This is a genomic window from Psychroserpens ponticola (assembly GCF_023556315.2).
Lineage (GTDB): Bacteria > Bacteroidota > Bacteroidia > Flavobacteriales > Flavobacteriaceae > Psychroserpens > Psychroserpens ponticola.
The window spans coordinates 3,047,672-3,163,014 of record NZ_CP116221.1 but is presented as its reverse complement, the minus strand read 5'-3'; the positions used below and the strand labels follow the sequence as shown (position 1 = coordinate 3,163,014).

The following is a 115,343-nucleotide window of genomic DNA, read 5'->3' as shown; positions in this document are numbered from 1 at the left end:
ATATTAACTGTTGGTATTGTGACGATGCCATTTCAGTTTGAAGGAAAAACAAGAAATGAGCAAGCTGCTAAAGGTATTGAAACACTTCGTTCACATGTAGATTCTTTGGTTGTGATTAACAATAATAAGCTTCGTGAAGTTTATGGTAATTTAGGTTTTAAAGCAGGTTTCTCTAAAGCTGATGAAGTATTGTCAACAGCTTCACGCGGTATAGCAGAAGTAATTACACATCACTATACTCAAAATATTGATTTACGTGATGCTAAAACTGTATTGAGTAATAGTGGTACAGCAATCATGGGTTCTTCAACCTCTTCAGGTAAGACCAGAGCACAAGAAGCTATTATGAAAGCTCTAGATTCACCACTGTTAAATGATAATAAAATTACAGGAGCCAAAAACGTATTGTTGCTAATCGTTTCAGGATCTCAGGAAATTACTATCGATGAAATAGGAGAAATCAATGATCACATTCAAAATGAAGCTGGTCATGGTGCAAATATTATTATGGGTGTTGGTGAAGACGAATCATTAGAAGAATCTATCGCTGTAACTATTATCGCTACTGGTTTCGATATAGATCAACAGCACGATATCTCTAATACAGAACAAAAGAAAGTTGTACATGCTTTAGAAGACGATAGAAATGATGATGTCTATATTAAAGAAAGTGATCCAGCAATCATTACTCCAGACATCGTTCTTGAAACTGAAGAAGTAAAACCTGAAGTTGTAGTTCATACATTAATGGAAGAAGATGAGGTAAATGTAAATGAAAATTTTGAAACAGATTTAATCACAACAACTGACATTATCAAAAATATAAATGTAGTTTATGATGAAGTTTTAGATCATAATGCTAAAGAAGAGGATTTTATTATTACTCCTGTTCAAGAAGTTGAAGAAAGTAATATTGAAGGAGTTGAAGAAGAACAAATTACTTTAACGTTTGATTTGCCATTATCTTTTGGTCAAGAAGAATTGGAAACACCAGAAGTCGAAGAGACTACTATCTTTGCATTGGATGATGAAGTGAAAGATTTAGATGTAACTGATCATATTGAAATTGTTTCTGTTACCGAAGCAAACGAAGAAGGTGAGAAGCGCTATGCACTTGATGATTTTATGACTTATGAGTCTTCAATCAATGAAACTAAAACGAAAGTTCAGCCAGAAGTAGAAGAAGAAATTGTGTTTGAAAAAAAGACATTAGAATCTGAAGTTTTTGAAGAAGAAGTAAAAGAAGAAATTGATCCAATGAATAGTCCAATTTCAGAATTACTTATAGAAAGAGCTGATGAGCGAAGACGTAAGATGAAAGATTTTAATTACAAATTCAATACGGCAAAAATTGACGATATTGAAAAAGAACCTGCATATAAAAGACAAGGTGTTAATCTAGAAGATTCTCAGCATTCTTCAGATACAAAAGCTTCAAGAACTTCTGTTGCCACAGATGACAACGATGATATTCAATTAAGAAGCAATAATTCATTTTTACACGACAACGTAGATTAATAGCAAATTTAGTTTAGTGTTTGCACTTTGTTAAACCCGAAAAGTTGAAAAAGCTTTTCGGGTTTTTTATGCTTTAATATGTATTGCCAAACTAAAAACGCTAAGTTTTTTCATATCTTTACTGTCTAAATTAAATTACATATTATGAGTTTACAAAATGATATTATGACTGCAATGAAAGTAGCAATGAAAGATAAGGATCAAGTTGCTTTGGCTTCATTAAGAGCAGTTAAATCGGAAATATTATTAGCTCAAACCTCTGGTTCTGGAGAAGTTCTAACTGAAGAACAAGAACTAAAAATTTTATCTAAGTTAGTAAAACAACGTAAAGATAGTGCAGCAATATTTTCTGAGCAAAATAGGAATGATTTAGCTGATCCAGAACTGGCTCAAGCTGCAATTATTTCTCAATTTTTACCTGCTCAGCTAAGTGAAGAAGATATAGAAAAAGTGGTTCTACTAACTATTGAACAAATTGGAGCTCAAGGTATGAAAGATATGGGGAAAGTGATGGGAATGGTTAATAAGCAATTGGCAGGACAAGCAGATGGTAAAACAATATCTACTATTGTAAAAGATAAATTGTCATAACGATATTGGCCTCGTAGTTCAACTGGATAGAATATCAGATTTCGGCTCTGAGGGTTGGAGGTTCGAATCCTCTCGAGGTCACTAATAAATAAAAAAACTCTGTGTTAAATCAAGCTTGCTTGAATTTATAATCAGAGTTTTTCTGTTTTAAAAACGAAATTTATAGGAATAGAGATTCAAGAGTGTCTTTATGAACCATACATTTTAAGTGCTAATGTCTCTGATAATTTTGAATATGGAATGTTAATATATAAAAGTGTATTTTTGAGAAGAGATCTCTATATTAATCCTCATTTATCGTTTAAAGCATAAATGCTCAACCTACTCCTTCTTTTTAGACAACCAAAGCAAGAACTCTCACCTGAAGCAGAGTTGGTTTTTGATGCCCTTTTATTATTTATCATTTCTTTAGCTGTATTTTTTATGCTTTTCAAGTTATTTAATTTTATTGAAATGGCTTATATAGAATACATTAAAAAGCGTTTGTTTTATAATCATTTATATTTTAATAAAAAGACGCTATCACAAAATCACAAATCTATTCTTAAGCAAAAAATTAAATTTTATAATAATTTATCTAAGAAGCATCAATCTTACTTTGAGCATAGAGTTTATAAAATAATAAATCGGACCGAATTTATTGGAAAAGAATTGGATGTGAGTGATGAAATGAAGCTTGTAATTTCCGCAACGTTAGTTAAGCTTACTTTTGGCTTAAGAGATTATAAGATTGATTCAGTAGAACGTATTCTTATTTATCCAGAAGCGTTTTATTCTCAAATAAATAAGAATTATCATAAAGGTGAGTTTAACTTTGGTTATAGAGCTATAGTATTATCTTGGAAAGACGTATTGCATGGCTATCATATTGATGATGATAACTTAAATTTAGCAGTCCATGAGTTTATTCACGCCATTCACTTTTATTATATGAACGTTAGAAAGCGAAGTACAAGCTCTGCAATATTTTTAGATTCGTTTTATGAGCTTACCCAAGATTTAGATAAGAATAGTAGTTTAAAAGCAGAATTAGTGTCTTCAGATTATATAAGAGAATACGCTTTTACAAATCAATTTGAATTCTTAGCAGTTATCATCGAAACTTTTATTGAAACGCCACATGAGTTTAGGTCTCAATTTCCAGAGATTTATATAAAAGTAAAAGGAATGCTAAATTTTAATTTTTCAGGTTATTGAAACTTACAATTTAAAAACTGCTTGTAACATATATTGAAAGTGGTTGTTGTCAAACTGTCTGTCTTTAGCATTAATTGCAAATTTACCAACACCTTGAAGTCTAACACCAATCTTATCTGAAATCCATATTGTTCCACCACAGACTACGTTACCAGATGAGTTAAGTTCATCAACAGAAAACAGTCCAAATCCAACACCAGTATAGAGATCTAACCAATTTATAGCAAATAGAGCATCTGAGAAATAGTATTTCACATATGTGTTAGTTGAAATGTATGTATAGTCTTTAGTTAATACACCATTGTCTATTTGGCTTTTAGCCTCATATCCATTCAAAGTTAAATCTTGTTCAAGAGCAAAAAACTTTGACCATTTATGTTCAATGGCTAGTGCTAAGGGGTTTTTAAATTGAAAATCTCCTAAACGTTCAAGAGGTTGTCTTGTTCCTAAACTTCCAACAGAATTTACACCAACACTTAGCTTCCAAGGAGCATTTATAAAATCAGATTCTGAAGTAGTATCATATTCAGTATCTGAAGTAGTTTGTGAATTGCCATTAAAACTAATTAATGACACCAACATTAAAAATAAAACTAAATTTCTCATAGTTAAAAATAAGTTAAATCAAATATATGCTTTAAGCTCTAATTTACAAAGAAACAGTAAACTTATTACATTAAAAAGAATTCATTTAAGATTTTTTTCTTTAAAAATTCATTTATATTTATTTATTATATCTCTTCTATAGTTTCTGTTCTTAATAAAGAAACCAATTCTTGTTGTTATAACAGTCTTTATAAATTGAAATTTACTTAAAAATGAATCGATAAACTTCCTTAGAAATGGATGCTTTAATTTTTGTAAAAAAATATAATTTATTAATGTTTTAGACTTAAAATTAGAGAAGTCATTAAAGAAAATTTTTGCAATAGAGAAGTAGTTTTTAAAATATGAAGGATTGAAAGTTTTGTCAAAACTGAAATTATATGCTTTTTTTAAAATAAGTAAATCATAAATAGATTTATAACTGATTCTGCTATAAATATAGCCAGAATCATTTGCTTGAAAATTTAAAATGGTATGATAAACCAAATGTTTTTTAGAAGGAACATAGATGTTTTGAACTGATTCTTTTTTTTCTAAAATATCTTTTACATCCAAAACTCCATTGTATGACTTTATGACAACTTTTCGATGTACTTCAACTGCAGCTAATTTCAATTTGGATTGTAATCTCGGCAAATGCTTATTGTCAAAATATTTTGCACTTATACCTTGATCAGTTCCAGTATAATCATTTTTTAATAATAATTGATAAGTATGATCTATTTGATCCTCATCAACCAGAATGTCAATGTCACCAAGCATTCTTTCTCCCACGTCTTGATATAAATTTTTTATTAGAAACGCGCTTCCTTTTAGAAATACAAAATCAATCTTATTTGTGTTTAAAATATCAGCAATACTTTTAATTTCATTTAGTAATGTGTTATTCCTATTTCTATTGATAGTTGTTATTTCATCTAGATACATTACTAGTTCTTCAGGAAGGTATTGTAGTAAATTCTTATCTTTAAGTCTACAATAACATGTGGTTAAAACTAAATAATCACTTGCTATATAAACAAATTGTTCCCAATTTATTGTGTTGGAAATCATGTCTTGTTTTAAAGTTTCAATTGAGTTTTCATAACTCAAAATATCAGCAATGAGTTGTAACGTATTTTTATATGAATTTTTAGTGAAAGACAAAGGCTCTTTTTAAGAATTTAAAAGTAAGTAAAACATTTAAGATTCTTTGAAGAGGTCTTTAAATTTTGAAATGGCAAAGTTATTATTATTGTAATTTAATTGATAACAATCAATTTTCTTAAACCAATTTATAAACTTTAAAGCATGAGTTTTTTTTGGTGAAATCCAAGAATCTGGTATTAAAGTTTCTAGAATTTTATCTGAAGACACTTTTGTAATGCTATCTTTTTCTAAAGCATTGTATTTAACATATACAATTTTTGTACACGGAAAGCTTGAAGTTTGACTCTCATAATTAACTAGAGGTGGTACATATTTAATGTTTACTTTTTTTGGCCCACTAGTATGGGTTTTTAGTTCATCTATATCTTTTAGATAAGGTTTTAAGGCTTTAAAAGCTCCTTTTTTAATAGATGTAGCAGCGGGATAACGAAACAGATTGAGGTTGTCTTCATAAAGCGGCGTGAAATCATCACAGAGGATATCAAAGCCATTAGCCATTAATAAAACGGATAGTGTACTTTTACCGTTACCTGAATCTCCTACAATCATAATAGATTCTTTTCCATTAGAAATTGTAGAAGCATGAAATGTTGCTATCCAATTACCAATTTCAGTATTATGAATTGTATTTGTGAGTTGTAAAGCAAATTTGCCTTGTAAAAAATGAAAAGATTGTGTTTTAAAACTCCCTACATGTTTGCCATTCTCCAATAGATGTAAATTATCATCAGTTTTGAAAATATCAAATAGAACATCAAATTCTGTCGTGTTTTCTATTGAATGATGAGAAATTTGAGGGTGAACCAAGCTTTTTATTACTTCAGACTCATATCTTATACTAACAATTTTATCATTAAACTTATAAGATTGTTTTATATATTGAGTTGGAGCAATTGTAGATATGATATTAGAAGTAGCATTAGTTATTTCATCTATATTGACATCTTTTAGGAAAATGGTTATATCATTATAGATGGTGTTTGCTGTATTTTCATCAAAATCAAAATTTTGATGAAGGTTAACAACAAATGAATCCCGACTTTCATCGGGATTCATATATAGTTTTATAAATTCACTATTTATTTTTGAAGTAACAAGATATCTGTTTGATTTTTCAAACCAAAGTAAAACAGCATTTTCATTAATATCCTGAATTAACTGTGGTGATAGATTTGTTTTCAAATCAAAAAAAAATAATATTATTCGAAAGGATTTCCTCCTGGATCTGGTGGAGAAGAAGCTTGCGCTTGTTTAGGGTTTAAAATAATGAACGTCCCAATAGCTGTTAAAGCAGCATATTTGCTCATTTTTTTGATTGCCTCCTTACGAGTGATCTGATTTTCTGAATTAATATTTTTCATACGTATTGTTATGATAAAGGTCAAAAATAATAAAATTTATTTAATGTCATTAATTTTTGACCTTTATTTTTTAAGATTAGTCTATAATTACCTTTTTAGTTTCCTCTTGACTGTTATTTTGAACAGTAACAATGTACACACCTGAGTTAATACTAGATACATTTATACGATTTTCTAAAATGGTATCATCAAGTTTAGTACTTAATACTAATCGACCTTGAATATCGAATACATTTAGCATTGTATTATCACTTAGTAGTTCTCCACTAATAACAAGTTCATCAGAAGCTTTTAACGTATAGATGTCTAATTTAGAAATAGAGTTGTCTATAGTTGTTAAAGCACCTTGAGAAGTTCTTAAGAAGAATCGACCCGTTCCAGATAATGCAGCTGAAGGGTTAATCACATAATCCGCGTTATTTAATAACGTAATTGTGTTTTTCACTCTATCTTCAAGATATACATTAACAGAAGCTGGTAAAGTTATTTCAGAAATGCTAAACCTTAATTCTTCATCTTGGTTTGCATTAACACCTAATGGAATACTAATGTCTGATAGATCAGTATGATCAACAGCTTGTAACGCCATTGCTTTACCATTGTTTTCTTCAATTAAGTGAGAATAAATTGCGAAATCAGGAGCAGTTTCACCCCAAATAGCAGCATCATATCCTGCATCAAATCCAGAACTTGCATTGTTGTTAAAGTAGATATCAGTACCATAAGACTTATTAGCAGTACTTAAATCTAATTTCACATATGTCAATTGTGCATTACGACCTACAATGAAATCATCACTAGAACCCGTTCTTCTCATATCAGGAGAGAATTCTAGATCATAACCAGCAGTTTGAGCAGCATTAGCACTGACCATGAATCCTTGACCAGGAGCAATAACAGTAGACGGTAAAGTAGTAGCATAGTTGTAAATAGTCCAACCATTACCATGACTACCATCATAACCATATATAGCTTCCGTACCAGTATCAAAAAGTTGAATGTTAGTTGTGCCATCTCCTAAATCATGAGCAAGGAAATCCCAAACATTTAAATAAGAAGGATAAGGATTACCAACTAAGTTCCATATAGCATTATTAGATCCAGCGTTAACAAGGTCGTTAGTCACAACGCCATTATTAGCTGTACCAGTAAATGTAAAAGTATCATTATCAACAGAACCAGCTCTGTATCCAACACCAGGATCAAGCGTAGATGTTTCAGTATCAGCCCAAGTAACATATTGACCAGTTACTTTTTCAAAAGGGCCAAATAAATACAACGTACCACCAGCATTGGTTAGAATATTAGGGTTTGCAGCGGCAAATGTATTAAAAGGCTGTCCTGTTAAAGGAGCAGAAACTAAATCGTTACTACCAGTTGTTGTACCAGAACTAGCATTAATATTCACATGACGTTCGTAAGTCATAGTTCCAGTTACAGTACCATCAAGAATTAAACTAGAGTAACTCGTAGAGTTAGAGTCTAATAGTAATCCTGCAGTTGGAGTAAGCGTAACACCAGCATCAACAGTTACACCAGCACCTGGTAGAACTGTAAATGTATTACAACCTGTATTCGCTGTAAGATTAACATCACCAGATGCAATTACAATGTCATTAGTGGTTGTTGTTCCAATAGGATTACTACCATCTACCCATCCATTATTATAAACAAATGCAGCTGTACCTGAACACGTTACAGACATTTCGAAAGCACCTATACTGCCTACGTTATAACCTTCAACAGAAATCCAATATTGGATGCCAGGAGATGTTACTAAACTAGCCTGTGCAAGATAATCTGAATTTGTACCATTACAGTCATCATAACCAGAAGCTTCTAAAGTCAAGTTGCCAGAAGTTCCAGTGAATACAAGAATTTCTGTATCAAAGTCAGTACCATCAAGACAAGTATCTAAGTCTAAAGTTTCTCCAGTTCCATAGAATGAATACCACATATTCGGCGAATCTGTATCTGCATTAAAGCCTGTTGCATCAGGAGCGTCGTCCTCATCTAAAGTTGCAGTAGTAGTATCACCAAATACTGTATCACCACAATTTAATGCAATTGCATTTGCAAAATCATCATTTGGTGGAGGACAAGTACTATTAAATGTTCCTAATGAACCATCACAGTTTGAATCAACAGCTGTAATATTTACAGTAATGTTATCACCAAAATTATAAGGTCCTAAAGTTGTAGTTCCAGAAACAACAGGAGTTGTTGCAGTTCCATCATCAAATACAGATCCAGCAGATCCTTCATCAGCAACCACAATCTCTATAGAGAATTGTTGAGCACCACAGTTTTCTACAACCGTTGAACTTGTAACATCTACAGGTGTACATAGTGGAGGATAAGAGAAACATAAATCATATGCTCCAGAAGTAGTGCTTTCTGTCCAAACTTGTAACCAGTACGTTGTACTAGGTGTCAGACCTGTAAGTGTATTTAACCCTGCAGTTAAAGTTGCTGCACAAGCTACTTCTGTTCCAGCACAAGCATCATATACACTCATATCAAGATTCCCAGGAGTACCATCAGTTACTTCAACATTTATAGAAGTAGAAACAGCATCAGTTGAGAATGTAAACCATACATCTTGTTCTGTACCAACGTCAAAAGATTCACAAGATCCTAATGCACCACTATACGTTGCAAATTCGTTATCAAAACTTGTTGTAGTACATGATCCATATGCTCCAGGAGTAACTACCACTGCGCCAGCACAAGTGTCATTTGCTGGTGGTGGTGGTTGTGAACCAATGCAAATATCAAAAGAAGTAAATGCACCAGAATTAGAACTATAAGAATTTACTCTTACAGTATATGTATTACCAATAGTTAATCCAGATGTTGTACTTGTATCTGAATCACTACATGTTAAGTTAGTTAATGTACCACAAGCGCCTTCCCATACAGAATGATATAAATCTGTAGGTGTTCCAGTTACATTTGATAATTCTACTCTGTGTTCAGTATGTGTAGCCACGAATGTATACCATACATCATCATTTTCAGTACCACTACAAGTTGCCTCACTTTCTCCAGATGCAGTAGCGCCAGCAATTGAACCAGCAGTTACAGTGCCACAATCATAATCAGGATTTACGGTAAGTGCAATAGCATCTGCGCATTCATCATTAGCAGGAGCTGGAGGAGCTGTACTAATACAAATATCAAAAGTTGATGAGCTAGAAGAAGTTCCATAAGAATTTACTCTTAGCGTATATGTATTACCAATAGTTAATCCTGTAGGATTACTAGTGTTTGAATCAGTACAATCTACATTAGTTAATGTACCACAAGCACCTTCCCATAAAGAATGATACATGTCAGTATAAGGCGTAACATTTTGTATTTCTATTCTGTGTGTTGTTGCAGTAGCTACAAACGTATACCATACATCGTCAGTTTCTGCTCCAGAACAAGTTGCTTCATCTTCTCCAGAAGCAGTTGCGCTTTGAATTGTACCAGCAGTTACCGTACCACAAGCATAATCAGGATTTACTGTAAGTGCAATAGCATCAATACATTCATCATTAGCAGGTGGTGGTGGTGGTGTCCCAATACAAATATCAAACGTAGTTGTTGCACCAGCATTACCACTATAAGAATTTACTCTTACAGTATATGTGTTACCAATAGTTAATCCTGTAGGATTACTAGTGTTTCCATCACTACATACTAAGTTTGTTAACGTACCACAAGCACCTTCCCATAGAGAATGGTACATGTCAGTAGGAGTTCCAGAAATATTTGATAGTTCTATTCTGTGTGCTGTTGAAGTAGCTACAAACGTATACCATACATCATCATTTTCAGCTCCAGCACAAGTTGCTTCACTTTCACCATCTGCGGTTGCACCATAAAGATCTCCAGACGTAACTGTACCACAAGCAAAATCAGGATTAACTGTAAGCGCTATTGCGTTAGCACAAGCATCGTTTGCTGGAGGACATACATAAGTGAAATCACCTAAAGAAGAGTCACAAGAAACATCTGTATGTAATAATGTTAATGTTTCTGTTGTTCCAACAGGATAAGGTCCTGCAACTGCTGTAGATCCTGTAAATGCATAGGTGTTTGTTCCGTCAGAAACTCCAGTAGCGTCATTTACTGTTGTTAAATTAACAGTAACAGTAAATTCGTCAGTGCCACCACAAGTGTCACTAATTACTGTAGTATCTACTACTCCAGGAGTACATGCCAAGCATTCTACATCCCAATCCCAGTCATCACCAAAAGAACATGATGTTGAAGAACCATCAGACGATACTTTTACGTAAATTATATCACCTGTAGAATTAGCAGTAACACCTGTTAAATCACCAGCTGCACCATAACCGTTATATAATTCTGTAACACCGTCAGAATCTAAAATAATTAGTTCATCATAATTGTTTTCAGTATCTCCTGCATTAAATGTTACTTTAAGACTTGAAGCATCTGAACTTTGATATGCGAACATAGTTTCATCATTATTTGTGTAACAAAATGTTGTATTTACTGGTGTTCCACCAGCACAATCAACAAGTGTTGGGCAATCATCATATTGGAAAGTACCTAAAGCCAAATTACAAGCTATATCAGAATGTAAAATTGTAATGTCTGGAACTTCGCCAAGGTTGTAAGTATATGTGTTAATACCTGCAACAATAGCTTCAGAACCATTTACGGCATCATCTTTAAAAGTAGCAGCACCAATTGACGCTACATCAATAACAACATCAAAAGTACCTGCTCCACAATTTTCAACTATAGTTGAACTATTTATTGCAATTGCTGTACAAGATGGAGCTACGATATTAACATCAAAATCTAATGTTACACCATAAGAACCATTATAGCATGCGTTAGGTGTATCTTGTCCACTATAAGCAGTACCTATTCTCATTTTGTGAGTTCCTAATGTCGCTGATACTGGCATTGGGAAACTTGCATCAAAAGTAGTAGGATTAGTCGAAAGAGATTCTCCAGAGAATACTAATTCAGAAGGATCTAAAATATAATCATCATTAAAATCAATCCAAATATTTGTTCCATACGCATACCCAGTTTCAAATGTAATTGAAACAGGAGCTGTAAGTCCTTGGCTAAAATCTACTGGAGTTCCAGAATGATCAAAATAAGTTACGTCACCAGTTGGGAACGATGTTGCATCAATTGTTACATTTGAGATTCCATTATTATCATTAGAAGTTGGCTCAGATGTACAATAACATCCAGCAGCAATAGTAGTATATGTTTGTTCAGCACATACTGCAGTTCCAAAATCATTATAAGGAGATATTGTATAGTAATATTGTGTATTTACGGTTTGAGACGAAACTGTAGTCGTCAATACGTTGCCAAGATCTACATTATCAATGATATCATTTCCACCCATTGTTGTACCAACAGTTAAGTAATATCCATCGGCTACAACAGGAGTTGAAGCATCCCAAGCTAATGTTGTTTCTAAAGAACCACAAGTAGCATCTGGAGTCGCAGTATATGTAGCTGGACAATCAGGAGCTGTAGTTGGGTAAGGAATACATGTTGCTGAAATTTCAAACTCTAATCCAGGGTCTCCATTAATCCAATTTCCAACTTGTATAAAGTATTCTGTACCTACATCAGCAGCAAATGTAACCGAAACTGGGTTACCACCACTACCAGCAGATGAATCAGAACAACTTCCTAAAGTGATTCCTGAACAGGCGCCATCAGTACTTGTAAAAACACCAATTTGTGCTTCTTCTACAGTTGCGTTTACAGTTATAGTAACATCACTATCATCACCAGTATATTGGTACCATACATCATTACCAATTGATCCATCACAAGATGTAGCACTTGCTCCAGTTGCACTAATAGTAGATTGACCTGTAAGTGTATCATTACAAGCAATAGCTGTAGCGTCTGCACATAAATCATTATCTGGTGGACAGTTATAAGTTTGCGTTGCTAAATCGTAATCACAAACAGGACTTGAATGATTTATAGAAAGATCAGCATCAGTTCCTGAAATATAACCTGATAATGTATAAGTAAAAGTACCAGGTACGACAGATTCAAAAGGGTATGGTTCACTTGTTCCTACAATAAATAACGCATCACCAAGACTTGAAAATGTAACTTCAACATCAAATGTACCTGATCCACAATCTTCAATTACTGTTATTGTATCTACTATAGATGGAGTACATGCTAAACATTCAATATCCCAATCCCAATCAGCACCTGTTGAACATTCAGTAGTTGAGCCATCAGAACTTACTTTTACAGTAATACTATCTCCAGAAGAAGTAGCAGAAACACCAGTTAAGTCTCCAGATGCTCCATAACCATTATATAATTCTGTTACACCATCTGAGTCTAAAATAATTAATTCGTCATAAGTGTCTTCAGTATCTCCTGCATTAAATGTTACTCTTAAATTTGAACCATCTGAACTTACATATTTAAATTCAGTTTCGTCATTATTAGAATAGCAATATGTCTCATTCAAATCAGGTCCAGGACACGTTATTGAAACAGGAGAAGCTGGAGTAGTAAAGCTAACTGGGCCAACCCAGTCGCCATAATCACCACCAGTACAATCTGCTCTAACATACACATCATATGTTGTAGATTCTGTTAGCCCCGTTTTATTATATACACTTGTAGCTGGATCACCAGCAGCTGCAGGAGCGCCAGCTCCACTTCCTTGAAAAGCAATTTCCCATGCTGTTTCTCCAGTGATACTAGCTGTCCAGCTAACATCTGCTGTTGTATCTGTAAAAGCATCAATAGTAATACCAGAAACCACATCACATGTAGGAGCCTCATAGAGAACCATTACAATATCTGTTAAATCCATATCAGACCCACCATAAGAGGTGTCAAAAGCAACTCCTAATAAGCCATTGACACTAGGGTTATAATTGGCTGGAAAATTACCAATGAACGTTAGTGTAGTTGTAGTACCATCATTAGCACCTCCAGAAGATGGCCCATCAACATCGACAGAACCTGCAGATGTTGTAATTAAAGCTTCAGCTTCACTAGACCAAGGACCTCCACCTCCAGCTGTCCAGGTTACAGTTAGTTCAAAAGAGTCATATTCAGCAGCAGTTACACCAGCTGTATTACCGACTGTATTTAAACCTATTTCTTCAGGTGTTCCACTGACCACATTAAGTGGTCCTTCTGTTGGAAACGTGAATTGTGCTTGAGATTGCCAACAAAAGGCAAGCATAGCAAGTAGTAACAATGTAAATTTTTTCATAATGTTAATTTAGTTAATAGCTCAGTTAATAGCATTGTTTATGCATGAATGCATGTATAACATTAATAGGAAGTTTCTGAAGATTTAGGGATGATTTAGTAATATATCGGATGGATTGTAACTAAATCGAAAAACAAATATAACAAATCTTAACAGTTTTTGAACTTTTTGTTAATAAAATGTGAAATAATTTAGAATAATTGATTTTTTAACGATTTCATTCAATTTTGTACCCGTTTATTTAACAAATAAAGCGCACTAGATGGTTCTAGTGCGCTTATAGAAGATCATTAAAAGAGTCTTATTTTATAATCACTTTTTGTGATTTTTGCTGTTCGTTATTTTGAACATTTACAACATATACACCTCCGCTTAAAGAAGAAATATCAATACGGTTTTCAAGGCTAGTATTATCAAGTTGTGTTGATAACACTTTTCTACCTTGAATGTCATATAGGTTTAATATTGTATTTTTTTGTAATTGTCCATTAACTACGATTTCATTTGATTCGTTTAAAGCGAAAATAGTTAATTCATTAAAGCTATTCTCAATTGTAGATAAAGCGACTTCTGAAACTCTAATATAGAAACGTCCAATTCCAGATAAAGCAGTTGAAGGGGTTAATACATAATCTAAGTCATTTAATAGCGTTGTTGTATTTTCTACTGTGTCTATAAAATAAACAAAATGATTTTCTGGCAATTCATTTAGTGACATTGTAAAGGTTACTTGTACACCTTGATTTGCATTAATCCCGATTGGGATGGTTACATCCATAAGATCGGTTGTGTTTAGAGCTTGTAATGTTAAGTGGGCTCCTTCATCTTCTTCAACAAGATGTGAGTATAAAACAAACGGCAGATTAATGCTAAATATTTCGGCGTCATGTCCTAAATCAAATGCACGAGTAGCTATTGGATTAAAATAAAACTCAGTACTATATGAATCTGCAGCTGAAGATGCCTGAAGAGTAAAATGGGTTAGTCCTCCACTACGACCTGCAATGAAATCGTCAGTAGTTCCTGTAGATCTTATTGTTGGTGAGAATTCTAAATCGTATAGTGGTGCATAAGTTGCATCAGCACTTACAAAGAATCCTTGTCCAGGAGCAATTACTGTAGAAGCAGTCGTGTTAGCTAAGTTATAAACCGTCCAGCCATTTAAAGCATTACCATCATAACCGTAAATTGCAGCTGTACCAGCATCAAATAAATCAAGGTTTGAAATGCCAGAACTAACTTCATGGTTAAGAAAATCTTGAACATTTATATAAGAAGGGTATGGGTTACCAACTAGGTTCCATTCTGATTCTGCAGGTTCTGAAGGACCAGAGTTTATTATATCATTAGTGATGGTTCCATTGTTTGCGGTTCCAGTAAATGTAAATGTTCCATTGTCATCTGATGCAGCTCTATATCCAACTCCAGCATCTAATGTAGCAGTCTCAGTGTCTGCATAAGTTAGATATTCTCCAGAAGTTTTATCAAAAGGGCCAAATAAGAATAATGTACCTGCACCATTACTTAAAATGTTAGAATTAGCAGTTGCAAAATCGTCAAATTGTTGTCCAGTTAATGGAGCAGATATTAAATCATTACTTCCAGTGGTTCCAGAACCATTAATATTTACGTGACGTTCATAGTTGATGGTTCCATTAGAAGTACCATCAATAATTAAACTTGAGTATTCATTTGAATCAGACTCTAAACTAAGGTTACCAGAGTTGTTTAAGTTTCCAGATACTTCAAGATTACCGGTTTTTTCTACAATAATGTCTGTACTCGTTTCAATTGTGATATTAGAAACTTCAACAGAAGTAGTAATTGAAGGTTCGTTAGTTTGATCTGTAATTACAACATCGGTTGTACTTGATGGCGCCGCAGCTTCATCCCAGTTACTTGTATTAGTCCAAGAACTATCAGAAGCTCCTGTCCAGAAGAACAAATTAGTTTTTGATCTTGGGTTGTCTGTGCCATCTTGCGTCCAGTTGTCTTCAATTGCACCACTACCAGTACTGTTTCTGTAGTAAGTAAAGCTGTCACTCCAATTCCATGGGCTTTGTCCACTTCCATTATCGTTAAATTGATCGATCACACCATTTGTAGTGTGGTATACATCACAACCATCATCTCCGCCATTAAAGTAGAAATCACTTCCTGTTGCATCAGCCGTATCACTATATTCAGTAGTATAGTTGCCTGCATTTTGAGTCACTATAACAAAGCTACCAGGACTTAGTGTGCCGCTAAGAGTAACTTGTTGTGTAGAGCTACCAGGATTTGAATTGAAATACCTAGCTTCAATATTATCTAGGTTGATAATTTTATTACTTCTATTGTAAATTTCCATATATCCATTATCATTTCCAGTAGCAGAACCATCACCAGAAACTTCAGTGATAATTAAGTCACCAGCAACCGCTTCTTCAACCGTGTTTGGCGTTGCAGAATCAGTTACACCAGCACTCCAAGTTGTCGTTTTACGAGCAAAAGCTGTAAAGTGATATGTTGTGCCATTTGTTAAACCCGTTACTGTAACAGATGTTCCTGTACCTTTATAAACAGCATATTCGTTAGTTCCTAAATCGGTACCAGAACCAAAAACGGTATTTGCAGTGTATGCAGTGCCATCACCTGTTGGTGTAACCGTTACAGCTGAAGTTGCTTTTGCAACGACTAAAATGTCATCAAAACAACTCCCATTAGTCCAACTTAAATCAATAGTAGTATCACCTGATGTTGCTGTAAATGTAGTCACATCAGAAGGTGTTGGGCAATCTGTAGTAAAGTTACCAGTTAATTCCGTTAATTCATAACATGTACCAGTTGTGTTGTATTCGTAAACAGCTACATGATAAGTAGTAGCAGCAGTTAAGCCAGTAATACTAACAGAACTTGTAGCAGAACCAGATTGTACAACATAATTACCTGTACCAATTTGGTCACCTGATGTAAAAACTGTATTTCCTGTGTAAGCTGTTCCATCAGTAGGATCCATGTCAACTGCAGAACTTTCTTTAACAACAACCATAACTTCATCACCATTTCCTGAAGTCCAGTTTAATGTTGCACTTGTAGAACCAATTGATGTAGTGTTATAAGCAGAAGCTTGAGTCGTTGGAGCAGTACAGCCTGAAGCTAGTGTGAAAACAGTAGTTGAAATCGGTAATATATTGTTACCATTTGAAGTTTCAATCTGCCAATTAGTTGTATTCATAATAAGAGGCAAATAATCAGCAAAAGCAGATTCACTAGATCTAGAACCCGTATATTCATAACCATCACCATCGTCATCAAAGTCAAGAAAATCTGTACCATCAGTAAGTCCAGTTCCTGTTAACGTTGAGCCAGTAAGATCATTAGATATTCCAGCTAAAAATCCAGGTGTTGCCATTGTTGAAGCAGAAGGCGTACTTAATAAGGCGAATAATTGTTCATCACTAGCACCTAAATTAACACTACCACCAGATACGCTTCCTATATTTACAGTAGGAGAGCCTCCACTAGTATCTTCAATAATAATAACTGAACCAGCTGTAACTGTACTTGTATGAGACCATTCAATCTCGCCTTCATTTATGTTATTAAATGAATTGCCATCCCATTCATTATCTGTAAACCAAATCGTAGTGTTGGCTGGAATATCTGCTAAAGCCACAAATGAAAATTCATCACCTCCATCTGCATTAAAGGCTGTAAAGGCAATGTCTCCAGCGCCTAATTGATCAATTGGTGCAGCAGAATCAGTTACACCCGAACTCCATGTGGTTACTTTGCGAGCAAAAGCTTCAAAATGATAGGTTGTACCATTTGTTAAACCAGTAATGGTTACCGAAGTACCAGAACCTTTATAAACAGCATATTCACTAGTCCCTAAATCGGTACCAGAACCAAAAGCAGCATTTGCAGTGTAAGCAGTGCCATCACCAGTTGGTGTTACTGTTACGGCAGAAGTTGCTTTGGCTACGACTAAAATCTCATCAAAACAACTCCCATTCGTCCAACTTAAATCAACTTCAGTATTACCTGCAGTTGCCGTAAATGCAGTCACATCTGAAGGCGTTGAACAACCCGTGGTAAAGTTACCTGTTAATTCCGTTAACTCATAACATGTATCAGTCGTATTATATTCATATACAGCAACATGATAAGTGGTAGCAGCAGTTAGACCAGTAATACTAACCGAACTTGTAGCCGAACCAGATTGTACCACATAATTACCTGTGCCAATTTGATCACCAGATGTGAAAACTGTATTTCCTGTGTATCCTGTTCCATTTGTAGGGTCTGCATCAACAGCCGAGCCTGCTTTAACAAGTACTAATACTTCATCACCATCACCATCAGTCCAATTTAATGTAGCACTTGTGGTTCCTATAGACGTTGTGTTATAAACCGAAGCTTGGGTTGTAGGAGCTGTACAACCACCACCACCAGAAGTATAAGTAACATCAAAAGTATCTACATATATTCTGTTTCCGCTTCCACTTTCTCTTTGAAAAAATTCTACTTGTGAAGTAGAGCTTATTCCGCTAATAGTATAAGTACTTCCTCCTGATAAGTTAACTTGCGATCCTCCATCAACAATATAACCAGCATCTCCAATTAGCGATGACGCATTAACAATAATATTAGTTATGGTTACACCACTGTTCGCGTAAATAATAATTGAACCTCCTTTGGTGGCGTTTTGATATAAACGTAATTGGCCACTATTGAGTGCAGGGTTTGAAGTACCAGAGTTTTTGAAACTACCAAAACCTATATTTGGATCAGAATCAACAGTGATACCAGGTGATGCTTCATTTAGTCCTGTGACTGCGCCTCCGTCAGAAAAATCATAGGTTACTGTAGTCTGCCCAAACCCTAAAGCAGTCATCATTAGGGCAAGTAAAAGTGTGTAAATGTGTTTCATAGTTATATTAAATTAGTGTCAATCAGAATTATTAATAGTAGGCTATCAAACAATATAGATAAAAATATAGGGCTAGCAAATATACTACAAAGTTATTAATGTTGAAACTTCAAATTATTAACAAATGTTTAAATCTTGCTCATATAGACTTGTTTCTATATGAAATTATGACATTAAATTTGTGAATAGTCATAAGTTTTAATTTCGTAAATGAGTTTATAAGTTGTTACTAGTTTTTGGTTTAGTCATGTTATTTGCAGTAAAAAAAATCGCACTATTGCTAGTGCGATTTTTTAAAGTTTATAAGGTTTTGAAATTATTCAAAAGGATTTCCACCTGGATCTGGCGGAGAAGAAGCTTGCGCTTGTTTAGGGTTTAAAATAATGAACGTCCCAATAGCTGTTAAGGCCGCATATTTGCCCATTTTAGTAAGGGCTTCCTTTCTTGTGATGTTATCCTGTTTTATATTTGTTTTCATTTTTCTTGAATGTTTGAATTATTTGATAATCACTTTTTGAGTCTTTTGCTGACTGTTATTTTGAACGATCACAACATAAACTCCACTAGTTAATGATGAAGCATCAATGCGGCTTTCAAGGTGTGTTTTATCAAGCTTAGTACTTAATACTTTTCTGCCTTGGATATCATAAAGGTTAAAAACAGTGTTCTCTTTTAATTGTCCGTTAACGACTATTTCTTTAGATGTATTTAAAGCGTATATAGTTAAGTTGTCAAGATTGTTGTCTATAGTTGATAAAGCCTCTTGAGACGTTCTTAAGAAGAAACGACCCGTTCCAGATAATGGAGTTGAAGGTGTAATTACATAGTCAGTGTTATTTAATAAGGTAATTGTATTTTCTACTCTATCTTCAAGATATACATTAACAGAAGCTTGTAAAGTCATTTCAGAAATGCTAAACCTTAATTGTTCTCCTTGGTTTGCATTAACACCTAATGAAATACTAATGTTTGATAGCTCATTATGATTAACAGCTTGTAACGCCATTGCTTTACCATTGTTTTCTTCAATTAAGTGAGAATAGATTGCGAAATCAGGAGCAGTTTCACCCCAAATAGCAGCATCATATCCTGCATCAAATCCAGAACTTGCATTGTTGTTAAAGTAGATATCAGTACCATAAGACTTATTAGCAGTACTTAAATCTAACTTCACATATGTCAATTGTGCATTACGACCTACAATGAAATCATCACTAGAACCCGTTCTTCTCATATCAGGAGAGAATTCTAGATCATAACCAGCAGTTTGAGCAGCATTAGCACTGACCATGAATCCTTGACCAGGAGCAATAACAGTAGACGGTAAAGTAGTAGCAAAGTTGTAAATAGTCCAACCATTACCATGACTACCATCATAACCATATATAGCTTCCGTACCAGTATCAAAAAGTTGAATGTTAGTTGTGCCATCTCCTAAATCATGAGCAAGGAAATCCCAAACATTTAAATAAGAAGGATAAGGATTACCAACTAAGTTCCATATAGCATTATTAGATCCAGCGTTAACAAGGTCGTTAGTCACAACGCCATTGTTAGCTGTACCAGTAAATGTAAAAGTATCATTATCAACAGAACCAGCTCTGTATCCAACACCAGGATCAAGTGTAGATGTTTCAGTATCAGCCCAAGTAACATATTGACCAGTTACTTTTTCAAAAGGACCAAATAAATACAACGTACCACCAGCATTGGTTAGAATATTAGGGTTTGCAGCGGCAAATGTATTAAAAGGTTGTCCTGTTAAAGGAGCAGAAACTAAATCGTTACTACCAGTTGTTGTACCAGAACTAGCATTAATATTCACATGACGTTGGTAAGTCATGGTTCCATCTACAGTTCCATCAAGAATTAAACTAGAGTAACTCGTAGAACTAGATTCTAAAGTCAATCCATTAGTTGCAGTGAGCGTTATTCCAGAATTAACAGTAAGACCAGCGCCAGGATTAACCGTTACACTATTACACGTTGTATTAGACCCAATCACAGCATCACCAGATTCAATAACGATATCATCACCAGCAGTAGCTGCTCCATTAGGATCGCTAGGAGACCAAGTGCCATTAAAAGTAAAAATTATAGGAGCAACATATGCTGCGCCTGGCGTACCACCATCATAATCTCCAGAAGAGACCCAACTTCCACCTAATGCATTATCAAAGGCTACATCAATTAGTTCTAATGAAGGGCCATTACCATCTGCAGCCGTTGGCCAAGGAGCACCATCATCGTATGTTACAGAGTCTACAGTTGTATTTGCGCCACTTGGTTCAAATACAAGTGCGATTGTAGCACTACTATTCCCAAGATTATTAGTATTGTCAGTTGTAGCAGCAGGAGTAGCAATTGCACTAACATCTGGTGTAAAAGGATTATCGTTATTATAAGTGCCATCACCATTGCTACCAAGTGCAATTGTTAAATAGTCACCTGCAGTAATCAAAGTTCCTGTAAAATCAAAAGTATTAGAGCCGTAACTCAACTGCCAATCACCATCTAAAGTAATATCAGCACCTGATGCATTATAAATTTCAATCCATTCATCATCAAAACTAGTTGAGTTATACATGATTTCAGAAATCACGATATCGCCAGGTAATACTACACTGCCGTCATTATCTTGAATAGTTAATTCAAATGAATTGTTTGCTCCAACAACTGCAGCATCACCTCCACTCACGTTTTGAATTTCAAAAGTAAGAACCTCAGTAGATTCTTCAATCATATCATCAGTAATAGTTATTGTAAGACCTTGGTTTGGGCCTGGTCCTGCTGGGAACGTTATTGTTTGCGTTGTATAAGAATTAACATCGGCAGCATCACCAACAGTTAAAACCACATCAAAGGTTGTGTCATTTACAGCATCCTCATTTAGAACTTCAAAAGTAAGGTCAATAGTTCCTACATCTTCAAAAACTGAAGCTGAAGTTGATGTTAATTGAACTGAAGTATTTGTTGCACCTTCAATCACAAGAAACTCAGAAACATCATAACCATCTCCACCACCATTTTCAAAGAATTCAAAACCAACTTCTAAAGTACTTGCGCCAGATACATCTAAACCAATGATAGAATAATTGACAGGGTCACCATTGCTTGATGAAATGTTTGCAGCATCTACTCTAGAACCACCATCTATTATGTAGAAATAGTTGAAATTATTTTCATTAGCACCAGAATTCACACCAGTAGCAGAGATATCAACTGTGTTAACTCCGGAAACATCAATTAATTGACTGGTAAAAATACCTTGACCTCCCCAATCATCACTTTGTAATTCTCCCAAAACAACTTCAAAAGTATTATCTGACCCATCTGTTCCTGGTGTTGTATCATAAGATAAAGACCATGCGTTTGGTGCAGTTCCAAAAGGTCCTGCAGAAGCTGGTCCAGCAGCTGGAGGAGAACTTGATGTATGCGCTGCGAATCCATCACCATCATTAGAAAAATCTGCATCATACAACGTCCCTTCTATAACAGGCTCATCATTCTCTAGAATAGTTAAATCAAAAGAAGAATTTGTTCCAACTGCAGCAGTATTTCCACCTGTAACGTTTTGTATTTCAAAAGTTAATAATTCGTCAGCTTCTTGTAAAGCATCATCAGTAATAGTAATTGTTACGGTTTGGTTTGCTGAAGTTCCAGCAGGAAATGTAACTGCTTGCGTCGTGTATGAGTCAATATCTGCAGCATCACCTACAGTTAATACAAGATCAAATATTGTTGCATTAGTTGCATCTTCGTTAGTAATTGAAAATTCTAGGTCATAAGTGCTAGAGTCTTCTGCAACAGATGCAGAAGTACTAACGAGCTCAACACTAGTTGGTAAAGCACCTTCTTGTATTAAAATATCTGTAATGTTCCATTCTTCAGGTCCTGAACCTGCAGCTGCATCATAATAAAACGCTAGGTATGCAGTTCCAGTAATGCTGGTAGCATCTACTACAGTCACAGAATCGGGAGATGTACCAAAACCTGTTGATGTATTGTTTGGGTTAAAAGTTAAAGGAATCCATGTTGCTCCAGTCGGATCACCATATCCAGCATAATTTGTGGAATAGAATAATTCAAACTCACCAGCATCATTGATAGCATCTCCATGTTGTTCTGAAGTAGTTACTGCAATGTTTTCATTGCTAGTCAAGTCAAAATCAATACTAAAACTAGAAATCAACCAATCAATATCATCTGGATTTGGAAAACCGTTCATTGTATATGCTCCAGCTGCGCAAGTCCAAGAATTGTCAGCTGCTTCACTATATGGAGTCCATAATGCAGTGCCACAATTAGTGAAATCTTCAGAATAAGGTAATGCAATTGTAGGAGGTGCATCATTGTTTGTTATTGTTAAATCGAAAGACCCATTTGTACCAACACCTGCGTTGCTTCCTCCTGACACATTTTGAATTTCGAAGGTTAAAGTTTCATCAGCTTCAAAAACAGCATCATCAGTAATTGTTAATTCAACAACTTGATCTGCGGCTGAGCCTCCAGGAAAAGTTACTGTTTCTGTAGTGTAGCCATCAATATCTGCATTGTCTCCACTTGTAAGTACCACATCAAAACTTGTTGCTGCAGCATCTTCATTTAGTATTGTAAACTCTAATTCAAAAATACCATCACCTTCTGAAATTGAAATTGAAGTTCCAGTAAAAAGGACTTCGGTGTCAGTAGCACTTCCTGTTATAGTAAACGCTACCGTTGAGATAGGTAATATGAGGTTACCATTTGAAGATTCGATTTGCCAATTATCTGTATCCATAATAAGAGGTAAATAATCAGCAAAAGCAGATTCACTACTGATAGATCCAGTATACTCATAACCGTCTCCATCATCATCAAAGTTCAGAAAATTTGTACCTTCAGTAAGACCAGTTCCTGTAAGTACAGAGCCACTGATGTCGTTTGCAATACCTGCTAAAAAACCAGGTGTAGGCATTACAGAAGCACTAGGTTCACTTAATAAAGCGAATAATTCTTCATTACTAGCTCCTAAATTTGCTCCACCACCAGATACAGCTCCTATATTTACAGTGGGAGAACTACCATTAGTGTTTTCAATTAAGATTACTGTTCCAGCTAGAACTGCACTCGTATGTGACCATTCAATTTCCCCTTCATTTATGTTATTAAATGAATCTCCATCCCATTCATTGTCTGTAAACCAAATAGTTGTGTTAGCTGGAATGTCAACTAAAGTAACAAAAGCAAATTCGTCAGTTCCATCAGCATTAAATGCTGTAAATGCGATATCGCCAGGACTTGTTTGTGCAAAGCCAAAACTTGTCATCGTTAAGGCGAGTAAAAGTGTGTAAATTTTTTTCATAATATTTAAATAATTTGTTGTGTTGTTAATAGCAATAACAAGCTATAAAGATAATGTAAAGATATTTATGACGGTATTTCAGATATTAACAAATGTTTAAATTATAATGATATTAACAATGTTGATGGTTAGGAATAACAATAATTGGAAGTCAGATATCTTCAATATTCAAATTTTAAGAATATTTGGTAAACCAATAGTAGTCTAAGTTGAATTGTTGTTGTTTTTGATTTGAAGCAAAAAAAAAGTACACTTAATTTAAGTGTACTTTTTGATGTTAAACAGATGTGCAGTTTAGTTAATAACTAATTTTTGTGATTTTTGCTGTGAGTTGTTTTTAACATTCACAATATAAATTCCACTATTTAAACTAGAAACATTAATACGGTTTTCAAGATTTGTATTATCAAGAGCAGTACTTAATACTTTTCTACCTTGAATATCATAAAGACTCAAAACGGTACTTTCTTTTAATTGTCCGCTAACCACGATTTCATTAGATGTGTTTAAAGCGAAAATATTTAAAGCGTCAAAAGAATTTTCTATGGTTGATAATGCATCTTCAGAAGTTCTTAAAAAGAAACGTCCAGTTCCAGATAAAACTGTAGTTGGAGTCATCACATAATCTGAGTTATTTAACAATGTTGAAGTATTAGCCACAACATCATCAAGATATACATTTATAGATTCGGGCAATGTCATATCAGCAATACTGAAGGTTAATTGTTCTCCTTGATTAGCATTCACGCCTAATGGAATTGTAACATCGCTCAAGTCTGAAGTGTTTAAAGACTGAATAGCTAATTCTGATCCTATATTGTCTTCGACAAGATGAGAGTAAATAGCTAAACTAGGTGCAGATTCACCCCAAACTTTAGTGTCATATCCTGCATCAAGACCTAATGAGGAATTAGTGTTGAAATAAAAATCAGTTTTATAGTTTGATGTATTAGTACTTAATTGGAGCATTAGATATATAAGCTCTGCATTTCTTCCAGCTATAAAGTCATCTGTTGAACCAGTTCTTCTCATATTTGAAGTGAATTCAATATTACCAGCACTTTCAGCTGCAACAAAGAATCCTTGACCAGGAGCAATTACAGTTGTCGCAGTAGAATTAGAAAGGTTGTATATTGTCCAACCGTTAGAAGCATCACCATCATAACCATAAATACCAACACTTGTTTCGTCTAATAAGGTTCCATTTGTAGTATTGTTTAAGAAGTCTTCAACGTTAATATAAGAAGGATAAGGATTACCAATAAGATTCCATTCAGTAAATTCAGAACCAGAATCCATAATTCCTACTGTTTCAGTTCCTGCAGAAAAAGTTCCAGAAAAAGCTAGAGTAGTACCAGAATCGGTAGCAGCTCTATATCCAGTTCCATTTGTAATTGTTTCAGATGATGCATCTGTATAGTTTTCATAACTTCCAGAAGTTTTATCAAAAGGAGCAAATGCATATTCAGTTGGGCCAACATTACCATCATCTAAAAGAGCAGCTCCATTATCAGTTAAAAAACTAGCCCAACTTTGACTTGCCACTGGAGAAGAAATTAAATCATTTCCATTAGCATTTGAGTTAACAAATCTATTATAGGTTGATGTGCCACTTCCGCTAACAGTATTTGGTATCACACTTGGATAGCTAGTACTTGTTGATGTTAAGTTTAAAGTTCCATCATTATTTAAGTTTCCAGAAACCGTTACATTACTAGTTGAAGGAATATTTAAAGTACTTCCACTTTGAATGTCTAAATATGGTATAGTAATGTCTCCAGAAGAGGTAACAGTACTGCTTTCAGTTATTGTATATAAGCTATTAAATTCTAATGAATTAAAAAATAAGTTTCTTTGACCAGCTCCACCATCACCATTGCTGCCAGCACTTGCGTTATAAAATCTAATATTCTCAATAGTTCCTGGACTAATACTTCCAATTGTTCCACTTTCTGTACCAGAAAGACCTCCTGATCTAACCGCTGTCCATGAAACATCTGTTGCGTTTTGAGTAAATGTAAATGTAATTACCGTATTAGCGTCATAAGCATTTCCGTAGAGTCCAGAAGTTCCTGTAATATTATATTCATCACTTCCTACATTAAAATTTATAATCGTAGTATTTGAAGAGTTTCTTAAATCGAAACCTTTGTTACCATCTCTGTAGTTAATACCAACAGATACTACAAATGAATCGCCTTCTTCAAGAGATTTAGGCATTGTGGTTGCAACTCCAGAATATGCACTAGCGTCACTATTGGCATATAAAGCAAATGAATTGCTGCTAACATCTAATGCTCCAGAAAAAGAACCAATAAAACTTCCGTAAAATCCACTGCCTCCACTATTGTCAAAGGTCCAATCACTAAAACCAGTGCCTAGATTAGTAGTTCCCCAACCACCTCCATAATTGTTTGCGTCATCATCTCCGACAGAAAACACATCTGTTCCTAATTGAGCGTAACTACTAAAGCTTGACAATAGAATTGCTGTAAATAAAATGTATAATTTCTTCATAATAAGATTAATTAATTTTAAACTAGTTGAGGTAAATATATAAAAGTTTTTATACAAGCTTTATACGAAAACGTTTTCGTGTTAATAAATTAATAAAAAAGGATTAATAAATTATTAATGTCGTAATGAGTTGTTTTTTAACAAAAAAACGCACTACAATTGTAGTGCGCTTTAATAATTTACTTAAAGTGTAAGTTTATTTAATAATCACTTTTTGTGATTTTTGCTGACTGTTATTTTGAACGATCACAACATAAACTCCACTAGTTAATGATGAAGCATCAATGCGGCTTTCAAGGTGTGTTTTATCAAGTTTAGAACTTAATACTTTTCTGCCTTGGATATCATAAAGGTTAAAAACAGTGTTCTCTTTTAATTGTCCGTTAACGACTATTTCTTTAGATGTATTTAAAGCGTATATAGTTAAGTTGTCAAGATTGTTGTCTATAGTTGATAAAGCCTCTTGAGACGTTCTTAAGAAGAATCGACCCGTTCCAGATAATGGAGTTGAAGGTGTAATCAGATAATCCGCGTTATTTAATAATGTAATTGTATTTTCTACTCTATCTTCAAGATATACATTAACAGAAGCTTGTAAAGTCATTTCAGAAATGCTAAACCTTAATTGCTCTCCTTGGTTTGCATTAACACCTAATGAAATACTAATGTTTGATAGCTCATTATGATTAACAGCTTGTAGCGCCATCGCTTTACCATTATTTTCTTCAATTAAGTGAGAATAGATTGCGAAATCAGGAGCAGTTTCACCCCAAATACTAGCATCATATCCTACATCAAATCCAGAACTTGCATTGTTGTTAAAGTAGATATCAGTACCATAAGACTTATTAGCAGTACTTAAATCTAACTTCACATATGTCAATTGTGCATTACGACCTACAATGAAATCATCACTAGAACCCGTTCTTCTCATATCAGGAGAGAATTCTAGATCATAACCAGCAGTTTGAGCAGCATTAGCACTGACCATGAATCCTTGACCAGGAGCAATAACAGTAGACGGTAAAGTAGTAGCAAAGTTGTAAATAGTCCAACCATTACCATGACTACCATCATAACCATATATAGCTTCCGTACCAGTATCAAAAAGTTGAATGTTAGTTGTGCCATCTCCTAAATCATGAGCAAGGAAATCCCAAACATTTAAATAAGAAGGATAAGGATTACCAACTAAGTTCCATATAGCATTATTAGATCCAGCGTTAACAAGGTCGTTAGTCACAACGCCATTATTAGCTGTACCAGTAAATGTAAAAGTATCATTATCAACAGAACCAGCTCTGTATCCAACACCAGGATCAAGCGTAGATGTTTCAGTATTAGCCCAAGTAACATATTGACCAGTTACTTTTTCAAAAGGACCAAATAAATACAACGTACCACCAGCATTGGTTAGAATATTAGGGTTTGCAGTGGCAAATGTATTAAAAGGTTGTCCTGTTAAAGGAGCAGAAACTAAATCGTTACTTCCAGTAGGACCCGAACCATTGATATTCACATGACGTTGGTAAGTCATGGTTCCATCTACAGTTCCATCAAGAATTAAACTAGAGTAACTCGTAGAATTAGATTCAAGAGTTAAACCATTTGTAGCAGTAAGTGTCACACCAGTATCAACCGTTAGGCCTGCTCCAGGGTTAATTGTTGTACTATTACATATTGTGTTAGAAGAAATAGTTGCATTACCTGATGTAATTAGAATATCATCATTAACAGTGGAAACACCATCTGGATTTCCATAACCATCCCATGAGCCATTAGTAAAAGTGTATGTGTTTGGTGCTAGAGTAGGACAGGTAACCGATAATTCAAAAGTTCCAGTATTACCAACATTCCATCCTTCAACTGAAATGGAATATGTAGTGCCATAAACTGAATTAAAAGTGACTTCAGCTTCATAAGTCGAATTACTACACTCATCATATCCTTCAGCAATATTAGTCAGATTTCCTGACGTTCCAGTAAAAATAATTATTTCAGTATCAAAACTAGTATTTGCGCATGTTGATAAAGTAACTGGGTTCCCTGTTCCGATAAAACTGAACCATACATTTGGAGAATCATTATCCGTATCTGTGTCAGGTTCTATGATGCTTACATCTGGAGCGCCTACTTGATCAATTGTTGCAGTGGTAGTGTCGCCAGTATAACTGTTCCCACATGAAATAGGTATTGCATCAGCGAAATTGTCATTAGCTAGAAGTGTTGAAAAATTGATAGGTCCAGCCCAATTACTATTACCATCAGTATCACAATCTGCTCTTAGATACACTTCATAAGCAGTAAGAGGTTCAAGTGTGTTATTTGTAAATGAATTAGTGGCTATGGCAGTTCCTGACCCAGTAGGAATACCTGTGCCAGCAGTTTGCACAGCAATTTCCCAATCCGTTTCAGATCCACCTGCATTCCAAGAGACGTCAGCAGATGTTCCGCTAATATTAGACACAATGATATTATTTGGTGAAGGACAAGGTTCACAAGCTTCAACTCTTAAAAAGTCAATAGACATATCACCTTGATAACTTGAACCAGAACCAGTATTACTAAATTCTACATATATAATTTGACCTAAATAGGCATTTAGGCTAATTCCTACAGGTACCCAAGCTGCACCTTCAGAGTTTTGTAATTGTCCGTCTTGTGTAAAGATGGTAGTAAAAGGACCAGAAACAGAGTTTGATACTCCTACATTTAGTATTCCCATTGCTGAACCATAGGCATGTAAATAAAATGATAATTCGGCATCATCTACAACTGAAGTTAAGTCTATAGCTGGACTTATCGCAGAAGCTGTAGCAGAAGAATTACCAGATGCTTCATATTCTAAATGCATTCCATTGCCATTATCAAATGAATTTGATGGTCCGGTTTGATTTGAATTGGTATTTGCATTAGTAATGTCCCAATCTCCATTATCGCCACTAAACCCTGTTCCTGTCCAACCGGCTGGCGGATCGGATTCAAAATTTTCAGTAAAAATATAACTAGAAGATCCTGCAGAGCAAGTAACTCCTTGTGGTGATCGTAGTGGTGTTGTGAAATTAACTGGTCCAGTCCAAAGACTAAAGCCATTGCTGGTATTAGAACAATCAGCTCTTACATAAACTTCGTATGTTGTTGATCCATTTAATGTGTTGTGAGTATAAGAATTTGTAGCAACAGTAGTTCCAGATCCAACAGGAGTACCTGTTCCTGCTGTTTGTATAGCAATTTCCCATCCAGTTTCAGTACCTCCTGCCGTCCAGCTAATGTTTGCAGAGGTAGAAGTAAAGTTATCAATTGTTAAGCCGTTAATGTTTGGGCATGGTGGTGGAGTTCCTTGAACTAAAACATTATCAAATGTAGTAATTTCATTATCAGAATCGTTATCAACTCGAATTCTAATCTCGAGCGTGTTACCAGAAAGGCCATTTTGACTCACCACAAGGTTAAAGTCGTTATTTAAATTACCGTTTGTAGTAGCTGTTATCCATGCGCTACCATCAATACGATATTGTGTTAAAAAGGTGTCAGTATTATCATTATTACCTGAGGTTGAAGCATCAAACGAGAAACTTACGTTGTTGTAGCCAGCAATAGGTATAGATGGTGATAACCAAAAGGCATTTCCATCGGTGTCCTTAGCAGAAAACGATTCGTTGTTGACATAGAAGTAATCTTCATTGCCTCCAAAAAAGTTAGCGCCAATGTTAGCAGAAGAAACATCAATTGTCCAATTTATTCCTGATAAGTCAGTATTTGTTCCGCCAAAGGCAGCTCCAATTATACCTTTTCCATTTTGTCCAGTAAAGTTTTCTTCATAAATGGTTACTTGGGCAAAGCCAAGCATCGTAAAGCTTAATGCTAAAAGTAAAAAGTAGATTTTTTTCATGGTTAACATAATTTTGGTTAAAGTTCATTTTTTTTACTGTAGGGATATGACTAAGTTATTCATTGTCAATGTGTAAAATGAAAATTTTCCGTTGAAAAGTCATTTTATCAGTATTAGAAGTTTTTTTTTCGTTTAAAAGCTTTTTTGTTAGACGATTGTAATTCAGTGCTTTATGTTATTTTGGTTTAGTTTTTATAATTGGATAAAAAAAATCGCACTATTACTAGTGCGATTTTTAATGATTTTAAAGGTTTGAAACTATTCAAAAGGATTTCCACCTGGATCAGGAGGAGAAGATGCTTGCGCTTGTTTAGGGTTTAATATTATAAATGTTCCAATAGCTGTTAGCGCAGCATACTTACCCATTTTTTTAAGGGCATCCTTTCTTGTGATGTTATCCTGTTTTTTATTTTCTTTCATTTTTCTTGAATGTTTGAATTATTTGATAACCACTTTTTGAGTCTTTTGCTGACTGTTATTTTGAACAGTAACAATGTATACACCTCCATTTAAATCAGATATGTCAATACGGTTTGTAAGATTTGAATCATCAAGTGTTGTACTTAATACCTTTCTACCTTGTATGTCATAAAGACTTAAAATAGTATTTTCTTTTAATTGACCGTTAACGACTATTTCTTTAGAAGTGTTTAAAGCGAAAATAGTTAAGTTATCAATATTGTTGTCAATAGTTGATAAAGCCTCTTGAGACGTTCTTAAGAAGAATCGACCCGTTCCAGATAATGGAGTTGAAGGCGTAATTACATAGTCAACGTTATTTAATAATGTAATCGTGTTTTCTACTCTATCTTCAAGATATACATTAACAGAATCTGGTAAAGTCATATCAGAAATACTAAACCTTAATTGTTCGCCTTGGTTTGCATTAACACCTAATGAAATACTAATGTCTGATAAATCAGTATGATTAAGAGTTTGTAATGCCATTGCTTTACCACTGTTGTCTTCAATTAAGTGAGAATAGATTGCAAAATCAGGAGCAGTTTCACCCCAAATACTAGCATCATATCCTACATCAAATCCAGAACTTGCATTGTTGTTAAAGTAGATATCAGTACCATAAGACTTATTAGCAGTACTTAAATATAATTTCACATATGTCAATTGTGCATTACGACCTACAATAAAGTCATCACCAGAACCTGTTCTTCTCATATCGGGAGAGAATTCTAAATCGTATAGAGGTACATTTGTTACATTTGCACTTACAAAAAATCCTTGTCCAGGAGCAATTACTGTTGAAGCTGTCGTATTCGCTAAGTTGTAAATAGTCCAATCATCTAAAGCATTTCCATCATATCCATAGATAGCTGCTGTTTCAGGTTTAAATAATGCAAGGTTAGAAACACCTACACTAACTTCATGGTTAAGAAAAGCATGAACATTAAGATAAGAAGGGTATGGGTTACCAACAAGGTTCCATTCTGCTTCAGCAGGTTCAGGAGGGCCATAATTTTCAATATTATAACTTACAATTCCAGAGTTAGCAACACCAGTAAATGTAAATGTTCCATTATCACTAGAGCCTGCTCTGTAACCAACTCCTGCATTTAAGGTTGCGGTTTCAGAACCAGCATATAAAAGGTAATTAGCTGTTGTTTTGTCAAAAGGACCAAATAAGTATAAGGTTCCGTTATTTAAAATATTAGGATTAGCTGTAGCAAATGCATTAAAAGCTTGCCCTGTTAATGGTGCGGATATTAAATCGTTGCTCCCTGTATCTCCACTTCCATTAATATTTACGTGTCGTTCATAAGTTAAAGTCCCAGTAACTGTCCCATCAAGAATTAAACTTGAATAACTTGTAGAACTAGATTCTAAAACTAACCCATTTGTTGCTGTAAGGATTACTCCTGAATCAACCGTAAGACCAGCTCCAGCATTTACTGTTACTGAATTTACAGTAGTATTAGAATTAATACTAGCATCTCCAGAAGCAATTACAATATCATCTCCAGCAGTAGCAATTCCGCTTGGATCACTAGGTGACCATGAGCCACTATAGGTATAGGTTACTGGTGCAGGAGGTGTACAGATTACTGATAATTCAAAAGTTCCAGTATTACCAACATTCCATCCTTCGACTGAGATAGAATAAGAAACGCCAAGAACTGAACTAAATGTCACTTCTGCTTCATAAGCAGCTCCACATTCATCATAACCTTCAGCGATATTAGTTAAACTTCCTGAGGTTCCTGTAAAAACAATTATTTCAGAGTCATAACTAGTATTTGTACAAGTCGATAAAGTTACAGGGTCACCTGTACCAATAAAACGAAACCAAACATTTGGAGAGTCATTATCAGTATCAGTGTCAGGTTCAACAGTGCTTACGTCTGGTGCACCTGCTTCATCAATTGTAGCAGAAGACGTATCACCAATATAGATATTTCCACATGAAATAGGTGTTGCGTTAGCAAAATCATCATTAGCAGGTCCAGTAGTGAAATCTACAGGGCCAACCCAGTTACTATAGCCATCAACCATTCCGCAATCTGCTCTTACATAGACTTCATATGCAGTAAGTTGTGATAAACTTGATGCGATATATGGGTTGTTGTTTGTTGTTGCTGTGCCAGCTCCACCAGGAATGCCTGTTCCATCAGGCTGTACTACAATTTCCCAATCGGTTTCGGTAGAACCAGCTGTCCAGCTTATGTTAGCAGATGAAGCTGTATAGCTATCTATGGTTAAACTAGTGATATCTGGGCATGCAGCTAGAGTTGTAAAATCTATAGGTCCAACCCAGTCACTATAACCATCAACCATTCCACAATCTGCTCTTACATAAATTTCGTATGCTGTAAGTTGTGTTAAACCTGTAGCATTATATGGGTTATTATTTGTTGTTGCTGTACCAACTCCACCAGGAATTCCAGTTCCATCAGGTTGTACTACAATTTCCCAATCAGTTTCAGAGTCACCTGCATCCCAAGTTATATCTGCAGTTGTGCTGCCAATATTTGAAACAACAATATTGTCTGGTGTTGGGCATGGTGGGTCACAAGCTTCAACTCTTATGTAGTCAATTGACATGTCACCAGTATAGTCTGTGCCTGAACCTGTATGTCTAAATTCGATATATATAGTTTGACCAACATAAGCACCTAAATTAACTCCAAAATGCGTCCATGCATCTCCAGCTGCAGTTTGTATTTGTCCGCTTTGAGTAAACAAAGTTGTAAATGGCCCAGAGGCAGAATTTGATACACCAACATTTAGTGTTCCCATAGCTGCTCCATAGGCATGTAGATAAAATGATAATTCAGCATCATCTACTGTAGAAGTTAGGTCAATAGCAGGACTAATAGCCGAAGCTGTCGCTGATGAATCACCAGAAGCTTCATATTCTAAGTGCATGCCACTACCATTGTCATAAGCAATAGATGGTCCAGTATTATTTGAGTTAGTATTAGCATTTGTTATATCCCAATTTCCATTTGTACCACTAAAACCTGTGCCAGTCCATCCGCTTGGTGGATCAGATTCAAAATTTTCAGTAAAAACAAATGAAGAGCTTCCGCTTGAACAAGTAACACCAATAGGAGGTCCACTATAAAGAGGTGCTGAAATACTTACCACAATATTTGACCAGTTTGCACTAGAACCAGCATAAGATTGGTTTAATGTAATCTCAAGAAATCCGTCAATACTAGGGTCATAACTTCCGCTAGGCAAAGTACCACTAAAAGTCAGCGTTGTAGAAGCAAAACTATCAAATGAGCCAGAAGAGGGTGGGTCAATAGTAACACTTCCAGCAGTTGTTGTTAAAGTAAGATCAGCTTCACTAGAATAAGCATCGCTAACATTTACCCAGTCTGCTGTGACTGTAAAGATTTCATACGAATCAGTGGGAACTGCTGCAGTATTTCCAACAGTGTTTATTGATAATGTTACTGGCGAACCTTGAGCTACATTTTCTGGACCTAAAATAGTGGCAAAGTTATGCTGTGCCTGAGTTTGCCATAACAAGGATAGCATTGTAATTAATAAAAGCGTAGTTTTTTTCATAATAAGATAGATTTAATATTAGCAATATGTAGGGAGGGTTAAATGTAAAGGTTGTGTTTTATACCTCAAAAAATGTTCTATTAAAGGTTGTTTTATTAGTTAAGCGTCAAGTTTTTAGATATTTATGCTTTTGTTTTATTTAGTAAGTTGCATTTTTTTGATTTTATTTTATTTCGATTTGTTATAGAATTACAACTATACTCACATTAATTGTAGTATTACTAAAATTTTAAATTCGTCTGTAGTAATGAAGGTATATTAATAACTCTATAGAAATTTAGAGTATAACAACTGATGTTAAGTAGATGTTTTTCATATTGTAGGTTAATTCTATTTCTTAATTATAATTGTAATAAAGATTAGTATTCGATAAAAGGGAAGTCAAATATAATGAAAGGTTCACAGATATAAGTGTGAAATATCTATTTTTTTCGACAAAGCGTAAGTTTTAGTAGGAAAAAACTTATAAAATATAATTATTATTTTATTATTCCTTGTAAATGAGATTTTTAAATACAGTTAGATTAGGTTTTTTCTGCTTTTTAAATTGCAAAAATAATCCAAGTAAAAATCAAAAATTGAATCTTAGAAGTGATAAATTATGAAAAATATTTTTGGTTAAAAAGAACTGCTAAATTTGTTTTTGGTCATAATTAGCATATGTAACCTTAGTTTTATCTTTCAATATGAAAATACTAGTTTTAGTATATTATTTGTTTATAGGTGTGTTTTGATAAGTATGTTTATTTGTTCTACTAAATAAATTTAAGATTAGTCTATAATTACCTTTTTAGTTTCCTCTTGACTGTTATTTTGAACCGTAACAATGTACACACCTGAGTTAATACTAGATACATTGATACGATTTTCTAAAATGGTATCATCAAGTTTAGTATTTAATACTAATCGACCTTGAATATCGAATACATTTAGCATTGTATTATCACTTAGTAGTTCTCCACTAATAACAAGTTCATCAGAAGCTTTTAACGTATAGATGTCTAATTTAGAAATAGAGTTGTCTATAGTTGATAAAGCCTCTTGAGACGTTCTTAAGAAGAAACGACCCGTTCCAGATAATGGAGTTGAAGGTGTAATCAGATAATCCGCGTTATTTAATAATGTAATTGTATTTTCTACTCTATCTTCAAGATATACATTAACAGAAGCTTGTAAAGTCATTTCAGAAATGCTAAACCTTAATTGTTCTCCTTGGTTTGCATTAACACCTAATGAAATACTAATGTTTGATAGCTCATTATGATTAACAGCTTGTAACGCCATTGCTTTACCATTGTTTTCTTCAATTAAGTGAGAATAGATTGCGAAATCAGGAGCAGTTTCACCCCAAATACTAGCATCATATCCTGCATCAAATCCAGAACTTGCATTGTTGTTAAAGTAGATATCAGTACCATAAGACTTATTAGCAGTACTTAAATCTAACTTCACATATGTCAATTGTGCATTACGACCTACAATGAAATCATCACTAGAACCCGTTCTTCTCATATCAGGAGAGAATTCTAGATCATAACCAGCAGTTTGAGCAGCATTAGCACTGACCATGAATCCTTGACCAGGAGCAATAACAGTAGACGGTAAAGTAGTAGCAAAGTTGTAAATAGTCCAACCATTACCATGACTACCATCATAACCATATATAGCTTCCGTACCAGTATCAAAAAGTTGAATGTTAGTTGTGCCATCTCCTAAATCATGAGCAAGGAAATCCCAAACATTCATATAAGAAGGATAAGGATTACCAACTAAGTTCCATATAGCATTATTAGATCCAGCGTTAACAAGGTCGTTAGTCACAACGCCATTGTTAGCTGTACCAGTAAATGTAAAAGTATCATTATCAACAGAACCAGCTCTGTATCCAACACCAGGATCAAGCGTAGATGTTTCAGTATCAGCCCAAGTAACATATTGACCAGTTACTTTTTCAAAAGGACCAAATAAATACAAAGTACCACCAGCATTGGTTAGAATATTAGGGTTTGCAGCGGCAAATGTATTAAAAGGTTGTCCTGTTAAAGGAGCAGAAACTAAATCGTTACTACCAGTTGTTGTACCAGAACTAGCATTAATATTCACATGACGTTGGTAAGTCATTGTTCCATCTACAGTTCCATCAAGAATTAAACTAGAGTAACTCGTAGAACTAGATTCTAAAGTCAACCCATTAGTTGCAGTGAGCGTTATTCCAGAATTAACAGTAAGACCAGCGCCAGGATTAACCGTTACACTATTACACGTTGTATTAGACCCAATCACAGCATCACCAGATTCTATAACGATATCATCACCAGCAGTAGCTGCTCCATTAGGATCGCTAGGAGACCAAGTGCCATTATATGTGTAAGTAATAGGAGGTAGCTCAATTCTAAGAAAGAAACGTCCAGTTCCAGACAATGCAGTTGCAGGTGTGAATACGTAATCTGAGTTATTTAATTGGGTTGATGAACTAGTAACAGTATCATCAAGATAAACATTTGTTAAAGGTGGTAGTGTTGAGGTAGCTATAGTAAATGTAATTTGCTCACCTTGATTTGCATCTACACCTAATGGAATTGTTACTCCAGAAAGATCAGTTGTGTTAACTGCTTGCAAAGCTAAATTTAAACCTGTGTTGCCTTCAACCAAATGAGAATAAAGTGCAAAATTTGGAATAACTCCAAAAATAGCGGCATCAAATCCTAAATCAAACCCAAGACTAGCATTATCATTAAAATAGATGTCAGTATTGTAAGAATTATCGTTAGTGCTAACTCTTAATTTTATAAAAATTAATTCAGAATTACGCTCAGCAATACTATTATTAGTTGTTACAGAAATCTGTGTGTTACTATCTGAATTACCAGTAGTAATCCAATTAGGATTAGTTGCACCTATAGTTTTATTAATATTAGTACTGTCGGAGTTTGAATTATTAAAATCAATACCATTGATTTCTTGTTGCCCAATTGCTGAAAAAGAGATCATTAGGGCGAATAAAAGTAAGTAAAATTTTATCATAGGATTATAAAATAAGGTATCTGTAATATTGCGGTTTTAAAGTAATAGAATTGATAATCAATATTATAGAATATACAAATATAGTGTAAACTTGTTAATGGTGAAACTTCAGATAAAAGCCAGATTTTAAATTGTGCTGTTATAAATAAATTTCAAATTATAGTTTAGACACTTGATTTTGTTTATTGTCACGATCTCAAATTTAGTGAATGGGATGATGATTTATTGAAACTTTTGCCTTTTAGCTTTAATTTCATACTAATTATCTATGTAATACACCAAAATGCATAATGAATTTCATTAATGTTTTATTTGTTTTAGATTTGTAGCTAATAATATGGTTTTATTAATAGTTATTCCAATATAATGAGACTATGCGTTTTTAAGTAGAAGAGTTAAAATACTACGATTTAAAAGTAGTATTTGTATAATAAATGTATTCATGCAAAAAAAAATTGTAATTACGGGAGGTGCTGGTTTTATAGGTTCTCATGTTGTAAGACTGTTTGTAAATAAATATCCAAACTATCAAATTATAAATTTAGATAGCTTAACATATGCTGGTAATCTTATGAATCTTTCTGACATTGAGGATAAAGAAAACTATAAATTTGTTAAAGGAGATATTACAGATGAGGGTTTTATCAATCACTTATTTAAAACTGAAAAACCAGATGGTATTATTCATCTAGCAGCAGAATCTCATGTAGACCGATCTATTTCCGATCCTTTAGCTTTTGCTAAGACTAATATTATTGGTACTATGGTATTACTTAATGCCTTTAAGGATTTATGGACAAATAATTTCGAGAATAAATTATTCTATCATATTAGTACAGATGAAGTTTATGGTTCATTAGGAAGTGAAGGTTTGTTTGAAGAGTCTACACCATATAGTCCAAATTCGCCATATTCTGCATCTAAAGCGAGTTCAGATCATTTTGTTAGAGCTTATGGTGAAACCTATAATTTACCATATTTAATATCAAATTGCTCAAATAATTATGGTGCATATCAATTTCCTGAAAAACTAATCCCATTATTCATTAATAACGTTATAAATAATAAACCTTTACCTGTATATGGAGATGGAAACTATACTAGAGATTGGTTATTTGTTATTGATCATGCGATAGCTATCGATTTAGTTTTTCACAAAGGTGTTTTAAGTGAAACGTATAATATTGGTGGTTTTAATGAATGGAAAAATATTGATTTGGTTAAATTATTATGCAATCAAATGGATGCTAAATTAAATAGAAAACAAGGTACAAGTGAACAACTAATCACATTTGTAAAAGATCGACCTGGTCACGATTTAAGATATGCTATTGATGCGACAAAAATCAGTAAAGAACTAGGTTGGGAACCAAGTGTTACCTTTGAAGAAGGCTTAACCAAAACAATAGATTGGTATTTAAATAATTCAGAATGGTTAGAAAACGTAACCAGTGGCGATTATTTAAAATATTATGCTCAACAATACAAATAGCAGAGACCAATGTTAGACCTTGTCTAATCAATACCAATTAAATATCAAAACCTAATAAAGAACATCAAAATGAAAGGAATTATTCTAGCAGGAGGATCAGGAACTCGTTTACATCCATTAACATTAGCAGTGAGTAAGCAGTTATTGCCGATTTATGATAAACCTATGATTTATTACCCATTATCAGTTTTGATGTTGGCTGGAATTAAAGAGGTTTTAATAATTTCTACACCACAGGATCTTCCAAATTTTAAAAAATTATTAGGAAATGGAAGTCAGTTTGGAATCGAATTAAGTTATGTAGAACAACCCAGTCCAGATGGTCTGGCACAAGCATTTATTTTAGGAGAAGATTTTATAGGTGACGATAATGTATGCTTAGTGTTAGGTGATAATATTTTTTATGGAGCTGGATTGCAAAAAATATTAAAAGACGCTATAACAACTGTAAACGATGATGGAAAAGCTGTTATTTTTGGAAATTATGTCAAAGATCCAGAACGCTATGGCGTGGCTGAGTTTGATAAAGAGTGTAATGTGTTAAGTATTGAGGAAAAACCAGCAAATCCTAAATCTAATTTTGCAGTAGTCGGATTGTATTTTTACCCTAATTCTGTAGTTGAAATCGCAAAAAATGTAAAACCATCTCATCGAGGTGAATTAGAAATCACAACCGTAAATCAAGCGTATCTTGAACAGGAAAATTTAAAATTGCAAATATTAAGTAGAGGCTTTGCATGGCTAGATACTGGTACACATGAAGCACTAACAGAAGCCACAGAATTTGTTAAGGCTGTAGAAAAACGAACAGGTCTTAAAATTGCTTGTTTAGAAGAAATTGCCTTAAGTTATAAATGGATTACAAAGGAAGGATTGGCATTACAAGTTAAAGATCTTAAAGGCGACTACTTTGAGTATTTAAAAGCCATTATTTCATAGTAGTAAGTTTTAAAACAGAAAGCTATAAATAGTTTATTTTTGAGTTTTCTTGGCGTTTTTACAAGCAATTAATTAATAGTCACATTTGATTTATATGAATTGTGATTAGAGTAATCGGATTATTGGTTGCTCGACTACTTAACAGAAAAAAGTTATATTGCCATCCTTTTTCTTTCATTATAAATGATGATAGTGGTTCGTTTTTGCCATTTAGGATTTTAGTAATACCTATAATTCAAAATGTTAAGGCGTAATTTATATATTGTCTAATTGTGAATTAGTGAAATGTCAAGATTTATTAGAATAAAAACAATGGTGTTCGAAAACCTCTTAAAAAACAAAAAATGATACCAATAACAAAACCTTTTTTGCCTAAGCAAGAAGAATATGAAGCGTTTTTAAAAGGGATATGGCAGCGTCAATGGTTAACCAATATGGGACCTTTGGCGAATGAATTAGAAATGAAACTAAAAAATCATTTAAAGCTTAAACATTTACTGTTCGTCACAAACGGAACAATAGCGCTTCAAATGGCTATTAAAGCATTAAATTTGAAAGGAGAAATTATTACCACACCATTTTCTTTTGTAGCTTCTACAAGTAGTATTGTTTGGGAAGGATGTGAGCCCGTTTTTGTCGATATTGATAATGAATCCTTAAATATCGATGCTACTAAAATTGAAGCAGCAATTACAAAACATACAACTGCAATCTTGGCAACTCATGTTTATGGAAATCCTTGTGATGTTTTGGCTATTGAAAAAATAGCTAAAAAGCACAATTTAAAGGTAATATATGATGGAGCACATGCTTTTGGTGTAGAAATATATGGTAAATCAATCTTTGAATATGGTGATATAAGCACCTGTAGTTTGCATGCTACAAAATTATACCATTCAACAGAAGGAGGCTTAGTTGTTACTAAAGATCCAGACTTATTAAAAAAGATGGCCTACATTCGTAACTTTGGATTTGTTGGTCCAGAGACTTTTGCTGAGCTCGGAATCAATGGCAAAAACTCGGAATTTCATGCAGCAATGGGATTGGCAAATTTAGAACACATTCAAACCATACATCAAAAACGAAAGGAATTAACAGATAGCTATGATGAGCACTTAAATCATTTTAAGGCTTTTAAACCTAAATGGCATTCTGAAGCGAGCATAAATTATGCGTATTATCCTATTGTTTTAGAGAGTGAAGCGTTTTTGTTGAAATGCATGGAAGATTTAAAAAGTAAGGAAATTTATTCTAGAAGGTATTTTTATCCTAGCTTATCAATGGCTTTGCCATACGTGAAAAATGAAAGCCTAGATATTACAGATGACATTTCTAAAAGAGTATTGTGTTTGCCATTATATGTTGACTTATCTAAAGAAGAAATAGCTATGATATGTAGCGTTTTGCTTAGTAGTCAGAATCATTAAGAAAATTTATTAAAAGGGCTAAAAAAAACAGATTGAATAATGGGTAAGAATGTTGTATTAATAATGTCAGGCTATAATAATAGAGCTGTTGTTTCTTTTTGTAGGTTTTGTGAAAAAAATGACATCTCTTTTTTTATAATCGCTATGGGTGAAGACGACATAATCAACTTTACAGAATATAGTAAATATATAATCTTAAAAAGGAAGTCTAAAGCATTGCATCTTGATGATTTTCTGTTGTATAAAAATAAAATTAAAGAGAAACATGACATCGACAAACTAGTGGTTCTTCCTTCTAGCGAATTTCTTAATCGATTTTTGCTTGATAACTTGACTGAATTAGAAGAAAACAACTTTATTGTCCCTCTTACAGATGAAAAACTATATCAAGAAGTTTCTGATAAGTATAGTTTTTGTGAATTATGTGAAAAGAATGATATTAGGATTCCTAAAGAATATAGGAGTATCGATGAAGCAAATATTCCTTTTGTTGCAAAACCAAAACAGTATTTCATAGATGGAAAAATCACTAATGAAAAACCTGTTTTAATAATGAATAAAGGAGACTATGAATCCTTTAATCAACAAAAAAATAAAGATGATTTTTACTATCAAGAGTTTGTTGGTGGAGATTCTTTCTATTTATTATATTACTTCTCAAAAAATGGTGAATACAGTGTTTTTTCTCAAAAAAACCTAATTCAACAAGACAATGGTTTGTCAATAATTGGAGCAAAGTCATCTGATTTTCATCACAATAATATAGCAGATAAGTATGCCGATTTATTTGTCAAAAAAGGTTTTGTAGGCCTTATAATGATAGAAGTTAAGGCGTTTAATGATGAGGTTTATATGATTGAAGCAAATCCAAGACTTTGGGGACCATCTCAGCTGATATTAGATGCTAACATGGATCTGTTCTATAAGTTTGCATTAGATTTCGGTTTAATTAATGAAGAATATAATTATTCTTCAATTTATAAAGAAGATATAACGTATTTTTGGTCAGGCGGAATTCACCAAGATTTAGATAATAATAATCAACCAGTTTTTCATCAATATGATGAGTTGTCATTCTTTAATGAGTATCAAAACTGGGTTCAAAACGACGTGTATTTAAAAGAGGATTCTATTTCCGTTTATTTCTCGGAATTAAAGAAAGATATTTAATATGAAACAAAAAGTTATACTTTCAATCGGAGCTGGTTATCCGCAAATTGATTTTATTAAGTCTTTAAAAGATAAAGGTCATTATGTCGTTGCTATTGGTAAAGGCAGAAATTCTGAAAAAGCAATACAATTATGTGATGAATTTGCTGAAGTTAATACTCATAATGAAGCCGAAGTACTTAATTGGATACAGAGTTTTTCTAAAAAAATTGATGCTGTAGGGTCTTATTCTGGTGGACAAGCAATTAGAACATTACAAGTAGTAAATAAAGCATTAAACTTGCATACTGAAATTCCTACTGAGTTAATGGTAGGAATGGATAAGTTTTCTCAACAAGAATTGTATGAAAAATACAGGTTAACTACAATTGCGTCTTGGAATATTAAAGAGATTACTCAAAATCTTAATATTATAGATGGTGTTAATAAATTTATTGTCAAACCTACGGTTGGACGTGGAAGTTCTGGAGTAGAAATTGTTAATAAAAACGATCTTATTTCTGCTATTAATGAAAACAAATATGGTGACGAGACTATTGTTCAGGAGTTTAGAGAAGGCTTAGAATATAGAGTGTTAGCACTAGTGCAAAATGGGGAGTTAAAGTTATTAGCTCCTGTTGTTAGAGATTCTTATGAAGGTACTGTTTTTCTAGGCCGTTTATCATATGATGATAAACACAGTAAAAGAATTGAAGACTATTTCATGAATTTTATTAAGGAATGTGGTGTTCAAGATGTGATTTTGAAAGCTGATATATTAGTTAGTGCTGAAAATATTGACATGATAGAAATGGATATAGGAGTTGGAGGCGGAACATACTACAAACAATATTTATCTAAGTTATTTGACTACGATTTAAATAGTGAATACATCAACTTGATTTTAAAGGAGCAGGTAAGTAAAGCGAATATGCCATCTGAAAGTAGGTTAATGGATTATGTGTATAACCTTTCTGGAAAACCGATTGAAATTAATGTAATTGAAATCGAAAAAACGCTAGAGCCTATCTTAGGGGAACATAAAATTCTTAAAAATTTACTTAGTCCTGAAAAGTCTGGAAAATTTCAAAGTAATGCAGATTTCATCTTCACAGTAATACACAAAAACAAAGATCTTACTAACGTTGAATTAAATAAAATCGTAAACGAAAAACTGTTTAAAAATGGATAAGCACCATGTTATAAAGAGCGTAAAAGTTAATGAAATTGAGCGTAAATTTATAATTCAAGATTTTAATAAAGAAGAAACATGGGATAGGGAATTCATCATATTTCAATGGTTTGTAGCTGGTTCTGATAATATAGAGACTAAGCTGAAATTAATTATCGATTTACATTCATTAAATCGTAAATATGTTAGAGTTACTAAAGAAAGACTATCTAATGAAGCTGCAAAAAAAACTGTAGATTATCTAGATAGCAAAGCCATAAATTATTCAGAGTTAATAGGCACTCCTTTTGTTTGTAAAAGACGTTCTATAAAAAAAGATATCCATTTAGATAAGTTTATTTATTCTAATGGCATCTGTAAATTTTTATTAGAAGATGAAGGGAATCACGAAGATTTAGAAAATTTCTGCAAAGAAAATGACATAAAAGTTGTTGAAGATGTTACTGACCAAGTGAGTTATAGGAATATAAACATGACTATCGATTTTTTAGATGAGCACTTATCAAAATTGAAATTTTTGCAAACAATAGTTTAGGATAGTTTTATCTGAAAATAATAAAGAGTTTTTATGTATGTTTAAAAAGTTACTATACATTTCTCCAAGAGACATGAGGAAAAATAGGTCAGACGCTGTTCACATGATGAACAGTTGTGATGGTTTTGCGCAAAATGGAATGGATGTAGATATGCTTACTCCAAGTGTGCAACGAAAAGAATATAAGGTGGAATTTTCTGAAGTTTTTGGCCTCTACAAGCTTGATCCTAATTTTAATATTATTGAGATGGCAACCCAATTTTTGGAGGATACTGAACAAAAGGATCCGAAATCAAAATTAGGTTATCAAAAGCTAAAAGAAAGTTTAAAATTTGTGTTAAGAACGAAAAAATCATTTAAATATGATCTCGTGTATAGTAAGTGTTTTATATCATCTGTGCCTTTTCTGTTCTTAAAAAAAATGAGAATGCTTAAAACAGTATTTGTGTTTGAGGCTCAGCATATAAAGAACACTTGGTTACATAATTTTATTATAAATAATTCCGACTATGTTGTTACTTCTGTAGGGCAATTGGAAAATCAGATAAAATTAAATAAGGCAAATGAAAATAAAGTTATAAGAACACCTAAGCGTTTTTACCAAAGTGAGAGTGATAAGCATTTTGATAAGCAAGAATTAAGAAAAGAAATTGGTTTCCAAGATGGTACTAAGTACATATTATATGCAGGTAAAGTAGCTGTTGGATCGAAGGAAGTTGATTACATGCTAGAAGCTGCTAAAAAATTACCTCAGTATCAATTTGTAATTGTTGGTGTAAATCAAGAATCTCAAGCTCATTATGAATCATTTAACTTGTCTAATTTAATACTATTCCCTTTTCAAAAAATTGAAGCGTATGAAAATATCATAAGAGCAGCTGATGTATTGGTTAGTTATTATCCGGATACTGAATATAATAGGTGTTTTTTAGGGCCTGGTAAATCTAGTGCTTATTTTAAAAGTAAAAATCCAGTGATATATTCAGACCTTCCTGCTTTAAGAGAACGATATTCAGATGATATGGTCCATTATATTAAGCCAGATGATTCAAATTTATTGGTGGATAAAATAAAATTCATTTTAGATAATCCTGATTTGAGTAAACAGAAAGCAAATTGTGCTTATGAGCACATATTAGGAAATACTTATGCCAAGGCACAAAAAATAATTGTAGAAGAAATTGAGCGACGCGAAAAAGAAAAATAAAATCATAAAAGGTGGTTTTTATTTAACTATAGTTAATGTGTTGTCACAACTATTAGCCATAGTTGTAAATATTGTACTTGCTCGTTTGTTACTGCCAGAAGATTTCGGTTTGGTGGCATTGACGATGACTTATATTGGTTTTATTACATTATTCACTAATATGGGCTTTGGGTCGTCTATAATCTACGAAAGTGAGACGAGTCAAAAACAACTGTCCTCAATTTATTGGTTAAATTATGGGCTGTCTGTATTTTCATTTCTAGTCATCATATCAACGTCTCAATTTGCTGCCAATTTTTATAATGAACCTAAGTTAACTTCTATAGTTTTTGTTGCTGCTTTTAATCTTTTGATATTTCCATTTTACATCGTTCAATACAAACTGTTAGAACGAGATTTGGAGTTTAGAACCATAAGTAAAATTAATTTATCAGGTATCCTTATTGGATCAATTGCGGCCGTAATAGGAGCATATCTAGGTTTGGGTGTTTATGCACTGATTCTTCAGTCTTTAGTAGTTTCTGTGGTTAGGTTGTTTATGGTAATGATTTACAGAAGGTGGTTGCCTAGTTTTTATTTCAATTTTCATGAAATAAAGTCTATGGTTTGGTATTCCTTAAAGTATAAGGCATCTAATATGGTCAGGTATTTTGAGAGAAACATTGACTATCTAATCTTAGGAAAGTTTTTCTCAAGTGTCATTTTGGGTTATTATGCATTCGCATATAATATAATGTACACACCTGTAAAACGTATTTCTTATATATTTAGTGAGGTGTTATTTCCTTCATTTTCTTCATTTAAAAATGATAAAGAAAAAATTATTAGTGGCTATTTTAAATCCGTTAATTTAATTGCTTTAGTGTCTATACCTGCAATGACGATTCTTGCTTTTAATGCAGATTTAATAATTCATATTGGTTTTGGTCAAAAATGGGATGGAGCTATTGCTATTGTCAAAATTCTTTGTTTTGCTGGAGCCATTCAATCCGTAAGCCAATTTGGAGGTGTTATTTTTTCAAGTATTGGAAAACCAGAGATTACTCTTTACATATCAGTTGGTAGGACTATATTGACCGTTCTGGCAATAGTTATTGGAGTACAATACGGAGTTTTATGGGTAGCCTATTTACTTGTAATCGCAAAGGTACTATCATTTTTATTGTTTTTAGTAGTGCTTTATTCTTATATTCCATTTTCTATAATTCAATTGTTCAATAGCCTAAAAGGACCTATGGTCTCATTTATAAGTTTAAGTCTTATTTATGCATTAGTTCACTTCAACTATCTGGTGGTAAGCCCATGGACGCTTTTGTTGACTATGCTTGTTGTTTCGGTTATGATACTTTACATATTTCACAAAAACACACTTATTGAGATTTTAAAAGTTTTAAAGGAGAAGGCTAAATAATGGGTACAACGCAACATCATAATTTAAAAATTGAAAGATATAATGGTAATCTTACTCTTGTGTCTGATATCGCTCAATTAATTGAACGCAACTATTCAGAATTGTTTCATTCCGTTATTGTTCATGGTAGTGTTGCTACTAATGAAGTAATAGCATATAGTGATTTTGATGGTTTGTTGATAGTTAAGGATCGTTTTGTTGCTTCAAAAAAATTAGAAAGATTTAAGATTGAATCCATGAAATTAATCTTGAAATTTGATCCACTTCAGCATCATGGTTGGTTTCAGATAAAAGAAAGTCAATTGTTAGATTATCCTGAGTATTATTTGCCAACGACCATATTGGAAAATTCAAAGGCGCTATTTCCAATATCCAAAGACATCGAACTTAAGATTGAAATAAAACAAAAACCAGATTACAAGATTGGGTTAAATAACATGGTCAATCAGCTTGAAAATAAAATTGCTACTAAATGGCGACCTAAAAGCATATTTGAATTAAAAAGTCTTTTAAGTCAAATTATGTTAGTTCCTTGTCTTTATTATTCAGCTAAAAACAATGAAGGTATATTTAAAAGAGAAAGTTTTGATGCTGTGAAAGGTGTTTTTACACCGGACGAATGGATGGTAATGGAAACGGCTTCTCAAATTAGAAATGATTGGAATCCTCATTTCAATAGTTTTCAGAGAAAATTATTAGAGCTACCAAATAGGTTAATTAGAAAGGTTGTACTTAAATTTATGCCAATAAATATTCCAAAAAAACACTTAGAGTTAGTTAATGATAACTTTTATAATAGTCTGTTGTTATTACTTAAAAAAATTAAAACTGATATATAATGAAAATTGAACTTATTGAATATCCTAGTGCTATTTCACTAGATAAATATAGCGCACTTAAAGCTAAAATGGTTAAGGAGTTGTTAGCGCATAATTCAATATTAAGTGTTTATCAAATGGGTTCTGTAAAAGATCCTGGTATTTCAGATTTGGACCTAATCTGTGTTTTTCAAAATGATTCTGAGAATAGAAATGATTATCGAAGTAACTTGTCTCAAGATGAAAAATTGATTTTAACTCATGGACTTTTCGGTGTTGAAAAAAAGGATTTAGAAGAAGCATTACCATATAATTTAATGTCAAACCTACAGCTATTAGGAGGAGAGGACATGAATTTAAACAAGGTAGAATCACTTAATAATACTGGTTTAAACCAACAAATCGCAATTGAATATTTAGTTAAGATGTTTATAACTTTAGATACTCAAAAAACGTTGAAAATTGTGAAATTACGATCTTTTTTGCTTTTAGCTAAGGCTATTTCATTTGATTTGAAACTCTTAAACATCTCAGAAGGAAAACTGTATGATTTAGTTGAAAGAGTTCTTAAATTTAGATCGATATGGTTTACAAACCAACCAAATAAAAAAGAAATCACAAACTTGATTTTAGAATTCCATACAGAAACCAAACTATTATTAGAGCGTCTCTTTATTGACGAAAAATTTTACTTGCCTGTAAATGAAATTAATTTGCCAGGAAACTTTAATATTCAAAAAGCAGATGTTTTTGGTAGTTCTCATAAAGGATTCGTGCTGCCTAGTCAATTTAAGTTTTTAGGTAAAAAATATATAAATTTACAATATAGATTAAATCAGTTTCAATATTCTATGCCTTTTGATATTCCAAAGAATGATTCAATCCTGAAAAATAGATTTGAATTCACGCAATATTTGGTTGATAAAAATAGAATGCAGTATCCTGCTTTTTTTCCTATTATGTCAAGTTTATCCTTATACTAATACAATGAAAAGAACATTTTTTACTTTAGTTTATTATTTCTTTGCTAGGTTTTTACCTCATAGGACAGATTTTTATTCTTTTGGAAGCCATAAATTTAGATCGTATGTGGCAAGTAAAATGTTTAAGAAATGCGGTAAACTTAATAATATAGGAAGAGGTGCTATGATTGGTACTGGAGCTACAATCGAAATTGGTAGCCATTCAGGAATAGGAAGAAATTGTTATGTTAATAATGTAGTAATGGGAGATTATGTAATGATGGGACAAGATGTATTAATATATGGCGCAAATCATAATTTTGATAGATTAGATAAACCAATGTCGAAGCAAGGATCTGGAGAAATGAGAACTTTGATTGTTGAGGATGACGTATGGATTGGCGCTAGAGTAATCATAACGGCTTCAGTAAAAAAAATAGGAAAAGGTTCTATTATTGCCGCAGGCTCTGTTCTCACTAAGGATGTTCCTGAATATGCTATAGTAGCTGGTAATCCAGCTAAGTTGATTAAGTATCGAAACACAAGTGAAAGTTAGGAATCCTATGTGATTTGAAAAGTAGATTTTTTCAAACTACATTTGTATTTCGGATATTAATGATGGCGTCCATTAATAAAATTGACCAATTAATTTTATAATAAAAACGTGATCAACTTTATCCCATTAAATGCAAACTTGTCAAACTTTTAATGAATTATTTAATTTAAACAATAATTACCTCTATTTTTGCGGATTATATTAGTAAAAACTATTGAAAATAATTCATTACATAGGAAGTTTAGGATTTGGTGGTATCGAGCGCTTGGTTTATGATTTAGTTTCACAACAGATTAAAAGAGAAGTAATGAATGTTGCTATTGGTGTAGGCAACATAAAAGGAGAGTTTAAAACGCAGTTTGAAAACCTTGGCGTTTCTTTAATTGATTTTAATCTAAATTCTGGTTTTGATTTAAATCCATCTAAAATCTTAAAAATTTCTAAGAGCTTTAAACACTATGATGTGATTCATCTCCACGGATTTCATTTAAGTATTGCTTTGGCAGCTATATTATCAGGAAAGAAAATTATATACACAGAACACGGTAATTTTGGGTTTGGAAGACAAATTAAAAGCTCAGACAAGTTGAGTTTCTTTTTGAGAAAATTATTTTTTAAAATTGGAACAGTATATATTTGTTGTAATTCAACTTTCACAAAAGGTTTAGTCGAAAAACGTTTTTATAAAGGGAATAGATTACAAATTGTTTATAATGGGTCGTCAATAGATAAGGTCATTAATTTACAATTGTTGGAACGGTTACAAAAAAAATATTCAGCAAATTTTATTGTTGGTGTAGTTGGACGTTTGGCTGGAGTAAAAAGAGTTGATAAGGTAATTGAAGTATTCAATTCCTATTTAAAAATAAATAAGTCGGCAAAACTTTTAATCATTGGAGAAGGTGTTGAGAAAGAAAATCTTTTAAAAAAGGTTAAAAACCTTAATATTTTAGATAATGTTGAATTTCTTGGATATCAAGATGAAATTATGACTTACCAATCTCTATTTAATGTTAATGTTATTGGTTCTAAAAATGAAGCATTTGGATTGGTTACCGTTGAATCTTATTCAGTTGAAACACCAATTTTAGCATTTAGTGATGGAGGAGGAGTAGTAGAAATAATTAATAGATTTAATCCTGAAGATATTTGTTTGGATGAAAAGGCAATGATTGAAAGACTTAAACATTATCAAGTAAACGAATTTATCCCAGGAGATGATTCTAAACATCAATTAGAATTTTTTAGCTTAGAACGAATGGAACAAGATTATTATAATCAATATAAAAAGGTTATCTAATGTGTGGTATTAACGGAATATTTCAATTATCATCCGGAAGTGCGCATTTAAAAGATGCGGTATCTTCTATGAATGCTGAATTAGCGCATCGAGGACCAGATGATAATGGTATTTGGATAGATGAGAGCCAAGGTTTAGCATTAGGTCAAACACGCTTAAGTATTCTCGATTTATCAAGTGCTGGTCATCAACCTATGCATGATTCCATTGCAAATAACACCGTAGTATTTAATGGTGAAATCTTTAATTTTCAGTTATTAAACACTAAATTTTTAAGTGATGAGAAGTTTAATTCGCATTCTGATACAGAAACCCTTTTAAAACTCTATAGAAAGTTTGGTTTAGACATGTTGCAACATTTAAATGGCATGTTTGCTTTTGCACTTTGGGATGCTTCAAAAGAAGAACTCATTCTTGCAAGAGATCGCTCAGGAAAAAAACCATTGTATTTTACTGAGATGAATGGAGATTTTTCATTTTCCTCTGAGTTAAAAGCACTTTTTAAATTACCATGGATAAATAAAGAGATTGATGAAAAAGTGCTTTATGATTTTTTAACCTATAATACAGTTGCGACTCCTAATACAATGTTCAAGGGCATTCAAAAGTTTAAGCCTGGACATTACATGGTAGTTAATAAACATGGTATTCAAACTTATGAATCCTTTAATGATTTAAAATATAAACCAATTCAGTTTTCTTCAGAAAAAGAGTTAGCAGATTTGGTATATGATAAATTAGACGAATCTGTAAAGATGCGTATGATTTCGGATGTTCCTGTTGGAGCTTTTTTAAGTGGAGGCGTTGATTCTTCTGCAATTGTGGCATTAATGAGAGATAATACACCAAATGATATTAAAACATTTACCATTGGTTTTGAAAATCAACCCGATTATAATGAATTGAAATATGCCGAAAAAATTGCAAAACGCTATGATACCAATCATTTTGTAAAAACGGTTACGTCTAATGATATCTTAGATTTTATACCCAAAATTACTGATATTTATGATGAGCCTCAAGCTGACCCAACTGCTATCCCAATTTATTTTATTTCTCAATTAGCAAAACAAGAAGACATTAAAGTTGTTTTAAATGGTGATGGTCCAGATGAACTATTCAGTGGATATAGTAATTATGAACGTTATGTCAAGAAATATCAATACTATAAAATTGCTTCTAAATCTCCTAGGTTTTTAAAGAGTATTGCTAATTCAGTCACCCAACAATTAAAACCAGATACACCTATTTCTGAAATAACAAATAGATTGTATAATAATCAAGATTTTTATTGGCCAGGAGCTGGTGGCATAAAAGAAGGCGTAAAGAATAGTATAATTTCAAATGATTTTAAAAATGCTATAAATGGTCATTCGTCTTATGACTATGTGAAACAATTAAAAGAGGAATATCATACTTTTTTGAATGGACATAAATTTGATTATGTGAATTGGTTGTGTTATTCTGGTTATAGACAAGCTATTACAGAACAATTTTTGTTTAGAGCTGATCGATTAGGGATGGCTAATTCTATTGAAGCAAGAAGCCCATTTTTAAATCACGAAATGGTACAATTGGCATTGTCCATACCAGGAGAGTACAAAATAAAAAATGGTGTAAATAAATATATTCTTAAAAAATCACTTGAAAGAATTTTACCAAACGATATTCTGTATAGAAAAAAAATGGGATTTAATTTGCCAATACGAGAATGGGCAAATGATACCATTTATAATGGTGTAAAAGATAATATTACACAGTTTAATAAAGATACCAATTTATTTAATCTAGATGAAGTAAATCAAAAACTTGATTTGCTAAAAAAAGGGAATATACAGTATACTAATACCATTTGGACAATATATTTCTTGATTAATTGGTATAAAAAATGGTTTTAATTAAGAACGAAGAATGGCGAGTGCACTAAATAATTTTACTTGGGATTTTAAACTCTATAAACAATGGTTTGGTAGTAGAGAGGTTGCTTTGAAGTGGATGCTCGTTGTTATTTTGTTATTTCCTTTTTTTGCTGCAACATGGGAAATGAAAGAAACATCAGGTTTCTCACCTTTACAGGTATTAGGACTAATGGTTTTTGTTTTTGGATTTTTATTTTATGTCAGAAAAAGCACAAGAACACCTAACCTTACCATTGCCTTTTTTATTTTTATTTTTTTATTCGTTTTAAATCATTTTTTAGTATTTGGTTTTGAACAATCATTTTCTCAGTTTGGACAATCTATTAGAGCAATACTACCATTTGTTTTGTTTTTCTATTTTAGAAAACATTTAAATTCTGTTATTGATATAGAAGGCTTCTTAATTACGTTTCTTATTGCATCAGTTTTTCCAATTGGAACTTTGTATTATGAAATTTTATTTGATCCAATTGTTGAGGTTTATAATACAGAATCAAGAGGAGGTGGTTTGCGACTAAGTGGTTTTTATGCTGATTTATTCGGCTATATGAGTCATTTAATTTGTGGGTTTGTTTGCTACTGTTACTTTTATATTAAAAATAGTAACAGGAAAAAAAAGCACTTCGTCTTCGGGAATTTTGGATTTATAATTGTACTTCTCATATTTTTAGTAGGCGTTTATAATCTTAGGCATCAAGCCTCTTGGGCAGTTTCTATTGTTCTTTTAATTGTATTTATTTACTTCATTAGAAAAAAAGTATCAGTTTTACAATTGGCAATTTTTTTCGTTATTATGTTTGGCGTAGGAATCTATTTTTATTTTGAGATTTTTGAAGTTCTTTATGCAAAAGATATTAGTGTTGCCGAAGGTAATGCCGATGATTCTAGAGCTTTGAATGGTCGAGTGTGGATTTGGAGACGCTATTTTGCTTATTGGGAAGATTTTAATATTTTATCACAGGTTTTTGGTTCTGGTCTTGCTCAACATGAAAAAGCTAAAGTTATGATGAGTGGTGGTATGCATAATGATTATGTTCGAATCTTTTTTACTACTGGTATTTTTGGAATCTTATGTTATTTGTATTTCTTATTAACTGTTTTAAGAAGTTCATTTAAACCGATGATTGTAGAATTTAAATTTTTATTGCTTGCCAATTTGATTGTAGTTGCTATGTATAGTATAAGTTCATTGCCATTATTAGCTTCGGGAGCTATGATGTATTTTGTTACAGCAATGTTTGGACAAACCAATAAAAGAGGGATATGGTAAAAATTTTATGGCTCTCACCTGCATTAAATCATTATAAAGCAAGGTTTTTAAATCACTTAGCTAATGATAATGAAATTCAACTACATATTCTTTCAGGAACTGGTCGTAATAAAATGGGTGACCATGAAATTAGTCAAGATTGGACATTTGATCAAGATAAAATAAATGTTCCTAAATCAAAATTTGGCTTTTCTAAAGAGGTTAAGGCGTTTTTAAAGAAAGAAGCTCATAATTTTGATTGGATTATGATTCCTGCTGAAAAAAAGAATTTGCTTTTATTTATGTTTCTTGTAAAGCATTGCAGAAATCTTCAAAACACAAATGTGTTTTCATATAATCATCCGATTTTAAAAACAAAAAACAAAAACTTAAAAGCTATAGATTTATGGTTGTCTAAGTTTTTTTTTAAAAACCTAGATCGCGTTGTATTCTATACTAAAGAAAGTATGGAACTTGCATTAAGTGAAAATTTAATTGCTTCAAAAAAATCATACTGGGTAAATAATACAATTGATACGATTGAAGTTAATAAATTTTATGAGTACGTAAAACCTCCAAAAGAGGAACAACGAATGTTGTTTATTGGTCGATTAATCGAATCAAAACAGATTCCTGAATTGTTCAGGTATTACCACGAAATTAAGAAAAGTATTGCCGATTTAAAACTTGAAATTATAGGTGATGGACCAATGTCTGAAGTGGTTGAAGCAGCTGTGAAAAATGATAAGGATATCATTTGGCATAAGTCTATCGTTGATGAAGAAAAAATTGCGCCTATAATGTCTAGATCTTGCTTGGTGTTTGTTCCAGGTCATTCAGGATTATCAATTAACCACGCCTTTGTTTATGGTAGACCTTATGTAACTTTACAAGCTGATAAACATGGCCCTGAGATTAGTTACCTTATTAATGGTGAAAATGGTTATATTCTTGCTGAAGATTTTGATCGTAATGTTCAAAAATTGTCAAATTTATTATTAGATAGTAACCTGTTAGATAGATTCTGTCAGAATGCGAATGCTAAAGGAAAAGAGTTGTCTGTTGAAAAATGGGTAGCACAAATGAAAAGTAATCTGTTAGATGGTTAAAAAAAAACCTAAAATACTATTTATCGGTCCAACACCTCCTCCTTACTCTGGTCCCGAACTGAGTATGCAACAGTTTTTAGAATCTCAAATGTTAAATGAAGCATTTGAAATAAAGTTCCTTAAAACAAATTTTCGAAATGATAATACTAAAAAAGGAAAGCTTGATTTATCAATGCTAACTAATTTCTTTATCTTCTTTTCTAAATTGCTTAAATTATTAATTACAAACAGATTTAAATGTGTGTACTATCCTATAACTCCAACACAAATTGGTTGGATAGGTCGTGATGTATGGACCATACTCTTAGGTAAACTATTTGGTGCAAAAGTTATTATTCATTTAAGAGGAAGTCATTTTAAATTAAATTTCCAACAATTTAATACAATTATAAAGCGTCTTGTTGGCTTTAGCTTAAAACGAGTAGACTGTGCTATTGTTCAGGCTAAATATCTCAATGATCAATTTTTACCTTATATAAATGCCTCAAAAGTGTCTGTGCTCTATCAAGCTATGGACATAAATCAATATTCCAATGATTATGAAGTTGAAGTTGAAAAAGGAAAAATACTCGTGATGGGTCATATGACTAAGGCTAAAGGTTTTACAGATATTTTAAAAATAATTCCTGACCTTTGCGACGAATTTCCTTATATAAAGTTTTATTTTGCAGGAAATATAAGAAAAGGAGAAAGAGGTGTCTTTTATAACCAATATACTGGTGAAAAAATAGACTATGAAGATCCTTTCGAAGCAGAAAACAAGATATTGAATTCGGCATATAATCAAAATTACGAAAATCTCGGTATTATTAGTGGAGAGGATAAAATGAAGCATTTGCAATCTACAGATATGTTCTTGACAGCGTCGTATTCCGAAGGCTTTTCAAGATCTTTATTAGAAGCAATGGCGATTGGTAAGCCTGTAGTGTTTACACCTGTTGGTGCTCATCGTGAAGTTTTTGAAGATGGTATTCATGGATATTCTTTTATTCCTGGTGATTTAGAGGGTTTAAAAAAAGCATTAAGAACTATGTTAGAAGATGCAAACAAACGTTTAGTATTAGGACAAACAAATAGAAACTATGTGGTTTCAGATTTTTCAATTCAAAAAATTGCTAAAGATTTTAAAACGATCATCTCAAACACATTGGAAGCATGAAAATAATTATTAGAAAAATGGTCCATTCATTGGGTAATCTACTTAGATTTTTTCAAATGTATTTTCTTAGAGCTTCTGGTGCCAAAATTGGTAAAAATACAATGATAAGTCTTGGCGCAAAAATAGATTTAAGACGAGGTAAAGTTATTATTGGTGACCATTGCTTAATAACTCATGGTTGTTATATATTATCACATGATGGTGCTGCGCACATTATCAATCCAGAAGATAATGGCACAGGTTATGTCAATATTGGTGATCATGTGTTTATTGGAGTTAATACTGTTGTGATGAGAAACGTTACGATTGGTAGTCATTCTATAATTGGAGCTGGATCAGTTGTTAATAAAGATATTCCTGAAGGTGTAGTTGCCGCTGGAAACCCAATAAAAATAATTAAAGAATTAGAGAAACCTTACAGGTCTTTGCCTAAGGTTCATAAAAATGTAGATTAAATGCAACAACTAACACAAAAATTAGGTTCTGGTGATATGATTATTCAAGATGTGCCTTATCCTCAATTAGGAAAAGGAATGGTCATCGTGAAAAATCACTATTCTATTATAAGTGCAGGAACTGAGGGTTCTACTGTCGTCGCAGCTCGTAAAAGCTTACTTGGTAAAGCTAAAGAGCGTCCGCAACAGGTTAAGCAAGTTATTGATACTTTAAAAAAACAAGGCCCAATCCAAACGTATAGAGCTGTGATGAAAAAGCTCGATGCATACTCGCCATTAGGCTATAGTTCTGCTGGAGAAGTAATTGAAGTTGGTGAAGGTGTAACCGAATTTGAAGTAGGTGATAAAGTCGCTTGTGCTGGAGCAGGATATGCAAATCATGCTGAAATTATTACAGTACCAATTAATCTTTGTGTTAAATTAAACTCAAATACAAATTTAAAAGACGCTGCATACAATACACTTGGAGCAATATCTATGCAAGGTGTACGTCAAGCCGATTTACGACTAGGCGAATCTTGTGTGATTATTGGCCTTGGCTTGCTTGGTCAATTAGCAGCATTAATCTTAAAAGCATCTGGAGTAACCGTTATTGGTATTGATGTCTCTGAAGCAGCTGTTAAACAAGCTATTGATAATAATGTAGTTGATTTAGGTCTCACTAGAAATGCAGCTGGTGTTGAAGAGCAAATCCAAAATATAACCAATGGCTACGGAGCAGATGCTGTTATTATCGCTGCTGCAACTTCAAGTTTAGATCCCATAAATTTTGCAGGTGCTATTGCACGTAAAAAAGGAAAAGTTGTCGTTCTTGGTGCTGTTCCAACTGGTTTTGAACGTGATCCATTTTGGTATCGTAAAGAGTTAGAGTTAAAAATGGCGTGTTCTTATGGTCCAGGTCGTTACGATTTAAACTACGAAGAAAAAGGAATTGATTATCCGTTGCCTTATGTGCGTTGGACAGAAAAACGAAACATGGAAGCGTTTCAGAATTTAATTGCTACCAAACGTATTGATATAGATTACCTAACAACACACGAGTTTGAATTTGAAAAAGCTAAAGATGCATTCGATCTTGTAGTCTCTAAAGAAGAACCTTTTACAGGAATTGCTCTTAAATATGACCTGGAAAAAACGATTTCAAAATCTAAAATTCCAACGTCTGAAAATAATAAACTAGGTAAAATAAATATCTCCTTTATTGGAGCAGGAAGTTATGCGCAAGGAAATCTTTTGCCTAATATTCCTGAAACTAATGAAGTTGGTCGTGTTGGTGTTTTAACCAATACAGGTACAACGTCTAAACGTGTTGCTGAAAAATTTAAGTTTCAGTTTTGTGCTACTCAGGAATCAGATGTGTTAGACGATAAAACAAATACAGTTTTCGTTGCTACTCGTCATGATTCGCATGGACCTTATGTTTTAAAAAGTTTAGAAGCAAATAAAAATGTTTTTGTCGAAAAACCATTATGTCTTTTAGAATCAGAATTAGAATCTATTATTAACTTACAATCAAAAACCAATAAAGCGGTTATGGTTGGGTTTAATAGACGATTTTCACCGTTGACTACTAAACTGAAAAAAGCTGTTGGAAATAATCCAATGACGATGATTTATAGAATTAATTCAGGTGCAATTCCTGGTGATAACTGGATTCAGGATTTAGAAATTGGTGGTGGACGAGTATTAGGTGAGGTATGCCATTTTATTGATTACTTAACGTATTTAAATGGAAGTCTTCCTGTAAAAATATCAGCTTCAGCGCTTCCAGATGCAAATCAGTTAAATGATACTTTAAATATTTTAGTTCAGTTTGAAAATGGATCTTCAGGTGTCATTGGCTATTATGCGAATGGATCAAAATCCTTAACTAAGGAATACGTTGAGGTATTCTCAGCTGGAATGTCAGCAACGCTTAACGATTTTAAAGAATTGAAAATTTATGGTAAAGGAAAACCTAAAAAAGATAAAATTCTGAATCAAAATAAAGGTCAGAAAGAAATGGTTAGCGCATTTGTTAATGGTTTACTTACCAATGGTAAAGCGCCAATCCCTTTTGAAGATATCGTTGCTGTAACCAAAGCATCTTTTGGAGTTCTAGAATCTGTAAAGCGTGGAGGACAGCAAGTTGAAATATAAAGTCGATTCAAGTTTTTTAAAGCTAAAAGCTTATTGTGAAAACGAAAAGTTTAAAGGTTGGGATCCTTATGACGGCATGAATTCTAAAGTTTTTCAGGCTTTACCTCTTAAGCATTGGGACTTGGCTCGACTTGCCTGGATTCAAGGATTTAAACGGAGTCCTATAAACTTTAGGAAACTATTATTAGTTCCAAAAGAACACAACGCTAAAGGTGTCGGACTTTTTCTCTTGGGCTACTGTCGTTTATACAAGTTAGCTGAAAAAGGCTGTGAAGACTTCGGAACTAAAGCAGATATTCTACAACGTATAAAAGAAGTAACGCACTTATTACTTGATCTAAGAACTAAAGGTTACTCAGGTTCAGCTTGGGGTTATAATTTTGATTGGCAGGCAAGACGTTTGTTCTTATTTAAAAAACAAACACCAACAGTTGTGGCTACTTGTTTTTGTGTTGAAGCTTTATTAGAAAGCTATGAAATTACTAAAGACGAAACGGTCTTGAAAGAGACTTTGTCAGCTGCAGATTTTGTGCTTAATGACTTGTCAAGAACACCACATGGTGAAGGTGTCATATTTTCTTATAGTATTAAAGATGGCAATAATACGGTTATTAATGCATCTCTTTTAGGTGCGAAAATATTAAGTTATTCTTTTAAGTATACTAAAAATCAAGAGCATGCAAATTTGGCAAAACAGGCTGTTATTGCTGCTTGTGATCTGCAAGAAGAAGATGGTTCCTGGATTTATGGTTTGCTTCCAGTGCAATCATGGAAAGATAGTTTTCATACTGGGTTCAACTTAGATGCGATTGAAACGTATCAGCAAAACACTAAAGATCATAGTTTTCAAGCCTCTATACAGAAAGGAACTGACTATTATCTTGAACATTTTTTTGAGGATAATGGAACACCTAAGTATTACCATAATAAAACCTATCCAATAGATATTCATTGTCCAGCTCAAGTAATAGTGACACTTTCTAAACTCGGTGTTTTTAAAAACCATGAAGAATTGATGTCAAAAGTTTTAGATTGGACAATTGATAATATGCAACATAAAAAAGGCTATTTTTATTATCAATTGAAAAAAGGAATGAGCTCAAAAATTTCTTATATGAGATGGAGTAATGCGTTTATGTTTAATGCAATGGCACATTTTTTATTAGAAACTAAATCAGTAAAACATGGAAGCTAAGTCATTAAATGGAGTAATGACCTTTGCTCCAAGGTCTAGAGAAGAATTGATGCAATATGCTTTCGATCATCATAAAATTATGGTTGCAGTTAATGCAGAAAAAATTCTTCACGCAACAGATGATAGTCGTGCACTCATCAATAGAAATCTAGGCTATCCAGATGGAATTGGAGCTGTTTGGGCACTTCAAAAAAAAGGAATTAAAAATGTAGTGAAAATTCCAGGATGCGAACTTTGGCTAGATGTCGTTGAAAATTATTACAAAACAAAATCCTTTTATTTAGTAGGAGGAAAGCAAGACATAATTGAAGAAACAGTTAATAAATTACAATCTGATTTTAAAGGCATTACAATTTGTAATTTCAGAAACGGTTATATTAAAACTGAAGAAGAAGAAAACGCCCTAATTGAAGATATTAAAAAACATCAACCAGATGTGGTTTTTGTAGCGATGGGATCTCCAAAGCAAGAAAATTTGATGGAGAAAATTCAACAATCTCATCAAGCGGTTTATCAAGGTTTAGGCGGAAGTTATGACGTTTATACAGGGAATGTAAAAAGAGCTCCAAAATGGTGGGTGAAAAATAATATGGAATGGACCTATAGGTTATTAAGTCAGCCTTCAAGAATTAAGCGTCAAATTCATTTAGTAAGATTTTTTGTAAACTTGCATTTAGGTAAATATTAAAATAGATGCACTAACGTTATAAGCAGGTGACAAATAATAAGAATAAAATTAAAATACGAAAACAAGAACTAATGCATAATATTACAATCATTGCTGGAGCACGACCAAATTTCATGAAGATTGCACCAATTATTCATGCCATTCAAAAAGCAAAAGCAGAAGGTTTTGATTTAGATTATAGATTGGTGCATACAGGGCAACACTATGATAAAAACATGTCTGGAAGTTTTTTTGAACAATTAGAGATTCCAGAACCGCATGCAAATTTAGAATGTAGTGGAGGGTCACAGGCTGAACAAACAGCAAACATTATGATTAGTTTTGAAAAAGAATTATTAGCTCATCCTGCTGATATAGTGCTTGTAGTTGGTGATGTGACATCAACAATGGCGTGCGCTCTTGTAGCTCAAAAACTTCAAACCAAAGTAGCACATGTTGAAGGAGGTATTCGTTCCGACGATTGGACAATGCCTGAAGAAATTAATAGATTAGTAACCGATAGCATTACAAATTACTTTTTTACCACTTCAGAAACTGCAAATGAAAACTTGAAAAAAAGTGGTGTTAACGATGAGCAAATATTTTTCGTTGGAAATACAATGATAGATACATTACTTAAACAACAACCTAATTTTATTCAACCACAAGTTTGGAACGATTTAAACCTTTTTGAAGGTAATTATATTGTGATGACGCTTCATAGACCAGCAAATGTAGATGAAGAGTCTCAACTAAAGGATATGATAGATGAAATTATAGCAAACACGCAAGATTTGCCATTGGTTTTTCCTGTGCATCCTAGAACCGCTAAAATTTTAGAACGATTGCATATTAGTCACCAAAGGCTTCATATGGTGAAACCTTTAAGTTATTTAGAATTTAATTATTTGGTGCAACGTGCAAAAGCAGTAATAACAGATTCTGGAGGAATTACAGAAGAAGCCTCTGTAATGCGAGTACCTTGTTTGACTCTTAGAGATAATACAGAACGTCCTGAAACCATCACTTTAGGAACTAATGAATTGGTAGGTACAAACCCAAAAAACATGAAGCCTTATTTAGATAAGCTTTTTGCTGGAAATTGGAAAAAAGGAAATGATATTCCATTATGGGATGGGCAAACAGCTACAAGAATTATTACATCTTTAAAAGAATTATTTTCAAATAATTAAAAAACAATCATGTCTTCGTCATAATTCTGCAATATGTCGGAAATTATAGGTGTTAGTTATTAAATTTGTATCTTGCATCTGCTATTAATTAAAAATATGATGTCGTTGTATGTCATATTACACTTATGATTAAAACATTACTTGAAAATTTTAATCCTGAAAACAGTCCATTAATATGGCTCGTTTGCGCTTTTGTTCTTGCATTTGTAATTGCATACCAAACCTTTCCAACTATTTTATATGTTGCTAAAGAAAAGCATCTTATGGATGAGCCAGATAGTAGAAGCATGCATTCTAGTAAAACACCAACCTTAGGAGGTATTGGTATTTTTTTTAGTTTGGTAGTGGTCATGACTATTGTTGGCGCAATGCTTAATACAAAGGCATTATTGCTGGTTATGGGTGGATTAACTATCCTTTTTTTTCTTGGTCTAAAAGATGATTTAACTGTGCTTTCTGCTAGAAAGAAATTTATAGGACAACTGTTTGCTGCATTATTATTAATTATCTTTACTGATACACGTATTATTGGGTTTTCAAAAATTTTTGATATAGATATATTGCCTTATTGGGTATCTATTGGTTTTACATTATTTGTATATATATTAATAATAAATGCCTATAACCTTATTGATGGTGTGGATGGTTTAGCAGGCTGTATCGCTTTATTAATAAGTGTTTTTTTTACGATATTATTTTATAACTCTGGCGCACTTAGTCTGGCTACAATTTCAGTGGCTCTAATTGGTGCATTATTAGCATTTTTGAAGTCGAATTTTTCTTCTAAAAATAAAATATTTATGGGAGATACAGGATCTATGATTGTTGGGTTCTTGCTCGCCTTCTTTACAATTAGTTTTATCTCGCAATCACAAACAAATATTGATTCTGAATATTTTAGAGCTTCGCCAGCTTTGGCGTTTGCCATGCTGTTTTTTCCTCTTATTGATACATTACGAATCTTTTTTATTCGAATCTTTATTTTGAAGAAAAGCCCTTTCGAAGCTGATAAAAATCACATTCATCATAGGTTTATTCAAGCTGGATTTTCACATGTACAAACTACGTTCACTGTAGTTCTTATCAATTTATTTATAGTCGTAATTGCGTTTAACATGTTGCATTTAAATTTAAATTCGCAAATTGGACTGCTTTTAGTGTATGGTTCAGTATTATATTGTTTGCCATTTATTATTGTTAGAGTATTCAATAAAAATAAAAAACGCGTCAAGGTCTAATTTTTTTAACTGAAATCAACTCTTGCACTTCTTTGAGATTCCTTTAAATAGATTATATTTGCAAACTCAATTTATATACAATACCATGAAATCAAAGTATTTGATGTTACTATTTGTTTTAGTCTTGACGTCGTGTGCGTCAAAAAAAGATTTGTTTTATTTGCAAGATGCAGTTGAAAACAATGAGACAGAAATTAAGTATCAAAGTATGACTGTTCAACCAAATGATATTTTAAAAATAGATATCGAAACCTTGATACCTGAAGCAGCTCGACCATATAATCAAAGTGTTACAGGTAGTGGAGCCGTTCCTAATCTGCTAGTTATGCAGTTAGAAGGATATTTGGTGAATAAAGATGGGACTATAAATTTCCATAATTTAGGAGAGATTTCTGTAGTTAATCTTACAGTTGTAGAAGTGGCTGAAAAGCTTAAAAATGAGCTCACTTCTGGTGGACATTTAAATAATCCGAAAGTTAATGTTCGTATTGTGAATTCTAAAGTAACCGTATTGGGTGAAGTTAGAAATCCAGGAACATTTCCGTTTACCGAACATAACGTATCACTTTTTCAGGCATTAGGTTATGCTGGAGATTTAACGATTAATGGTAAACGAGACGATATTATTATAACTAGGGAAGTTGATGGTTCAAGACAGATTACTCATGTAGATTTGACAAATACAGAATTTATGAATTCTGAGTTTTATTATTTAAAACCCAACGATATCATCATTGTAAATCCGAATAAATCAAAGGTTACAAGTTCTGGATATATAGGGAATATTGGAATTCTTCTCTCTGTTACATCTGTACTTTTAAGTTCAATTATTTTATTATCTAGGTAGAATGGACATACAACCAAATAACAACGCTGCATTTACTATTTTAGAAGATGATAATGCAAATTTAAAGCAAGAATTTAATAAATATCTAAGACAATGGCCTTGGTTTGTTTTTGCTTTAATTATAGCTTTAGCTAGTGCTTATTTATACGTAAGATATGCTCCTAGGATATATGAAACTAGTGCTAAAATTAAAATTTTAGACGAGTCTGAAGGTTTAGAATTGCCTACTTCAGCATTCATTTTTAAGCGTAAAAATATAAACTTAGAAAATGAAATGGAAATTATTAGATCTTATCAGCTTCTTGAAAAAGTGGCAAAAAGATTAAAACTAAATACTGTATTTTTTGAAGAAGGTACAATTCAAACCGCACAAATAGCAGAATTACCTTTTGAATACCAACAATTAGTTGAACCTGAAAGTATAGAAAAAGTTAGTTCTTATGCTATAGAAATTGAAAAGGAAACAATTAAAATTACAGATTTAAAAACCAACCAAGTATATAACAGATCTCATGTAACAGAAGTCGAAACAGACAGCCTTTTACCATTCTCGGTAGCTGTTAATAACCAACTATCCTATGATGAGAGTGCTGGAAAACGCTATACCGTATATTTAGGACCACTTAAAAAAGCAACTTTAGCACTCAGAGCTCAGCTTTCTGTAGAATCAGTTGGTGACGTAAGTGATTTACTTAAATTGACTATCAGAGGCGAAAGTAGGTTACGTTCAGAACGAATATTGAATACACTTTTACAGGTTTTTAATAATGATGGAATAAAAGATAGACAATTGGTTTCTCAACGGACTTTAGATTTTATCGATGACAGATTTATTTATCTGGCAGAGGAATTAGACTCTATTGAAGTAGATCGTAAGGAATTTAAACAGCGTAACAATTTAATTGACTTAAGTACTGATGCAGAATTAGGCTTACAGCTAAGATCTAGGTCAGACGATAAGGTATTTGAAATTGAGAGTCAAATTGCATTAGTTGAAGTCCTTAAGAACTCAATAGTTACAGACGAAGAAGGAAAACTCATACCTGAAGATGTTGGACTCCAAAACAGAAATGTTAATTCATTAATTGGAGAATATAATCAGGCCGTACTTGATAAGGATAAACTTATTAGTAGTGGAGGTGGAGGTATAAATAATCCTACAGTTCAATTAACAAAAGCTAGAATAAAAGATTTAACATCTAATATTACAAAATCTCTTGAATCCTACTACAAGCAATTAGAGTTGTCGCAATCACAATTAAGAAGTAGAAATAGAGAGTTGTCGGGTACGGTTGCACAAATCCCTAAAAAGGAGAAACTGTTGAGAGCTATTGAGCGTCAACAAACAATTAAAGAAAGTTTATATCTTTTATTATTACAAAAGCGTGAAGAAGCAGCTATTAATTTAGCAATTACAGAGCCTTCAATTAAAGTGGTTGATTTTGCATTGTCATCATCTGCGCCTAAAACGCCAAAACCAAATGTTATTTATGCTGCATCAATTTTAGGCGGTTTTCTAGTGCCATTTGGAGTCCTATTTATAATTTTCATGTTTGATACTAAAATCCATGAAAAGGATGATATTGTAAAATTGAATAATAAAATACCAATTATAGCAGAGATACCAGATATAAATAAAAAAGAAAAAACGCTTTTTGAAGATCCTAATGATAGATCTGTATTAGCCGAATCTTTCAGAATTTTAAGTTCTAATGTTAATTATTTAATTCCATTAACCGATAGTGATGATGGGAAAGTAATTTATTGTACCTCAACTATTAAGGGTGAAGGGAAGACTTTTATTAGTATCAATTTATCTTTAGCACTTTCTAGTATGAATAAAAAAGTGTTATTAATAGGAGCAGATTTACGTAATCCTCAAATTCATACCCACACAAAATTTGATAAAAATACAGTAGGATTGTCTGATTATTTGAATGATAAATCTATTGATTGGCAATCAAACCTTGTGAAAGGATTTGATAATCATCCAAATCATGATATCTTACTTTCAGGAAATATCCCTCCGAATCCAACCAGTTTATTAACCAATTGGAGATATGAAGATTTAATAAATCAAGCCAAAAAAATATATGATTATGTTATTGTAGATACAGCTCCAACTATTCTAGTTACTGATACAATGCTTATCTCTAAATTTGCAGATGTAACCGTTTATATTGCAAGAGCTAATTTTACTGATAAAAAGATTTTAACGTTCTCTGATGATTTATTCAAAACGGGTAAATTAAATAATATGGCGTTTGTAATTAATGGTGTAGGAGCTAGTAAATCTTATGGTTATGGCTATAACTATGGCTATGGCTATGGCTATGGTAGTAAAGAGCAAACTTAACTGTTTGCTAAAGCTTTTAAATCTTTAATTGTTTCTGTTTGGTTTTTACTTTTAAAAACATAGCTACCTGCAACTAATATGTCTGCACCTGCTTCAATAAGCTGCTTTGCATTTTTATTAGTGACACCTCCATCAATTTCAATTTTGGTTGTAGCTCCATTTTTGTTAATCATTTTTTTTAATTGATTAACTTTTGAATATGTGTTTTCAATAAAACTCTGACCGCCAAATCCTGGGTTTACACTCATTAAACATATCAAATCTATATTTTGGATTATATCTTCTAATAACGCAATAGGAGTATGTGGATTTAATGCAACACCAGCTTTCATACCTTCAGCTTTAATTGCTTGTATAGTTCTATGAAGATGAGGACATGCTTCATAATGTACTGTAAGATTATCTGCTCCAAGATTGGCAAATGTTTTGATATATCTATCTGGATCTACAATCATTAAATGTACATCTACTGGTTTTATTGTATGTGTGGTAATTGCTTTTAAAACTGGCATTCCAAAAGAAATATTGGGTACAAATACACCATCCATAATATCAATGTGAAACCAATCTGCTTCACTGTCGTTTATCATTTCAATATCGCGTTGTAAATTAGCAAAATCGGCTGCTAAAATTGAAGGTGCTATAAGTTTTGAAGACATAAGTTGTTTTTTGCAAAAATAGTACAAAAAAACAAACCCACGGTAATCAGCCGTGGGTTCTTTCATCAATCAAAAAACGAACAGTTATTTTGTAACTGTTTGTTACTGTTATTAGGTCGTGAAAAAATATAATTACTAACCTAAATATGTTTTTAATATTTTACTTCTGGACGTGTGTTTTAATCTTCTAATCGCTTTTTCTTTAATTTGACGTACACGTTCTCGTGTCAAATCAAATGTTTCACCTATTTCTTCTAATGTCATTGGGTGTTGATTTCCAAGGCCAAAATATAGTCGTATTACATCAGCTTCTCGAGGTGTTAGAGTTTCTAAGGCTCTTTCAATTTCGGTTCGTAAAGATTCATGTAATAAATCTCTATCTGGATTTGGTGATTCACTACTTCGTAATACATCATAAAGGTTTGAATCCTCACCTTGAACTAAAGGAGCATCCATTGAGACATGACGACCAGAGTTTTTTAATGACTCTTTGACATCATTTATAGTCATATCTAACTCTTTTGCAATTTCTTCAGCACTTGGTGGACGTTCATGACTTTGCTCTAAAAAAGCAAATGTTTTATTTATTTTATTAATAGAACCAATTTTGTTTAAAGGTAAGCGAACAATACGAGATTGTTCAGCTAATGCTTGTAATATTGATTGACGTATCCACCAAACAGCGTAAGATATGAATTTAAATCCACGTGTTTCATCAAATCGTTGTGCAGCTTTAATTAAACCTAAGTTTCCTTCATTAATTAGATCTGGCAAAGTTAAACCTTGATTCTGATATTGTTTTGCTACAGAAACAACAAAACGTAAGTTTGCTTTAGTTAATTTTTCTAAAGCTATTTGATCACCTGCTTTGATTCTTTGAGCTAATTCTACCTCTTCATCTGCTGTAATTAAATCAACCTTTCCAATCTCTTGTAAATACTTGTCTAAGGAGGCCGTTTCTCTATTGGTAACCTGTTTTGTGATTTTTAGCTGTCTCATCTAAATGTCTTCTTTAATTTGGGTAAATGTATTTTACTATATAGTTATACGTAACAAGCGTTAAAAATGTTACAAGTATATTGAATTAATTTATATTTTGATTAAACTTTTGTTGTGTAAATTAATGTCATCAAGCATTTCATTTGTGAATTTGTAATGTCCTTTAGTCGTAATAAGTTTGAAATGATGTGATTTTAAGGCAGTAAAAGCGTTTAAAAATAGCCATTTAGATTTTAATAATTTTGGTTTTTCACTTTTTAGACTTATATCAAAATAGTGTTTGCTACCGTTTTTATCTGCAACAATATCTGGTGTAATAATTATATCACTCCCTTTTTTTGTAAATGATTTTGGAGTTTCATAACCTTCAGTATCAGCTTTGATGTTTTCGAAACCATGGTGCTCTAAATAATCTACTGAGTCTTTTAAAATATCTTGATATTTTTCTTTGTCTTCATGTATCATAACTCGTAATATAGTGAAAACTAAGGCGTTTTCCAATTTGATGACTATTATATAGTGATTGAATAAGTTTGAAAACTCTTCAATACTAGATTTTATTTAGAATTGTTTTTAATATCTCATTCTTTATAAGAATATCTTAGCGAAGCAGATCTAATGACTATTGAGTGAAAAACTCTCTGGTTTCTCTACTAAAATATTTTCTAAAATTGAAAAATTGAAACTCATTATAAGTTGTAATATTGTCATCGTTATTAATATTAGTTATTCACTATTACCATTGCCAAAACTAGTATTAAATAATTCTATTGTGTTTGGAGTAATTTGATTAACTACTGAAATTTGAGAAATTCCATCTGGTAAAATGTTTGCGAAAGTTTCATTTGTATGTTCAAATTCATACTTTGTAAAGGAACTTTCTGTAGGATTAATTATAAACTCTTCTATATACTCCGCTAATTCATTTACAGCATTGTAATTAAATAGTTTTCTCTTATTTAATACCGTCTCTGTACTCTGATCTTCTATTGTTAGTGTATGCGTTATCAAAACTTTTTTTGGTGCTTGTAGAAAATCTTAACCCTTCAGCTCTAATTATCTTGTTATTCATAACAACATAATTTATTGAGTCAATAACAGTGTTTGAATTATCATTCTGCGCATCATAAAACTTAATGATGAAGTTGCTAAATTGAATTGAGGATTGATTATCTTCTTCATTTGCACTATCCTCTGGAGAACAAGAATAAACTGATTAAAATAAGATTATTAGAATAAATATTTTTTTCACAATAAATAAAAAGGTCTTTTCCAAAAACATGAAAAAGACCTTAGGTAATATATTTTAAAAAGCTAATTATTAATCGTCTTTTTTATCTTCTCTAGGTTTGCGATCATCACGACGGTTATCGCGTCCGCGATTGTCTCTACCTCTGTTATCGCGTCCACCAGAACGTTTATCATCTCTTGGTGGTCTTGCTACATAACCTTCAGGTTTTGGTAAAATTGCTTTACGAGATACTTTTTCTTTACGTGTTCTAGAATCTACACCAAAATACTTTACATCAAAAACGTCTCCCATGTTTACAACATCAGACACATTTTCTGTGCGTTCCCAAGCTAATTCACTTACGTGTAATAAAACTTCATTACCAGGAGCGTCCATATACTCAACAACAGCACCAAAATCTAACATTTTGATTACTTTTACTTCGTAAACGCTACCAACTGTTGGTTTAAACAATATAGCATCTATTCTAGCCATAACTGCATCAATACCAGTTTTACCAACACCCAAAATTTCTACAATACCTTCTTCAGTTACAGGATCTTCGTTAATTACGATAGTTGTCTCAGTTTCTTTTTGCATTTCCTGAATTACTTTTCCACCAGGACCTATTAATGCTCCGATAAATTCGTTAGGAACTCGTCTAGTTACCATTGTAGGCGCATGATCTTTCACATCTGCATTTGGTGTAGCAATTGTATCAGTCAGTTTCTCTAAGATATGTAAACGACCATTACGAGCTTGTTGAAGTGCATTCACTAAAATCTCGTATGATAATCCTTTTACTTTAATATCCATTTGACAAGCTGTAATACCATCTGCAGTACCAGTTACTTTAAAATCCATATCACCAAGATGATCTTCATCACCTAAAATATCAGATAATACAGCATACTTTCCAGAATCTGCATCAGAAATTAATCCCATTGCAATACCAGAAACAGGTTTTGTCATTTGTACACCAGCATCCATAAGTGCCATTGTCCCAGAACAAACAGTTGCCATAGAAGACGAACCGTTAGATTCTAATACTTCAGATACAACTCTAACAGTGTAAGGGCAATCTGCAGGAATCATTCCCTTTAATGCACGTTGCGCTAAGTTACCATGTCCTACTTCTCTACGAGATGTTCCACGAATAGGTCTAGCTTCTCCTGTACAAAAAGGAGGGAAGTTATAATGTAAATAGAAACGTTCTTCACCTTCTTGTGATGGCATATCTATTTGATTTGCATCTCTTGATGTTCCTAAAGTTACTGTAGCCAATGCTTGAGTTTCTCCACGAGTAAAAATTGAAGAACCATGTGTTGATGGTAAATAATCTACTTCACACCAGATTGGTCTAATTTCATCAGTTTTTCTACCATCTAAACGTAAACCTTCATCTAAGGTTAAATTTCTAATGGCAGCTTTTTCAGCTTTACGGTAATAATCAGAAACTAAACCTCCGTAATCTGCTAATTCTTCTTCAGAAAACGTCGCTTTAATATCTTCTTTTATTTGTTGAAAAGCAGCACTTCTTTCATGCTTTGAAGATCCAGCTTTTGCAATAGCATATACTTTGTCATATGCCATGTCATGTACTTTCTTCTCTAAATCTTTGTCTTCTCTTTCTGGTTCATATTCACGAACGTCTTTCTTTCCGAATGCTTCTGCTAATCTTACTTGAGCAGCACATTGTACTTTAATTGCTTCGTGAGCAAATTTAATAGCATCTGCCATTTCTTCTTCAGAAATCTCATCCATTTCACCTTCTACCATCATTACTGAATCAGCAGAAGCACCAATCATCATATCGATATCAGATTCTTCTAATTGAGCAAATGTTGGGTTGATAATGAATTCACCATTGATACGACCAACTCTAGCCTCAGATATTGCACATTCAAACGGGAAATCTGATAATTGAATTGCAGCAGAAGCAGCTAAACCTGCCATAGCATCTGGCATAACTTCAGGGTCATGAGACATTAATTGAATCATCACCTGTGTTTCAGAATGGTAATCTTTTGGGAATAACGGACGTAAAACTCTGTCTACTAAACGCATTGTTAATACTTCACCATCACTTGGTCTTGCTTCTCTTTTGAAGAAACCACCTGGATATCGTCCTGCAGCAGCAAATTTTTCTCTGTAATCTACAGTTAAAGGAAGGAAATTAACGTCCTTTTGTTCGTAATTGGAAACAACAGTACATAATAACATACATTTTCCAGATTGCACCACAACGCTACCATGAGCTTGTTTTGCTAATTTTCCGGTTTCGATAGAAATTTCTCTACCATCACCAAGGTCAATGACCTCTCTAAATACTTTTGGAATCATAAATTTTTTAATTCTAGTTTTGAATATTTTAAACATATCAAAACAATGTTAAACAATGGTCGTTGTGTTGTAGTTGTTGTTGTGAGACGTGATGTCTTGACCAATGAAAAACTATAATTAGCTTCTTATTTACGAATGTTATACTCTTTCGTAAGAGTTATTGTATAAAAAAAGAGGCACGAAGCCTCTTTAATTTTATTTTCTTAATCCTAACTCTTTAACTATTGCACGATATCTTAAAACATCTTTCTTAGTTAAGTAATCAAGTAGGCTTCTTCTTTTTCCTACTAACATTACTAATGAACGCTCAGTGTTATAATCTTTACGATTGTTTTTTAAGTGCTCAGTTAAATGTTCAATTCTTTGTGTAAATAATGCAATCTGTCCTTCCGCAGAACCAGTATCTTTTGCGTTTTTACCGTGTTTCTTAAAGAGTTTCTCTTTTTCTTTTTTGTCTAAATACATGCTAATATTATTGTAAATGATTTTTATGTACGTTGAAAGTCAATCTTTCAAGCTGCAAATATAGTAATTTTTAATGATTTACAAATATTTTGGCACTACTGTTTTTTATACAATATTTAAAAGTAAATTTATGTTCTACTGAATGATGATTTGATGAGTTTCAATGACTCCTTCATAATTAAGAACCAAGGTATAGACACCTGAAGCTAAACTGCTAACGTTTATAGTTGTTAAAGTTGCTATTGCATTTGCCTCATACACCATCCAACCAGAACTTGTGAATAGTTTTATAACTAGTCCTTCGCCGTATTGTAATAGGCCTGCTGATTGGTTTGCTAATTTTACATTTAAAACGGTGTCAGCTGGAACAGGATAGATAACAAAATTATTGCTAGTAATACTACCTTCTGCATCTATTTTGTTGCATTTTTTAGTGCAATGCTTTATGTCGAAATTTATTGTTTTCCAACGTGACCATCCGCAATTGTTTCTCATTCTTACTTTAAATTGTATTTTGCCATTACATTGAGGACTAATAATTGCAAACTCATTATTAGATACAGACCAAGTAAAATTTGTGGAAACTTGTTGCCACTCAACTTCAGAGACTTCATTGTTTGAAGGTTGCATATTAAGTTTGATGGCTATATCATCACAACTGTTAAATGTAGCTATTGGGTCTGAAAGTCCAGTTTTGATTTTATTAATTTTTTCTACGGAAAGGACATCAGGTACTCCAATAAAGATGTTTTTACTAAAGCTTCTCCCATCTTCTATGGTTGCAATAATATGTCCATTACCATTACTTAATGCTTTTACAGTAATACTCTGATTATTGTTGTCTATTTCTAATATTTCAAGATTGAGAGAAGCAAACCAGGTTGGTTGTGAAGGTAATTTACAAGTTCCAAAATAAAATGTTCTTACTTCATCTAAGCAAAAGGCACTATCTCCATGTAAATCGGTATTATCTAAAGGATAGTATGGCGTTTGTTCATTGCCTGCTAATTCTTCAAATAGCCATTGTGCACTTTCTTTTGTGAAGCTTGTATGTTGCGTATTTTCATCATGGCCAAAATAACTATCAAAATAAGTCTCATCACTACAAATTAAATTATAATCTAGCGAATTCAACCAGCTTTGATCTGGATTTTTATGTGCTATAGCTGAAAATGAAGGAATAAAAGAGTGATTAGGTCTGAAATCACGTAGTTCAAATTCACTGTCTCCTAAAGAGCTAGATAACCAGTATATAATATTGTCTCCTGGGAATTCCCAAAAGCTTCCTCCTGCACCATCAATTGGTGATGTTCCTAGTATTGACGTTGCGATATCATTTTGCGCATTGAAATATCCACCTGGTACAATATCCATATTATCTCTTGAATTAATATTAGGAGATTTAAGTTTGAAATCCCTAAAACCTGCTTTAAATCTAGCAACTCTTTTGTAACCAGAGCCAAAAGAAGGCATGAAGTGACTTTCTAGACTCGCTATATGCACCTTAAAGTTAATTGAGCCAAAAGGCCATGGCAAATCAATATCTACCCTTTGGAATCCTCTAATATTAAGTACTTTTTCACTATTGTAGCCTATTGTTTTTCCTTTCAAAGAACCATTTATTAGTGCTATTTTACGTAAGTTTTGAGGATAACCATGTGAATTTGGTAAGCCATTATCTTCTAAATTATTATAATATGTTCTATAAAATAGTGAACCATCATCATTAGAATATCCTTGTGATGCTACTTTACCATTAAGATTATTTTCGTTTATGGAGTGAAGACTTGGTACATTTCTATGGAATTCAATTAATTGTTGTTTGGCAGCGACACTTCCTAATTGATTCATGTAAAAGTCATTAGCCGAATCACTATCGCCAATGGAGCTCGCTAAATATATGAGGGCTTGATCACCAACAGGAATGTTTGCACCTAGATGTGGACTATCGACACTTACCCATAAACCCGTATTGTGATTCCAATCTTCATCATTTGTGTCAGCATATTTTTTTTCCATATATGATAATGCATATCTCGATATTTGTCCACCCATACTTGGACCAACAATAGCGATTTCTTCATCGCTATTCACTTCAGCAAGTTTTAGCTTTATTTTCTTGATTAATGCCACTAATGCAAGAGCATTACTTTCGATGTAGTAGGCACCACCATCTATTGTAACTTGTTGATTATTATCTAAATTGGTTGTTTCATATGTTGGTTGATTAACTAGGATGACGTCGTAGCCAAGAGTTCTAAGTTTTGTCAAAATATTTGCATTTTCATTATTTTCATCATCATAAGCTTGAAAATCTACCATAGATTTATGTTTATTAGGGTCAAATACACCATTAGATAAATTTGCTGCTGCGCATTTAGGATCTTCTTCACAATCACAATCTTGGATTTTTCTTTTATCTCCTGGGTCAAAACCATCGATTATTATGACAGGTTTATACATGTTTAAATCTGAATGAAAAGATTCATCTGCATAAAAAATACGATAGTCAATTCGAGGAAATATTGTTGGATCATTTGTTTTATAACCTTTGAATGTTTCTTCAGCAATTACATAATCGTCTTTCGTTCTTGTATTACTAGCAGTACAAAGTCCGTTTAAACTATTTACTGATGGTGTATTTGGAATGTAGTGGAAATAGAAACTTCCATTAGTGATTAGTGTCGTATTGTCATTAAATGTAATTTGACAATTCAATTCTTTAGTGCCACTCGAGTTATAAGGTATGATAACATTTTGAGCTAAGAAATCTCCATTTGAAATGATAGTTTTTGTTATTGAACCAAAATCAATAGTTAAGGTTTTTATATCATTTTCTCCATTTTCTAAAAAGAGATTTTCATTAAAAATGAACTCTGCATTATGCCCTTTTACAATGGATTTAGTAGGTGCTACAATGCTTGTTTGCATGGAATAAAAAGGTGGTGTATTTGTAATCTGATTGAATTTTTGAGTGGTTTCATTTAATAATAGACCACCACTATTTGGGTTTTCAAAATTATAGTTTAGTATTTGAAAAGTAGAATTTAGAATAGCAACATCTAGGTGATTCTCTTGGGTTGTTGAAGCAATTCTATTTTCTAATTCTTGTAAACTAATTAAACGTGTTTGGTTGCTAGCATTGTGTAATTCGTTTAAGGCCTGTCTGAGATATTTGTAATCTGCAGTATTAGAGTAATTCGGTTTGTTGAAATTGTAAAGGTTAGCAAATTGAGTGACCCGTTCGTAAATGATTCCAGAAGTAACTGTGGATTTGTCGACATTGACCAACATTGAATCTAGTTTGGTCTGAGCATTGATAGCATTACTAATTAGTGTGAAAACTACCAATAGATAAAAATTTTTCATAATTTTGAGAGATTTTAGTTAATAAAATGATGTTGATTAAAATTATTTAGAGAGGCAAATTGCAGTTTGCCTCTTTTTTAGTTTATGGAAAGTCTGTTTCGTCTAAAGTTTCCCAATTAAAATCGAAGCGTCCATTTGTTATTTGTATGGTGTCGTGAGGTTCTTGGTAATTTCGAACACTTCCTGAAAATGTTCCTGAAACTAGTCTGCCATAGAAATTATAATTTGTGATAGTTATTGTTCCTGAGTTTTCATATGATAAGTAATTTTGATAATTTCCTACATCATCACGCCAAACTCGGCAATGCATATAAGTGTGATCTAATCCATCTATATTTGTTAATCCATTTGATTTGTCAATCACGTAGGTTATATCACCATTTTGATGAATGCCTTGAATATGGATGAAAATACTACTTGTTTTTTCACTTACATAATCATATAAGGCATATTCTTGATATTCTAGATTTCCAGATGGATCTCCCCAAACTATTGCTGCAGGATCATTACTATTAAAAGTTCCACTTCCATTACGTGGTATAAAGAGGAGTTCGTCTATATAGCAGCCAAATGTATTTGCACCAATTTGTGTAATTGGAGGTAAGGTTCTTTCATTCGTTAAAATGGCATCGTCGTTACCACAACTAAGACATAATGTTATAATTAAAATTATTAGGATTGAATTTTTCATTAGTTTGATGTTTTTGAGTTACTTTTAATTGAAATCTGTTTCATCTAGCGTTTCCCATTTAAAATCGAAACGTCCATTAGTGATTTGAATGGTATCATGTGGTTCTTGATAATTACGAACACTTCCCGAAAAAGTACCTGAAACTAGTCTGCCTGAGAGGCTATAATTGGTTATAGTAATTGTACCAGAGTTTTCATATGATAAGTAATTTTGATAATTTCCTACATCATCTCGCCAAACACGACAATGCATATAATTATGGTCTAATCCATCAATATTGGATAGTCCATTAGATTCATTGATAATATAAGCACCAACACCTGTGGCATCAAGTTCTTCTATGTGCATCAATAGACTTGCAGTTTTTTCACTTTTATAGTCTTTTATTTCAATTTCATTATAATCTAATGGGTGTGGATATCCGCCTTTGAAATAAATAGCTCTATCATTACTATTAAATGAGCCATCACCATCTCGTGGTATAAAGAGTAGTTCGTCTATATAGCAACCGAATGTATTTGCACCAATTTGTGTAATTGGAGGTAGAGTTCGCTTATTATTTGTTGTGTTGATGTCATCATTGCCGCAACTTAGTAGTGATGTTATTATTATTAATATTGTACTTAAGTTTTTCATGGTTTTTTATTTTTGAAATTGTATCTAATCACTGTTGAATAGATAAGTGTAATATTATTTTTATTAAATTCAGATTGAGATTGAAGACCAAGGGAGATTCTATTTTCATTAAGAAACATAAATCGAAGACCAACTGGAATATTGAAGTGTGAAGAATTAATTGTAATAGATTGATACTTCGTATAAGATTGGTGCTGAAATCCAATTCCAGCATAAATGTCGGTTTCCATCCAATTTAGAATTTTTGGACTTTTTTCATACAAAACATTTATAGAATAAAAACTATCATCACTTGTGCCTAAAATGTTTATATTAGAACCGGTATTTAATTGTAAGCGAATATCTTGTTTAAAGATTTCTATACCTACATCTAAACCAAAATGAAGTCCACCAGTATCAAAGTTGCCATTTTTGTTGTGAATATGAAAAATACTTAATGGTAAAAACTGGATATCATTTACTCTAAATTCTTGACCATTTACATAAAGAATTGATATACAAAAAAGAGATGCTATAAATTGCTTTTTCATTTTTTAGAAGGATTAATTTATACTAATATACAAAATAATATAGAAAATTTACTATATATGATAAATAATAATTATTATAAGTTGGGATTCAATAAAAGAAAGTGAGCCATTTGGCTTGTTTTTTTAGTTGTTAACTAACTAATCTAATCTCCAATGGTTTCCTTCTAGGTCATTAAAGCCTATTACGCCATATTCTGTATCATAATATAGGATATGAACATTTCTAGGATAATCTAATTGTGGATTTATGGTTTCTGTATTGCCAGATTCAATAATTCTTACGTTATTATAAGTTGTGTTATTAAAAGACATGCTTGTAACTTGAATATTATAGTCTAATATAATCGTTATATCGTATTCATCATCACCTAAATATCCATTCCAAAAGGGGAATTCTATATAGCTGTTAAAACTTGAAGCCTTTTTTTTATGAGGATAAATATTTGGATTGAAATTCAATGGATGTCTTTCATGCTTTACTTCAATTTGATTTGATAAATATGGCAAATCAACTAGTGATAAAATTAATTGCTGTTGATCAAAGCGATAATATTCAATAGATGAGTTACTCAAAAAACTACCTTTAGAATACGTGCTTTTATTTTTTAAATAATCTTTGACTTCAAATACAATTGTTTCTCCATCTTGGTTTTTATATATTATCGAGTTATCAAGATTGAAATTTAACAATAGGTTACTATTATCGTCATTTGTAAATTTATAATAAGTTAAATTTTCGAAGGGATTTTTAGATTCAGAATTTGTAGAGCAGCCAAGAGCCATGATACCAATTAATACAAGTGCTATTTTTTTCATAGTATTTGAATTTAGATTATTCTGTATCAGGATAATATACAAAAACTGATAGATTATTTACTATGTAACTTTGATTATTTTATTTTATTGTGTAGCATTAAATAGTATATATTGAGAATGATATAAAAAAAAGCGAGCCATTTGGCTCGCTTTTTTAATTTATGCAGTTCGTAAGGGTTGATTTTTTATCAAATCAATATATAAATTGACTTTCTTTTTTAAGTTCTTACGATGTGTTATAAAATCTAAGAATCCATGTTCTAATAAAAACTCAGAGGTTTGGAATCCTTCTGGTAATTCTTGCCCTGTTGTGTCTCTAACAACTCGAGGTCCAGCAAACCCAATCAAAGCTCCTGGCTCACCAATATTGATGTCACCTAGCATTGCAAATGATGCTGTGGTTCCTCCTGTAGTTGGATCAGTACTTAACGATATGTAAGGAATTCCAGCATCTGCCAATTGTGCTAGTTTAACTGAAGTTTTTGCTAATTGCATTAAAGACAAAGCCGCTTCCATCATACGTGCACCTCCAGATTTGGAAATGATCATAAAAGGAATCTTTTTCTTTAAGGCATAATCTGCAGCACGTGCAATTTTTTCACCTACAACACTACCCATAGAGCCTCCAATGAATGTAAAATCCATACAAGCAATTACTAAATTTTGTCCATTAGATTTTCCAACAGCAGTACGAACAGCATCTTTAAGTCCTGTTTTTTCTTGAGCAGCTTTTAAACGGTCTGGATATTTTTTAGTGTCTTCGAATTTTAATGGATCTTTTGATGTTAAATCGGGATCGAGTTCCTTGAATTTATTATCGTCAAATAAAATTTCAAAATATTCTTTACTTCCAATTCTAACGTGATATCCATCTTCCGGACTCACATAAAAGTTTTGTTCTAATTCTTTAGTGTCTACAATTTTACCAGTAGGAGATTTATACCACAACCCTTTGGGTGTGTCTTTTTTCTCTTCAGTAGTGGTTTGTATTCCTTTATCTTTTCTTTTAAACCAAGCCATTTAATCAGATTTAGTTAATTAGTTAGAGTGCAAAGTTATAAAGTATTTACATTATTAAGGTCTTCAAATGCTTTTTTTAGACGTTCAACAAATGCATCTTCACCTTTACGTAACCAAACTCTTGGGTCGTAATACTTTTTGTTAGGAACATCGTTACCATCTGGATTACCAATTTGAGCTTTTAAATAGGCTTCTTTTTCGCCCATATAATCACGAACACCACTCATAAATGCATATTGCATGTCTGTATCAATATTCATTTTTATAACTCCATAACCAATAGCTTCTCTTATTTCTTCAACAGTAGAACCTGAGCCACCATGAAATACAAAATCAATGTGGTTATGAGGTAGATTGTGTTTGTTAGATAAAAATTCTTGTGAATTCTTTAATATTTTAGGTGTTAGTTTAACGTTTCCAGGTTTATAAACACCATGAACATTTCCAAAGGCTGCAGCAATTGTAAACTGGTCACTTACTTTGCTTAATTCTTCATAAGCATAAGCTACTTCTTCAGGTTGTGTGTATAATTTTGAATCATCAACATCAGTATTATCAACACCATCTTCTTCTCCACCAGTAATACCTAATTCAATTTCTAAAGTCATTCCCATTTTACTCATTCGTTCAAGGTATGATTTACAAATCTCTATGTTTTCTTCAATAGGTTCTTCAGATAAATCGATCATATGAGAACTATATAAAGATTTTCCTGTGGCTTTGAAATGTTGCTCACTCGCGTCTAATAATCCGTCAATCCAAGGCAATAATTTTTTTGCACAGTGGTCTGTATGTAATATGACAGGAACATCATAAGCTTCAGCCATAAGGTGTATGTGCTTTGCACCTGCAATAGAACCAGCAACTGCTGCTTTTTGATCTTCGTTGCTTAATCCTTTACCTGCATTGAATTGTGCTCCTCCATTTGAAAATTGAATAATTACTGGAGCATTTAAAGCTTTTGCTGTTTCTAAAACACCATTAATAGTATTTGATCCAATGACATTAACTGCAGGTAAGGCAAAGCCTTTTTCTTTAGCTAGTTTGAAAATCTCTTGTACTTCTCTTCCAGTAGCAACTCCACCTTTGATATTATGACTCATTTTTGTGATTTTTTTAGTTGAAAAATATGTTATCAAAAATACACAATTTTTAAATAAATGAAGTGCTATTTGTTACTTAGATAGCTAATAAATCTACGCAAACGTTATTGTTGGTTGAATTAAAAAGGATAGTTTATTCCGATGTTGTAAACTGCATGACCAAAATTGTAATCTTTAAACCATCGAGCACCAAGTTGCCTTGAAGGATCATAGGTTTTAAATCCAACATCTAATCTTAATATGAAAAAACTAAAGTCGTAACGGATGCCAAATCCAGAACCAACTGCAATATTTTCTAAAGAGTTTAGTCCTTCAAATGTTGCCTCTTTATCTTCAACGTCATCAAGAACATTCCAGATATTTCCTGCATCAACGAAAATCGCACCATTAAATCGACCAACGAGGTTAAAACGTTGTTCTGCACTTAAGGTGATTTTCATATTTGCTTCGTTAAACTCATTTGTTGATAATGAGCTTCCAGGTCCGAGATTATATGCAGACCAAGCTCTTATGTCGTTTGGTCCACCTGCAAAGAAACTTTCAGCAAAAGGAATATTATCTGAATTGCCATACGGAATTGCTATGCCGAAATAACTACGAATTGCAAACACGTTTTTCTTACCCAAATCCCAGTGCTTAACATAATCTAATTCGGTTTTTATAAATTGAGAGAATGGTACGCCAAATATTTCATATTTACCATTGCTATTTTTATTTAAATTAAATGTCTTAGACAAGTTTGTAAGTAAATTTCCGGCTGTTTCAACTCTAAATCTAAAGATTGAAAAATCATTATCAAATAGATTTTCTCTATGGTCTTTTATATAATTGAAACTTGATGAGAAAATGAGGTTGTCTTCAGTAAGACGATCTTTACGTTGAGAAATATTATTGATATCTTCATAGCTGTCATCATCAGGAGTTAAAGATGTGTTATTAGATAGAACATCATTAATAAAAGTATTTGCACCATTAGGAATAGACAAATCATTATTACTGTTTATGTAGTTGATGTTTTTTGCAATTTGATTTAATCTATCATAAGAGTTTTGATACACACCAAAATAATTGTTGGTGTTTAAGTTTTTTACAAACTGTACATTAAATAAATCAATATTATTGGTTACTTTCTTTGATGGATACCAGTTATAATTGAAAGCACCTGTAAGGGTTTGTTTATCAAGGCCAATATTGCGCTGACTTGTAGCGCCTATACTAATTCTTGTACTTGGAGACATGTATTTAGGAATGATATTGTCTGTATTAAATGGTACAAAAAGCCTTGGTATACTGAGTCTTAAATTTCCACCATATTCATTTATGTCAAAAAATTGATCTCTACCGTCTGCAGCATCTTTTGAAGCGCCAATAGCACCTAGAACAGATATCTCTAAAGTTTCAGCACCTCTAAAAACATTTCTAATTATAAGGCCAGTACTTAATGCAAATCCAACAGTTTGAATATTACTTTGAGTAACATCAAAATCAAAACCTAAATCGTATTTCTTTTTTGGTGATAAGTAAATATTTGCTGTTAAAGTTGTGTCTTGTTCATTTTCAATATATGTGATGTTGGGATAGTTAAATGCTTTAAGTTCGCTTAAATACTTATACGTTCTTGTTCTATCAATATCTCTAAAAATTTGATCTTTTTCAATGAAAATGGCATCTGTTAGTGCTTTGGGTCTATACTTTAATTTTTCGTGACTATATAAGTTGTAATTGTTATAGTGTACAGAGTCTACAATGGGCTTACCTTTGTTCTCAAATCTGTCGTCACTATAAATATTAACATCTTTTACTGTATAGATTTTAAAGGGAACTCTTGAAATAGAATCTTCAGATCGAATCGCTCTATTTTCTATAATCAATTCTGTATTGACTTTATCGCCTGGCAGAATAGTGTCAATATCAAATCTAATATAATCTTGACCAAAATGATATAAACCAGAATTTCTTAATTCTGCTGTAAGTCTGTTTCGCTCTTTGGTGTAATTCAATTCATCAAATTGTTGCCCTTGTTTTATGAGTGAATTTTCTTTAAATTTTTTACGATATAAGGAATCAACAACTGGAGATGCAATACTAGTTGTAATAGAATCTAAATAAAAAGGATTACCTCGAACTACTTTATAAGTTACACTTGCTTTTTGAGTGCTATCTTTTTCAACGTCATAAGATGTATTAACGTTAAACCAGCCTTTACTGTAAAAATATTTTTTAAGTCCTGCTGCTGTTTTTTCCGCTTTTAAATCATTGAAAATTACAGGCGCTTCACCTGTTTTTTTTAGCCATGTATTAAACCCTTTTTTTGAATTAATTAAAGCTTCATATTGTTTTAATGAGAGCAACTTTTTTTGTCCAGTTCTTGGGTTTTCAGGATTTCTGTATTTGTCATTTAAAATGGAATCGATATTAGGTCTTGCCAAATTAAATATGTGTAGTCGAAGCGGAATCCCTAATAATTCACCATTAGGCTTTTGGTAAATAAGATTGTCAATGGTTTCAGTCTTATCTTTTTTATCATCAACTAAGACCGTGTTTTCTGTTAATAAATGCTCATTTTCGCCTACATGCTTCATTACGTTACATGAGGTTGCAAAGGTGATAGATATTAAGAGAAACGATATGTAGTAGAGGCTTTTTTTCAAAAAAAATTAATTAGAAAAACGACGTAATTCAAATGTACTGTTTTAATGTGCTATAGCATAACAAAAAATAGACCAAAAAAGTATTACTTTGTAAATTCAATACAAGAAACAAAAGTAAATACATTTTGAGTATAACAAAAAATGATATTAAGTTAATTAAATCCTTAAATCAAAAAAAGTTTAGACACCAAGAACAACTTTTTTTAGTTGAAGGTGTAAAAGGGATTCGTGAATTTTTAAATTCAGATTTTGAGCTCTATCAATTATTCGCTACTGATGCTATTTTTGATGTTGAAACAACGTTAATTTCGCCTAAAGATCTTCAAAGAATTAGTGCATTAAAAACTCCAAATACAGGGCTGGCTATTTTTAGAATACCTAAGCCTAAACCTGTTCTAGAATCTTCATTAGTTTTAGCGCTTGATGATGTTAGAGATCCAGGGAATTTAGGAACCATTATACGATTATGTGATTGGTTTGGAATAGAAAAACTCATTTGTAGTTTAGAAACTGTAGATTGTTATAATCCTAAAGTAGTACAAGCTACAATGGGTTCGTTAACGCGAATACAAATTAATTATACAAATTTAGAAAGGTACCTTGAACACACTAAACTTGAAACTTTTGGTACGTTTATGGATGGGAATAGTATTTATTCAGAAGCATTACCACAAGAAGGAGTCATAATAATGGGTAATGAAGCCAATGGTATTTCTAAAAAAATTGAACGTTTAATCTCTAAAAAAATTGGTATCCCAAGGTTTGGAGATTTGAAAGCTACAGAAAGTTTAAATGTGGCTACAGCTACTGCAATTGTTTTAAGTGCTTTTAAAGGGCGTTGATTTAATATTCAATAAACATTGTGAAATACCGTTTATACACTTAATAAAGGCATGGATTTTGTATATCTTTACTTATAAAACTATCTTAAAATGAAATTTAGTACTCTATTTTTATTCGCTTTTTGTTTGCCATTATTTATGATGGCTCAAGTTGAAGAAATAAATCCTCCAAATTATATTAAAACAATTACTTTTAAAAGTAGAAATACACAGCAAGGAGAATTGCCAATTTTGAGATTAAATGAACCATTTTATTTGGAGTTTGATGCTTTATTAGCTTCTGAACCTGATTTTTACTATACCATAGAACATTATAATTACGATTGGACAAAATCTAACCTTGTAAAAATGGAATACATGAAAGGATTTGATGATTTTAGAATTGTAAATTATGACAACTCATATAATGCTTATCAATTATATTCTCATTATAGACTACAAATTCCTAATGCACAAACACGAGCATTGACTAAAACGGGGAATTATATAATTTCAATTTTTAATGATGATAGAGAACTCGTTTTTACTAGAAAATTTATGATTTATGAACAAAAAGTTGGCGTAGGTGTTGCCGTAAAACGTTCCAGAGATGTGAGGTTTATCGCAGGAAAACAAAGTGTAGATATTTCAATAAATTCAAACAGCTTAAATCTTAATAACCCACTACAGACCGTTAATACTTTAATTATACAGAACAATAATTTGCGTACAGCAATTAAAAATGTAAAGCCACAATATACTTTAGGTAAAGAGCTCGTTTATAGATATACTCATGAAACTGCTTTTTGGGCTGGAAATGAGTTCCGTTTTTTTGAAAATAAAGATGTTAGAGCAGCTAATATTGGTGTGCAATTTGTAGATTTAAAAGATATTTATCATAATTATTTGTTTGTGAATTCAGAACGAGGAAGTAGACCATATACATATAATCCAGATATTAACGGTAATTTTTTAATTAATGCAATCGATGTAGAAAACGTAAGTATTGAAGCAGATTATACAATGACTCATTTCGCGTTAGCTTATCCAGAACTTACTGATGGTAGCAAAGTTTATATTTATGGTAATTTTAATAATTATGCTTTAGAAGAGATGAATAGAATGGTGTTTAATAGTGATGAGAATTTTTATCAAGCAGCATTTAAACTCAAACAAGGTTTTTATAATTATAAATATGTTATTGTTGATTCAGAAGGGAATTTAGACGAAGGTCGTATTAGTGGCAATTTTTGGCAAACAGAAAACAATTATAAAGTGCTAGTGTATTATAGAGATCTAGGAGCAAGGTATGATAAGTTAATCGGTTTTGGTGAATCGACTTCGGTAAATATTTCGAACTAAATTGAATTAGGATTAATGTGTTGTGTATGATTTGTGCGGCTTAGAATCTGCAGGATTTTCAGTTGTAGCAAATCAGATGATTAAAGATATAAATTTAAATTGAAGTAGGAGGATAGCATTGATTATGCACGTTGTTACCTTCTGGCAATTTCACTGTCTTTTCTGCTTGTTTAATATGTCTTTCATTATGATATATTACAACCCTAAATGTATCACCTAATCTCAATTTGATTAATGATGAAATTGAAATTGCTGTTTTAGTTTTGTCTAAATTTACTTTTTTAGACTTATCTAAAAGCTCTATTATTTGATGTTGTTGATTTATAAATTTGTGTAGTGTTTGAATATCTAGTTTTGAGTTTAAAGGATTCATAGATTTAAACGTTTTCATTTTGTTTAAATCCTCATTGTAAGAAACTGATTTGCTAAAATATTTACCTAGCCAATTACTTTTAAAAATTTCAGAATGCTTGTATTTAGAAGTTTTTATTTTGTTTGTTATTTCTGGAATATAGAAATCTCCATACCAATTTAGATGTTCAATGCATTCTAATGCACTCCAACTTTCAGAGTCTTGTTTCCAATTGAGAGAATCAAGAGGTTGCTTTTTTAATTGTTCTACGCTGTTTAAGTTCTCACGAGTAATCTCTAATAAGTTTTGTAATAATTTTTCAGTTGCTAATGCCATTATATTTATTTTATGACAAATATCAATAGATAATTTTTTAAAAAAATTGATTGAAATTAAGATTTTTTAATTCTAGAAAGTGTTTCAGGTGTCATTCTTAAATACGAAGCAATATATTTATTTGGTACTTCTTGAAATAGCTGAGGACTTCGTTCCAATACTCTTTTGTATCGTTCAATTGGAGATGATGTAAGAATATCTCTTTCTCTTTCCATTTGCTGCAAAACGAAACTCTCTAAAATAGAAAGCCATATTTCTTTATTTTCTGATGATGATTCGATGAAGGATTTATACTTTTTCTTATTGATGATTTTAACATGAGTTCTTTTTAACGCTTGAATATAGAAGTCTGAAGGTTTTTCATTTAAAAAAGAATCTAGAGAGGCTATTAAGTTGTCCTTATAACCAAATCTTATTGTATGTTCTTCGAATTCATCAACTACAAATATTCTTAGGCTCCCACTTTTTACCAAATAAATATTTGTGTCAATACTTCCTTTTACCTTTAAATATTCATTGCGTTCTAATTCGATTTCTCTATCCCAAAGTTGTTGGCTGTTTATTTTGTCAATTAAATTTGAAATTGGGTTCATATTAGCTTGCAAGTAACACCAAATATCAACTCTTTATGCGTGTCATATTTTAGTTTTTTTTCAATGAATTGTTCTGAAGTTTCACAATAAAAACGACACTGTTCAATTGGTTTTGCGTATAAATGCAAACTCATAGACTTTCCATTAAATCGATTTCTTAATTTATGAAAACCAATTCTATCATTCATAAATGATAACTGTTGAGGTAAGATATTTTGCGACCGTTCTTCTACTAGGTAATTAGAATCGTCTAATGAATAAAAAACTTCTTCCATTTCTCCATGTAATAAATATACCCAACAATCTTCACCATCATGACCATGTATTGAAGTCTCTTGACCTTCATTCCAACACAATAAAAGCAATTCAAATTGTGAATCTTTATACAAGCAATTTCGAGTGTATTTTTTTGATGACCAACTCTCGAAATCTTGAAATTCTATGGTGTTAAAATCAAAATTATTCAATATTGAATTGTAATGCGATTTTGTGGTTTCCGACAACAGTTGTATTAATTCTTGAATGTTTTCTGGCGATTTCAATAAGCTAAAAATAAATTAGAAAGAGATTGTTATAATAATTTGAGAAAATAGGAATAAATTTACACAAAGCCAAAAATTAGAGAACCAAAACCACTTATGCATAACGACTTAAAATTGTTTATTGAACTCGCTGAGTTTTTAATTTCTGAAGAAACAAACAATCCTGTTGCAGTACCTATTGATGCCAAAACACTTTATAATACTATAGATCTAGAGCTTAGAGACGAACCTACAATTGATGATGCCTTTAAAAATACGTTAAAAGATATTGTGAAAAGCACTCCCAAAACAGCCTCAAAAGCTTTTTTTAATCAGTTGTTTGGTGGAAGAATCTCTAGAGCGACTTTAGGAGATTTATTGGCTGTAATGCTTAATAATAGCATGTACACATATAAAGTTGCTGGAGTTCAAGTTGGCATCGAAAAAGTAATATTGCAACAAATTTGTAATCGCATAGGTTATGGTAATGAGAGTGATGGTACACTAGCACCTGGAGGTTCAATGAGTAATTATATGGCAATGTTAATGGCTAGAGATGCTTTTGATGCTTCAATAAGAAATGAAGGTGTGTCTAAGAGATTAATAGCATATACTTCAGATGCATCTCATTATTCAGTGACTAAAAATGCATCTTTTGCTGGTATTGGAAGACAACAAGTAAGGTCTGTAAAAACAAATGCTAAAGGTGAAATGTTGACTGAAGATTTAGCAGTTCAAATTCAAAATGATATTAACAAAGGTTATCATCCATTCTTTGTAAATGCGACTGCAGGAACTACTGTTTTAGGTGCTTTTGATCATGTTGTGAGCATCAGTAAGGTTTGTAAAACTCATAACCTTTGGTTGCATTTAGATGGTGCTTATTGTGGCTCCGTTATTTTTAGTAAACAATATCAACATTTAGTAGAAGGTATTGAGTTAACAGATTCATTTAGTTTAAATGCCCATAAGATGTTAGGTACACCTTTGGGATGTTCAATTATCGTAACTAAAAATAAAAAACACTTATACCAATCGTTTTCAAATGATGCCGATTATCTCTATCAAACAGATGATGATGCTTTTAATTTAGGTAAGACCTCACTTCAATGTGGTCGACGTAACGATGCCTTAAAACTTTGGACACTCTGGAAGTCTGTTGGAAACCTTGGACTTGAAAAAATTGTAGACCATCAATTCAAGCTTGCAGATTTTGCTAGACATTATATAAAATCAAATCCAAATTATACATTGTACAGTTTTGACGATTCTATTTCTGTATGTTTTAACTATAAAGGTGTTTCAGCGAAAACCTTGTGTACTAAGCTCTATGAGCATTCAAAATTAATGGTTGGCTATGGCACATTTAGAGAGGATACATTTGTTAGATTAGTGACTATTAATACGCAAGTTGAAGAAAAAGATATTGTTGCATTTTTCAAAACTTTAGAAGCATTTGTTGCTTCGGAAGATTTTTAGTGTGATACAAAAAAGTAGTTTCTTGTGTTAAATTTTTGCATAATTAGAAATAAACTCAGATATTATGTCAGAATTTAGCTATTTTTACAAACTTAATTTTAATTATTTTAATGGTACAACAAGTTACTAGTGGTATAAAAATTTCTGTCGAAACAACTTTCGAAGGCACATTTTATAAAAATTATAAAGTGCATTTCGCGTTTGGATATAAAGTTACCATAGAAAATCAAAGTAAAGATTCTGTACAATTAAATTCTAGATATTGGAAAGTGTTAGATGCACTTAATAATGTTGAGATTATTGAAGGTGAAGGCGTTATAGGAAAAAAACCTGTTTTAAAACCTGGTGAATCTCATACATACAATTCTGGATGCTTACTTACTTCACCATTTGGTGCAATGCAAGGACATTACAATATGGTTAACTTTACGAATACCAATAAATTTAAAGTGATTATTCCTTCATTTAAATTAAGTGCGCCATTTGCGCTTAACTAGTCATTATATTTTTTCAAAAATTTAAATCTATACGTGGCATTATTCTGCATAATGTGAAAATATTGACAATTTGAATAATGTATGAATTCATAGTTAGTTGAAATATCAAACCCTTCAGAATCTATCATGTAAATTCCATCACAGTCAATGTTCCCATATGGTGAAATTCTTCTGAAACGAAATTCAGTTTGGTGATTCAAATCATAAAGTTCAAACCAAGCTCCCGATCCAATGCCACTTAACCATTGTGCATGATTTTTTATAATCGTATTGTGTTTTGGTTCAAGTGATCCAACTACATTTGGGATGTATCCTTTTAGAACATCTAAAAACAGTCGTCTATTTTCTTTTCTAACAGTTGAATTAAATTTTGAAATTTGACGAGACTCAGATACGATATAAACATGGTTTTCTGTGTCAGAAAGAACAACATTTCCGATAGTACTTGGAGTAAACCATTTTGATTTAATAAGATTAGATTTGATGGAAGCATCAGTAACACTCGTAATTAAAGTGTCAGTTACAAAACGTGAACAATTGGAAGCATTCTTTATAAATGCAGCATAACGAATAAATCCTTGATTTTGAATTGTAGTTATATACTGTTTCGCTTTTTGATAATCTATGGCATTACAAACGGAAGCATATAGATTTCCCTCTCCATGAGTGAGTTTTGGATGTGACGCTAAAAATTTTAAAATGTCATCAAGATTTGCAATTTGATTGTTTTCAATTTGTGGAACAATAGGAATATGTAGCTCGAAATCAGTGTCTCGACCTCTAACTCTACCATGGCCTAAAGATGTCGTATATCTTCCAAAATCAAAATATTCTAAAACACCAGTAGATTTATCAATTAAAACTAAAGCTGCATGTCCAGCTCTTACATGTGTCTTGTTTCCAACAAACAAAAATCTAAGAAAAGGGGAGTACCATTCTTCAGCGTGAGTCACTATGGTTTCAGGATAAGCAAGTGTAATAATAAATGCGTCGTTCATTTCAGAATTAAAGCAAGCAACTTACAAAAAATTATGCATTTTTTTAACTTCCATTTAATAGTTGCTAAACTCATTAGTTATCAAAAAATTGTACCTTTGCAACTTCAAAACAATAACCAATTTTTAATCAAAATATAAAATGGGAAAAGGATTTTTTAATGTGCCAGTGGCTATAAATGAACCTGTTAAGTCATATGCTCCAGGTTCACCAGAACGCGCAGCTGTATTAGAGGCTTATAGCACTATGTGGAATTCAAAAATTGATGTGCCTATGTACATTAATGGTGAAAATGTATCGACAGGAAACACAAAAACCATGTCAGCACCTCATGATCATCAACACGTTGTTGGTAATTATCATTTAGCTGAAAAATCTCATATTGATGACGCTATTTCTACGGCTTTAGAAGCAAGAACTGAATGGGCAGAATTACCATGGGAACAACGTGCAGGTATTTTTTTAAAAGCAGCCGAATTAATTGCTGGCCCTTACAGAGCAAAAATAAACGCAGCAACAATGATTGCGCAATCTAAAACAGTGCATCAGGCAGAAATTGATGCCTCATGTGAGTTGATAGATTTCTTGCGTTTTAATGTGCAATTTATGACAGACATTTATCATGAGCAACCAGATAGTACAAGTGATGCTTGGAACCGATTAGAATATCGTCCACTTGAAGGTTTTGTATATGCAGTAACTCCATTTAATTTTACAGCAATTGCAGCCAATCTTCCTGCCTGTATGGCCATGATGGGCAATGTTGTAGTATGGAAACCTAGTGATAGTCAGATATTTTCTGCTAAAATAATTATGGATGTTTTTGAAGAAGCAGGTGTTCCTCCAGGAGTAATTAATGTTGTATTTGGTGATCCAGTTATGATTACTGATACAGTAATGGATAGTCCTGATTTTTCAGGTTTACATTTTACAGGTTCTACTTTTATATTTAAGGAGCTTTGGAAAAAAATAGGAAATAATATTCACAACTATAAAACCTACCCTAGAATTGTTGGTGAAACAGGAGGGAAAGATTTTATAGTAGCACACAAATCGGCAAACCCAAAACAAGTTGCGACTGCAATTTCTAGAGGTGCTTTTGAATTTCAAGGTCAGAAATGTAGTGCAGCCTCACGTGCTTACGTACCATCAAATATTTGGGAAGACGTTAAAAGTCAAGTTGTAGCAGATGTGAAGTCTTTCAAAATGGGATCTCCTGCAGATTTAGAAAACTTTGTTACCGCAGTAATTCATGAAGGTTCTTTTGATAAATTAGCGAAATACATTGATCAAGCTAAAGCCGATGCAGATGCTGAAATTATTGTTGGTGGAAATTATGATAAAAGCAAAGGTTACTTTATTGAACCTACAGTGATTGTTACAAATAACCCAAACTATACAACAATGTGTACCGAGTTATTTGGACCAGTAATTACAATATATGTATATGATGAAAATCAATATTCAGAAACTCTAAAATTAGTAGATGAAACAAGCGAATATGCTCTAACTGGTGCGATTTTATCAACAGATAGGTATGCTATTCAAGAAGCAACAAAAGCCTTACAAAATTGTGCTGGAAACTTCTATATAAACGATAAGCCAACAGGTGCTGTTGTAGGTCAGCAACCTTTTGGAGGAGCTAGAGCCTCAGGTACCAATGATAAAGCTGGTAGTGCACTTAACTTATTACGTTGGGTGTCTCCGCGAATGATTAAAGAAACATTTGTTACACCTACAGATTATCGTTATCCATTTTTAGGTTAAGAATACACTTATTGAACACTTATTGAAGCTAAAAAAATCCTCAACATATACCGTTAGAGGATTTTTTTATTGTATTTAATTATAAATCCTTAAAAAACAAATAATTAAACTTCGTATATTGTAAGCATAACTTAAATTATGTCATTATGATAAAAAAATACGCTTGGATTTTATTGGTATTACCCTTTTTAACAAATGCGCAAGTTGTAGAATTTGAATCTGCAATTGTTCCAGATTTATCCGGCTATTCCGGAGTCACTAGTTTCGCTGGTCTTGGTGAATATGAAATTTATTTAGATACCGATAACGGTGTTTTAGATAAACCAATTATTCTTGTTGATGGTTTTGATCCTGGAGATGGAAGAACAGTCCCTGGGCTTTATAGTTTATTAGATTTCAATGGCTCAGGTGGTAACCAAAATTTAGGAGACTTGGTTAGGGCAGAAGGTTTTGATGTTGTGGTTTTAAATTTTCCGTCTTATTTAAGATTAAGTGATAACACATTATTGAATATAGATGATGTTGCTGATACTAATGGTGATATGATTATTGATGAAATTGATTATCCTGCTGGAAGTACATTTATTGATGGAGGAGCAGATTTTATGGAACGAAATGCTATGCTCTTGGTCGATTTAATCAATACTTTAAATACAGATAAGCAAGGCGATGAGGAATTGGTAATTATTGGACCAAGTATGGGAGGATTAATTTCTAGATTTGCATTAAATTATATGGAAAACCAGAGTCTTGATCATGAAACAAGGCTTTGGATCTCTTTTGATTCTCCACATCATGGTGCTAATGTGCCTTTAGGGTTTCAGCATCAATTTAACTTTTTAGGGTTTGGTTTAGGAGATGGTTTGAACGTGACAGCACTTCAACCGATTGTTAATGGTTTGCTGAAGTCTTCAGCGGCTAGACAACTTCTTGTAGATCATTTTGAATCACATTTAGTTGATGGAAGTGAATTTGAGTTTGATGCTGCAAAACTATTGCCAGAAGCACATCCTTATCGAGGTGTTTTTGAAACAAATATCAATGCGCTAACCAATTCAGGGTTTCCAGAAACAACTAGAAATGTATCTATTATTAATGGAAGTGGTATTGGTACTCCATATCAATCTACAGCTAGTACAAATGTAACTCCTGGTTTTACTGTACTTGATATTCAAAATTTAGAAATTCCGACATCTCCTTTGCCTGATACAACTGCAGACATTAATATTAATTTCACACCAGCTACTGTAGATGGATCACAATTGATAAGTAAAGTTTTTGTTGAAGGTTTCCTTGTTTTTGGTTTTATAACATTAGTTGATGTAGAAGTTGAAGCTCAAGCACCAATATTTTCTGATGGTGTTGATGCTGCATCAGGTGGATTGTTTGACCTTGGTGGATTTACCAATGGTTTAGGAGGTGACCCAATAATTGATAGTTTTCTTACATCCTTACAAATAGATAAATTTAGTTTTATTCCTTCTGTAAGTGGAATGGCTTTAGATTCGTCTCCAGATGGTGAAATTAATTGGTATCATAATATTGATCTTGGAGATCCAGGGACTAATGGCGATACTTTAAATGAAACGCCTTTTGTAAATTGGTATATGCCAGATGATAATGAAAATCATGTTCAACTAACGGAACAGAATGTAGCTTTTGCTTTGAGTGAAATTATACCTGAAACATTATCTAATTCAGCATTTGAAAGCGAAAATTTAATAAAGATTGGTCAAAACCCAATCGATAATGAACTTGTCATCATCACAGGTAATCCAATCGATCAAGCAACTGTTGTAATAGTTGATATTACAGGTAAAATAGTTTATAGTAATACTTTCAATTCTCTTTCAGGTAGAACTGTAATGCCATTAAACTTAGATTCAGGATTATATGTTATGAATGTGGTAGCAAAAAACAATTTAAAGTATAGAACAAAAATAATTGTGAAATAAATTGTTAACATCAAAATAAAAAAGACTGAGCATTTTGTTCAGTCTTTTTTATGAATATACCTAAGAAACTCTTTTATGTATTCTTTATAAAAAGAAGTTATAGGTTATAAAAAAAGTCTGGATACGTATCCAGACTTTTTTTATGTGTATTTAAATTGTAATTAAAAGTCAACGTTATTTCCAACATTAACCTTAGTTACATTTATAATTTTATTATTTGAATCAACTACCATCGCTACAACTTCAGTTCTTAAGGCATTAGTTATTATGTTAGTAGGCATCGTGAAATCATATTTCATTCTGTAAGTGTTACCTGCTACCATTTCTCCTGCTGGAATAGCATCTCCTAATGGATTAGTAAAAGCATAACGTAATACGTGATCATGAACAAAATTATTAAGAACATCATCACCATTATAGTAAGAAGTATAGTTTTCTTGATCGTAGATTAGACCATTTTCAAGTAATAAAACAACAAGTTTAGCTCCTGAGAGATTTTGACCAAATCCAGCATTTACCATTAATGATAAATTGCTTCCTTTTCGAGCAGTAACAATAGATAATCCAGTAGAATTAGTGCCTGATGCTGCTGTAGTAATTTGACCTATGTTATTTGGTTCAGGATATGTCCATTCAACATCTCTATTTACAATTGCCGTTGGGTAGCTACCTCCAGGGTTAAAAGCACCAATTAGAGCATTGCCATAAGAGTTAGACATTTGATCTCCAGAGTGAACAGCTACTACTGCTACTTTAGCTGTAGCTTGTTGTGCTAATTCGATACCATAAGATACTCTTGGGCACCATCCACACCATGTTCCAGTATAATCTTCAATTAATGCTTTTTGATCATATGAAGCAGGTGTAGAAGCATTATCTTCAACTGATACTGTTATAATATTAGAGGTAAACTCATTAAATGTTGCGTCTGCATCTAAAGTTCCTGCAGATCCAGGTACATAACTAGCACCACTAAATGATTCAGTACCATCAATTGCAACTGTTGAACCTCCAGTCACATCTGTTTCTCCTCCATCGTTATCTAAAGCGATAACTTGAAAATCAATTCGCTCTCCTAAGTTATAAACTGTGTTTGCTGATCTTATTTCAATTGAAACAATGACAGGTAAAACAGTAACTGTTACAGCTGCACTTGTTAAATCTTCATAGGTAGCTGTTACATTGTATTGACCCGTAGAAGTTGCAGTGAAAGCATTTCCAGTAATGCCTTGGTCGTCAACAAGAATTATAGCTTCTGAAGTTACGTCATCACCTTTGTTGGTGGTAACTGTAAAAGTGATTTCTGTTCCAAAATCTACATATTGAGAACTTGCAGAGACTGTAATAGCATTTAATCCGTTTCCATTGCCTCCATTGCCATCATCACTTGAAGAACTACAAGAAGACATAACAGCTACAGCAACAAAAAGAAAAAACTTGGTAAGGTTTTTGATTTTCATAATAAATAAGATTGTATTATATGTTAAAAATTTAAGAAGCACGAATATAAAGATATATTTTAAATTTTTAACGAAATTGATATGTAGATTTTAAAAACCCAATTAAAATTATACAGTTTTTAAAAAAAAATTAACTTTGTTCAAATAAAATGATAAATACACAAAACATGAAAACTCTTACTACTTTATTATTTGTATTAATATGTTCTATATCTGCTATTGCTCAAGATGTACTTCCAAAAATGCAGATTGAAAATTTAAATGGTGATAATATAAGTTTAGAAGACATCTCTAAAGATGATCAACTCGTAATTGTTTCTTTGTGGGCAACTTGGTGTGTGCCTTGTAAAAATGAACTTGATGCAATAAGTGATGTATACGAAGAGTGGGTTGAGGAAACTAATGTTAAACTTTATGCAATATCTGTTGATGATGCTAGAACTGTGAAAAGAGTTAAGCCATTAGTTAGTGGTAAAGATTGGAGTTATGAAATTTTGCTTGATACAAATAGTGATTTGAAAAGACAGTTAAACGCGCCAACTATTCCGTTAACTTTGTTGGTTAAAAATAATAAAATCTTATTCAGGCATTCAGGATATACACCTGGAAGCGAAGATGAACTTTATGAGAAGATTTTAGAGTTTTCAAAATAATTGTTACTATCAAAAACCTAATTTACAACTAAATGAATCGATACAAGTTAATAGCCATAATTCTTTGTACTCCAAGTTTTCTTTTCGCTCAAGATGAAGTAAAGAAAGATTACGGAAAATTAAGTGGAGGAATTGAATCTAACTCACAGTACTATGTTGATGATTCTAAAACTGGAGATTTTACAGAAGAAGATAATTTTAGATCAAATAACTACTTGAGATTAAATTACGATTACAAAAACTTTTTTGCACATGTGCAAGTTGAGTCCTATGAACCAAATGCCATTTTAAATTTTTATCCTAAATATGTAGAAACAGATATAGGAACATTTGCTTTAGGATATCGTAATGAAAAAATACAAGTTACACTTGGACATTTCTACGAACAATTTGGAAGCGGTTTGATATTGCGTTCTTGGGAAGACAGACAATTAGGAATTAATAACTCCATAAGAGGCGCTAATGTTAAATATAGTCCAACAAAAGCACTCGAATTTTCGGCAATTTATGGAAGGCAACGCGATGGTTTTGAAGTGTCAGATGGTACGATTTATGCCTTTAATACAGAAGTTGACCTTTCAAGTGTATTTAAATTTGAATCTACTGGTTTAGATTTTGGTTTTAGTTATGTTGGCAGAGATGAAGATCTAGATATTAAAAATTCAGATTTTGAATCGCTTACGAGTTCTTATTCTTTTCGTTTAGGATTAGCTGAAGGAAATATGTATAGTTCTATTGAATATATTGTTAAAGGAGAAGATGTGTATTCAGAATTGGGAAATATTATTGAAGATAAATATTTTGATGGTAACGCCATACTTTTTAATGTTGGGTATGCTAAGTCTGGTTTGGGAATCGATGCAACGTTTAGACGTATGGAAAACATGGCATTTTTCTCGGAAAGAGATGAATCTGGAAATGTGTTTAATCAAAACTATATCAACTTTATTCCAGGATTGACGAAACAACATGATTATGGAGTGACGAATATTTACGTGTATCAAGCTCAACCTAAATTAACCTTTAATCCACAATTTAAATCTGGAGAAATTGGAGGTCAAGTAGACGTTTTTTATAACATCAAAAAAGGATCGACATTAGGAGGGAAATATGGAACAAAGTTAGCTTTTAATTTTGCAACATGGTCTGGTCTAAAAAGTGATTTTGATTCAGTTGATCGTACTTATGAAGATACTGATCTTTTTGGATTTGGAGAGAAATACTTTGAAGAATTTAGTTTAGATATTAAAAAGAAATGGTCGCCTAAGTGGTCGACTATTTTTTCTGTAGTAAACACATATTATAATGCACAATATGTAGAAGATAGATCAGGAGAAGTTAATGCAACTGCAGTTGTAGGTGAAGTAACTCGTAAATTTGGAAAAGGTAAATCATTAAGATTAGAACTTTCACATTTGTCTTCTGATGATAAAACATCTGAGAGAGCTAAAAACTGGTCAGGAGGAACTTTAGAGTATAATTTTAACAGTAGGTTGAGTTTATTTGCAAATGACCTATGGAATTATGGCAATCCAGATGAAGACAATCAAATTCATTATTATACCTTTGGTGGAAGTTTTACAAAAGGAGCAACTCGAGTGATGGCAAGTTATGGTAGACAACGTGGTGGATTGGTTTGCGTTGGTGGAGTTTGTCGATTAGTCCCAGAAAATACGGGATTCTCATTAAGTATATCAACTTCTTTCTAAAAGAAATAATTTTAAAAAAAAGCTCCATTTTAAAAATGGAGCTTTTTTTTAACCTCTAAATTTTAAAGGTAAGTGTACCACTTTTTTTGTGTCGAAAAAGTCTTCACGATAATAATCGCTGAGGTTATAAATTGTAGCAGTTCTATAGGTTTCTAATTCTTCTGTTAGGTCACCACCTTTTAAATAAAGTATTCCATTTTTAAGTTCGTGCTTTTGCTCTTTAGCGATTTTTCCTTTTACCCAATGTACAAAAGTTGGCATTACAGCAACAGCTCTACTGACTATAAAATCAAATTGATCGTCAATATTTTCAACGCGATCATGTGTTGTTTTTACATTAGTTAATCCTAATCCTTCAACAACTTCATTAACTACTTTTAGTTTTTTTGCAATACTGTCCACCAAATGAAATTGAGTTTCAGGATATAAAATAGCTAGAGGAATTCCAGGAAAACCTCCACCAGTACCAACATCTAAAACTTTCGAATCAGGTAAAAAAGAGGTTACTTTTGCGATGCCAAGCGAATGCAATACATGACGTAGGTATAATTCATCGATATCTTTTCGCGATACGACATTGATTTTTAGGTTCCAATCTTTATATAAGGTTTCTAATAATTCAAACTGTTGTAATTGTATGTCAGTTAAATCTGGAAAATATTGTTTTAAGAGTTGCATCGTTTATAATTTTCAACAAAAATATGCATTTTTATGTGGATATTTTTACGATAATATTAGCATTACGACAGCTTTAATTATTTATATTTGCCACATCATACGAAGGCTAATAATTTTACGTTAGTACTAAAATATCAATACTATGACAAAGCAAACATTAACGTTTTCTAGAACTGATTCTGCAAAGTTTTTTAGAACTTTAAACAAGCGCGTAAATGCTTACTTTAAAGATAATAACATTAAGAAAACAGGAAACTGGAAATTGTATATAAAAGCTATAATAATGTTTACATTATTACTCGGCCCATTAGTTTTATTACTAACTGTTGATTTGCCAACTTGGGTACTCGTTATTTGCATGATGGTTATTGGTGTAGGTATGGCTGGTGTAGGAATGAATGTTATGCACGATGCTAATCATGGCTCTTTTTCTAGTAAAAAATGGGTTAATAGATTAATGGGAAGTAGCATACATATTTTAGCTGGAAACGATTATAATTGGAAAGTACAACACAATGTGTTACATCATACATATACTAATATTCAAGGACATGATGAAGATATTGATGCTGGTAGAATCATTCGTTTTTCTAAACATTCTAAATGGTTAAAAGTTCATAAGTATCAAAAATATTATGCCTTTTTATTATATGGTTTGTTAACCGTTAATTGGGCAATAACAACAGATTTTAAGCAAACATATGTGTACTTAAAAAGAAAGTTGTCTTATGGCGATTTTCCAAATCCTGCGACTCAATGGACGAAATTGATTATCGGTAAGATATTATATTATTCAATTTGGGTGGTATTGCCAATAGTTTTAGGTTACGCTTGGTGGCAAGTTTTAATCGGGTTTCTAATTATGCATTATACGGCTGGAATTATTCTAAGTGTGATTTTTCAATTAGCGCATGTCATGCCAAATACTGAAATGCCTTTACCAGATGAAAATGGAACTATGAAAAATACTTGGGCTATTCACCAATTATTTACGACTTCTAATTTTTCTCCTAAAAGTTGGATAGTAGAATTTTATACTGGTGGTTTAAATAGACAAGTTGAACATCATTTATTCTCAAACATTAGTCATGTTCATTATAAGAATATAGCAAAAATTGTAAGAGAAACTGCTCATGAATTTAGTTTGCCTTACAACGAATACAATTCTATTTGGACTGCTATTTCGGAACATTATCAACAATTAAAAGAATTAGGGAGAAAGCCTACTATGGCCTAATGCAATTTCTAGTTTTAAAATAATCACAAATACATAATGAGCTTACTTTCAGAAAGAGTTTTAAATATGTCTACTTCTGCAACTTTAGCTATGGCAGCAAAAGCTAGAGAGCTAAAAGCAGAAGGAAAAGATATTATCGGTTTAAGTCTTGGAGAACCAGATTTTAATACTCCAGATTTCATTAAAGACGCAGCTAAACAAGCTATTGATGAAAATTATAATTCTTACACTCCTGTTGATGGTTATGTCGAGTTAAAGCAAGCTATAATTACAAAATTTAAAAGAGATAATCATCTTGATTATACATTGCCACAAATAGTGGTCTCTACTGGAGCAAAACAAGCCTTAGCAAATGTTGCAGCAGTGATGTTAAATAAAGGTGATGAGGTGATTTTACCTTGCCCTTATTGGGTGAGTTATAGTGATATTGTTAAATTAAATGAAGGCGTTCCAGTTGAAGTGGCAACGTCTATTGAAAACGATTTTAAATTGACGCCTGAGCAATTAGAAGCTGCTATTACTCCTAAAACTAAAATGATTTGGTACAGTTCTCCTTGTAATCCTAGTGGTTCTGTTTATAGTAAAGAAGAACTCAGAGCTTTGGCTGATGTATTACAAAAATATCCAAATATTATTGTGGTGTCTGATGAAATTTACGAACATATTAACTTTATTGGAGGTCATGCGAGTATGGCTCAATTTGAAGATATGTTTGACAGAACAGTAACTGTAAATGGCGTTTCTAAAGCATTTGCAATGACGGGCTGGAGAATTGGTTATATTGGAGCTCCAACTGAAATTGCTCGTGCTTGTAACAAGATGCAAGGTCAAGTAACAAGTGGAGCAAATTGTATTGCTCAGAGAGCCGTAATTACTGCTCTAAATGAATCGCCATCAAGAGTGCAATTCATGATTGATGAATTTAAAGTAAGACGTGAACTTATTTTAGGTTTACTTAACGATATTGAAGGGTTTAAAACTAATGTGCCTGAAGGTGCTTTTTATGTGTTTCCAGATGTGTCTTATTACTTCGGGAAAACAATACATGGAAAAACAATTCATAATGCTACAGAATTATCTTTGTTTTTATTAGAATTTGCTAACGTTGCAACAGTAACTGGTGACGCTTTTGGGAACCCTAATTGTATCAGAATATCTTATGCAGCATCACAAGAGCAAATTATTGAAGCAGTTAAGAGAATAAAATCAGCATTAGCGTAATATATTCTAAGCGTCTTTATTGTAAATAACTGGCATTTGACCTTTCCATTTTTGCCATTCTTTATCTGAATCTATTAATTTAGCCATAAAATGAGCTACATTTATTCGACTTACTTTTCCTGCATTAAAAATAGGATTTCTAATTGGTGATTGGTAAGTTTTATATTCACTAACGTTTTCTTCGTTTGATAAACCATCAGGTCTAACTGCAACCCATTCAATGTGTTTATGATTTGGACCTATTTTCGGTTCTTAAATAATCTGCTGCTTTCTCATTATCTACATGTGGAGGCAATAGTAGCCTTAAAAGTGCGATAACACATTTTTGAGAAAAGGGTACAGATTCATTTAAATCACGATTACTATTACCACTTGTATTCATTAATACAAACTTTATAGGTTTTTTGTTTTTGTGATGAATGCTAGCATTAACAAGTTTTTTTGTGGCATCAGTTACAAGTCTTCTTGGATGACCATATATGCCTTTAAAAGTAAGATTATGACCAAGACAGGATGCAATTGCATCACAATCTTTTACATAATCTTGCATTTGCAAATCAGAGAGATTTAAGATGCTGTTTTCTATAATTGAAATTTTAGAATTGGCTTTCCAAGTACTTGGTATTCTGCTTTTTGATCTTACAATAATCTTGACATTTTGATCAAGATTTAGTAATTGGTTAACTAATTCTTTACCTGTTGCTCCACTAGCGCCAACAACTAAAGTTGTTTTTGATTTTTCTGTAGTATTCATTTTATATGTTCCAAACCCAATAGGTTATTCCTAAAAGGATAATTGTTGCAGTTATTAGTTTCTTAATTAAAAGTTTTCGATTTTCTTTTTTAACTTTTATACGAATTCTTCTTAGCTTATGAGGTTCAATTTGAGGAAAAACATAAGGCTTGTAACCTTTCTTTTTACTCGAAGCTCCATTCATTTTTGTAAATGGTTTGCGTTTTCCGTTTTTTAAAAGTTTTCTATTGTTATTTATCGTAGCATTCATTGATGAGATTGAGCCCATGATATCTTTTTTTTGTTCTGAATTACTTCAGAAGTAATACGTTGTAATTAGAGTATATAATGCATTTCGATGTCGTAAATCACTAATCGAAATGGCATTAATTCTGAATGTAAAAGATAGGTTTTGAGTATGTGCTCAATCGTACCAGTTAAAAGGACTAATTGTAAGGCAGTATTATATAATAACTGCTAAGATAATTACAAAAACAGACACTTTTAAAAGGGTTTCAATACTAGAAGTAAATTGATATCGTCTGCTTTTTACGCCTCGCTTAATACCAAAGATTGACTTTGAATTGTAGTTGTTAAAATTGCATTTTATAACTTTTTTATAGTTTGAATTTAATAAACCTATTGGTGTTTCAAATCCTGATTCTAAGTTATGTATGGGTAACGGTTCTAATTCTTGTGTGATTGTTAATTCCATGATGATTGATTATTAATGGTTATACAAATAAGACGTACAATTCAAATAAATGTTACAGTGAAGGGTGTTCTAAATCATTAAAAACCAAGTGTTAAATTCTCGATTCACCTATAAATACTAATGAATTTTGAAATTGTTAAAATGGAAAAAAAATTTAAATTTATCTGTTTCTCCAGAAAAAAGGAGTCAATAAAATTAAAACAGTGAAGAGTTCTAATCGACCAATGAGCATTAAAAATGCTGACCACCATTTTCCAAGAGCTGGCAATTCAGCATAATTATTTACTGGACCATAATTACCTAGAGCAGGACCTACGTTTCCTAGACTTGAAGCAGAGAGTCCGATAGCAGATTCAAAATCGATTTGTAGCATAGAAAATACTAAAGCACCAACAATAAAGGAAAGCATATATAGGATAAAGAATCCTAAAATATTAAATACAATATCTCCAGAAACACCTCTTTTGTTATAACGTACAGGTAAGATTGCATTTGGATGTAAGGCACGTTTAAATTCAAGAAAACCATTCTTTATCATAATCATATGACGAACAACTTTAACACCACCAGAAGTACTTCCAGCGGAACCACCTAAAAACATTAATCCAAAAAAGAACACAACTAGAAAAGGGGTCCATAGCGTGTAATCTGCTGTTACAAATCCTGTTGTTGTAATTATGGCAATCACTTGAAATAAAGAGTGACGAATAGAAGCTTCACCTTTACCGTACACCATAGGATGATCAATAGATGATATAGAGAAGTCTGCTCTAAAATAAATGATAAGTGCGGCGATTATTGTAAATAATGCTATAAATTTAAAATAGAGTTTGAATTCTTCGTCTCGTATTGCTTTTTGGACTTTACCTTTAAAAGCAAAATAGCTTAATACAAAGTTTGTTCCAGCCAAGAACATAAAAACTATAATTATATATTGAATAATTGGTTGTCCGTTCCAATAGGCAACGCTTGCATTTTTAGTTGAAAAACCTCCAGTTGATAAAGTACACATCGAATGATTTATAGCGTCAAAAAAGGTCATTCCTGCAACTTGAAGTAAAATAGTTTCGGCAGCAGTATATCCAAAATAAATGAGCCATAAGCGTTTTGCAGTATCTGTAATTCTTGGGTGTAATTTATCGGCATTTGGACCAGGAGCTTCGGCAGCGAAAAGTTGCATGCCACCAATTCCTAATAATGGTAAGATAGCAATAGCGAGCACAATAATTCCCATGCCACCAATCCAGTGTGTCATACTTCGCCAAAATAAAACACCTTCTGGTACAGCTTCAATATCATTTAATATTGAAGCTCCTGTTGTAGTATAGCCAGACATGGTTTCAAAAAATGCGTTTGTAAAACTTGGAATTGATTCCGTTAAAATATATGGAAGTGTACCTGTTAATGCCATAACAATCCAGCCAAAAGAAACAACAAGGTAGCCTTCACGTTTGTTAAGCTCTTTTCTGTGGTTTTTGGTTGTCACCATTAATATGCCTCCAGAGATGACTATGCATATTCCTGATAATAGAATTTCTATCGTAACTCCATCTTTATAAATAAAACTTATTAAAGCAGCCAGAAGCATGAAACCACCATTGAATAACAATAACAATCCGAAAAAATGGAATATGATTTTGAAATTGAGTTTCATTTGTATAATTCTATAGTCTTAATTAATGATTTAGAAGAAAAATGATTCAACTTTTGTTATTGATCTTGGTAAGCAGCAGACTACAACTTTGTCGCCTTCTTGTATTTTGAAACTACCTAAAGGAATAATTCCTGTTTCATTTCTAATAATTCCTCCAATGATTGCCGAACGAGGAAAATCTAAATCTTTAATTGGTTTTTTTGTGATTTTTGAATTTGGTGAATTGACTTCAAACTCTAACAATTCAGCGTTCATATTGCTCAATTTTGTCATTGCTAAAACTTCACCTTTTCTAATATATCTAAAGATGTTATTTGCTGCTAAAAGTTTCTTATTAATAAGTGTGTCAATGCCAATGGATTGTGATAATTGGTAATAATCCATGTTTTCTACTAAAGCTATCGTTTTTTTGACGCCTTTAGATTTGGCAACCAAACAAGACATGATATTAGTTTCAGAATTACCAGTTACTGAAATGAAAGCATCCATATCACTAATGTTTTCTTCTTCTAACAGTTCTACATTTCTTCCATCTCCATTAATTACTAAGGCATTTGGTAATTCATCAGCTAGTTCAAAAGCTGCATCTTTATCTTTCTCAATAATTTTTACATTGAATTTGCTTTTGCAAAGATCTCTTGTGGTTTTAAATCCAATTTTACTACCACCAAGAATCATCACATTTTTTACTTCAGCTTTTACGCGTCCTGAAAGTTCAAAAAGTTCGTCATCTCCACCTTTAGAAGTTATAAATACAACTTTATCACCTTCTTTAAAATGAGTGTCACCTCTAGGTATGATAGTATATTGTGTTCCAAAGCGTTGAATAGCAATAGGGATGAAATGGAGTTCAGGGAATACTTGAGCAGCTTCTTTCACAGTTTTGCCAACAAATGAAGCTGTTCTAGATAGTCTCAAACTCAACATTGTTAATGCACCTTCTTCAAATAAATATGTGTCATTAAATCCATATTGATTTAATAACAATTCTATTTCTGATGCTGCAAGTGCTTCAGGCGAAATAAGCTCATCAATACCAAATTTTGTAAATCCAACATCGTCTTTATGATTTATAAACTCTGCATTAGATATTCTGGCAATTGTTCGTTTAGCGCCTAATTGTTTGGCAAGTACACAAGCTGTAATATTAGTGGTTTCAGAAGAAGTTACAGCTATAAAAAGTCCAGATGTATTAATTCTAGCCTCCTTTAAGATTGCAATAGAAGTTACATCGCCTTTTATTACTCTTATGTCTAAATGGTCATTGGCATAGGTTAAATTCTCCCTGTCAATATCAATAAGTGTAATCTCTTGAGATTCGTAAGACAAAAGTTTTGCCAAATGAAATCCGACTTCTCCTGCTCCAGCAATTATTATTTTCATTAAATAAATTGTATTGAAATAACATACAAATATACTATATTATTATCTCAAATAAACGAAATGATGCTTGATTATAATTCGTATGACAAATACTTAAATAGTATAAGATAGTTATCTATATTTGCAAAAAAAACGTAGGTGTCAAAAGTAAAACCATATAAAGATAGTGATCTGAATAAAAAGCAACAGGTCGCTCAAATGTTTGATAATATTTCTAAAGAATATGACGGTTTAAATCGCGTGATTTCATTTGGAATAGATATTAAATGGCGAAATAAAGTTGTTGATATTGTGGCTAAGACAAAACCTGAAAATATTTTGGATATTGCAACAGGAACAGGAGATTTAGCAATTAGTTTGGTTAAAACAAATGCTGTTAAAATTGTTGGTTTAGATATTAGTGATGGCATGTTGGACGTTGGTAGAAAAAAAATTAGCAACAAGAATTTTGATGATAAAATTAGTATGGTTTTAGGTGATTCTGAAAATTTGCCTTTTGAGAATGATTCATTTGATGCTATAACAGTTGCTTTTGGTGTGCGTAATTTTGAAACTTTAGAAAAAGGTTTAGCCGAAATTTATCGCGTTTTAAAGCCTAATGGTATTTTTGTAATTCTTGAAACTTCTCTTCCTACAAAAACGCCATTTAAACAAGGGTATAACTTTTATACTAAATATATTTTGCCTACTATTGGAAAAGTGTTCTCAAAAGATCAATCTGCTTATTCATATTTATGCGAATCAGCTTCAGTTTTTCCTTTTGGTGAAGCATTAAACAATATTTTACGTAAAATTGGGTTTAATAACGTTGTAGATCAACCACAAACCTTTGGTGTTGCAACTATTTACAGTGCATCCAAAGCATAATGTGAATTTATGAAGAGAGTATTTGTCGTCTTAGCCTTATTGATTGTCACGCAAACTGCGACTGCGCAATTGTTTAGTAGAGAGAAAATTAAAAATAACGAGAACTTTGATAAAGCGCGTTTGTCTTGGGGTTTTTATTTAGGAATGAATAGTTATGATTTTCAATTTAACTACGAACAAGATTTAAAAGAAATACTTGTAGAAACTAGTGTAGGTTTTAGTGTTGGATTGGTGTCTAACTTGCGTATCAGTGAATATTTGGATTTAAGATTTGAACCTGGCCTTTTTATTTCGCAAAGAAATATTATGTATGATCCAAGCTATTTTGCTGGAGTAGAATTTAATGATTCAGATTTATTACGTGAGGTTAAATCTACTTATGTGCATTTTCCACTTCTATTAAAAATATCTACAAAACGACTTAACAATTTCAAGCCTTTTATTATTGGTGGTATTTCAACAGCGATTAATTTATCAAGTAACCAAGAAAATCCTGATGATAATAGTTCTGGTCAATTTAGAACTAAGAAAAAGGTAATGTTTTACGAATTAGGCTTCGGAGTTGATTTTTACAATCAATGGTTTAAATTTTCGCCTTCAATTAGAGGTGTGTTTGCCATGGATGATGAAATTGTTAAAGATGTTGATCCAAATAGCCCTTGGACAAGTAATGTTGCGACCATGAAAACACGTGGTATCTTCCTGAATTTTACATTCCAGTAAAATTTTAAATAGCAACGTTTTACTTAATTAATATTGTCAATTGTTGTTTTGGGTTCAAACTCCTCTATTTAGAATCAATAAAAACAACAAACTTCGCTAATATGCTGTTTTTTTACTCAATTTATTCGTATTTTTGCACCGATTTTTAGACAACTAATTTCAATAAAAAGCGTATGTCAAAAGACATTAAGATTAAAAAAGGTCTAGATATAAAACTTGTAGGCGAAGCTGAGAAATCAGTGGAACAAGCTATTATAAGTAATTTCTGCACTATCAGACCTGAAGATTTTCACAGCGTTATTCCAAAACTTATTGCAAAAGAAGGCGCTACTTTAAAAGCAGGTGATGTTATCTTTTATGATAAATCAAATGAAGATGTAAAGTTCGTTTCTCCTGTTTCTGGAACTGTGATTGAAGTATTAAGAGGTCCTAAACGACGTATTGATGCTGTTAAAATTCAAGCAGATAAGCCACAGTCATATAAAGATTTTGGGAAATTCAATACAAGTTCAGATGCAAAAACAACTAAAGCTCACTTATTAGCTTCAGGATGCTGGCCTTTTATCAAACAAAGACCTTATGATGTTATTGCAAATCCTGAAAAATCACCAAAATCGATTTTCATTTCTGGATATGCAACAGCACCTTTAACAGCAGATTTAGACTTTGTTTTACAAGGAAAAGAAGCAGAATTACAGGCTGCTGTTTCTGCGTTGTCAAAATTAACTGAAGGTCAAGTTCATATTGGTGTTGGATCAAAGAATTCGCCATTGGCAAATATGTCTGATGCAACAATTCATAACGTATCTGGTCCTCATCCAGCAGGAAATGTTGGAACACATATCAATAGAATTGATCCTGTAAATAAAGGTGAAGTTGTTTGGACAGTCAATGCACAAGATTTAGTTGTTATTGGTGAATTGTTGTTAACTGGGAAATTTAATGCTGAACGTATTGTCGCTTTAGCAGGTTCTTCAGTTAAGAAACCAAGATATTTCAAAACTTTAATTGGTAGTGAAGTAGCTACTATGGTTTATGACAATGGCGTAGATAAAGATGGTAATGATCGTATTATTTCAGGTAATGTATTATCTGGAAAACAATTAAAACCAGACGGAAGTTTAGGCTATTACGATAATGTGATTTCTGTAATTCCTGAAGGTGATGATTATGAATTATTTGGTTGGAATAAGCCCGTTTTTAATAAAATTTCAACATCAAGAGCGTTAACTTTTTCTTGGTTAACACCTAAGAAGAAATTTGCTTTAAATACCAATACAAACGGTGAGCATCGTGCTTTTGTTGTTACAGGTTCTTATGAGAAAGTATTTCCATTAGATATGTATCCAATGCAATTATTGAAAGCTTGTATGTATGAAGATTTAGATGAAATGGAAGCTTTAGGAATGTACGAAGTTGCACCTGAAGATTTTGCATTGACAGAATTTATTTGTGTGTCTAAACAACCACATCAAGATATTATTAGAAAAGGTTTAGACTTAATGCTTAAAGAAATAGGATAATGGGTTTAAAAAGTAGTTTACATAATTTTAGACAAAAGAATAAGGATAAAAAATGGTTGCCAGCATTTTCTGCAATTCATACATTTTTATTCTTACCAAATGAGACGACTCATAATGGGACTCATATTAAAGCAGCTGATGATTTAAAGCGTACCATGAATACAGTCATTATGGCAATGGTACCTTGTTTGATCTTCGGAATGTATAATGCTGGATATCAACATCACTTAGCTTTTGGAGATATTCAAGCAGCAACTGGAGGGTTCTTAAGTTCGGCATTTTGGACGATAGATAACTTATTAGTTGGCTTTTGGAAAGTCATTCCGTTAGTAATCGTGTCTTATGGAGTAGGTTTAGCCATTGAGATATTCTTTGCTATGAAAAATAGTCACGAAGTCGAAGAAGGGTATCTAGTAACAGGTATGTTAGTGCCTTTAATCGTACCAATTGATACACCATTATGGATGCTAGCAGTTGCAGTTGCATTTGGTGTTGTTATCGGAAAAGAAGTATTTGGAGGTACAGGAATGAATATTCTAAACCCTGCATTAACCATTAGAGCCTTTTTATTCTTCGCATATCCTACATGGATGTCAGGAGATAAAGTTTGGGTTCATGGTGCTGTTGAACGTGATCAAATGATTGCAGCTGGTGAAAATTTGGATGCCATTTCTGGTGAAACCATTTTAGGAACATTAGCACAAGGGAAAGACGTTGGTTATGAAGTTATGGATATGTTCTACGGAATTATTCCTGGTTCAGTTGGAGAAACTTCAACACTTTTAATTCTATTAGCTGGATTGTTTTTAATCTTTACAAAGATTGGAAGTTGGAGAATCATGTTGTCTTCAGCTATTGGAGCTTTAGTCATGGGATTAATATTTAATGGCGTTGTAAGTTCAGGATGGATTACTGAATCAAGTAAATTTTACGGTTTAATGAGTACCGAATTTTGGCATCACCTATTAATTGGTGGATTTGCCTTTGGTACAGTCTTTATGGCTACAGATCCTGTAACCGCTTCGCAAACAAATAAAGGAAAATGGATTTACGGATTTTTAATTGGATTTATTTCCATAATGATACGTGTATTTAATCCAGCTTATCCAGAAGGTGTGATGCTAGCCATTCTGTTAATGAATGTGTTTGCACCAACGATTGACCATTATGTGGTTCAAGGCAATGTAAAGAAAAGAATGAAACGTCTAAAAGTTAAAACAGCTTAACGATGGAAAAAAGAACAGATAAAAATTCGTATACCATAATATTTGCCATAGTAATGGTATTAATAGTGGGTTCATTATTGGCATATTTAGCGTCTTCATTAAAACCGACGATTACAGAAAATCAACGTTTAGAGAAACAACAAAATATTCTCTATGCAATGGGTGTCAATGAAAATGAAGGTACAAGTGCAAACTTTGTGTCAACAGATAATGCACCTCAATTATTTGAGAAATTCATTAAGCAACAATTGGTCGTTACTTCAGATGGTCAGGCGACTGAAAATAATGAAGCTTACTTAATTGATGTGAAAAAGGAGCAAGCTAAAGCTAAAGATGGTGGTGTAAGACAATTACCTCTTTTTGTTGGAGAAGACGAAAAAGGTAAAAAATACTACATCGCTCCAATTAGAGGAAAAGGACTTTGGGATGCCATTTGGGCTTATGTCGCTATGGATGAAAATATGGTGGTTCAAGGTGCTTATTTTGATCACAAAGGAGAAACACCTGGTTTAGGTGCTAACATTAAGCAACGTTTCTTTATGGACGATTTTATTGGTGAGCATTTAATGTCTAACGGAAGTTTTAAAGGGATTAATGTTGCTAAAGGTAACGCAGATCCTAAAAATAATGATAAAACAGATAATGAGGTCGATGCAATTGCTGGAGCAACTATTACAGGTGACGGTGTTTCTGCAATGATTAGAAGCGATTTGAAGCTTTATGTGCCTTATTTCAAAAACCTAAAACAATAATAGTATGGGCTTACTTTCAAAAAAAGACGCAGCTTTAATTAAAGACCCTTTAGCAGATAATAACCCGATTACAATTCAGGTATTAGGGATTTGTTCTGCTTTAGCAATTACTGCAGAGTTAGAAGCATCAATAGTAATGTCAATATCTGTACTATTTGTATTAGGTGTTGGTAACGTGGTGATTTCTTTAATGAGAAACATTATTCCTTCAAAAATTAGAATTATTGTACAACTTATAGTTGTGGCTACTTTAGTAATTATTGTGGATTTAGTATTGAAGGCTTTTGCTTATGAATTAAGTAAAACACTTTCAGTATTCGTTGGATTAATTATTACAAACTGTATCATTATGGGACGTTTCGAAGCGTTTGCTTTAGGTAATGGGCCTTGGAGATCATTCTTAGATGGTATTGGAAACGCTTTAGGATATGCTGTGATTTTAATTATAGTTGGATTCTTTAGAGAGCTTTTAGGATCAGGAACCTTATTAGGAATTCCTGTATTAGGAGATCCAATTGAAAAAACTGGATTATATGCTTTTGGATATGAAAATAACGGATTTATGTTATTATCACCAATGGCATTAATCGTAGTTGGAATCATTATTTGGGTACAACGTTCAAGAAATACAGCATTAGTAGAAGATTAAAGAATTGAATTGTTATTCTGAATTCAGTTCAGAATCTCATCAAAATATACAATATGGAACATATAGAATTATTTTTCAAATCGATATTTATAGACAACATGGTATTTGCTACATTCTTAGGAATGTGTTCTTACCTAGCTGTTTCTAAAAAAGTATCAACAGCAGTTGGTCTTGGAGCTGCAGTAATTTTCGTATTAGCAATTACAGTGCCTTTAAACTGGTTATTGGATCAATATGTATTACAACCTGGAGCTTTATCTTGGTTAGGTGCAGAATATGCAGATTATGATTTAAGTTTCTTATCATTTATCATGTTTATTGCTACTATAGCAACAATGGTACAACTGGTAGAAATTGTTGTAGAGAAATTCTCTCCTTCATTATATAATTCATTAGGTATTTTCTTACCACTTATTGCTGTGAATTGTGCCATTTTAGGAGGTTCATTGTTTATGCAATCTAGAGAAATTGCAACATTAGGATTAGCTACAACTTACGGAATTGGATCAGGAATTGGATGGTTCTTAGCAATTTTAGCAATTGCTGCTATTCGTGAGAAAATAAGATATTCTAACGTACCACCTGCACTAAGAGGATTAGGAATTACATTTATCATTACAGGACTTATGGCAATTGGTTTTATGAGTTTTGGAGGAATGTTAACTGGAGGTGACGAAGAAGAAACAAAAGAAGATACAACAGTTGAAGTTCAAGTGAATGCAACTGAAGACAATATAGAAATAGCTAATAACACTAAAATAGAAGAGTAGTATGATTTTAGCAGCAGGAACATTAGGAACCGTTTTAGCAACAGTAGCAGCGTTTTTATTAGTAACATTAGTGCTAGTGTCGTTGTTATTATTTGTAAAACAAAAATTATCACCATCTGGTCCAGTGAAAATCTTGATTAATGGTGAACGTGAAATAGAAGTAGCATCTGGAAGTACTTTATTAACAACTTTAGGTGCTGAAAAAATATTTTTACCATCTGCTTGTGGTGGTGGTGGTACATGTATTCAGTGTGAATGTCACGTCCTTTCTGGAGGTGGTGAAGCATTGCCTACAGAGATACCTCATTTTAGTAGAAAAGAGCTAGCTCATGGTGCACGTTTATCTTGTCAGGTGAAAGTGAAGCAGAATATGGAAATCACAATTCCTGAAGAAGTATTCGGAATTAAAAAATGGGAAGCAACTGTAGTTTCAAATTATAACGTAGCGACGTTTATTAAGGAATTTGTTGTTGAAATTCCTGAAGATATGAATTATAAAGCAGGTGGATATATACAAATTGAAATTCCTAATTGCGAAATAAAATATTCAGATATGGACGTATCTGCACATCCAGAAGATCATCCAGGTGAACCAGATAAATTTAAAGCTGATTGGGAAAAGTTTGGTTTGTGGCCTTTAGTTATGAAAAATGAAGAACTCGTGGAAAGAGCGTATTCTATGGCTTCTTATCCTGCTGAAGGAAGAAAAATCATGCTTAATGTTCGTGTTGCAACGCCTCCTTTTGATCGCGCCAAAGGTGGATGGATGGATGTTAATCCAGGTGTAGCATCATCTTATATCTTTAATCAAAAAATTGGTGATAAGGTTATTATTTCTGGACCTTATGGAGAATTCTTTATTAATGAGTCTGATTCTGAAATGTTATACGTTGGTGGTGGAGCAGGAATGGCTCCAATGCGTTCCCATTTATATGAATTATTTAGAACTCTTAAAACTGGACGTAAAGTTACATATTGGTATGGAGGTCGTTCTAAAGCGGAATTGTTTTACATCCATTACTTTAGAGCATTGGAAAAAGATTTTCCAAACTTTAAATTTTACTTAGCATTGTCTGAACCAATGGAACAAGATAATTGGAAAATTAAAAAAGATATTCATGATGAAGCTGGTGACGGTTTTGTCGGTTTTATTCATAATTGTGTTATCGATAATTACTTAAATCATCATGAAGCACCAGAAGATATTGAATTGTATTTCTGTGGACCTCCATTAATGAATCAAGCAGTTCAAAAAATGGGTGAAGATTTTGGTATTCCAGATGAGCACATAAGATTTGATGATTTTGGAGGATAAACCAATTCATGTCATTCCTAGACTAGTCTAAGAATCTAAAATAAAAAAAGCCAACTCAATTGAGTTGGCTTTTTTTATACTTTCATTTCGGATGTAACAATATATCATAATCAAAAGTTAATTTTTTAGGTGTCAATACGAAATGGATACGTTTTTGCGTTCACACCTATATGAAGAATCTGCTCATAGTTATTGCGACTTTAATTACACTAATAACATTAGCTGCAGGTGCTATGCAATTTAAACCTGTTGAGCATGTATCAAATACAAGTTTTGCAGCTCTAAATACGGCTAGTTTGATTAATGAGGATGGCCTTACCATTTTATCTAGAGTAAATGCTCCTAAAGGATATGTGCGAGTTAGTTATGAAAAAGGTAGTTTTCAAGAGTATCTTAGAAACTATAATCTAAAGTCCTTTGGAAGTAAAATTATTAATTATGATGATTCTCCGTATTTCTGGCAAAGAGGACATATTGGTGTTTTAGAAATTCCTGTTCCTAAAAATGGTTTGCAGCAATGTGCAGATGCACTTATTAGAATTCGAAGTGAATACCTTTGGGACAACAATCGAAAAGATGAAATTGGTTTTAACTTTACTTCTGGTCATTATTGCTCTTGGGAAAATTATGCTCTAGGCTATAGACCAAATATTAATGGTAATAAAGTGACCTTTAATAAAATGGCTACAGCGAATCATAGCAAAGAGAATTTCTACAAATACTTGAATTTAATTTATATGTATTCTGGTACATTATCACTTTATAATGAACTTAAATCTATTGATGATTCAGATTTGCAACTAGGAGATATGCTTATTAAAGGAGGCTCTCCAGGACATATCGTTATGATTTGTGATGAAGTTGTAAACGATAAAGGCCAGAAGCTGTTTTTACTATTCCAAGGTAATACACCTGCTCAAAGCGTTCACTTAGTTAAAAACCTTGTGAATTCGAAAATTTCACCTTGGTACCAACTTGAACAAAATGCCATTGTTCCTGTGTCTAACTATATTTTTAATAGCGCAAAATTTGTGCGATTTAAATAATCGTTATGCTCACTTTTTATAAGCTTTACGATACGTAAGTATAAACTTTAATGCTATTAATTTTAGGTAAATAGAAGAGTTTATATTTTTAAGAGAGTTCTCATTTCGATGGGAACTCTTTTATGTTTTGTAGCAGTCTTAAAATTGCCTTGCGAATATCAATCAGTTATTAAGGCAGTTAATCGTTTAGCTCAGATAAGAGAGCTTTGCTTTTATCGCTATTTGAATTTAGTAAATTTCTTCTGGCTATATCAATGTTACCAGTTTTTAAATATGCTAATCCCAAATAATAATAGGCATCGTTTGCTAAAGGGAAGTTTGAATTTTTTGTTACTTCCTCTAAAAAAGAAATCGCACTTTGTTCATTTTTATCAGCAAGATGTGCAACTCCAATAAAATAATTTAACGTATCGTTATTTGGCTTTGAATGTTGTAATAGTTCCCATTTAGAAATTGCCGTTTGGTAGTCACCTTGCTTGTAATTAACCATGGCTTCATAGAATTTATAATTGTTTGTACTACTCATTGTAGTAGGTAAACCAGGGTCTGGATAGAAATAGTTCGCATATAATTTATCATTTGAATTTTGATTGAAAAACCAAAAACTTCCAATTGATAAAATTATAACTGCAGCTGCTGCAATTTTTCTAAATTGTAAATAACGGATATTATGAGTTTTGTCTTTATGAATATCTTCGTGAAAAGAGTTTAGTTTTTCTTTTAAAGATTGTGATTCGATACCAAATAAAAGTGTTTTAATATCTTCTACTTGTACTTTAAATTCTGAATCACTTTCAAGTTTATGCTCAAATGTTTTTAGTTCGTCACTAGTCATATTTTGATTAATATACCTTTCGACAGTTTCTAATAACTCTTGCGATATGTTTGTACTCAGGTTCATTACTATTTGTCAATTTTTAGGGCAATTTCACGTAATTTTTGCATGCATCTGTATTTTTTATTTCTTGTAGAAGCTGCATCTAATTGTAATTCATTTGCAATTTCTTTCATAGATTTTTTGTCGAAATAAAATTGACGTAAAAGCGATTTACAAGGTTCGCCAAGATCTTTAAAAGCTTGCATTACACTAGTTAATCGTTGCTCTTTTATAATGTCATCACTATTTGTTTCTGAATCTTCTAGGGAAGCATTCCGATCATTTATTTCATCTGATACTATGGTTTTCTTATAATCTTTAGAACGTAAATAATCCATCCACTTATTCTTTGCGATTGTATATATATAGCCATGTAAAGAACTTTCGTTTTGAGGAGTAAATTTATCTAGTTGTACGTTTTTCCAAACGGCAAGAAATGCGTCTTGATAAATGTCTTTTGCGTGGTCTTTTGTGCCATTATTTTTAAGTACTAAACCTTCTACTTTGTAATAATTTGCTTTGTAAAGCGATTTTAAAACACCGTTATCATTAGCTTTTATTGCGCTAACAATGTCAGACCGATAATTTGTTTTATTAGATGTATAATCAACCTTTCGCATATAACCATTAAATATATGTCAAAGGATTGAAGTTTACAACATAATTGAAATTTTACTATTTCTTGTTTTGTTTATCATGATGATTATAGTAACATCATCAAAATCTTATAAATTGTCATCAAAAAAACTATTTATCGTATTTTTGAAAATAAAATAGGAAACCAATTTTGTTGAATTAAGATGAGCAAAGCACTTACAAAACAAGAACTTCACAACTTAGCAATGAATCATGTTGGGAAAGATTTAGAAAAGCGTGGTTTTGAATTTGTTGCTATTAATAGCAAGCTGAAAAAGCATCCGCAATTTGTATGCATTGATAAAAATAGTCAGTACTTTTTTGTGATAGTAAAAGCGGTTGTGCTTCCCGAAAACCCAAATAACTATGATGTGGTTTGGATGGAGACATTTAAAAAACATGCTTCAGATAA

At 32.4% G+C, this 115,343-nt stretch carries 88 protein-coding genes and 1 tRNA gene (2 of these 89 running past the window's edge); 48 read left to right on the top strand and 41 right to left on the bottom strand.

What is annotated here, in order from left to right:
• The 4 genes from ftsZ to MUN68_RS13920 form a co-directional block, all read left to right on the top strand.
• Positions 1-1,518, top strand: partial view of a cell division protein FtsZ gene (gene ftsZ, locus MUN68_RS13935; RefSeq protein WP_249993927.1) — the 3' portion only. The gene continues 402 nt to the left of window position 1, outside the view; only the last 1,518 of its 1,920 coding nucleotides appear in the window; its start codon lies beyond the left edge, outside the window; it ends in the stop codon at positions 1,516-1,518.
• A 144-nt stretch (positions 1,519-1,662) separates the two neighbouring features.
• Complete coding sequence (locus MUN68_RS13930) at positions 1,663-2,109, top strand: GatB/YqeY domain-containing protein (RefSeq protein WP_249993928.1); 447 nt, start codon at positions 1,663-1,665, stop codon at positions 2,107-2,109.
• 7 nt (positions 2,110-2,116) lie between these two features.
• Positions 2,117-2,190 (top strand) — tRNA-Arg (locus MUN68_RS13925).
• A gap of 231 nt (positions 2,191-2,421) precedes the next feature.
• Positions 2,422-3,306 carry a zinc-dependent peptidase gene (locus MUN68_RS13920; RefSeq protein ID WP_249993930.1) on the top strand — a complete coding sequence of 295 codons (885 nt, stop codon included), beginning with the start codon at positions 2,422-2,424 and terminating at the stop codon, positions 3,304-3,306.
• Between the two features lie 3 nt (positions 3,307-3,309).
• Here the strand turns inward: MUN68_RS13920 and MUN68_RS13915 are convergent, their stop codons facing one another.
• The 13 genes from MUN68_RS13915 to MUN68_RS13855 form a co-directional block, all read right to left on the bottom strand.
• Complete coding sequence (locus tag MUN68_RS13915; RefSeq protein WP_249993932.1) at positions 3,310-3,912, bottom strand: hypothetical protein; 603 nt, start codon at positions 3,910-3,912, stop codon at positions 3,310-3,312.
• A 108-nt stretch (positions 3,913-4,020) separates the two neighbouring features.
• Positions 4,021-5,058, bottom strand: coding sequence for a nucleotidyltransferase family protein (locus MUN68_RS13910; RefSeq protein WP_249993934.1), 1,038 nt, complete (start codon positions 5,056-5,058; stop codon positions 4,021-4,023).
• Between the two features lie 36 nt (positions 5,059-5,094).
• Complete coding sequence (locus MUN68_RS13905) at positions 5,095-6,243, bottom strand: phosphoenolpyruvate carboxykinase (ATP) (RefSeq protein WP_249993936.1); 1,149 nt, start codon at positions 6,241-6,243, stop codon at positions 5,095-5,097.
• 17 nt (positions 6,244-6,260) lie between these two features.
• Positions 6,261-6,446 (bottom strand): hypothetical protein, encoded by a 186-nt coding sequence (locus MUN68_RS13900; RefSeq protein WP_249993970.1) that lies wholly within the window; start codon positions 6,444-6,446, stop codon positions 6,261-6,263.
• A 52-nt stretch (positions 6,447-6,498) separates the two neighbouring features.
• Positions 6,499-13,674, bottom strand: a complete 7,176-nt coding sequence (locus MUN68_RS13895; RefSeq protein ID WP_272792382.1) for a T9SS type A sorting domain-containing protein — start codon at positions 13,672-13,674, stop codon at positions 6,499-6,501.
• A gap of 301 nt (positions 13,675-13,975) precedes the next feature.
• Positions 13,976-18,589, bottom strand: a complete 4,614-nt coding sequence (locus tag MUN68_RS13890; RefSeq protein WP_249997345.1) for a beta strand repeat-containing protein — start codon at positions 18,587-18,589, stop codon at positions 13,976-13,978.
• 316 nt (positions 18,590-18,905) lie between these two features.
• Positions 18,906-19,067 carry a hypothetical protein gene (locus tag MUN68_RS13885; protein ID WP_249997344.1) on the bottom strand — a complete coding sequence of 54 codons (162 nt, stop codon included), beginning with the start codon at positions 19,065-19,067 and terminating at the stop codon, positions 18,906-18,908.
• 18 nt (positions 19,068-19,085) lie between these two features.
• A complete protein-coding gene (locus tag MUN68_RS13880) occupies positions 19,086-23,933 on the bottom strand; it encodes a lamin tail domain-containing protein (protein WP_272792381.1) in 4,848 nt (1,615 codons plus the stop codon).
• Positions 23,934-24,227: 294 nt separating this feature from the next.
• Positions 24,228-26,450, bottom strand: coding sequence for a T9SS type A sorting domain-containing protein (locus tag MUN68_RS13875; protein ID WP_249997449.1), 2,223 nt, complete (start codon positions 26,448-26,450; stop codon positions 24,228-24,230).
• Between the two features lie 196 nt (positions 26,451-26,646).
• Positions 26,647-30,342, bottom strand: coding sequence for a fibronectin type III domain-containing protein (locus tag MUN68_RS13870; RefSeq protein WP_272792380.1), 3,696 nt, complete (start codon positions 30,340-30,342; stop codon positions 26,647-26,649).
• Positions 30,343-30,600: 258 nt separating this feature from the next.
• Complete coding sequence (locus tag MUN68_RS13865; RefSeq protein WP_249997409.1) at positions 30,601-30,762, bottom strand: hypothetical protein; 162 nt, start codon at positions 30,760-30,762, stop codon at positions 30,601-30,603.
• Positions 30,763-30,780: 18 nt separating this feature from the next.
• The gene (locus MUN68_RS13860) at positions 30,781-34,374 is read right to left on the bottom strand and encodes a T9SS-dependent choice-of-anchor J family protein (RefSeq protein ID WP_249997408.1); all 3,594 of its coding nucleotides are present in this window, start codon (positions 34,372-34,374) and stop codon (positions 30,781-30,783) included.
• Positions 34,375-35,145: 771 nt separating this feature from the next.
• Positions 35,146-37,398 (bottom strand): T9SS type A sorting domain-containing protein, encoded by a 2,253-nt coding sequence (locus MUN68_RS13855; RefSeq protein ID WP_272792379.1) that lies wholly within the window; start codon positions 37,396-37,398, stop codon positions 35,146-35,148.
• 442 nt (positions 37,399-37,840) lie between these two features.
• On the opposite strand from MUN68_RS13855, the gene rfbB reads away from it, so the two are divergent.
• From rfbB to MUN68_RS13735, 24 genes are all read left to right on the top strand, one after another.
• Positions 37,841-38,890: a dTDP-glucose 4,6-dehydratase gene (gene rfbB / locus MUN68_RS13850; protein WP_249996903.1), complete on the top strand. Its 1,050-nt coding sequence runs from the start codon at positions 37,841-37,843 to the stop codon at positions 38,888-38,890.
• A gap of 69 nt (positions 38,891-38,959) precedes the next feature.
• Entirely contained in the window at positions 38,960-39,829 is an 870-nt protein-coding gene (gene rfbA, locus MUN68_RS13845) for a glucose-1-phosphate thymidylyltransferase RfbA (RefSeq protein ID WP_249996901.1), read from the top strand.
• Positions 39,830-40,173: 344 nt separating this feature from the next.
• Positions 40,174-41,256 carry a DegT/DnrJ/EryC1/StrS family aminotransferase gene (locus MUN68_RS13840; RefSeq protein ID WP_249996898.1) on the top strand — a complete coding sequence of 361 codons (1,083 nt, stop codon included), beginning with the start codon at positions 40,174-40,176 and terminating at the stop codon, positions 41,254-41,256.
• 39 nt (positions 41,257-41,295) lie between these two features.
• A complete protein-coding gene (locus MUN68_RS13835) occupies positions 41,296-42,426 on the top strand; it encodes a hypothetical protein (RefSeq protein ID WP_249996896.1) in 1,131 nt (376 codons plus the stop codon).
• A 1-nt stretch (position 42,427) separates the two neighbouring features.
• Positions 42,428-43,597: an ATP-grasp domain-containing protein gene (locus tag MUN68_RS13830; protein ID WP_249996894.1), complete on the top strand. Its 1,170-nt coding sequence runs from the start codon at positions 42,428-42,430 to the stop codon at positions 43,595-43,597.
• Positions 43,590-44,132, top strand: coding sequence for a hypothetical protein (locus MUN68_RS13825; RefSeq protein ID WP_249996892.1), 543 nt, complete (start codon positions 43,590-43,592; stop codon positions 44,130-44,132). The genes MUN68_RS13830 and MUN68_RS13825 overlap by 8 nt, the downstream gene beginning before the upstream one ends.
• A 37-nt stretch (positions 44,133-44,169) precedes the next feature.
• Positions 44,170-45,339, top strand: a complete 1,170-nt coding sequence (locus tag MUN68_RS13820; protein ID WP_249996891.1) for a glycosyltransferase — start codon at positions 44,170-44,172, stop codon at positions 45,337-45,339.
• Positions 45,314-46,750, top strand: coding sequence for a lipopolysaccharide biosynthesis protein (locus MUN68_RS13815; RefSeq protein ID WP_249996888.1), 1,437 nt, complete (start codon positions 45,314-45,316; stop codon positions 46,748-46,750). The genes MUN68_RS13820 and MUN68_RS13815 overlap by 26 nt, the downstream gene beginning before the upstream one ends.
• Positions 46,750-47,589 (top strand): nucleotidyltransferase domain-containing protein, encoded by an 840-nt coding sequence (locus MUN68_RS13810; protein ID WP_249996884.1) that lies wholly within the window; start codon positions 46,750-46,752, stop codon positions 47,587-47,589. Before MUN68_RS13815 ends, MUN68_RS13810 begins: the two co-directional genes overlap by 1 nt.
• Positions 47,589-48,551, top strand: a complete 963-nt coding sequence (locus MUN68_RS13805; protein ID WP_249996883.1) for a hypothetical protein — start codon at positions 47,589-47,591, stop codon at positions 48,549-48,551. Before MUN68_RS13810 ends, MUN68_RS13805 begins: the two co-directional genes overlap by 1 nt.
• 4 nt (positions 48,552-48,555) lie before the next feature.
• Positions 48,556-49,086 (top strand): acyltransferase, encoded by a 531-nt coding sequence (locus MUN68_RS13800; RefSeq protein WP_249996881.1) that lies wholly within the window; start codon positions 48,556-48,558, stop codon positions 49,084-49,086.
• Between the two features lie 214 nt (positions 49,087-49,300).
• Positions 49,301-50,386 carry a glycosyltransferase gene (locus MUN68_RS13795; protein ID WP_249996880.1) on the top strand — a complete coding sequence of 362 codons (1,086 nt, stop codon included), beginning with the start codon at positions 49,301-49,303 and terminating at the stop codon, positions 50,384-50,386.
• Complete coding sequence (gene asnB, locus MUN68_RS13790; protein ID WP_249996878.1) at positions 50,386-52,284, top strand: asparagine synthase (glutamine-hydrolyzing); 1,899 nt, start codon at positions 50,386-50,388, stop codon at positions 52,282-52,284. The genes MUN68_RS13795 and asnB overlap by 1 nt, the downstream gene beginning before the upstream one ends.
• A gap of 13 nt (positions 52,285-52,297) precedes the next feature.
• Positions 52,298-53,575, top strand: a complete 1,278-nt coding sequence (locus tag MUN68_RS13785) for an O-antigen ligase family protein (RefSeq protein ID WP_249996877.1) — start codon at positions 52,298-52,300, stop codon at positions 53,573-53,575.
• Entirely contained in the window at positions 53,569-54,663 is a 1,095-nt protein-coding gene (locus tag MUN68_RS13780) for a glycosyltransferase (protein ID WP_249996875.1), read from the top strand. Before MUN68_RS13785 ends, MUN68_RS13780 begins: the two co-directional genes overlap by 7 nt.
• On the top strand, positions 54,656-55,822 hold the full coding sequence (locus MUN68_RS13775) for a glycosyltransferase family 4 protein (protein WP_249996873.1): 1,167 nt from the start codon (positions 54,656-54,658) through the stop codon (positions 55,820-55,822). Before MUN68_RS13780 ends, MUN68_RS13775 begins: the two co-directional genes overlap by 8 nt.
• Positions 55,819-56,277, top strand: a complete 459-nt coding sequence (locus MUN68_RS13770) for an acyltransferase (RefSeq protein ID WP_249996871.1) — start codon at positions 55,819-55,821, stop codon at positions 56,275-56,277. The genes MUN68_RS13775 and MUN68_RS13770 overlap by 4 nt, the downstream gene beginning before the upstream one ends.
• Positions 56,278-58,416: a bi-domain-containing oxidoreductase gene (locus tag MUN68_RS13765; protein WP_249996870.1), complete on the top strand. Its 2,139-nt coding sequence runs from the start codon at positions 56,278-56,280 to the stop codon at positions 58,414-58,416.
• A complete protein-coding gene (locus tag MUN68_RS13760) occupies positions 58,406-59,611 on the top strand; it encodes a delta-aminolevulinic acid dehydratase (protein ID WP_249996869.1) in 1,206 nt (401 codons plus the stop codon). Before MUN68_RS13765 ends, MUN68_RS13760 begins: the two co-directional genes overlap by 11 nt.
• Positions 59,601-60,299: a WecB/TagA/CpsF family glycosyltransferase gene (locus MUN68_RS13755; RefSeq protein WP_249996867.1), complete on the top strand. Its 699-nt coding sequence runs from the start codon at positions 59,601-59,603 to the stop codon at positions 60,297-60,299. Before MUN68_RS13760 ends, MUN68_RS13755 begins: the two co-directional genes overlap by 11 nt.
• A gap of 71 nt (positions 60,300-60,370) precedes the next feature.
• Positions 60,371-61,471, top strand: coding sequence for a non-hydrolyzing UDP-N-acetylglucosamine 2-epimerase (wecB, locus tag MUN68_RS13750; protein ID WP_249996865.1), 1,101 nt, complete (start codon positions 60,371-60,373; stop codon positions 61,469-61,471).
• Positions 61,472-61,596: 125 nt separating this feature from the next.
• Positions 61,597-62,709, top strand: a complete 1,113-nt coding sequence (locus MUN68_RS13745) for an MraY family glycosyltransferase (RefSeq protein WP_249996863.1) — start codon at positions 61,597-61,599, stop codon at positions 62,707-62,709.
• A gap of 85 nt (positions 62,710-62,794) precedes the next feature.
• Positions 62,795-63,556 carry a polysaccharide biosynthesis/export family protein gene (locus MUN68_RS13740; RefSeq protein WP_249996860.1) on the top strand — a complete coding sequence of 254 codons (762 nt, stop codon included), beginning with the start codon at positions 62,795-62,797 and terminating at the stop codon, positions 63,554-63,556.
• 1 nt (position 63,557) lies between these two features.
• Positions 63,558-65,912 carry a GumC family protein gene (locus MUN68_RS13735; protein ID WP_249996858.1) on the top strand — a complete coding sequence of 785 codons (2,355 nt, stop codon included), beginning with the start codon at positions 63,558-63,560 and terminating at the stop codon, positions 65,910-65,912.
• Here the strand turns inward: MUN68_RS13735 and rpe are convergent.
• From rpe to tamL, 14 genes are all read right to left on the bottom strand, one after another.
• The gene (gene rpe / locus MUN68_RS13730) at positions 65,909-66,571 is read right to left on the bottom strand and encodes a ribulose-phosphate 3-epimerase (protein WP_249996857.1); all 663 of its coding nucleotides are present in this window, start codon (positions 66,569-66,571) and stop codon (positions 65,909-65,911) included. The genes MUN68_RS13735 and rpe overlap by 4 nt on opposite strands.
• Before the next feature lie 135 nt (positions 66,572-66,706).
• Positions 66,707-67,570 carry a sigma-70 family RNA polymerase sigma factor gene (locus MUN68_RS13725; protein ID WP_249996855.1) on the bottom strand — a complete coding sequence of 288 codons (864 nt, stop codon included), beginning with the start codon at positions 67,568-67,570 and terminating at the stop codon, positions 66,707-66,709.
• Between the two features lie 90 nt (positions 67,571-67,660).
• On the bottom strand, positions 67,661-68,035 hold the full coding sequence (locus MUN68_RS13720; RefSeq protein ID WP_249996853.1) for a hypothetical protein: 375 nt from the start codon (positions 68,033-68,035) through the stop codon (positions 67,661-67,663).
• Positions 68,036-68,296: 261 nt separating this feature from the next.
• Positions 68,297-68,581: a hypothetical protein gene (locus MUN68_RS13715; RefSeq protein WP_249996851.1), complete on the bottom strand. Its 285-nt coding sequence runs from the start codon at positions 68,579-68,581 to the stop codon at positions 68,297-68,299.
• A gap of 310 nt (positions 68,582-68,891) precedes the next feature.
• Positions 68,892-71,144: a polyribonucleotide nucleotidyltransferase gene (locus MUN68_RS13710; protein ID WP_249996908.1), complete on the bottom strand. Its 2,253-nt coding sequence runs from the start codon at positions 71,142-71,144 to the stop codon at positions 68,892-68,894.
• Positions 71,145-71,339: 195 nt separating this feature from the next.
• On the bottom strand, positions 71,340-71,609 hold the full coding sequence (gene rpsO, locus MUN68_RS13705) for a 30S ribosomal protein S15 (protein ID WP_249996849.1): 270 nt from the start codon (positions 71,607-71,609) through the stop codon (positions 71,340-71,342).
• A 135-nt stretch (positions 71,610-71,744) separates the two neighbouring features.
• Entirely contained in the window at positions 71,745-74,978 is a 3,234-nt protein-coding gene (locus MUN68_RS13700) for a T9SS type A sorting domain-containing protein (RefSeq protein ID WP_249996846.1), read from the bottom strand.
• An 82-nt stretch (positions 74,979-75,060) separates the two neighbouring features.
• Positions 75,061-75,669: a hypothetical protein gene (locus tag MUN68_RS13695; protein ID WP_249996845.1), complete on the bottom strand. Its 609-nt coding sequence runs from the start codon at positions 75,667-75,669 to the stop codon at positions 75,061-75,063.
• 24 nt (positions 75,670-75,693) lie between these two features.
• Positions 75,694-76,305 carry a hypothetical protein gene (locus MUN68_RS13690; protein WP_249996843.1) on the bottom strand — a complete coding sequence of 204 codons (612 nt, stop codon included), beginning with the start codon at positions 76,303-76,305 and terminating at the stop codon, positions 75,694-75,696.
• Positions 76,302-76,835, bottom strand: a complete 534-nt coding sequence (locus MUN68_RS13685) for a hypothetical protein (RefSeq protein WP_249996841.1) — start codon at positions 76,833-76,835, stop codon at positions 76,302-76,304. The genes MUN68_RS13690 and MUN68_RS13685 overlap by 4 nt, the downstream gene beginning before the upstream one ends.
• A gap of 138 nt (positions 76,836-76,973) precedes the next feature.
• Positions 76,974-77,651: a hypothetical protein gene (locus MUN68_RS13680; protein ID WP_249996839.1), complete on the bottom strand. Its 678-nt coding sequence runs from the start codon at positions 77,649-77,651 to the stop codon at positions 76,974-76,976.
• Positions 77,652-77,810: 159 nt separating this feature from the next.
• Entirely contained in the window at positions 77,811-78,671 is an 861-nt protein-coding gene (gene accD / locus MUN68_RS13675) for an acetyl-CoA carboxylase, carboxyltransferase subunit beta (RefSeq protein WP_249996837.1), read from the bottom strand.
• Positions 78,672-78,706: 35 nt separating this feature from the next.
• Positions 78,707-79,774 carry a class II fructose-bisphosphate aldolase gene (gene fbaA / locus MUN68_RS13670; protein WP_249996836.1) on the bottom strand — a complete coding sequence of 356 codons (1,068 nt, stop codon included), beginning with the start codon at positions 79,772-79,774 and terminating at the stop codon, positions 78,707-78,709.
• Between the two features lie 119 nt (positions 79,775-79,893).
• The gene (gene tamL, locus MUN68_RS13665) at positions 79,894-82,356 is read right to left on the bottom strand and encodes a translocation and assembly module lipoprotein TamL (RefSeq protein ID WP_249996833.1); all 2,463 of its coding nucleotides are present in this window, start codon (positions 82,354-82,356) and stop codon (positions 79,894-79,896) included.
• 194 nt (positions 82,357-82,550) lie between these two features.
• Here tamL and MUN68_RS13660 point away from each other — a divergent pair, with 194 nt between their 5' ends.
• Positions 82,551-83,267: a TrmH family RNA methyltransferase gene (locus MUN68_RS13660; RefSeq protein WP_249996831.1), complete on the top strand. Its 717-nt coding sequence runs from the start codon at positions 82,551-82,553 to the stop codon at positions 83,265-83,267.
• A 90-nt stretch (positions 83,268-83,357) separates the two neighbouring features.
• Positions 83,358-84,608, top strand: coding sequence for a type IX secretion system plug protein (locus MUN68_RS13655; RefSeq protein WP_249996830.1), 1,251 nt, complete (start codon positions 83,358-83,360; stop codon positions 84,606-84,608).
• Between the two features lie 94 nt (positions 84,609-84,702).
• Here MUN68_RS13655 and MUN68_RS13650 read toward each other — a convergent pair whose 3' ends face one another.
• From MUN68_RS13650 to MUN68_RS13640, 3 genes are read right to left on the bottom strand one after another with little or no spacing between them, the layout of a single operon-like run.
• On the bottom strand, positions 84,703-85,296 hold the full coding sequence (locus tag MUN68_RS13650; protein ID WP_249996828.1) for a DinB family protein: 594 nt from the start codon (positions 85,294-85,296) through the stop codon (positions 84,703-84,705).
• A gap of 56 nt (positions 85,297-85,352) precedes the next feature.
• The gene (locus tag MUN68_RS13645; RefSeq protein ID WP_249996826.1) at positions 85,353-85,889 is read right to left on the bottom strand and encodes a Crp/Fnr family transcriptional regulator; all 537 of its coding nucleotides are present in this window, start codon (positions 85,887-85,889) and stop codon (positions 85,353-85,355) included.
• A complete protein-coding gene (locus MUN68_RS13640) occupies positions 85,886-86,431 on the bottom strand; it encodes a cysteine dioxygenase (RefSeq protein ID WP_249996825.1) in 546 nt (181 codons plus the stop codon). Before MUN68_RS13640 ends, MUN68_RS13645 begins: the two co-directional genes overlap by 4 nt.
• Before the next feature lie 96 nt (positions 86,432-86,527).
• Here MUN68_RS13640 and MUN68_RS13635 point away from each other — a divergent pair, with 96 nt between their 5' ends.
• Positions 86,528-87,889: a pyridoxal phosphate-dependent decarboxylase family protein gene (locus MUN68_RS13635; protein WP_249996823.1), complete on the top strand. Its 1,362-nt coding sequence runs from the start codon at positions 86,528-86,530 to the stop codon at positions 87,887-87,889.
• 110 nt (positions 87,890-87,999) lie between these two features.
• Positions 88,000-88,386, top strand: coding sequence for a Co2+/Mg2+ efflux protein ApaG (gene apaG / locus MUN68_RS13630; protein ID WP_040247716.1), 387 nt, complete (start codon positions 88,000-88,002; stop codon positions 88,384-88,386).
• Here apaG and MUN68_RS13625 read toward each other — a convergent pair.
• Positions 88,383-89,384, bottom strand: coding sequence for a DUF6695 family protein (locus tag MUN68_RS13625; RefSeq protein WP_249996820.1), 1,002 nt, complete (start codon positions 89,382-89,384; stop codon positions 88,383-88,385). The two genes, apaG and MUN68_RS13625, sit on opposite strands and share 4 nt — an antisense overlap.
• 139 nt (positions 89,385-89,523) lie before the next feature.
• On the opposite strand from MUN68_RS13625, the gene pruA reads away from it, so the two are divergent.
• Both pruA and MUN68_RS13615 read left to right on the top strand, forming a co-directional pair.
• Positions 89,524-91,149, top strand: a complete 1,626-nt coding sequence (gene pruA, locus MUN68_RS13620) for an L-glutamate gamma-semialdehyde dehydrogenase (RefSeq protein WP_249996818.1) — start codon at positions 89,524-89,526, stop codon at positions 91,147-91,149.
• Positions 91,150-91,295: 146 nt separating this feature from the next.
• Positions 91,296-93,104: a T9SS type A sorting domain-containing protein gene (locus tag MUN68_RS13615; RefSeq protein WP_249996816.1), complete on the top strand. Its 1,809-nt coding sequence runs from the start codon at positions 91,296-91,298 to the stop codon at positions 93,102-93,104.
• Between the two features lie 161 nt (positions 93,105-93,265).
• On the opposite strand, the gene MUN68_RS13610 is transcribed toward MUN68_RS13615, so the two are convergent.
• A complete protein-coding gene (locus tag MUN68_RS13610) occupies positions 93,266-94,564 on the bottom strand; it encodes an Omp28-related outer membrane protein (RefSeq protein ID WP_249996815.1) in 1,299 nt (432 codons plus the stop codon).
• Positions 94,565-94,731: 167 nt separating this feature from the next.
• On the opposite strand from MUN68_RS13610, the gene MUN68_RS13605 reads away from it, so the two are divergent.
• Positions 94,732-95,217, top strand: a complete 486-nt coding sequence (locus MUN68_RS13605; RefSeq protein WP_249996814.1) for a TlpA family protein disulfide reductase — start codon at positions 94,732-94,734, stop codon at positions 95,215-95,217.
• Positions 95,218-95,249: 32 nt separating this feature from the next.
• On the top strand, positions 95,250-96,926 hold the full coding sequence (locus MUN68_RS13600; protein WP_249996813.1) for a DUF6029 family protein: 1,677 nt from the start codon (positions 95,250-95,252) through the stop codon (positions 96,924-96,926).
• 48 nt (positions 96,927-96,974) lie between these two features.
• On the opposite strand, the gene rsmG is transcribed toward MUN68_RS13600, so the two are convergent.
• Positions 96,975-97,604, bottom strand: coding sequence for a 16S rRNA (guanine(527)-N(7))-methyltransferase RsmG (gene rsmG, locus MUN68_RS13595; protein WP_249996812.1), 630 nt, complete (start codon positions 97,602-97,604; stop codon positions 96,975-96,977).
• Positions 97,605-97,746: 142 nt separating this feature from the next.
• Here rsmG and MUN68_RS13590 point away from each other — a divergent pair, with 142 nt between their 5' ends.
• On the top strand, positions 97,747-98,841 hold the full coding sequence (locus MUN68_RS13590) for a fatty acid desaturase family protein (protein WP_249996810.1): 1,095 nt from the start codon (positions 97,747-97,749) through the stop codon (positions 98,839-98,841).
• 36 nt (positions 98,842-98,877) lie between these two features.
• On the top strand, positions 98,878-100,062 hold the full coding sequence (locus MUN68_RS13585) for a pyridoxal phosphate-dependent aminotransferase (RefSeq protein ID WP_249996808.1): 1,185 nt from the start codon (positions 98,878-98,880) through the stop codon (positions 100,060-100,062).
• A gap of 6 nt (positions 100,063-100,068) precedes the next feature.
• Here the strand turns inward: MUN68_RS13585 and MUN68_RS17765 are convergent, their stop codons facing one another.
• From MUN68_RS17765 to trkA, 6 genes are all read right to left on the bottom strand, one after another.
• Positions 100,069-100,284 (bottom strand): NAD(P)-dependent oxidoreductase, encoded by a 216-nt coding sequence (locus tag MUN68_RS17765; protein WP_394357645.1) that lies wholly within the window; start codon positions 100,282-100,284, stop codon positions 100,069-100,071.
• Positions 100,285-100,288: 4 nt separating this feature from the next.
• Positions 100,289-100,816 carry an NAD(P)H-binding protein gene (locus MUN68_RS13580; RefSeq protein WP_272792378.1) on the bottom strand — a complete coding sequence of 176 codons (528 nt, stop codon included), beginning with the start codon at positions 100,814-100,816 and terminating at the stop codon, positions 100,289-100,291.
• 1 nt (position 100,817) lies between these two features.
• A complete protein-coding gene (locus MUN68_RS13575) occupies positions 100,818-101,084 on the bottom strand; it encodes a hypothetical protein (RefSeq protein WP_249996806.1) in 267 nt (88 codons plus the stop codon).
• Positions 101,085-101,258: 174 nt separating this feature from the next.
• Positions 101,259-101,510, bottom strand: a complete 252-nt coding sequence (locus tag MUN68_RS13570) for a hypothetical protein (RefSeq protein WP_249996804.1) — start codon at positions 101,508-101,510, stop codon at positions 101,259-101,261.
• 160 nt (positions 101,511-101,670) lie between these two features.
• A complete protein-coding gene (locus MUN68_RS13565) occupies positions 101,671-103,164 on the bottom strand; it encodes a TrkH family potassium uptake protein (RefSeq protein WP_249996802.1) in 1,494 nt (497 codons plus the stop codon).
• Positions 103,165-103,194: 30 nt separating this feature from the next.
• Positions 103,195-104,547 carry a Trk system potassium transporter TrkA gene (gene trkA, locus MUN68_RS13560; protein WP_249996800.1) on the bottom strand — a complete coding sequence of 451 codons (1,353 nt, stop codon included), beginning with the start codon at positions 104,545-104,547 and terminating at the stop codon, positions 103,195-103,197.
• Between the two features lie 138 nt (positions 104,548-104,685).
• On the opposite strand from trkA, the gene ubiE reads away from it, so the two are divergent.
• The 9 genes from ubiE to MUN68_RS13515 all read left to right on the top strand — a co-directional run bounded on the left by ubiE (position 104,686) and on the right by MUN68_RS13515 (position 113,418).
• Positions 104,686-105,414 (top strand): bifunctional demethylmenaquinone methyltransferase/2-methoxy-6-polyprenyl-1,4-benzoquinol methylase UbiE, encoded by a 729-nt coding sequence (gene ubiE, locus MUN68_RS13555; RefSeq protein ID WP_249996798.1) that lies wholly within the window; start codon positions 104,686-104,688, stop codon positions 105,412-105,414.
• 9 nt (positions 105,415-105,423) lie between these two features.
• On the top strand, positions 105,424-106,137 hold the full coding sequence (porT, locus tag MUN68_RS13550; protein ID WP_249996797.1) for a type IX secretion/gliding motility protein PorT/SprT: 714 nt from the start codon (positions 105,424-105,426) through the stop codon (positions 106,135-106,137).
• A gap of 173 nt (positions 106,138-106,310) precedes the next feature.
• A complete protein-coding gene (locus tag MUN68_RS13545) occupies positions 106,311-107,660 on the top strand; it encodes a Na(+)-translocating NADH-quinone reductase subunit A (RefSeq protein WP_249996795.1) in 1,350 nt (449 codons plus the stop codon).
• The gene (locus tag MUN68_RS13540) at positions 107,660-108,886 is read left to right on the top strand and encodes an NADH:ubiquinone reductase (Na(+)-transporting) subunit B (RefSeq protein WP_249996794.1); all 1,227 of its coding nucleotides are present in this window, start codon (positions 107,660-107,662) and stop codon (positions 108,884-108,886) included. The genes MUN68_RS13545 and MUN68_RS13540 overlap by 1 nt, the downstream gene beginning before the upstream one ends.
• A gap of 2 nt (positions 108,887-108,888) precedes the next feature.
• Entirely contained in the window at positions 108,889-109,638 is a 750-nt protein-coding gene (locus MUN68_RS13535) for a Na(+)-translocating NADH-quinone reductase subunit C (protein WP_249996792.1), read from the top strand.
• A 4-nt stretch (positions 109,639-109,642) separates the two neighbouring features.
• Entirely contained in the window at positions 109,643-110,287 is a 645-nt protein-coding gene (locus MUN68_RS13530; RefSeq protein ID WP_249996789.1) for an NADH:ubiquinone reductase (Na(+)-transporting) subunit D, read from the top strand.
• A gap of 53 nt (positions 110,288-110,340) precedes the next feature.
• Complete coding sequence (gene nqrE, locus MUN68_RS13525) at positions 110,341-111,057, top strand: NADH:ubiquinone reductase (Na(+)-transporting) subunit E (RefSeq protein ID WP_249996787.1); 717 nt, start codon at positions 110,341-110,343, stop codon at positions 111,055-111,057.
• Position 111,058: 1 nt separating this feature from the next.
• Positions 111,059-112,372 carry an NADH:ubiquinone reductase (Na(+)-transporting) subunit F gene (gene nqrF, locus MUN68_RS13520; RefSeq protein WP_249996785.1) on the top strand — a complete coding sequence of 438 codons (1,314 nt, stop codon included), beginning with the start codon at positions 111,059-111,061 and terminating at the stop codon, positions 112,370-112,372.
• A 170-nt stretch (positions 112,373-112,542) separates the two neighbouring features.
• The gene (locus tag MUN68_RS13515; RefSeq protein WP_249996784.1) at positions 112,543-113,418 is read left to right on the top strand and encodes a DUF4846 domain-containing protein; all 876 of its coding nucleotides are present in this window, start codon (positions 112,543-112,545) and stop codon (positions 113,416-113,418) included.
• 178 nt (positions 113,419-113,596) lie between these two features.
• Here the strand turns inward: MUN68_RS13515 and MUN68_RS13510 are convergent, their stop codons facing one another.
• Positions 113,597-114,319 carry a tetratricopeptide repeat protein gene (locus tag MUN68_RS13510; RefSeq protein WP_249996783.1) on the bottom strand — a complete coding sequence of 241 codons (723 nt, stop codon included), beginning with the start codon at positions 114,317-114,319 and terminating at the stop codon, positions 113,597-113,599.
• A 2-nt stretch (positions 114,320-114,321) separates the two neighbouring features.
• On the bottom strand, positions 114,322-114,915 hold the full coding sequence (locus tag MUN68_RS13505; RefSeq protein WP_249996782.1) for an RNA polymerase sigma factor: 594 nt from the start codon (positions 114,913-114,915) through the stop codon (positions 114,322-114,324).
• Between the two features lie 180 nt (positions 114,916-115,095).
• On the opposite strand from MUN68_RS13505, the gene MUN68_RS13500 reads away from it, so the two are divergent.
• Positions 115,096-115,343, top strand: the 5' portion of a protein-coding gene (locus tag MUN68_RS13500; RefSeq protein ID WP_249996780.1) for a Na(+)-translocating NADH-quinone reductase subunit F. 130 nt of this gene lie beyond the right edge of the window; only the first 248 of its 378 coding nucleotides appear in the window; the start codon lies at positions 115,096-115,098; its stop codon lies beyond the right edge, outside the window.

What these genes read in the sequence shown, in the direction of transcription:
- MUN68_RS13510 (WP_249996783.1), bottom strand. Translation starts at nt 114,319, where the DNA reads ATGAACCTGAGTACAAACATATCGCAAGAGTTATTAGAAACTGTCGAA.
- asnB (WP_249996878.1), top strand. Translation starts at nt 50,386, where the DNA reads ATGTGTGGTATTAACGGAATATTTCAATTATCATCCGGAAGTGCGCAT.
- MUN68_RS13645 (WP_249996826.1), bottom strand. Translation starts at nt 85,889, where the DNA reads ATGAACCCAATTTCAAATTTAATTGACAAAATAAACAGCCAACAACTT.
- MUN68_RS13770 (WP_249996871.1), top strand. Translation starts at nt 55,819, where the DNA reads ATGAAAATAATTATTAGAAAAATGGTCCATTCATTGGGTAATCTACTT.
- MUN68_RS13775 (WP_249996873.1), top strand. Translation starts at nt 54,656, where the DNA reads ATGGTTAAAAAAAAACCTAAAATACTATTTATCGGTCCAACACCTCCT.
- MUN68_RS13535 (WP_249996792.1), top strand. Translation starts at nt 108,889, where the DNA reads ATGGAAAAAAGAACAGATAAAAATTCGTATACCATAATATTTGCCATA.
- MUN68_RS13725 (WP_249996855.1), bottom strand. Translation starts at nt 67,570, where the DNA reads ATGAGACAGCTAAAAATCACAAAACAGGTTACCAATAGAGAAACGGCC.
- trkA (WP_249996800.1), bottom strand. Translation starts at nt 104,547, where the DNA reads ATGAAAATAATAATTGCTGGAGCAGGAGAAGTCGGATTTCATTTGGCA.
- accD (WP_249996837.1), bottom strand. Translation starts at nt 78,671, where the DNA reads ATGGCTTGGTTTAAAAGAAAAGATAAAGGAATACAAACCACTACTGAA.
- rfbB (WP_249996903.1), top strand. Translation starts at nt 37,841, where the DNA reads ATGCAAAAAAAAATTGTAATTACGGGAGGTGCTGGTTTTATAGGTTCT.
- MUN68_RS13930 (WP_249993928.1), top strand. Translation starts at nt 1,663, where the DNA reads ATGAGTTTACAAAATGATATTATGACTGCAATGAAAGTAGCAATGAAA.
- MUN68_RS13615 (WP_249996816.1), top strand. Translation starts at nt 91,296, where the DNA reads ATGATAAAAAAATACGCTTGGATTTTATTGGTATTACCCTTTTTAACA.
- pruA (WP_249996818.1), top strand. Translation starts at nt 89,524, where the DNA reads ATGGGAAAAGGATTTTTTAATGTGCCAGTGGCTATAAATGAACCTGTT.
- MUN68_RS13780 (WP_249996875.1), top strand. Translation starts at nt 53,569, where the DNA reads ATGGTAAAAATTTTATGGCTCTCACCTGCATTAAATCATTATAAAGCA.
- rsmG (WP_249996812.1), bottom strand. Translation starts at nt 97,604, where the DNA reads ATGCAACTCTTAAAACAATATTTTCCAGATTTAACTGACATACAATTA.
- MUN68_RS13530 (WP_249996789.1), top strand. Translation starts at nt 109,643, where the DNA reads ATGGGCTTACTTTCAAAAAAAGACGCAGCTTTAATTAAAGACCCTTTA.
- rpsO (WP_249996849.1), bottom strand. Translation starts at nt 71,609, where the DNA reads ATGTATTTAGACAAAAAAGAAAAAGAGAAACTCTTTAAGAAACACGGT.
- MUN68_RS13505 (WP_249996782.1), bottom strand. Translation starts at nt 114,915, where the DNA reads ATGCGAAAGGTTGATTATACATCTAATAAAACAAATTATCGGTCTGAC.
- MUN68_RS13685 (WP_249996841.1), bottom strand. Translation starts at nt 76,835, where the DNA reads ATGAAAAAGCAATTTATAGCATCTCTTTTTTGTATATCAATTCTTTAT.
- MUN68_RS13565 (WP_249996802.1), bottom strand. Translation starts at nt 103,164, where the DNA reads ATGAAACTCAATTTCAAAATCATATTCCATTTTTTCGGATTGTTATTG.
- wecB (WP_249996865.1), top strand. Translation starts at nt 60,371, where the DNA reads ATGCATAATATTACAATCATTGCTGGAGCACGACCAAATTTCATGAAG.
- rfbA (WP_249996901.1), top strand. Translation starts at nt 38,960, where the DNA reads ATGAAAGGAATTATTCTAGCAGGAGGATCAGGAACTCGTTTACATCCA.
- MUN68_RS13580 (WP_272792378.1), bottom strand. Translation starts at nt 100,816, where the DNA reads ATGAATACTACAGAAAAATCAAAAACAACTTTAGTTGTTGGCGCTAGT.
- MUN68_RS13840 (WP_249996898.1), top strand. Translation starts at nt 40,174, where the DNA reads ATGATACCAATAACAAAACCTTTTTTGCCTAAGCAAGAAGAATATGAA.
- MUN68_RS13710 (WP_249996908.1), bottom strand. Translation starts at nt 71,144, where the DNA reads ATGATTCCAAAAGTATTTAGAGAGGTCATTGACCTTGGTGATGGTAGA.
- MUN68_RS13590 (WP_249996810.1), top strand. Translation starts at nt 97,747, where the DNA reads ATGACAAAGCAAACATTAACGTTTTCTAGAACTGATTCTGCAAAGTTT.
- nqrF (WP_249996785.1), top strand. Translation starts at nt 111,059, where the DNA reads ATGATTTTAGCAGCAGGAACATTAGGAACCGTTTTAGCAACAGTAGCA.
- MUN68_RS13870 (WP_272792380.1), bottom strand. Translation starts at nt 30,342, where the DNA reads ATGAAAAAAATCTACTTTTTACTTTTAGCATTAAGCTTTACGATGCTT.
- MUN68_RS13755 (WP_249996867.1), top strand. Translation starts at nt 59,601, where the DNA reads ATGGAAGCTAAGTCATTAAATGGAGTAATGACCTTTGCTCCAAGGTCT.
- MUN68_RS13860 (WP_249997408.1), bottom strand. Translation starts at nt 34,374, where the DNA reads ATGAAAAAAACTACGCTTTTATTAATTACAATGCTATCCTTGTTATGG.
- MUN68_RS13855 (WP_272792379.1), bottom strand. Translation starts at nt 37,398, where the DNA reads ATGATAAAATTTTACTTACTTTTATTCGCCCTAATGATCTCTTTTTCA.
- MUN68_RS13625 (WP_249996820.1), bottom strand. Translation starts at nt 89,384, where the DNA reads ATGAACGACGCATTTATTATTACACTTGCTTATCCTGAAACCATAGTG.
- MUN68_RS13890 (WP_249997345.1), bottom strand. Translation starts at nt 18,589, where the DNA reads ATGAAACACATTTACACACTTTTACTTGCCCTAATGATGACTGCTTTA.
- MUN68_RS13540 (WP_249996794.1), top strand. Translation starts at nt 107,660, where the DNA reads ATGGGTTTAAAAAGTAGTTTACATAATTTTAGACAAAAGAATAAGGAT.
- MUN68_RS13650 (WP_249996828.1), bottom strand. Translation starts at nt 85,296, where the DNA reads ATGGCATTAGCAACTGAAAAATTATTACAAAACTTATTAGAGATTACT.
- MUN68_RS13915 (WP_249993932.1), bottom strand. Translation starts at nt 3,912, where the DNA reads ATGAGAAATTTAGTTTTATTTTTAATGTTGGTGTCATTAATTAGTTTT.
- MUN68_RS13600 (WP_249996813.1), top strand. Translation starts at nt 95,250, where the DNA reads ATGAATCGATACAAGTTAATAGCCATAATTCTTTGTACTCCAAGTTTT.
- MUN68_RS13885 (WP_249997344.1), bottom strand. Translation starts at nt 19,067, where the DNA reads ATGAAAACAAATATAAAACAGGATAACATCACAAGAAAGGAAGCCCTT.
- MUN68_RS13690 (WP_249996843.1), bottom strand. Translation starts at nt 76,305, where the DNA reads ATGAAAAACTTAAGTACAATATTAATAATAATAACATCACTACTAAGT.
- fbaA (WP_249996836.1), bottom strand. Translation starts at nt 79,774, where the DNA reads ATGAGTCATAATATCAAAGGTGGAGTTGCTACTGGAAGAGAAGTACAA.
- MUN68_RS13835 (WP_249996896.1), top strand. Translation starts at nt 41,296, where the DNA reads ATGGGTAAGAATGTTGTATTAATAATGTCAGGCTATAATAATAGAGCT.
- MUN68_RS13765 (WP_249996870.1), top strand. Translation starts at nt 56,278, where the DNA reads ATGCAACAACTAACACAAAAATTAGGTTCTGGTGATATGATTATTCAA.
- MUN68_RS13880 (WP_272792381.1), bottom strand. Translation starts at nt 23,933, where the DNA reads ATGAAAAAAATTTACACACTTTTACTCGCCTTAACGATGACAAGTTTT.
- MUN68_RS13875 (WP_249997449.1), bottom strand. Translation starts at nt 26,450, where the DNA reads ATGAAGAAATTATACATTTTATTTACAGCAATTCTATTGTCAAGCTTT.
- MUN68_RS13740 (WP_249996860.1), top strand. Translation starts at nt 62,795, where the DNA reads ATGAAATCAAAGTATTTGATGTTACTATTTGTTTTAGTCTTGACGTCG.
- rpe (WP_249996857.1), bottom strand. Translation starts at nt 66,571, where the DNA reads ATGTCTTCAAAACTTATAGCACCTTCAATTTTAGCAGCCGATTTTGCT.
- MUN68_RS13570 (WP_249996804.1), bottom strand. Translation starts at nt 101,510, where the DNA reads ATGGAATTAACAATCACACAAGAATTAGAACCGTTACCCATACATAAC.
- MUN68_RS13805 (WP_249996883.1), top strand. Translation starts at nt 47,589, where the DNA reads ATGAAAATTGAACTTATTGAATATCCTAGTGCTATTTCACTAGATAAA.
- MUN68_RS13515 (WP_249996784.1), top strand. Translation starts at nt 112,543, where the DNA reads ATGAAGAATCTGCTCATAGTTATTGCGACTTTAATTACACTAATAACA.
- MUN68_RS13735 (WP_249996858.1), top strand. Translation starts at nt 63,558, where the DNA reads ATGGACATACAACCAAATAACAACGCTGCATTTACTATTTTAGAAGAT.
- MUN68_RS13800 (WP_249996881.1), top strand. Translation starts at nt 48,556, where the DNA reads ATGAAAAGAACATTTTTTACTTTAGTTTATTATTTCTTTGCTAGGTTT.
- tamL (WP_249996833.1), bottom strand. Translation starts at nt 82,356, where the DNA reads ATGAAGCATGTAGGCGAAAATGAGCATTTATTAACAGAAAACACGGTC.
- MUN68_RS13720 (WP_249996853.1), bottom strand. Translation starts at nt 68,035, where the DNA reads ATGATACATGAAGACAAAGAAAAATATCAAGATATTTTAAAAGACTCA.
- MUN68_RS13655 (WP_249996830.1), top strand. Translation starts at nt 83,358, where the DNA reads ATGAAATTTAGTACTCTATTTTTATTCGCTTTTTGTTTGCCATTATTT.
- nqrE (WP_249996787.1), top strand. Translation starts at nt 110,341, where the DNA reads ATGGAACATATAGAATTATTTTTCAAATCGATATTTATAGACAACATG.
- MUN68_RS13545 (WP_249996795.1), top strand. Translation starts at nt 106,311, where the DNA reads ATGTCAAAAGACATTAAGATTAAAAAAGGTCTAGATATAAAACTTGTA.
- apaG (WP_040247716.1), top strand. Translation starts at nt 88,000, where the DNA reads ATGGTACAACAAGTTACTAGTGGTATAAAAATTTCTGTCGAAACAACT.
- MUN68_RS13785 (WP_249996877.1), top strand. Translation starts at nt 52,298, where the DNA reads ATGGCGAGTGCACTAAATAATTTTACTTGGGATTTTAAACTCTATAAA.
- MUN68_RS13585 (WP_249996808.1), top strand. Translation starts at nt 98,878, where the DNA reads ATGAGCTTACTTTCAGAAAGAGTTTTAAATATGTCTACTTCTGCAACT.
- MUN68_RS13695 (WP_249996845.1), bottom strand. Translation starts at nt 75,669, where the DNA reads ATGAAAAATTCAATCCTAATAATTTTAATTATAACATTATGTCTTAGT.
- MUN68_RS13920 (WP_249993930.1), top strand. Translation starts at nt 2,422, where the DNA reads ATGCTCAACCTACTCCTTCTTTTTAGACAACCAAAGCAAGAACTCTCA.
- MUN68_RS13895 (WP_272792382.1), bottom strand. Translation starts at nt 13,674, where the DNA reads ATGAAAAAATTTACATTGTTACTACTTGCTATGCTTGCCTTTTGTTGG.
- MUN68_RS13810 (WP_249996884.1), top strand. Translation starts at nt 46,750, where the DNA reads ATGGGTACAACGCAACATCATAATTTAAAAATTGAAAGATATAATGGT.
- MUN68_RS13700 (WP_249996846.1), bottom strand. Translation starts at nt 74,978, where the DNA reads ATGAAAAATTTTTATCTATTGGTAGTTTTCACACTAATTAGTAATGCT.
- MUN68_RS13680 (WP_249996839.1), bottom strand. Translation starts at nt 77,651, where the DNA reads ATGAAAAAAATAGCACTTGTATTAATTGGTATCATGGCTCTTGGCTGC.
- MUN68_RS13610 (WP_249996815.1), bottom strand. Translation starts at nt 94,564, where the DNA reads ATGAAAATCAAAAACCTTACCAAGTTTTTTCTTTTTGTTGCTGTAGCT.
- MUN68_RS13605 (WP_249996814.1), top strand. Translation starts at nt 94,732, where the DNA reads ATGAAAACTCTTACTACTTTATTATTTGTATTAATATGTTCTATATCT.
- porT (WP_249996797.1), top strand. Translation starts at nt 105,424, where the DNA reads ATGAAGAGAGTATTTGTCGTCTTAGCCTTATTGATTGTCACGCAAACT.
- MUN68_RS13825 (WP_249996892.1), top strand. Translation starts at nt 43,590, where the DNA reads ATGGATAAGCACCATGTTATAAAGAGCGTAAAAGTTAATGAAATTGAG.
- MUN68_RS13635 (WP_249996823.1), top strand. Translation starts at nt 86,528, where the DNA reads ATGCATAACGACTTAAAATTGTTTATTGAACTCGCTGAGTTTTTAATT.
- MUN68_RS13820 (WP_249996891.1), top strand. Translation starts at nt 44,170, where the DNA reads ATGTTTAAAAAGTTACTATACATTTCTCCAAGAGACATGAGGAAAAAT.
- MUN68_RS13830 (WP_249996894.1), top strand. Translation starts at nt 42,428, where the DNA reads ATGAAACAAAAAGTTATACTTTCAATCGGAGCTGGTTATCCGCAAATT.
- MUN68_RS13575 (WP_249996806.1), bottom strand. Translation starts at nt 101,084, where the DNA reads ATGGGCTCAATCTCATCAATGAATGCTACGATAAATAACAATAGAAAA.
- MUN68_RS13745 (WP_249996863.1), top strand. Translation starts at nt 61,597, where the DNA reads ATGATTAAAACATTACTTGAAAATTTTAATCCTGAAAACAGTCCATTA.
- MUN68_RS13865 (WP_249997409.1), bottom strand. Translation starts at nt 30,762, where the DNA reads ATGAAAGAAAATAAAAAACAGGATAACATCACAAGAAAGGATGCCCTT.